This window comes from Halomonas sp. TH-94 (genome assembly GCF_057473365.1).
In genome coordinates this window covers 1-93,983 of the sequence record NZ_JBYCKL010000040.1, presented here as the reverse complement: position 1 = coordinate 93,983, position 93,983 = coordinate 1, and the positions used below count along the sequence as shown (strand labels likewise).

Annotated in this window: 77 protein-coding genes, 3 tRNA genes and 1 pseudogene; 34 read left to right on the top strand and 47 right to left on the bottom strand. The window is 63.9% G+C overall.

All coding sequences use genetic code 11. From position 1 onward, the window contains the following. Positions 1–251: 251 nt before the first annotated feature. Genes AC2VNO_RS08120 through AC2VNO_RS08100 form a run of 5 tightly spaced genes read left to right on the top strand, consistent with a single transcriptional unit; the run spans position 252 to position 7,112 of the window. Positions 252–1,664 (top strand): cytochrome ubiquinol oxidase subunit I, encoded by a 1,413-nt coding sequence (locus tag AC2VNO_RS08120; RefSeq protein WP_486933661.1) that lies wholly within the window; start codon positions 252–254, stop codon positions 1,662–1,664. Between the two features lie 3 nt (positions 1,665–1,667). Further along, a complete protein-coding gene (gene cydB, locus AC2VNO_RS08115) occupies positions 1,668–2,678 on the top strand; it encodes a cytochrome d ubiquinol oxidase subunit II (RefSeq protein WP_486933660.1) in 1,011 nt (336 codons plus the stop codon). Between the two features lie 4 nt (positions 2,679–2,682). Further along, positions 2,683–4,368, top strand: coding sequence for a thiol reductant ABC exporter subunit CydD (gene cydD, locus AC2VNO_RS08110; RefSeq protein ID WP_486933659.1), 1,686 nt, complete (start codon positions 2,683–2,685; stop codon positions 4,366–4,368). Next, positions 4,361–6,091: a thiol reductant ABC exporter subunit CydC gene (cydC, locus tag AC2VNO_RS08105; RefSeq protein ID WP_486933658.1), complete on the top strand. Its 1,731-nt coding sequence runs from the start codon at positions 4,361–4,363 to the stop codon at positions 6,089–6,091. The genes cydD and cydC overlap by 8 nt, the downstream gene beginning before the upstream one ends. A 25-nt stretch (positions 6,092–6,116) precedes the next feature. Further along, positions 6,117–7,112, top strand: coding sequence for an adenosine deaminase (locus tag AC2VNO_RS08100; protein WP_486933657.1), 996 nt, complete (start codon positions 6,117–6,119; stop codon positions 7,110–7,112). An 85-nt stretch (positions 7,113–7,197) separates the two neighbouring features. Here the strand turns inward: AC2VNO_RS08100 and AC2VNO_RS08095 are convergent, their stop codons facing one another. Beyond that, entirely contained in the window at positions 7,198–8,199 is a 1,002-nt protein-coding gene (locus AC2VNO_RS08095; RefSeq protein WP_486933656.1) for a cytochrome-c peroxidase, read from the bottom strand. Positions 8,200–8,418: 219 nt separating this feature from the next. On the opposite strand from AC2VNO_RS08095, the gene msrP reads away from it, so the two are divergent. Then, positions 8,419–9,384: a protein-methionine-sulfoxide reductase catalytic subunit MsrP gene (msrP, locus tag AC2VNO_RS08090; RefSeq protein WP_486933655.1), complete on the top strand. Its 966-nt coding sequence runs from the start codon at positions 8,419–8,421 to the stop codon at positions 9,382–9,384. Positions 9,385–9,415: 31 nt separating this feature from the next. Continuing rightward, positions 9,416–10,012: a protein-methionine-sulfoxide reductase heme-binding subunit MsrQ gene (locus tag AC2VNO_RS08085; RefSeq protein ID WP_486933654.1), complete on the top strand. Its 597-nt coding sequence runs from the start codon at positions 9,416–9,418 to the stop codon at positions 10,010–10,012. 49 nt (positions 10,013–10,061) lie between these two features. Here the strand turns inward: AC2VNO_RS08085 and AC2VNO_RS08080 are convergent, their stop codons facing one another. The 3 genes from AC2VNO_RS08080 to AC2VNO_RS08070 form a co-directional block, all read right to left on the bottom strand. Then, complete coding sequence (locus AC2VNO_RS08080) at positions 10,062–11,441, bottom strand: NCS2 family permease (protein WP_486933653.1); 1,380 nt, start codon at positions 11,439–11,441, stop codon at positions 10,062–10,064. Between the two features lie 288 nt (positions 11,442–11,729). Further along, complete coding sequence (locus AC2VNO_RS08075) at positions 11,730–13,877, bottom strand: putative bifunctional diguanylate cyclase/phosphodiesterase (RefSeq protein WP_486933652.1); 2,148 nt, start codon at positions 13,875–13,877, stop codon at positions 11,730–11,732. An 8-nt stretch (positions 13,878–13,885) separates the two neighbouring features. Further along, positions 13,886–14,515: a histidine phosphatase family protein gene (locus tag AC2VNO_RS08070; protein WP_486933651.1), complete on the bottom strand. Its 630-nt coding sequence runs from the start codon at positions 14,513–14,515 to the stop codon at positions 13,886–13,888. Between the two features lie 766 nt (positions 14,516–15,281). Here AC2VNO_RS08070 and AC2VNO_RS08065 point away from each other — a divergent pair. The 3 genes from AC2VNO_RS08065 (at position 15,282) to AC2VNO_RS08055 (ending at position 17,611) form a co-directional block, all read left to right on the top strand. Next, entirely contained in the window at positions 15,282–15,719 is a 438-nt protein-coding gene (locus AC2VNO_RS08065) for a hypothetical protein (protein ID WP_486933650.1), read from the top strand. Positions 15,720–15,873: 154 nt separating this feature from the next. Continuing rightward, on the top strand, positions 15,874–16,506 hold the full coding sequence (locus AC2VNO_RS08060) for a hypothetical protein (RefSeq protein WP_486933649.1): 633 nt from the start codon (positions 15,874–15,876) through the stop codon (positions 16,504–16,506). A 616-nt stretch (positions 16,507–17,122) separates the two neighbouring features. Next, complete coding sequence (locus AC2VNO_RS08055) at positions 17,123–17,611, top strand: TolB-like translocation protein (RefSeq protein ID WP_486933648.1); 489 nt, start codon at positions 17,123–17,125, stop codon at positions 17,609–17,611. Positions 17,612–17,705: 94 nt separating this feature from the next. On the opposite strand, the gene guaD is transcribed toward AC2VNO_RS08055, so the two are convergent. The 4 genes from guaD to xdhA form a co-directional block, all read right to left on the bottom strand. Beyond that, positions 17,706–19,028, bottom strand: a complete 1,323-nt coding sequence (gene guaD, locus AC2VNO_RS08050; protein ID WP_486933647.1) for a guanine deaminase — start codon at positions 19,026–19,028, stop codon at positions 17,706–17,708. A gap of 178 nt (positions 19,029–19,206) precedes the next feature. Further along, on the bottom strand, positions 19,207–20,055 hold the full coding sequence (gene xdhC / locus AC2VNO_RS08045) for a xanthine dehydrogenase accessory protein XdhC (protein ID WP_486933646.1): 849 nt from the start codon (positions 20,053–20,055) through the stop codon (positions 19,207–19,209). Continuing rightward, positions 20,055–22,592 (bottom strand): xanthine dehydrogenase molybdopterin binding subunit, encoded by a 2,538-nt coding sequence (gene xdhB, locus AC2VNO_RS08040; RefSeq protein WP_486933645.1) that lies wholly within the window; start codon positions 22,590–22,592, stop codon positions 20,055–20,057. The genes xdhC and xdhB overlap by 1 nt, the downstream gene beginning before the upstream one ends. Next, the gene (xdhA, locus tag AC2VNO_RS08035) at positions 22,576–24,045 is read right to left on the bottom strand and encodes a xanthine dehydrogenase small subunit (protein ID WP_486933644.1); all 1,470 of its coding nucleotides are present in this window, start codon (positions 24,043–24,045) and stop codon (positions 22,576–22,578) included. The genes xdhB and xdhA overlap by 17 nt, the downstream gene beginning before the upstream one ends. 274 nt (positions 24,046–24,319) lie before the next feature. Between xdhA and AC2VNO_RS08030 the strand changes: the two genes are divergently transcribed. Then, positions 24,320–25,003 (top strand): TetR family transcriptional regulator C-terminal domain-containing protein, encoded by a 684-nt coding sequence (locus AC2VNO_RS08030; protein WP_486933643.1) that lies wholly within the window; start codon positions 24,320–24,322, stop codon positions 25,001–25,003. Here the strand turns inward: AC2VNO_RS08030 and arsJ are convergent. Both arsJ and AC2VNO_RS08020 read right to left on the bottom strand, forming a co-directional pair. After that, positions 24,960–26,177, bottom strand: a complete 1,218-nt coding sequence (gene arsJ, locus AC2VNO_RS08025) for an organoarsenical effux MFS transporter ArsJ (protein WP_486933642.1) — start codon at positions 26,175–26,177, stop codon at positions 24,960–24,962. The two genes, AC2VNO_RS08030 and arsJ, sit on opposite strands and share 44 nt — an antisense overlap. Continuing rightward, positions 26,174–27,190, bottom strand: a complete 1,017-nt coding sequence (locus AC2VNO_RS08020) for an ArsJ-associated glyceraldehyde-3-phosphate dehydrogenase (RefSeq protein ID WP_486933641.1) — start codon at positions 27,188–27,190, stop codon at positions 26,174–26,176. Before AC2VNO_RS08020 ends, arsJ begins: the two co-directional genes overlap by 4 nt. A 102-nt stretch (positions 27,191–27,292) precedes the next feature. Here AC2VNO_RS08020 and hrpB point away from each other — a divergent pair, with 102 nt between their 5' ends. Then, the gene (gene hrpB, locus AC2VNO_RS08015; RefSeq protein ID WP_486933640.1) at positions 27,293–29,746 is read left to right on the top strand and encodes an ATP-dependent helicase HrpB; all 2,454 of its coding nucleotides are present in this window, start codon (positions 27,293–27,295) and stop codon (positions 29,744–29,746) included. A 15-nt stretch (positions 29,747–29,761) separates the two neighbouring features. On the opposite strand, the gene AC2VNO_RS08010 is transcribed toward hrpB, so the two are convergent. The 7 genes from AC2VNO_RS08010 to AC2VNO_RS07980 are packed head-to-tail and all read right to left on the bottom strand — an operon-like array spanning position 29,762 to position 37,739. Beyond that, the gene (locus tag AC2VNO_RS08010; protein ID WP_486933639.1) at positions 29,762–32,650 is read right to left on the bottom strand and encodes a proton-conducting transporter transmembrane domain-containing protein; all 2,889 of its coding nucleotides are present in this window, start codon (positions 32,648–32,650) and stop codon (positions 29,762–29,764) included. Next, on the bottom strand, positions 32,647–32,925 hold the full coding sequence (locus AC2VNO_RS08005; protein ID WP_486933638.1) for an NADH-quinone oxidoreductase subunit K: 279 nt from the start codon (positions 32,923–32,925) through the stop codon (positions 32,647–32,649). Before AC2VNO_RS08005 ends, AC2VNO_RS08010 begins: the two co-directional genes overlap by 4 nt. Continuing rightward, complete coding sequence (locus AC2VNO_RS08000; RefSeq protein WP_486933637.1) at positions 32,922–33,848, bottom strand: hydrogenase subunit MbhD domain-containing protein; 927 nt, start codon at positions 33,846–33,848, stop codon at positions 32,922–32,924. The genes AC2VNO_RS08005 and AC2VNO_RS08000 overlap by 4 nt, the downstream gene beginning before the upstream one ends. Then, entirely contained in the window at positions 33,845–34,189 is a 345-nt protein-coding gene (locus AC2VNO_RS07995) for a cation:proton antiporter (protein WP_486933636.1), read from the bottom strand. Before AC2VNO_RS07995 ends, AC2VNO_RS08000 begins: the two co-directional genes overlap by 4 nt. After that, a complete protein-coding gene (locus AC2VNO_RS07990) occupies positions 34,182–34,478 on the bottom strand; it encodes an MrpF/PhaF family protein (protein WP_486933635.1) in 297 nt (98 codons plus the stop codon). The genes AC2VNO_RS07995 and AC2VNO_RS07990 overlap by 8 nt, the downstream gene beginning before the upstream one ends. Then, a complete protein-coding gene (locus tag AC2VNO_RS07985; protein WP_486933634.1) occupies positions 34,475–34,993 on the bottom strand; it encodes a Na+/H+ antiporter subunit E in 519 nt (172 codons plus the stop codon). The genes AC2VNO_RS07990 and AC2VNO_RS07985 overlap by 4 nt, the downstream gene beginning before the upstream one ends. After that, positions 34,965–37,739, bottom strand: coding sequence for a cation-translocating P-type ATPase (locus AC2VNO_RS07980; RefSeq protein WP_486933633.1), 2,775 nt, complete (start codon positions 37,737–37,739; stop codon positions 34,965–34,967). The genes AC2VNO_RS07985 and AC2VNO_RS07980 overlap by 29 nt, the downstream gene beginning before the upstream one ends. A 316-nt stretch (positions 37,740–38,055) precedes the next feature. Here AC2VNO_RS07980 and AC2VNO_RS07975 point away from each other — a divergent pair, with 316 nt between their 5' ends. Then, positions 38,056–38,514 carry a YchJ family protein gene (locus AC2VNO_RS07975; RefSeq protein ID WP_486933632.1) on the top strand — a complete coding sequence of 153 codons (459 nt, stop codon included), beginning with the start codon at positions 38,056–38,058 and terminating at the stop codon, positions 38,512–38,514. A 10-nt stretch (positions 38,515–38,524) separates the two neighbouring features. Here AC2VNO_RS07975 and AC2VNO_RS07970 read toward each other — a convergent pair whose 3' ends face one another. The 5 genes from AC2VNO_RS07970 to hutI form a co-directional block, all read right to left on the bottom strand. Then, positions 38,525–39,871 carry a Na+/H+ antiporter family protein gene (locus AC2VNO_RS07970; RefSeq protein ID WP_486933631.1) on the bottom strand — a complete coding sequence of 449 codons (1,347 nt, stop codon included), beginning with the start codon at positions 39,869–39,871 and terminating at the stop codon, positions 38,525–38,527. A gap of 107 nt (positions 39,872–39,978) precedes the next feature. Beyond that, positions 39,979–41,526, bottom strand: a complete 1,548-nt coding sequence (gene hutH / locus AC2VNO_RS07965; RefSeq protein ID WP_486933630.1) for a histidine ammonia-lyase — start codon at positions 41,524–41,526, stop codon at positions 39,979–39,981. A 169-nt stretch (positions 41,527–41,695) separates the two neighbouring features. Further along, positions 41,696–43,387 carry a urocanate hydratase gene (gene hutU, locus AC2VNO_RS07960; protein ID WP_486933629.1) on the bottom strand — a complete coding sequence of 564 codons (1,692 nt, stop codon included), beginning with the start codon at positions 43,385–43,387 and terminating at the stop codon, positions 41,696–41,698. A 62-nt stretch (positions 43,388–43,449) separates the two neighbouring features. Then, positions 43,450–44,427, bottom strand: a complete 978-nt coding sequence (gene hutG / locus AC2VNO_RS07955) for a formimidoylglutamase (RefSeq protein ID WP_486933628.1) — start codon at positions 44,425–44,427, stop codon at positions 43,450–43,452. Next, on the bottom strand, positions 44,408–45,640 hold the full coding sequence (hutI, locus tag AC2VNO_RS07950; RefSeq protein ID WP_486933627.1) for an imidazolonepropionase: 1,233 nt from the start codon (positions 45,638–45,640) through the stop codon (positions 44,408–44,410). The genes hutG and hutI overlap by 20 nt, the downstream gene beginning before the upstream one ends. 335 nt (positions 45,641–45,975) lie before the next feature. On the opposite strand from hutI, the gene AC2VNO_RS07945 reads away from it, so the two are divergent. After that, on the top strand, positions 45,976–47,307 hold the full coding sequence (locus AC2VNO_RS07945; RefSeq protein WP_486933626.1) for a YjiH family protein: 1,332 nt from the start codon (positions 45,976–45,978) through the stop codon (positions 47,305–47,307). 69 nt (positions 47,308–47,376) lie between these two features. On the opposite strand, the gene hutC is transcribed toward AC2VNO_RS07945, so the two are convergent. Further along, positions 47,377–48,093: a histidine utilization transcriptional repressor HutC gene (gene hutC / locus AC2VNO_RS07940; RefSeq protein WP_486933625.1), complete on the bottom strand. Its 717-nt coding sequence runs from the start codon at positions 48,091–48,093 to the stop codon at positions 47,377–47,379. Positions 48,094–48,200: 107 nt separating this feature from the next. Here hutC and AC2VNO_RS07935 point away from each other — a divergent pair, with 107 nt between their 5' ends. The 3 genes from AC2VNO_RS07935 (at position 48,201) to AC2VNO_RS07925 (ending at position 51,391) form a co-directional block, all read left to right on the top strand. Further along, positions 48,201–48,854: a glutathione S-transferase family protein gene (locus AC2VNO_RS07935; RefSeq protein WP_486933624.1), complete on the top strand. Its 654-nt coding sequence runs from the start codon at positions 48,201–48,203 to the stop codon at positions 48,852–48,854. 89 nt (positions 48,855–48,943) lie between these two features. Next, positions 48,944–49,975 carry a 23S rRNA pseudouridine(2604) synthase RluF gene (gene rluF / locus AC2VNO_RS07930; protein WP_486933623.1) on the top strand — a complete coding sequence of 344 codons (1,032 nt, stop codon included), beginning with the start codon at positions 48,944–48,946 and terminating at the stop codon, positions 49,973–49,975. 45 nt (positions 49,976–50,020) lie between these two features. After that, positions 50,021–51,391, top strand: a complete 1,371-nt coding sequence (locus AC2VNO_RS07925; RefSeq protein WP_486933622.1) for an HTH domain-containing protein — start codon at positions 50,021–50,023, stop codon at positions 51,389–51,391. A gap of 24 nt (positions 51,392–51,415) precedes the next feature. Here the strand turns inward: AC2VNO_RS07925 and AC2VNO_RS07920 are convergent, their stop codons facing one another. Both AC2VNO_RS07920 and AC2VNO_RS07915 read right to left on the bottom strand, forming a co-directional pair. Then, positions 51,416–52,903 carry an HDOD domain-containing protein gene (locus AC2VNO_RS07920; protein ID WP_486933621.1) on the bottom strand — a complete coding sequence of 496 codons (1,488 nt, stop codon included), beginning with the start codon at positions 52,901–52,903 and terminating at the stop codon, positions 51,416–51,418. 288 nt (positions 52,904–53,191) lie between these two features. Beyond that, complete coding sequence (locus AC2VNO_RS07915) at positions 53,192–53,443, bottom strand: hypothetical protein (protein WP_486933620.1); 252 nt, start codon at positions 53,441–53,443, stop codon at positions 53,192–53,194. Between the two features lie 164 nt (positions 53,444–53,607). Between AC2VNO_RS07915 and AC2VNO_RS07910 the strand changes: the two genes are divergently transcribed. After that, positions 53,608–54,207: a DUF938 domain-containing protein gene (locus tag AC2VNO_RS07910; protein ID WP_486933619.1), complete on the top strand. Its 600-nt coding sequence runs from the start codon at positions 53,608–53,610 to the stop codon at positions 54,205–54,207. An 11-nt stretch (positions 54,208–54,218) separates the two neighbouring features. Here AC2VNO_RS07910 and AC2VNO_RS07905 read toward each other — a convergent pair whose 3' ends face one another. The 9 genes from AC2VNO_RS07905 to speB form a co-directional block, all read right to left on the bottom strand. Further along, the gene (locus tag AC2VNO_RS07905; RefSeq protein WP_486933618.1) at positions 54,219–54,425 is read right to left on the bottom strand and encodes a hypothetical protein; all 207 of its coding nucleotides are present in this window, start codon (positions 54,423–54,425) and stop codon (positions 54,219–54,221) included. Between the two features lie 71 nt (positions 54,426–54,496). Continuing rightward, positions 54,497–55,756 (bottom strand): TRAP transporter large permease, encoded by a 1,260-nt coding sequence (locus AC2VNO_RS07900; protein WP_486933617.1) that lies wholly within the window; start codon positions 55,754–55,756, stop codon positions 54,497–54,499. Beyond that, complete coding sequence (locus AC2VNO_RS07895; RefSeq protein ID WP_486933663.1) at positions 55,753–56,244, bottom strand: TRAP transporter small permease; 492 nt, start codon at positions 56,242–56,244, stop codon at positions 55,753–55,755. Before AC2VNO_RS07895 ends, AC2VNO_RS07900 begins: the two co-directional genes overlap by 4 nt. Before the next feature lie 51 nt (positions 56,245–56,295). Continuing rightward, positions 56,296–57,291: a TRAP transporter substrate-binding protein gene (locus AC2VNO_RS07890; protein ID WP_486933616.1), complete on the bottom strand. Its 996-nt coding sequence runs from the start codon at positions 57,289–57,291 to the stop codon at positions 56,296–56,298. Positions 57,292–57,426: 135 nt separating this feature from the next. After that, positions 57,427–57,915, bottom strand: a complete 489-nt coding sequence (locus AC2VNO_RS07885; protein WP_486933615.1) for a GNAT family N-acetyltransferase — start codon at positions 57,913–57,915, stop codon at positions 57,427–57,429. Between the two features lie 74 nt (positions 57,916–57,989). Further along, complete coding sequence (locus AC2VNO_RS07880; protein ID WP_486933614.1) at positions 57,990–59,435, bottom strand: aldehyde dehydrogenase family protein; 1,446 nt, start codon at positions 59,433–59,435, stop codon at positions 57,990–57,992. A gap of 10 nt (positions 59,436–59,445) precedes the next feature. Next, positions 59,446–61,077 (bottom strand): 5-guanidino-2-oxopentanoate decarboxylase, encoded by a 1,632-nt coding sequence (locus tag AC2VNO_RS07875; protein ID WP_486933662.1) that lies wholly within the window; start codon positions 61,075–61,077, stop codon positions 59,446–59,448. A gap of 23 nt (positions 61,078–61,100) precedes the next feature. Then, the gene (locus AC2VNO_RS07870; RefSeq protein ID WP_486933613.1) at positions 61,101–62,483 is read right to left on the bottom strand and encodes a YjiH family protein; all 1,383 of its coding nucleotides are present in this window, start codon (positions 62,481–62,483) and stop codon (positions 61,101–61,103) included. Positions 62,484–62,530: 47 nt separating this feature from the next. Beyond that, on the bottom strand, positions 62,531–63,481 hold the full coding sequence (speB, locus tag AC2VNO_RS07865; protein ID WP_486933612.1) for an agmatinase: 951 nt from the start codon (positions 63,479–63,481) through the stop codon (positions 62,531–62,533). Positions 63,482–63,664: 183 nt separating this feature from the next. Between speB and AC2VNO_RS07860 the strand changes: the two are divergent. Continuing rightward, positions 63,665–65,072 (top strand): annotated as a pseudogene (locus AC2VNO_RS07860) (sigma-54 interaction domain-containing protein). On the opposite strand, the gene AC2VNO_RS07855 reads toward AC2VNO_RS07860, so the two are convergent. The 7 genes from AC2VNO_RS07855 to AC2VNO_RS07825 form a co-directional block, all read right to left on the bottom strand. Continuing rightward, positions 65,063–66,181 (bottom strand): pyridoxal phosphate-dependent aminotransferase, encoded by a 1,119-nt coding sequence (locus tag AC2VNO_RS07855; RefSeq protein WP_486933611.1) that lies wholly within the window; start codon positions 66,179–66,181, stop codon positions 65,063–65,065. The pseudogene AC2VNO_RS07860 and the gene AC2VNO_RS07855 overlap by 10 nt on opposite strands. A 51-nt stretch (positions 66,182–66,232) precedes the next feature. Beyond that, positions 66,233–67,165 (bottom strand): DMT family transporter, encoded by a 933-nt coding sequence (locus tag AC2VNO_RS07850; RefSeq protein WP_486933610.1) that lies wholly within the window; start codon positions 67,163–67,165, stop codon positions 66,233–66,235. 7 nt (positions 67,166–67,172) lie between these two features. Beyond that, on the bottom strand, positions 67,173–68,564 hold the full coding sequence (locus AC2VNO_RS07845) for an FAD-binding oxidoreductase (protein WP_486933609.1): 1,392 nt from the start codon (positions 68,562–68,564) through the stop codon (positions 67,173–67,175). A 26-nt stretch (positions 68,565–68,590) separates the two neighbouring features. Then, positions 68,591–70,213 carry an ABC transporter ATP-binding protein gene (locus AC2VNO_RS07840; protein ID WP_486933608.1) on the bottom strand — a complete coding sequence of 541 codons (1,623 nt, stop codon included), beginning with the start codon at positions 70,211–70,213 and terminating at the stop codon, positions 68,591–68,593. 10 nt (positions 70,214–70,223) lie between these two features. After that, entirely contained in the window at positions 70,224–71,060 is an 837-nt protein-coding gene (locus AC2VNO_RS07835; protein ID WP_486933607.1) for an ABC transporter permease, read from the bottom strand. Beyond that, entirely contained in the window at positions 71,057–72,034 is a 978-nt protein-coding gene (locus tag AC2VNO_RS07830) for an ABC transporter permease (RefSeq protein WP_486933606.1), read from the bottom strand. The genes AC2VNO_RS07835 and AC2VNO_RS07830 overlap by 4 nt, the downstream gene beginning before the upstream one ends. A gap of 214 nt (positions 72,035–72,248) precedes the next feature. Further along, positions 72,249–73,808, bottom strand: coding sequence for an ABC transporter substrate-binding protein (locus AC2VNO_RS07825; RefSeq protein WP_486933605.1), 1,560 nt, complete (start codon positions 73,806–73,808; stop codon positions 72,249–72,251). Positions 73,809–73,971: 163 nt separating this feature from the next. Between AC2VNO_RS07825 and AC2VNO_RS07820 the strand changes: the two genes are divergently transcribed. Next, positions 73,972–74,655 carry a GntR family transcriptional regulator gene (locus AC2VNO_RS07820; protein ID WP_486933604.1) on the top strand — a complete coding sequence of 228 codons (684 nt, stop codon included), beginning with the start codon at positions 73,972–73,974 and terminating at the stop codon, positions 74,653–74,655. A 9-nt stretch (positions 74,656–74,664) separates the two neighbouring features. Here AC2VNO_RS07820 and AC2VNO_RS07815 read toward each other — a convergent pair whose 3' ends face one another. Continuing rightward, positions 74,665–75,588: a hydroxymethylglutaryl-CoA lyase gene (locus tag AC2VNO_RS07815; protein ID WP_486933603.1), complete on the bottom strand. Its 924-nt coding sequence runs from the start codon at positions 75,586–75,588 to the stop codon at positions 74,665–74,667. Between the two features lie 35 nt (positions 75,589–75,623). Beyond that, positions 75,624–76,829, bottom strand: a complete 1,206-nt coding sequence (locus AC2VNO_RS07810) for a CaiB/BaiF CoA transferase family protein (RefSeq protein ID WP_486933602.1) — start codon at positions 76,827–76,829, stop codon at positions 75,624–75,626. Between the two features lie 155 nt (positions 76,830–76,984). On the opposite strand from AC2VNO_RS07810, the gene AC2VNO_RS07805 reads away from it, so the two are divergent. Continuing rightward, complete coding sequence (locus tag AC2VNO_RS07805) at positions 76,985–77,905, top strand: LysR family transcriptional regulator (RefSeq protein ID WP_486933601.1); 921 nt, start codon at positions 76,985–76,987, stop codon at positions 77,903–77,905. On the opposite strand, the gene AC2VNO_RS07800 is transcribed toward AC2VNO_RS07805, so the two are convergent. Next, complete coding sequence (locus AC2VNO_RS07800; protein ID WP_486933600.1) at positions 77,879–78,646, bottom strand: SDR family NAD(P)-dependent oxidoreductase; 768 nt, start codon at positions 78,644–78,646, stop codon at positions 77,879–77,881. The two genes, AC2VNO_RS07805 and AC2VNO_RS07800, sit on opposite strands and share 27 nt — an antisense overlap. Before the next feature lie 238 nt (positions 78,647–78,884). On the opposite strand from AC2VNO_RS07800, the gene AC2VNO_RS07795 reads away from it, so the two are divergent. The 5 genes from AC2VNO_RS07795 to AC2VNO_RS07775 all read left to right on the top strand — a co-directional run bounded on the left by AC2VNO_RS07795 (position 78,885) and on the right by AC2VNO_RS07775 (position 83,702). Beyond that, on the top strand, positions 78,885–79,865 hold the full coding sequence (locus tag AC2VNO_RS07795; RefSeq protein WP_486933599.1) for a TRAP transporter substrate-binding protein: 981 nt from the start codon (positions 78,885–78,887) through the stop codon (positions 79,863–79,865). A gap of 79 nt (positions 79,866–79,944) precedes the next feature. Next, positions 79,945–80,487, top strand: coding sequence for a TRAP transporter small permease (locus AC2VNO_RS07790; protein WP_486933598.1), 543 nt, complete (start codon positions 79,945–79,947; stop codon positions 80,485–80,487). Next, the gene (locus AC2VNO_RS07785; protein WP_486933597.1) at positions 80,487–81,782 is read left to right on the top strand and encodes a TRAP transporter large permease; all 1,296 of its coding nucleotides are present in this window, start codon (positions 80,487–80,489) and stop codon (positions 81,780–81,782) included. The genes AC2VNO_RS07790 and AC2VNO_RS07785 overlap by 1 nt, the downstream gene beginning before the upstream one ends. A 79-nt stretch (positions 81,783–81,861) precedes the next feature. Next, positions 81,862–82,317, top strand: a complete 456-nt coding sequence (locus tag AC2VNO_RS07780) for a tellurite resistance TerB family protein (protein WP_486933596.1) — start codon at positions 81,862–81,864, stop codon at positions 82,315–82,317. A gap of 140 nt (positions 82,318–82,457) precedes the next feature. After that, positions 82,458–83,702: an NAD(P)/FAD-dependent oxidoreductase gene (locus tag AC2VNO_RS07775; RefSeq protein WP_486933595.1), complete on the top strand. Its 1,245-nt coding sequence runs from the start codon at positions 82,458–82,460 to the stop codon at positions 83,700–83,702. A gap of 45 nt (positions 83,703–83,747) precedes the next feature. On the opposite strand, the gene AC2VNO_RS07770 is transcribed toward AC2VNO_RS07775, so the two are convergent. Next, positions 83,748–84,173 carry a hypothetical protein gene (locus tag AC2VNO_RS07770; RefSeq protein WP_486933594.1) on the bottom strand — a complete coding sequence of 142 codons (426 nt, stop codon included), beginning with the start codon at positions 84,171–84,173 and terminating at the stop codon, positions 83,748–83,750. Between the two features lie 171 nt (positions 84,174–84,344). Here AC2VNO_RS07770 and pyrC point away from each other — a divergent pair, with 171 nt between their 5' ends. Next, positions 84,345–85,382: a dihydroorotase gene (gene pyrC, locus AC2VNO_RS07765; protein ID WP_486933593.1), complete on the top strand. Its 1,038-nt coding sequence runs from the start codon at positions 84,345–84,347 to the stop codon at positions 85,380–85,382. Between the two features lie 78 nt (positions 85,383–85,460). On the opposite strand, the gene mtnN is transcribed toward pyrC, so the two are convergent. Together mtnN and folD are read right to left on the bottom strand one after the other, a co-directional pair. Beyond that, entirely contained in the window at positions 85,461–86,201 is a 741-nt protein-coding gene (gene mtnN / locus AC2VNO_RS07760) for a 5'-methylthioadenosine/S-adenosylhomocysteine nucleosidase (RefSeq protein ID WP_228576974.1), read from the bottom strand. 93 nt (positions 86,202–86,294) lie between these two features. Further along, on the bottom strand, positions 86,295–87,173 hold the full coding sequence (folD, locus tag AC2VNO_RS07755; RefSeq protein WP_486933592.1) for a bifunctional methylenetetrahydrofolate dehydrogenase/methenyltetrahydrofolate cyclohydrolase FolD: 879 nt from the start codon (positions 87,171–87,173) through the stop codon (positions 86,295–86,297). 211 nt (positions 87,174–87,384) lie between these two features. On the opposite strand from folD, the gene AC2VNO_RS07750 reads away from it, so the two are divergent. The 7 genes from AC2VNO_RS07750 to lon all read left to right on the top strand — a co-directional run bounded on the left by AC2VNO_RS07750 (position 87,385) and on the right by lon (position 93,978). Next, positions 87,385–87,461 (top strand) — tRNA-Pro (locus tag AC2VNO_RS07750). 67 nt (positions 87,462–87,528) lie between these two features. Beyond that, a tRNA-Arg gene (locus AC2VNO_RS07745) sits at positions 87,529–87,605 on the top strand. Between the two features lie 45 nt (positions 87,606–87,650). Continuing rightward, positions 87,651–87,725, top strand: a tRNA-His gene (locus AC2VNO_RS07740). A gap of 272 nt (positions 87,726–87,997) precedes the next feature. Further along, positions 87,998–89,356, top strand: a complete 1,359-nt coding sequence (gene tig / locus AC2VNO_RS07735; RefSeq protein WP_486933591.1) for a trigger factor — start codon at positions 87,998–88,000, stop codon at positions 89,354–89,356. 93 nt (positions 89,357–89,449) lie between these two features. After that, the gene (clpP, locus tag AC2VNO_RS07730) at positions 89,450–90,070 is read left to right on the top strand and encodes an ATP-dependent Clp endopeptidase proteolytic subunit ClpP (protein ID WP_228576980.1); all 621 of its coding nucleotides are present in this window, start codon (positions 89,450–89,452) and stop codon (positions 90,068–90,070) included. 77 nt (positions 90,071–90,147) lie between these two features. Beyond that, positions 90,148–91,425 carry an ATP-dependent Clp protease ATP-binding subunit ClpX gene (clpX, locus tag AC2VNO_RS07725; RefSeq protein ID WP_486933590.1) on the top strand — a complete coding sequence of 426 codons (1,278 nt, stop codon included), beginning with the start codon at positions 90,148–90,150 and terminating at the stop codon, positions 91,423–91,425. A 147-nt stretch (positions 91,426–91,572) separates the two neighbouring features. Beyond that, entirely contained in the window at positions 91,573–93,978 is a 2,406-nt protein-coding gene (lon, locus tag AC2VNO_RS07720; protein ID WP_486933589.1) for an endopeptidase La, read from the top strand. Positions 93,979–93,983: the final 5 nt, after the last annotated feature.

Genomic DNA, 93,983 nt, shown 5'->3' with positions numbered 1-93,983 from the left:
TCGCGTACCTTGAATGACGATAAGCATAAAACGAAGCGGCATGTATTGACCTGGAGCAGGTTTGTGGCCACCTCGGTTTTGAAGCCCGTTGTGCGCTGCCGTATTCCCTGTTCTAGGCTCTAGCTGTGTGTCGAGGTGAAATGCGTCACGACATGTCCAGGATGGACGTGATCGGAAGCACAACAACAGCACCCTAGTGTGCTTACGCATCCCTTGAGACGTGAACTCTTACGCGCCAAGAGGCATACGTCATGGAGCTTGATCCCGTACTGCTATCGCGAATGCAATTCGCCTTCGTCGTTTCCTTTCATGCCATCTTCCCCGTCTTCACGATCGGACTGGCATCCTATATCACCGTGCTGCACGCGCTCTTCTACAAGACCCGCAATCCGGCCTGGGATCGCCTGGCCTACCTGTGGACCAAGGTGTTCGCCGTGGCCTTCGGCATGGGGGTGGTGTCCGGGATCGTGATGTCGTTCCAGTTCGGTACCAACTGGAGCAACTTCTCCCAGGCCAGTGCCAACTTCATCGGGCCGCTGTTGAGCTACGAGGTGGTGACGGCCTTCTTCCTGGAAGCCGCCTTCCTTGGTGTGCTGCTTTTCGGACGTGGCCGGGTGCCGCAGGGGGTGCACCTTTTCGCTGCCGCCATGGTGGCCCTTGGCACCTTCATCTCGACCTTCTGGATCCTTGCCGCCAACAGCTGGATGCACACGCCGGCTGGGGTCGACTTCGTCGACGGTACGTTCCGCGTCACCTCCTGGATCGAAGCGATCTTCAACCCCTCGTTTCCGTATCGCTTCGCGCACATGGCAATGGCCTCGTTCATCACCGGCGGCTTCGTGGTTGCCGGCGTCAGCGCCTGGTATCTGCTGATCGGCCGCGATGTCGAAGCCAATCGCAAGGCGCTGTCGATGTGCCTGTGGATGCTGCTGGTGCTGACGCCGGCTCAGGCCTTCGTGGGTGACCTGCACGGTCTGAATACCCTGGAGTACCAGCCGACCAAACTGGCCGCCATGGAGGGTAACTGGGAAACCAAGGAGGGCGCGCCATTCCTGCTGTTCGCCTGGCCGGACCAGGCGGCGCAGCAGAACCGCTTCGAAATCGGTATTCCCTACGCCGCGAGTCTGATCCTGACGCATGAGCTCTATGGCGAAGTGCCGGGCATTCTCGAGTCACCACCCGAAGAGCAGCCACCCGTCGCCCTGGTGTTCTGGTCCTTCCGGGTGATGATCGGCATCGGCTTCCTGATGATCGCGGTATCGCTGGCGGGCCTCTGGCTGCGTCGGGGGGGCAGGCTCTATCACGCACGACGTTATCTCAACGTGCTGCGAGTGATGTCGGTGACCCCCTTCGTGGCCGTTCTCGCCGGCTGGGTCACCACCGAGTCGGGCCGTGCGCCATGGCTGGTATACGGCATCATGACCCATGCCGAAGGGGTTACGCCCTCGCTGACCGGTGGCATGGCGCTGTTCACGCTGATCGGCTACGTGCTGGTGTACGGCATCATCTTCTATGCCGGTACCTACTACCTGACCCGGGTAATCCGCTACGGGATGCAGCCGAAGGATGAGGACAAGCTGGTGGACGATTTCGAGACGCCCAAGCGGCCCTTCTCAGCCACCTCGACACCCTTCGACGACAATCCCGCCAAAGGGGAGGGCTGAGCCATGGAAATGTTCGATCTATCTCTGATATGGGCGCTGATCATCGGCTTCAGCATCATGATGTACGTGCTGATGGACGGCTTCGACCTGGGGCTCGGCATTCTGTTTCCCTTCGCGCCCGACGAAGATGCCCGCGATGTCATGATGAACACGGTGGCGCCGGTGTGGGATGGCAACGAAACCTGGCTGGTGCTGGGAGGCGCTGGACTCTTGGCTGCCTTCCCCCTGGTCTACACGGTATTCCTGCCGGCACTCTATATCGGCGTGTTCCTGATGTTGGCGGGATTGGTGTTTCGCGGTGTCTCTTTCGAGCTGCGCTTCAAGTCGCGTCGCGACCAGCGTAACCGCAGGCTCTGGAACATGGCTTTCAGCATCGGCTCGGCGGTAGCTGCCTTTGCCCAGGGGGCCGTCGTCGGCACCTATATCCAGGGCTTCGAGACCCAGGACGGCGTTTTCGTCGGCGGCGCCTTCGACTGGCTCACACCGTTCACGGTGCTGACCGGTATCGGCATCATGGTGGGCTATGCGCTGCTGGGCACCACCTGGCTGATCCTCAAGTCGGAGGGGTACATTCAGGCCTGGGCCTACAAGCTCACGCCGCCGCTGCTGCTGGCGGTGCTGGTGATCTTCGGCATCATCAGCATCTGGACGCCGCTGGTCAACGACGTGGTATGGGATCGCTGGTTCGGCCACCTGCAGGTGATATGGATCCTGCCGGCGTTGACCCTGCTGTGCATGTACGGGGTGTTCTGGGCGGTGCGCCGCCAGCGCGAACTGCTGCCGTTCATGGCCACGCTGGGCATGTTTTTCTTTACCTACCTGGGGCTGGTCGTGAGCAAGTGGCCCTGGCTGGTGCCGCCCAACTACACCATCTGGGACGCCGCTTCGGCGCCGGAATCGCAGCTGTTCCTGCTGATCGGCGTGCTGTTCGTGCTGCCCTTCGTGTTGGGCTACACCTTCTGGTCCTACTGGGTGTTCCGCGGCAAGGTGCGGGCCGGCGAGGGCTATCACTGAGCCCATGAAGCACGACATCACCGCGTCGCCGCGTCGCTGGCTGGCGGCCCATGCCGCCAGTCAGCGCGGTTGGCTGGGCCTGGCTGCCCTGGCCGGGATTGCAGCAGGGGCCATGACGATTGCCCAGATGGCGCTGCTGGCCTGGATCGTCAGTCGCCTGCTCGTCGTTGGCGAGCCACTGGCAGCATTGACCTGGGCCTTTCTGGCCCTGGTTGCGGTGCTGCTCCTGCGTGGGCTGTGCCAATGGGGTCATGAAGCGGCCGGCCAGGAGGCCAGCCTGCGCATTCGGCGGGCGGTTCGCCGCGAACTGCTCGATCATCTCGACGCCATGGGGCCGGTCCGCGTGGGCGGGCGCCACTCGGGGGGGCTTGCCAGCCAGCTGGTCGAACATGTCGAGGCGTTGGACGGCTACTTCGCTCGCTTTCTTCCCCAGCTTCGCCTGAGCGTGGCCATCCCGCTGCTCATTCTCGCCGTGGTGCTGTGGCTCGATTGGCTGGCGGCGCTGTTCCTGCTGCTGGCAGCTCCTCTGATACCGCTGTTCATGGCCCTGGTGGGCATGGGGGCGGAGCGCCTCAACCGCGACCAGTTCGTGGCCGTCAGCCGGCTCTCGGGACACTTCCTCGACCGGGTGCGAGGAATCGCCACGCTGCAGCTGTTCCACCGTACGGCTCAGGCCGGTGCCGAAGTTCATGACGCGGCGGAGGAGTATCGGCGCCTGAGCATGCGTACCCTCAGGGTGGCGTTTCTCTCGTCGGCGGTACTCGAATTCTTCGCCTCGGTGGCGATTGCCGTCGTTGCCATCTATGTGGGTTTCGGCCTGCTCGGCTATATCGACTTCGGTCCGGCCGCGGAGCTGACGCTGTTCAGCGGCTTGCTCGTCCTATTGCTGGCGCCGGAGTTTTTCCAGCCCCTGCGCACTCTGGCACAGCACTACCACGACAGGGCGGCGGCGCTTGGTGCGGCGGAGGGCATGCTGACGCTGCTCGGTGAGCCCGTTCGTTCCACGAGCGAGACGCAAGCGCAGGCGCCGGCTCGACATCGGCTGGTAGCGCTCGAGGACGCCACGCTTACTCACCCAGGTCGGGGCCGGGTGCTCGGCCCGCTCAGCGTTGCCGTCTCACCTGCCGAAACGCTGGTGGTTACGGGCCCGTCGGGCGCCGGAAAGTCGGCGCTGTTGCAGCTGCTGGCGGGCTTCGTCACGCCCGACGACGGCACCCGCCATGCCCAGGCTGGGCTCAAGCTGGCCTGGATGGATCAGCGCCCGGTACTGATTCACGGCAGCCTCGCCGACAATTTGCGCCTGGCCGCACCCGAGGCGAGCGACGACGAACTTTGGCACGCGCTAGCGCTTGCCGGCCTGGACGAGTTCGTCTCGCAGCTTCCCGCCGGGCTCGCCACGCCGCTGGGCGAACGCGGGGCCGGTCTTTCCGGCGGCCAGGCACAGCGGCTGGCGCTGGCGCGAATTTTTCTCTCCGATGCCGATCTGGTGCTGCTCGACGAACCGACCGCAAGTCTCGACGAGTCGACCGAGGCGGGAGTCATCGAATCGCTGCGCCGACTTGCCGATGAGGGCAGGGCGCTGGTGATCGCGACCCACCATCCGGCGCTGATGGCCATGGCGAGCCGAAAGGTAGCGCTGCTCGAAGGCCTGCCCCAGCCGCAGTCGATAGAAGGGCACAGCGATGAGTGACAATCGACTTGGGGTTACGCTTGCTCCCTGGCTGCGCCTGATGGCGCGTCGGCGCCGACGGCTTGTCATCGGCGTGGCGTTACTGGCGGCCACGCTGTTCTCGGCTGTGGCCCTGCTGGCACTATCGGGTTGGTTCATTGCCGCCAGTGCTTTGACCGGTATGGCGCTGGCTGCCGGGCTCGCCGTTAGCCTGGACGTCTACGTTCCAGGGGGCGGAATACGCTTTTTCGCGCTCAGTCGTACCGTGGCCCGCTATGCGGAGCGCCTCTACAACCACGATACCGTGCTGCGTCTGCTGGCCGATCTGCGCAGTCGCCTGTTCGCTGCCATGGCCAGGCTCGATGACCGGACGCTGGCGCGGCAGCGGGCCAGCGACTGGCTCAATCGATTGACCGCCGACATCGACACCCTCGACAGCCTCTACCTGCGGCTGTTGGCTCCACCAGCGGTGGCCCTGGTAGCCGTTCTGCTGCTGTGCGCCTTCCTGGCGCTGTGGGTGCCCGCAGCGGGGCTGGCAGTGGCGGCAATCCTGCTGCCTGCCTGGGCTTGGCTCGTGGCCGGTCAGGCGTGGCTGGGCATGGCGTCGAGCCGGCGCCAGGTAGGGTATCTCCAGCGCTTGCGCAGCCAGGCGATCGATCATCTGGGCGGCATGGCCGAACTCGAGGCCTACCGCAGTCGGGAGTGGCATCGACGCGATTTCGGCCAGCGCGAAGAGGCGCTTTATCGCGATCAGCGTCGTACCGGCCGGGTGGCGGGCTTCGGTATCGCCCTAGCCAACTTGACGGTCGGGCTGAGCATGGTGGCAGCGCTGTGGCTGGCAGCCTCGGCCTGGCAGCAGGACATGATCAGCGGCGCGGTGATGGTCATGCTGCCGTTGGCGGTGCTGGCTCTCGGTGAAGCCTTGGCGCTGCTTCCCGCCGCATTCACCCAGCTGGGTGCCACCCGTGGCGCCGCCGAGCGACTCAATGACGTGGAACGCGCCAGGAGCGAGCTCGGTACGGGCAGCCTGTGTCTGGCCGAGGGCCCCTTGTCCATTCGCTTTAACGACGTCAGCCTTCGCTACCCCGGTGCATTGACTCAGGCACTGCGCAATGTCGATTTTTCCATGGCCCCTGGAGAACGCCTCGCCCTGACCGGCGTCTCCGGTGCCGGCAAGAGCAGCGTAGCGGCGCTGTTGACCCGTCGCATGCCGCCCAGTGAAGGCGAGCTGTCCATTGGCGGCGTGCCGCTGGATCAGATCGAGGAGCGCTCGCTGCGTGAGCGCGTGGCGATTCTCGGGCAGCGCATCGATCTGTTTCAGGACAGCCTGGCCACCAACCTGAGGGTGGCGGCACCGGAAGCCGACGATGACAGCCTGTGGCAGGCGCTTGCCTGGGTCGAGCTGGCATCATGGGCGGAAGGTTTGCCGCAGGGGTTGGCCACGCAGGTGGGTGAGGGCGGCCGGGCCCTTTCAGGCGGGCAGGCGCGTCGCCTGGCGCTGGCTCGCCTGTGGCTGCGGGATCCGGGGCTGGTCATCCTCGACGAGCCCTTTTCCGGCCTCGATGCGACTACGGTTTCGCGCCTTTCGCCGCGGCTCGACCGATGGCTGGAAGGGCGCAGTGTGATCTATCTGGTCCATCAGCTCGGCGACGGGGCATTCGACCCGCCCGGCATCACTCGGGAGTGCCGTCTGGAACAGGGCCGACTGACCGTTTGCGCAAACTCGCCCGATCCATCAGGATAAGGAAATAAAGGCGACGAGGTGCACCATGCGCGATTTCCTCAAGCGGCTGCCCAAGGCCGAACTACACCTGCACATAGAAGGTTCGCTGGAACCCGAGCTGATGTTTGCCCTGGCGCGACGCAACAACATCGCGCTGCCCTACGACTCGGTCGATGCCGTTCGTGCAGCCTATGACTTCGAGGACCTCTCCTCATTCCTCGACCTCTACTACCAGGGCATGAGCGTCCTCAGGCGCAGCGAGGACTTCCACGACCTGGCCATGGATTACTTTCGTCGTGCCCATGCCGAGGGAGTGGTCCACGTCGAGATGCATTTCGACCCCCAGGCGCACCTGGCCCGCGGGATCGAGCTCGATGTCGTGATGGAGGGGTTGAACCTGGCCCAGCGCGAGGCCGAGCGCGAGCTGGGGATGTCCACGGCCCTGATCATGGCCTTTCTGCGTGACCGCCCCGCCGAGGAGGCGATGCAGGTGCTCGAGAGCGCAGCACCCTATTGGGAGATGCTCGATGCCGTGGGGCTCGACAGCGCCGAGCGCGGTCATCCGCCGTCGAAATTCGTCGACGTCTTCCAGCGTGCCAAGATGCTGGGGATTCCTCGCGTCGCCCACGCCGGTGAAGAGGGCCCGCCCGAGTACATCCGCGAAGCCCTCGACCTGCTCGACGTCTGCCGTATCGATCATGGGGTACGCTGCCTCGAAGACCCTGCGCTGGTCACACGTCTGCGTGACGAGGGCGTAGTGCTGACGGTCTGCCCGCTCTCCAACGTACGTCTCAAGGTGGTGGAGCGCATCGAGGACCATCCCTTGCCGCAGCTGCTTGAAGCCGGCCTGCGGCTGACGCTCAATTCGGACGACCCCGCCTATTTCGGGGGCGGCATGCTGGATAACTTCATCGCCTGCCACGAGGCCTTCGATTGGTCGCGGGAGACCTTCATTCAGCTTGCCGGCACCGCCATCGAGTCCGCTTTCATGAGCGACAGGCGCCGGCTCGAGCTGCATCAGCAGCTGGCTGCCAGCGTCTGAGCCAACGAAAACCCCCGGCGCGAGCCGGGGGTTAGCCGATGTACTGCTTGTCGTTCCCTTGTTTCTTCCCTGCGTACCGGTCGCCTTACGGCAGTGCCGGCACCTCGAACTCAGGCATCTTGCCGGTCAGTGTATGCAGGAAGGCGGTGATGTCGGCAATCTCGTTCTCTTCGAACTGGCGATTGAGCATCTCGCTACCCATGATGGCCACGGCTTCCTCGAGAGTCTCGGTGGCGCCGTTGTTCATGTACGGGTAGGTCACGCCCACGTTGCGCAGCGTCGGTGTGCGGAACTTGTACATGTCGGCTTCATCGCCGGTCACGTCGAAACGTCCCACGTCGGTGGAGCCGGGCACCTGAATCGCCCAGAAGTTGCTGTCGGTCAGCGCCGGGCCGCTGTGACAGGCGATACAGCCGGTGTCGACGAAGGCCTGCATGCCACGCTTCTCCTGGTCGTTGAGCGCATTCATGTCGCCGCGCAGATAACGATCGAAGGGCGAGTTCGGCGTGTTCAGGGTGCGCTGGAAGCTGGCCAGGGCCATGGCCAGGTTTTCCTTGTTGATCGGGTTGTCGTCGCCGGGGAAGGCTTCGGCGAACTTCTCCTGATACAACTCGAACCCATCCAGACGCTCCAGGGCCGCGTCGAGGTCCATGGCCATTTCGATGTCGGCCTGGATCGGGCCGAGCGCCTGGCCTTCGAGATCGGGCTCGCGGCCATCCCAGAACTGGGCACCGAGGAAACCCGAGTTGAGCACCGTGGGCGTGTTACGGTCGCCGATCTGGCCGTCGTGGCCGGTGGCGCGCGGAATGCGGTCGCTCCAGCCCAGCGCCGGGTTATGGCAGGTGGCGCAGCTGATCACGCCGCTGGAAGAAATGCGCGGCTCGAAGAACAGCATGTTGCCCAGTTCCACCTTCTCCTCGGTCAGCGAGTTGTGCGCCGGAATCGGCGGCAGGTGGGGCAGCGGCTGGAAGCGGTCGCGGTAGTCGCCGAGGCCGTCGTCGGCGGCCACGCCGGTTGCCGCCAACGCGGCGCTCAGCGACACTGCGGCAGCGATAAGAGCCGGCCGGGCGAGAGCTTGATGAATCATGGCGAATCCCCTTGGTTGCAAGCTAGAGACAGTTTTAGCCTGAATTGCAACATCAGGTTACGGTCCCCTCTTGAGACGTATCAACCCAGTAAAACAGTCGGAATGGACGCCTCGTTGAGGTGGATCAAGTTTTCTTCACTCCCGCCGCCGAAGAGGTGACATACGCTTGTTTCAGCGGCGAAGGTATGGTCTTTTCAGACGCCTTCGGGAGGAGCCGAGATGACGCGCTATCGCTATCCATTGCTGCCGGAATCGGAAGTGACGCCACGCGAGCCGTTGACGTCCCGCCGTCGCTTTCTCAACGGCAGTCTCGCCCTGGGGGCCGCTGCCATCGCCCCTGGCCTGCTCTGGCCTCGCTCGTCCTCTGCCTGGCAGGGGGCGCTTGCAGCACGCATCGACTCGCAGCTGCCCAGCCATGACCTGGCCGGCGGCGAAGCCCCGACCTCGCTGCGCGACATCACCACCTACAACAACTTCTATGAACTGGGCACCGGCAAGCGGGACCCGGAGATCTACGCACACCAGCTGGTCACCGACCCCTGGTCGCTGACCATCGATGGGGAAGTGGACAAGGCCGGCACCTTCGCTCTCGAGGACGTCCTCAAGCATCAGGATCTTGAGGAGCGCATCTACCGCCTGCGCTGCGTCGAGGCATGGTCGAAGGTGGTGCCGTGGATCGGCTTTCCGCTGGCGAACCTGCTCAAACGCCATGAGCCGACGTCGCGTGCCCGCTACGTGGTGTTCGAATCGATTCACGACCCCGATAACCTGCGCGGCCAGCGACGCAGCGTGCTCGACTGGCCCTACCGCGAGGTGCTGCGCATCGACGAGGCCATGCATCCGCTGACCCTGCTGGCAGTGGGGCTATACGGCGAGGTGCTGCCCAATCAGAGCGGCGCGCCCATTCGCCTGGTGGTGCCGTGGAAGTACGGCTTCAAGAGCATCAAGTCGATCGTGCGCATCGCTCTGGTGGAGGAGCGCCCGCCGAGCTCCTGGGAGGAGCGCAATCCCGAGGAGTACGGCTTCTATGCCAACGTGAATCCCGACGTCGACCACCCGCGCTGGTCCCAGGCGCGGGAGCGCAGGATCGGCGAGAGCGGTAGGCGCGAAACGCTGATGTTCAACGGCTACGCCGACGAGGTAGCCCACCTCTACAGCGGAATGGACCTTCAGCGTCATTATTGAGCGAAGCCAGTAATTCGAGGAGTGCTGCCGGGTGGATCGACGCACCGCTATCAACCTCTTTCGCCTGCTTGTGCTGTTGGGCGGAAGCCTGCCGGCCCTGTGGCTTGGCTGGCAGTGGTTCTTCGGCGACCTGGGCGCCGTGCCCGGCGAAGCCGTGGTGCACTTCACCGGCAAGACGGGGCTGATACTGCTGCTGGTGACGATTGCCTTCAGCCCGGCGTTTCGCTTCACCGGCTGGGTCGGGTTCATGGCGGCTCGGCGCCAGATCGGCCTTTGGGCCTTCTTCTGGCTGGTGGCGCACATGCTGGCCTGGATGGGGCTGGATCAATACTGGGACTGGCCGTGGATCCGCCGTGAAATGGTCGAACTACCCTACATACGCTACGGCGTGGCCGCGCTGGCGCTGCTGGTGCCGCTGGCCGTTACCTCGTTTCATCGTGTGCGCCAGGCCATGGGCTGGACGGCCTGGCACTGGCTGCACCGTCTTATCTACGTTGCCGCGGCGCTGGGGGTGACGCACCTGTGGATTCTGACCCGCGCCGACTACCTGCTGCCGACCCTGTTCGCCGCCGTGCTGGCGGCACTGGTGCTCTTCCGGCTCATCGACGCCGCCATTCATCGCCAATGAAAAAGGTGCGGGCAAGTACCCGCACCCTTCGTCTCTTAGGCTTAGTCCCTTAGTGAGTAGTGACCAGCATCACCACGCTAAGCGCAGCCGAGACCCACATCGCCGGCTTGATGTCGTAGAGCTTGCCGGTGGCCAGCTTGATCAGCACGAAGCTCAGGAAGCCGAAGGCGATGCCCAGGGTGATCGAGTAGGTCAGCGGCATCAGAATGATCGCCAGAAAGGCCGGGAAGGCCTGCTCGAACTGCGTCCAATCGATCTTGCTCACCGGCGCCAGCATGAACAGCCCCACCAGCACCAGAGCCGGCGCCGTGGCGATACCGGGAACCAGCGACAGCAGCGGCGAGAGGAACAGGAAGGGCAGGAACAGGAAGGCAATGGTGACCGCCACCAGGCCGGTACGGCCGCCCTGAGCCACGCCGGCACCGGATTCGATGAAGGTCTGCGCCGCGCTGGTGCCCAGCGGTGCGGCGATCATCGAGGCGAAGGCGTCCACGGTCATGGAGCGCTTGAGGTTGCGCGGGTTGCCGTCCTTGTCCTTGAGATCGGCGGATTCGGAAAGCGCCATGAAGCACGACAGCGCATCGAAGAAGTTGGTGAACAGCATGACGAAGATGAACGGCAGGTAGGCGACCTTGAGCGCGCCCCAGATATCCACCTGCATCACCGCGCTGAAGTCCGGCCAAGCGGCGATACCGCTCCACTCCACTACCACGTCGCCGCCCCACAGGCGGCCCATGGGCGTGGCCAGCAGGGTGGTCAGCGCAATACCCAGAATCAGCGCGCCGTTGAAGCGCATGATCACCAGAATGGCGGTGGCCATCATGCCGATGAAGAAGGTGATCAGCGAGGCGTCCATGCTGCCCAGGGTCACCAGGGTCGCGTCGCTGCCGACGATGAAACCGGCGTTCTTGAAACCGATGAAGGTGATGAACAAGCCGATGCCGCAGGTGATGGCATAGCGCAGCGAAGGCGGAATGGCGTTGATGATCGCCTCGCGCACGTTGAACATCGCCAGGGTGGCGAACAGCACGCCGGACCAGAACACGCAGCCCAGCGCCACCTCCCACGACAGCCCCGCACCCTGCACCAGGGTATAGGTGAACAGCGCGTTCATGCCCATGCCCGGTGCCACCAGGATCGGATTGCGGGCATACAGCCCCATGGCCAGGCTGCTCATGAAACTGATCAGCACGGTAGCGGAGAGCGCCGCCGAAAAGGGGATGCCGGCGTCGGAGAGAATCGCCGGGTTGACCACGATGATGTACATCGAAGCCAGGAAGGTAGCGATGCCCGCCAGAATCTCGGTGCGTACGCTGGAGCCACGACGGCTTGCGCCGAAATAGCTGTCCAGCCAACTGCTTCCTTGCCCCGTGGCTCGCGCGGAGGGGCGTCCGTCTGCCTTGTCGGCAAGGGAGGAGGTCGGTTCCATGATTCGTGTCCGTTGTTGTTGGGGGCGTTGATTGTCATTGGCAGCATGATTGACCGAATGGTCAGGCAGGCTCGGGCTACAGCCTAGACAATATTTGACCGATTGGACAGGTATGCTGCGACCATCGTCGTATACAAAATATTCGTCGACTGTCAGGCGTGCTTACTGCACAGCGAACCGCAGCAGGGGAAGGGCAGTAGGGAGATAGGAAAGTAGAGAAAGAAAAATAGGAAAGTAGGGAAGTAGAAAAGTTGAGCAAAGGAGGTGAGAGAGCGAACGAAAGCGCTTTCAGACGACCCCAGCCGGTGCGAGGCGGGCCTGCAACTGCTCGACGGGTAGCGGTTTGGCGAGGAGATACCCCTGGAATGCATGGCATCCCTCGGCGATTAGGCATTGCATCTGCGCCTCGGTTTCCACCCCCTCGGCCACGACTTCCAGCTGCAGAGCAAGACCCATGGCGATGATGGTGCGAACGATGGCCATGTCGTCGGGGCTTTCCAGGAGGTCGCGCACGAAGCTTTGATCGATCTTGATCTGATCCAGCGGCAGCCGCTTCAGATATTGCAGGGAGGAGTACCCCGTGCCGAAGTCGTCCATGGCAAAGCTGATGCCGAGCCGCTTCAACTTGTGCATCTTGTCGATGCCGGCCTCGATGTCATCGATGACGCCGCTCTCCGTCAGCTCGAGCTTCAGGCGGCCGGGATCGACCCCGGTGGCTTTAATGACATGTTCGATTCGCTCGACGAAATCCGGCTCACGAAACTGCCTGGCGCTGACGTTCACCGCTACCGAAAGCCGAGCCGCTATGGGCTGATCCGCCCAGGCCACCAGCTGACGACACGCCTGTTCGAACACCCAGTCGCCGAGCGGCACGATCAAGCCGCTCTCCTCGGCAAGCGGAATGAACTCCGCAGGCGACACCAGCCCCCGCCGCGGATGCTGCCAGCGAACCAGCGCTTCGGCAGCAAGGGGACGACGCTCGGCATCGAACTGTAGCTGATAGACGAGACGAAACTCGCCTCTCTGAAGCGCATGGCGAAGGTCGCGCCGGGTTTCGTTACGCGCTTCCATCGCTTGCTGTATGGCGGAATCGTGGAAACGGATGGCATTGCGCCCGGCAAGTTTTGCCCGGTGGCAGGCGGCATCGGCAAGCTTGAACAGCGTCTCCACGTCCTCGCTGCCGTCGAACATGGCCACGCCCTGGCTGGCCGAAAGGAAGTGCTGCAGGCCATCCAGCGAATAGGGTTCGGCAATGGCAAGTCGTACCCGGTCGGTGAACTCCTCGACCCGACTGGCCGCCCGTTCGGCCGGTGGGGGCAGTGAATCCAGAATCAACAGGAACTCATCTCCCCCCAGGCGCCCGGGCGTGCAGCCCTCCTTCTGGATGGCCCTTAGCCGTTGAGCCGCCTCACGCAGAAGTCGGTCCCCGGTACGATGGCCATAGCTGTCGTTGACCTGCTGGAACAAGTCGAGATCCAGATAGATCAGAGCACCGTGTTGCCCCGTGCGCTGGCACAGCTGCAGCGAGTGGGCTAGATGCTCGCTCATCATGCGCCAGTTGGGCAGTTCCGTCAGGCCATCGAAGTGGGCCAACTGGTGGGCCTTGCGTTCGGCCACCAGTCGACGTGCCTCGCTTTCACGCAGCCGCAGCACCGCCAGGGCAAGCTGCTGCAACTGGCCCCGCCCCAGTTCGGCAAGGCGCTGAACTCGCGGCAGCTCGGGAACCTCACGGTGGGGATGGGAAAGCGCGAGCAACCCTTCGGCGATGATCAGCAGGTGACGATTCAGGATCCGGGCGGAGTAAAAGGCGGCGACCAGCATCAGTGCCAGGATCGCCCCGCCAAACAGCAGCAGTGTGTTGAAGTGCCCAAGAGTGTCCTGATAGGCATCGCTGGTGCGCTCGCCGCTGCGCTGCGCCAGCTTGGACGAAAGGTGCCCCGTGAGCATGGAGAAGCGCAAGAATTCATGCTGTGCCTCGTCCAGGTAATGTCGGGCCCGGGTGGCATCCACGGTGGCGATGTCGCCGGCCATGATGATGAAGCGCCGATAGCCCTCGAAGGCCTCGCGCAAGTGTTGGGCACTGCCGTGGTTCAAATCGATCATCAGCGGCGTTTCGGTCAACGTCTGTATCTGCCCGCCCAGGGTGGCAAGCTCGTTGACGAAGCTCGAATGCAGCCGATAGCTGGCAAGCGCCGACAGCTCGCCCCGGTCGGCCTGTTGCAGCATCTCCACTACGCCCTGATGTAGCTCGTCCAGGCTCTGGGTGTAGTTGGCGGCCTGCAGCAGAGCGGCCATGTCCGCCGACTGTATGGCGTGGTTCTGAGTCATCCTTTCCTTGAGCACCTGCACCGCGGCAAGTCCGAACAGCAGGGCAGGGATCAGCACCACCAGAGTGGGCAGAAGAAAGATCCAGATGAGCGGTCGGTTCGACTTCATGGGCAACCTTACGGTGCTTGGGAGGCCAGCGATGGCCACAGTTCCGGTGGAATGCTGGCCCGGTAGAGATAACCCGCCTCTCCGAGCGGCGAGAAGATCACCAGGGTGCCTTCGGCTGGGAAGTATTCCATGAGGTCGGCGAGATTGGGCCCGTGGGCCACGATCATACGATTGGAGCCGTTCTCGACCGGCAGCGAGAGCATCCTGTCAGTGTGCTCGATCACAGGCCGCTTCTCGTCGTCCGTCATCGCGGCGGTATAGCGCAGCAGCTCGTCGATCTGCTGGGGCTTGTTCGGGAACAGGATCCGAGCGGTCTCCTGCGTTCGGCAGAAGGGGCTGACCAGGATGGGCTCTTCTATGGGCCAGGCGTGCCGCGCCATGTGCTCGGCGACGGTCGCTATGAGTTCACGACCCTCGTCGCTCAGGGGCCGCTGGGTAGTACAGTCGTCGAATTCGACCGGTACCCGGTCGGGAAGGCTCGTGTCCGTCGGCCCATGGCGCATGTAGAACACGTAGCCGCCCTGGTACAGGGAAGCCAACAACTCGGCGCTGGGCTCGACCGCTACGTGCTCATCCGCCCAGGCCAACAGATTGACGAGACACAGCAGGCACGCCAACGGCAGGCGGCAACAGGGCAACGGCTGTCGAAGCAAAGTGGGCAGAGGGAGCACGGACGACCCTGCTTATCGTTTGTAATGATCCAATATGCATGAGAAATCTAATACTCACTAACCACCTTAGGTATAGGCAACTAGGTTTCTTGATCTAGATCAAGTTAATGGCCGGATGCACTTGCGCCAATAGTGCTGACTTGGTGTCGTGCTTTGGTTGGCGTTGCCCTCAACGTTTCTCTCGGTTACGTTGAGAAAAAAGCCGCAGAAGATGGCTTACGTAACCAAGACGTACTCAGGGATGCCGCATTAGGGATGATGGAAAACGTCATCCCTAATGCCAGCAGGGCGGTAGCGTTCCTGGAGTTCACGGCTCAGTATCCACACCCCGGCAAAGCCCCTGCTCAGCACATGCGATTCATCGCGGCTCTTCTCGGTCCGGGGGCTGGAGTGCTTTACGTGAATGGTTGCCTTTAACTTGATCATGGGCTTGGGGGCAGGTGTATGCCTCCATATTAACATTTTTAGATCAGTAGATATGCATATAGCATATTGGACCGACAAAACGTACATGAGCGCGAATTATGCATAGTGGCCGAGTTGTGTTTGGGTGTTTGAGAAATCAATATGTTAGCATGGAGTGGGCGCGTTAAATAAGATTCTTGAACGCGCAATCGGGTTCACACAATATCAGGACGCGTAGTCCAGTCAATGTTAGAGGGAAATGATGATGGGTCTCGTTCCTGGTTACTGTGTAGATTGTGGGGTCCGCTTCCTCTCCCAGGCGGTGTCTGTGGACGAGACATCTACAGTCATTCTCGAAAACAACCGCGTCAATTGCCCAAACTCTCTTAGTCATCGTGCATACCTGTTGGACGGCGTCTTTACAGGTGCAGGTGAACTCGTAAAGCTGGTGAGTGGCCCTGATTTAAGTGTCGAGGTGCTTCGCGAGGTCACTGAGCTCCTCGAGCAGGCCCGGTCTCAAGGGAGGAGCATGGAAGAGGCGGCCGACACAGTGGACAGAATGTACCCAGGGCTAGGCCACATCCTTAAGCGCTTCCAGAATCTGGGTTATGCAGTAGCTTTTGTTGGTGTTCTGAGTGCCGATCTTAATGTGAAGTTGAACATCGACATCGATGTTAACCGGCTTGTCGAGCAGGCTGTGGAGTTATGGCGTGAGAGGGAAAGCTCAGAGGTGGTGAAAGATGCAGGCGTGGATGAAGATGGTTAGCATGACCCAAATCAAGTTCAAATGTTCTTAATATCACGGCGTCGTGTCCGAAGAATGCTCTCCTCTAACAACAGCGTCAACGCGGACCGGTTTTTACGCTGCCGCTCCAAAACCGCCCGGTTACGCTGGGCGTTAGAAACGGTACAGTGAATTAATGGATAAACTAATCGACCACCTATCAAGTGAATGGGGTGCGCTTTCCCAGGCGCCGCTTGCTTTCGTGATTTTTTCCGTGCTGGTTTTGATGGCTGCTTATGCTTTGGCTCGGTGGCGATACGGTTCTGTTGTTGAGCGGCTTCGTGCGACCAATGAGACTCTAAGAGAGAGGATTTACCTCAAAGAGGAACAAGTAGACCAGTACCGCTCTCGCGCACTGCAACTTGAAGATAAGCATATGGAAGTGGTGGATACTACAGAGGAAGTCCTGCGGGACAAGGCGCTAGGTGTGGTCCGAGGTATTCGAGATATCACAGAAAAATATAATTCGGCTTATGAGGAGGCTATTACAAATGTCAGTAGAGATCAGGAAGATCGACATGACGAACAATGGCGGCAGGGTGCTGCTGATCCTTTGATGCGGGTTATGGGTATGGCTCTCGGTGAGTATTCGAGGGAGTATAAGGTCGATGCGATTCTGTTGAGGGATGAGCTAAGGACGAGGCTTTCCGAATATCAGCCCGACCCGATGACTCACGATTTGCTTTATGAGCAACCTACTAACTTTTTTGGATTGGAAGGGGTAGCTACAGACTTAGAACGTATGGCGAAGATGCTAACAAGCAAATGATGTAAGCGCGTTTCACGCGCCGGACGCCCTCCTACGGCGGGCGTCCCATATTTGGGCGTTAGGCAGCAAGCCAGCGAGGAAGCAACCTTGGACATCCGTGTTGATGACGTACGAAGTCAAGAAGTTATCGAGCTAATACGGGAGCACCTTGAGTCGATGGCGCCGACGGCTCCTCCTGAGAGCCGTCACGCCCTCGATCTCGATGGGCTACGTGGCCCGGACGTTACTCTTTGGGCGATGTGGAACGGAGCTTGCCGGTATTGGAGCACTCAAGCGTCTTTCACGAACTCACGCCGAGATAAAGCCCATGAAGACCGCAAAGCCCTACTTACGCCGGGGCGTTGCGTAACGTCTTCTATCGCACATTATGCGTCAGGCAAAATCACTCGGTTATAGCCGGCTGAGTCTAGAAACCGGGTCCGGAGGCTTCATGGCACCACGCAGGCTATCGCTCGTTCTCTTAATCACAACCGCTGCCCTCGTGCTCAGCGGCTGTCCGTCGCCGGGGAATGGCGAACCACCGCCGACGACCGAAACAGCCGATACCTCTCAACCCGAAGCGGCGCTTGCTCCGCTTGAGGTAGGCGACGAGCAGATCCGTGCGGCGGATGGGTCCGTGCTGCTTGGCATTGACGATGTGCCGGGCACGATTCGCGTGGATCAACAGGCTGAATTTGGTGCTGCGCAGCGCTTCCAGGAAGCCTCGCTTTCGCCGGATGGTGCCTGGCTAGCCGTGATCACTTCGGGGGCGGCACATAGCGCCGGCTGGCTTGTCCGGGTGGAAGCGGGACAGCCAAGGCCGGCTGCGTTCCAGTACGGCGGCAACATCACCATCGGGCCGTGGAGCGATGATTCGTGGCGGGTGGTCTTCGTGCAGGAAGGCCCTGCGGGCGGTCGAACGCTGACGGTGGTCGATGCAGAGCGGCTGGGAGAAACGGTGGAGGAGAGTGCCATGCCGGTGCATAGCCCCGAGCATGAGGAGCTGGTACCCGTGGAGCGCATCTACGAGGCGCTGGCGTGGGGAAACGGAGAGCTGCTCTTTCGGGTGGGCGAGGAGCGCTGGGTCTTCGATCCGGATAGCGGGGAGGTAAGGTCCTCGCAGTAGGTTGCAAAGCTGGGTTTCACACTGAATTTCAAATCGTGGCGAGTGGTCCTCATGAATTCTGAGAACCACTCGCCATTTTCGTTTCAGGCTTGGCCTAGGCTTGGTCGCGCTGGTGCTGGCAGCGTCCGCCGGCCCAGGTTTCCAGAATGCTGCGGTCATCGCCCAGCATCATCAGGGCGAACAGTCGCTCGCCGAGGGTCTTGCAACGGGCGTGACGACGTCCAAGCAGCGGTGAGCCGTCGGGGTCGATCACCACGAAGTCGGCTTCCATGCCGGGGGCGAAGCGGCCGATCTTGTCATCAAGTGAAAGCGCCTTGGCGTTGCCCAGGGTGAGGCCGTATAGGCCTTGCCAGGCGGTGAGCGGCTGGCCGCGCAGCTGGCCTACCTGGTAGCCGGCCTTGAGCGTGGCGAGGCCGGAGAGGTCGGTGCCGCCGCCGATGTCGCTGGCGTAGGTGATGTTGAGGCCGACCTCGCGTGCCGCCAGACGGTCGAACAGGCCGCTACCGAGGAACATGTTGGAGCTGGGGCAGAAGGCGATGTTGGCACCGCGCTCGGCGAGCCTGCTACGCATCTCCTGATCGAGGTGGATGCCGTGGGCGAAGGTGCTGCGCGGGCCGACCAGCCCGGACTGCTCATAGACTTCGAGATAGTCGCGGCTCTCGGGGAACAGCTCGGCCACCCAGTCGAGTTCGCCGGGGTTCTCGGAAAGGTGGGTCTGCAACCACAGGCTGGGGTCGTTGCGCAGCACGCCACCAGTAGCATCGAGCTGTTCACGGGTGGAGGTCGGGGCGAAGCGCGGGGTCAGGCTGTAGCCCAGCCGTGCGGTGCCGTGCCATTCGGCGATTAACCGTTCGGTGTCGCGAATGCCGCCGTAGGTGTCGTCGCACAGCGCCTCGGGGGCGTTGCGATCCATCAGCACCTTGCCGGCCAGCATGCGCAGGTCGCGCTGGCGGCAGGCCGAGAAGAAGGCTTCCACCGAGGTGGGGTGGCTGGAGCAGAACACCTGGGCGGTGGTGGTGCCGACACGCAGCATTTCGTCGAGGAAGGCATTGGAAATGACCTCGGCCCGCTCGCGCTGGGCGAAGCCGCACTCTTCGGGGAAGGTGTACTCGTTCAGCCAGTCCAGTAACTGACGCCCATAGGAGGCCATGATCTCCAGCTGCACGTAATGCACGTGGCTGTCGATGAAGCCGGGCATCACCAGCTTGCCGCGATGATCCACCGTCTCGATGCCTTCGGGCAGGCGTGGCGCCAGCGCTGCGTAGTCGTCGATGGCCTTGATGCGGCCGTTCTCCAACCACAGCGCGCCATCCTCGATGTGGCGTACGCTGCCTTCTGCTGGTTTGTCACCTTCGCCGGGGTCGGCATCGAAGCTCAGCAGTTCGGCGCGTATCACGCGGGAATCGTTGCTCGTCATATCTTGGGCTCTTTGATTGCAATCATCGGGCTGTTCCGGCGGCAGGCCTGCGAGGAGGCGCTGTGAATCCTTCCCTGGACGCTACATTTGCCATTCATGGCAAATGACCTCCTCTTCGGCCTGCCCCCGGCGCCCGATAGCCATCGCCGTGGTCAGGAAAGTTGTTTGAATCGGATTGTCAGAACAGGGCGCGCAGCTCTGCCGGCGCCAGGCCGCGCTGATCGGCACGCTCGGCTTTGCCCACCAGCGGCAGCAGCTCGGCCAAGGCGGCAATGGCGATGGCGTAGGGCGTCTTGTCGCCACCGGTGCCGCCATTGGCCGTGCCGATGGGGCAGCGAACGCTGGACAGGGCTGCGTTGTCGTGTCCGGCATCGGTGAGCCGCGAGCGGAAGCTGGCCCACTTGCTCTTCGAGCCGATCAGGCCGATGGAGGCCATGTCGCCGCGCTTGAGCAGGGCGTCGATCAGCTCGCGGTCCTCGGCGTGGTCGTGGGTCAGCACCAGCGCATGGCTGCCCGCTGGCAGCGCTTCCACGGCGGCCTGCGTGTCCGGGGCGTGGCGACAGGCCAGGCGCGGTTGATCCTTGGCCCAGCCCGGAAAAACGCCTTCGCGGCTGTCGTGCCACAGCACTCGCCAGGGCAGCGGGGCGGCCAGTCGCACCAGCTCGTTGCCGACGTGGCCGGCACCGAAAATGGCTAGCGTGGCCGCGCTGCCAGGGAATACCTCAAGCAGCACGTTGACGAAGCCGCCGCAGCACTGGCCGCTGCGCCCGCCCAGGGAAAAGGCTTCGAGGCTCATGGCGCTCTCGCCACGCGCCAGCTTCTCCCGGGCTGCGTCGATCACCTGGAACTCGAAGGTGCCGCCACCCAGGGTGTCGAACACCTCGCTCTCGCTGATCACCATGCGTGCGCCGGGCTCGCGGGGTGTGGAGCCGGCGCTGGTCACTACGGTGGCCAGCGCGTGGGGCAGCCCCTCGCACTGCAGCTGGTGCAGCGCTTCGTGCCAGGGGGTGGGCCGTGGCGCGCTCATCACGGCGCGCCTCGTTCCAGCCGGGCACTGTCGTAGCGGCTGCGTAGCTCCTCGGCGGCCATCAGCACGCGTTCCGGGGTGGCGGGGGTATCGAGCCGCGGGGCCTCGGCGTAGTCGGTCAGGCTGGCTAGGGCATCACGCAGCGCCGACCACACGGCAATGCCGAGCATGAAGGGCGGCTCGCCCACTGCCTTGGAGCGGTAGATGCTGGCCATGGAGTTGGGGTGGCCTTCCATCAGCTTGACGTTGAACACCGGCGGCAGATCGCCGTAGGTGGGGATCTTGTAGGTGGCGGGGCCGTCGGAGATCAGCCGGCCGGCCTCGTTCCACTTCAGCTCCTCGCTGGTCATCCAGCCCATGCCCTGGATGAAGCCGCCTTCTACCTGGCCGATGTCGATGGCCGGATTCAGCGAGTCGCCCACGTCGTGCAGGATGTCGACCCGGTCGACCTGATACTCGCCGCTCAGGGTGTCGACGCTCACTTCTGCCACGGCGGCGCCGAAGGCGTAGTAGTAGAAGGGGCGGCCCTGGCCGACGTTGCGGTCGTAGTGGATCAGCGGGGTGGCGTAGAAGCCCTTCTCGGAAAGCGAGATGCGGTTGAGGTAAGCGGACTGGACCAGCTCGCCCCAGGGAATGCGCTGCTCGCTCTCGCCGTGGCCGGCGATGAGATGGCCGGCTTCCAGACGCATCTCCTCGCGGTCGAGGCCATGGTCCTTGTAGAGATGCTCGTGGGCGAAGTCGAACAGGCGCTGCTTGAGCTTCACGCAGGCATCGCGCGCGGCCTGGCCGTTCAAGTCCGCGCCGCTGGAGGCCGCGGTGGGCGAGGTGTTGGGCACCTTGTCGGTCCGGGTGGCGGTGATGCGCACCTCGTCGACGTCGAGCCCCAGCTCGCGGGCCACCACCTGGCAGATCTTGGTGTGCAGGCCTTGGCCCATCTCGGTGCCGCCGTGATTGATCATCACGCTGCCGTCGGTATAGACGTGCAGCAGGGCGCCGGCCTGGTTGAGGTGCTTGGCGGTGAAGGAGATACCGAACTTCACCGGTGTCAGCGCCAGGCCGCGCTTGATGATCGGGCTCTCGGCGTTGAATTCGGTGATGGCACGCCGCCGCGCCCAGTAGTCGCTGCTGGTTTCAACCTGCTCGACCAGCTCGCGCAGCAGCTTGATCTGATCCACCTGCTGGCCGTAGTGGGTGGTCTGCCGGCCGGGGCGGTAGAAGTTGCGCTTGCGCACCGTCAGCGGGTCTTCGCCGATGCGCCGGGCGATGTCATCCATCGCCGCCTCGATCACCATCATGCCCTGGGGGCCGCCGAAGCCGCGGAAGGCGGTGTTGGAAGCGGTATGGGTACGGGCGCGGTGGCCGGTTACGCGAGCCTCGCCCAGGGAGTAGGCGTTGTCGCTGTGGAACATGGCGCGGTCGACGATGGCGTCCGAAAGATCCGGCGAGTAGCCGCAGTCGCCGATCACGGTGATTTCGCCGCCTTGAATCACGCCCTGCTCGTCGATCCCAAGCCGGTAGCGGTTGTGGAACGGGTGGCGCTTGCCGGTGGCGCGCATGTCGTCGGCGCGGGGCAGGCGCATGCGGGTGGTGCGGCCGGTGCGCCGGGCGATCAGCGCGGCGATGCAGGCCCAGGGGGAAGCCTGGGTCTCCTTGCCGCCGAAGCCACCACCCATGCGACGTACTTCCACGGTCACGGCATGGAAGGGGATGCCCAGCACCTCGGCGACCAGCTTCTGGGTCTCGCTGGGGTGCTGGTTGGAGGTGTGAACGATCACGCCCTCATCCTCGGTGGGCTGCACCAGGCACGCCTGGCCTTCGAGGTAGAAGTGCTCCTGACCGCCGACGAACTGCTCCGCCTCGACCACATGGGCGGCGCTGGCCAGGGCCTGCTCCCAGTCGCCGCTCTGCTGCACATGGGTGGGGCGCACGAACTCGCCGCGCTCGGCGGCGGCCACCGGGTCGAGGCAGGCCGGCTGCTCGTCGATCTCGGCGATGCCTTGGGCCAGGGCGGCGTTTACCGCTTCGCGTGCGGCGCGATGACTCTCGGCCGCCACCGCGAACAGCACCTGACCGACGTAGCTGATCTCATCCTCGACGAAAATGGGGTCGCCGGGGAACACGGGGCCGATATCGGTGTGTCCCGGCACGTCGTGAAAGCCGACCACGTCGACCACCCCTGGCATGGCGCGCACCTTGTCCAGTTCTAGCCGGGTCAGGCGGCCATGGGCGACGGGCGAGAGTGCCAGCGACACATGCAGGGCGTCGGCCGGTGCTTTGAGATCGTCGATATAGGCGGCGCGGCCGGTAACGTGCTTGACCGCGCTCTCGTGGGCCCGGGAATACGGATGCATACCGGGATGTATGGTATCCCGAGCCAGTGGGCTGGCACCCTTGATGCGACCGTCGAGCTCGTGGCGGGCAGTTTCCGACTCCGCGCTCACATCGTCGGTGGCTGATTTGTTCTCTGGCGTGGCTTCGGGCGCCTTGGAATCGGGCGCGGTTTCGGGCGCCTTGGAAAGCTTAGTGAGCGTACGCATGGAGCATCACCTCCCTGGGGCTGTCGGTCTCGGCCTGGGCGATCACAAGACGCAGGCGCTCGAGCAGGTTGGCGGCGGAGAGCCGGCGGTAGTCGGCGCTGCCGCGCACGTCGGACATGGGCTGAAAGTCCTCGCCCAAGGCTTGGCGAGCGGCCAGGAACGCCGCCTGGTCGGGTGCTAGGCCTTCCAGCGCCGCCTCGGCGTGGGTGGCGCGCTTGGGAATCGCTGCCATGCCGCCGAAGGCGAGTCGCACGTCGCGCATCACGCCGTTTTCCAGGCGGTAGGCAAAGGCGCCCAGCACCGCCGAAATATCGTCCTCACGACGCTTGGACAGCTTCCACACCTTGAGAGTTTGGCCCGACTCGGGGCGCGGCAGGAAGATCGCACGAATGGCCTCGCCCTCGCGCAGCGCGGTGCGCTTGTAGTCGAGGAAGAAGTCTTCCAGCGGCAGTTCGCGCTCGCCCTCGGGGCCTACCAGGCGCAGGCGCGAACCCATTGCCAGCAGCACCGGCGGGGTGTCGCCGATGGGCGAGGCATTGGCGACGTTGCCGCCCAGGGTGCCGCGGTTGCGCACCTGCTTGGAGCCGAGGCGGTGGAGCAGGTGGGCGAAGGCGTCGTAGTGCTCTTCCAGCAGCGGCTCCAGGCGTGAATAGGTGACGGCGGCGCCGACCCACCAGCCTTCACGACCGTCGTCCAGCCTGGCTTCGTCGATGACGTTGAGTTCGGCGACTCGGGTCACGTCGATGACGCGTTCGAAGCGTGCCTGGCGCTGGGTGCATTCGAGCCACAGGTCGGTGGCGCCGGCGACGAGGCGTGCCTTGGGGTGGCGCTCCAGGCAATCGACGAATGCTGCAAGCGTCGTGGGCTGCTGAAAGGCGATGTCGGCGTTGGGCGCTACCGGGTCGCTCTCGGCTGGCGCGGCGGCGTCCAGCCACAGGGGCCGGTTGTCCGGGTGGGTGTTCATGCTCAAGGCGGCATCGCGGATCGGGCGGTAGCCGGTACAGCGGCACAGGTTTCCTCCCAGGGCCGCTTCCAGGCGCTGCGGCGTCAGGGGGAGCGGGGCCTCGCGATCGCTACTGCGCTGACTTTCATGCAGGGTGAACAGTGACATGACGATGCCCGGGGTGCAGAAACCACACTGGCTACCGTGACACTCGACCATGGCGGCCTGGGCCGGATGCAACGCCTCGCCCTGGGCCAGACCTTCCACCGTGACCAGGTGGCGTCCGTTGAGCTGGTGGGCGGGAGTGATGCAGGCATTGGCGCTGTGGTAGCGCAACTTGCCGTCGGGGCCGGGTTCGCCAATGGCGACCGTGCAAGCACCGCAGTCGCCCGACGCGCAGCCCTCCTTGGTACCCGTGGCGCCGAGGCTGTCACGCAGCAATTCGAGCACGCTGGTGTCAGGGGTGGCTTCGCTCCGGCACGGCCTCCCGTTGAGCATGAAGTCGATCATCGCCTTGTCTCTTGTGAATTGTCTCTTGTGAATTGTCTTTGGTGACGCTGTGTTCAGCCGATCGGTCTTGCTTGGTTGACCAAATGGTCAGGATGTACTCAGCATGGGCCAGAATGTCGCACTTTGCAAGAGTCGTATGGCTTTCGAATCACGCAGGCAAAGGCCTTAAGAGAGTATGGTGCGTACGATTGCCGTCGATGGTCTCATTTGCAGGAACCGTCGCCGTGGGGCACTCTCTTGCTTCTCACCACATTCACAGGGCAGGGGCCTGTCGATGACCGACGTGACTGAAACAGAGACCTTGCAGCCCGTGCGGCAGGGTGGCGAGAGCAATGGCGCCACACGTGAACGCAACGAGCGCGAAATCCTCGAGGCCGCCGAGCGTGTCTTCGCCCAGTTCGGCTATCGTGGCGCCAGCGTTCAGGCCATTGCCGAGGCTGCCGGGTTACCCAAGTCCAATGTGCTCTACTACATGGGCAACAAGCGCGGCCTGTACGTTCGGCTGCTCGAACGCATGATGGCGCGCTGGAATGCGTTGCTCGACGATATCAGTGTGGATGACGATCCGGCCGACGTGCTGGAGGCGTTCATACGCAGCAAGATGCAGCTCTCGCGCAAGCACCCTGAAGGGTCTCGCCTGTTCGCTGCGGAGATACTGGGCGGGGCGCCGTTCCTGCAAGGCTATCTGCGCGGAGAGCTGCGCGACTGGGTTCAGACCCGGTCGAGAATATTCGAGCAATGGGCCGAACGTGGGCTGATGGACCCGGTGGATCCGATGTGGCTGATCTTCCTTATTTGGTCGGCCACCCAGCACTATGCCGACTTCGAGGCCCAGGTGCTGGGTATCACCGGCAAGGACGAGATATCGGATGCCGACCTGGAGCGGATCACTTGCTTCCTGACCCAGGTGATTCTCAAGGGGTGTGGGGTTCGTCCTCGCGGGGGAGAGCTAGGCTGATGGCCACCGTCGCTGCCAGCATGGCACTCGATACCCAAAGCGTGGCGGTAAGCCCCCCGGTCATGTAGAGCCATCCCGAGAGCAAGGTGCCGATCAATCTGCCCATGGCGTTGGCCATGTAGTAGAAGCCGACGTCCAGCGAGACGCCGTCGGCGCGGGCCAGCTTGACGATCAGGTAGCTGTGCAGGCTCGAATTCACTGCGAAGACCGCGCCGAACAGCAAGAGCCCACCGAGCAGCATGATATGTGGCTGCCAATCCAGCCCGAGAGCAATCAGCGCCGGCAGGGCGGCAAGTCCTGCGGCCCATGAAATGGCGGCGGAACGACCGGCATGGCGTCCAGTGATACGCGGCGCCACCGCCTGCACCGCGCCGTAGCCGATCACCCACAGCGCCAGGAAGCCGCCCACGCGCCAGTGGTCCCAGCCGAACTGTGTCGCCAGAAATACCGGCAGCGCTACCACGAACCAGACGTCGCGGGCGCCGAAGAGAAACATTCGCGCCGCCGAAAGAATGTTGATCGCCCGGCTCTTGGAGAAAATCTCGCGAAACTTCGGCTTGGCCTTGGCGCGGCCGAGGTCGGTATCGAGCTTGAGCAGCGACAGAACCAGCACCGCGACGAGCATCACTGCCATCAGCAGGATTGCCCCCTGGAAGCCGATCAGCGTGAGCATCAGCCCGCCGAGAAAGAAGCCGACTCCCTTGAGCGCATTCTTCGAACCCGTGAGCAGTGCGACCCAGCGGTAGAGCGACTGATGGCCGGCATCACCCGCCGGGACCAGGCTCTTGATCGCGCTCTTGGCACTCATCTTGTTGAGGTCCTTGGCGATTCCCGAGAGCGCCTGAGCGGCCATGACCCACAGCACCGTCAGCCAGGCCGTGGGCACCAGCAGCATGGCCAGCGCCACCACCTGCAGCCCGAGCCCCAGGTTCATGGTGCGGTTGAGCCCCAGGCGTGCCCCCAGCCAACCGCCTACCAGGTTGGTGACCACACCGAAGAACTCGTAGAACAGGAACAGCAGCGCCACTTCCAGCGCCGAATAGCCGAGCTGGTGGAAGTAGAGCACCACCAGCATTCGCAGGGCGCCGTCGGTTAGCGTGAAGGCCCAGTAGTTGCCGGTGACCAGGAGATACTGGCGAATCTCTCGGGGCAGGGCGGCGACGCGCGCGATCATACGTCGGCGTTCCCCACCTTGGCGGCCAGCTCCGCGGTGCGACAGGCGTAGCCGTACTCGTTGTCGTACCAGGCGTAGATTTTCACCTGGGTGCCGGCCACCACCATGGTTGAGAGCGCGTCGATGATGGAGCTGCGCGGGTCGCTACGGTAGTCGATGGAGACCAGCGGACGCTCCTCATAGCCCAGGATGCCGGCAAGCTCGCCCTCGGCGGCCTCCTTGAGCAGGGCATTCACTTCTTCCACGGTGGTTTCGCGTTCGACCTCGAAGACCACGTCGGTGAGTGAGGCATTGGCCAGCGGGACCCGCACGGCGTGGCCGTTGAGCTTGCCGGTGAGCTCCGGGAAGATCGCGGTGATCGCCTTTGCCGAGCCGGTGGTCGTCGGAATCAGGCTCATGCCGCAGGCCCGGGCGCGACGTAAATCCTTGTGTGGGCTATCCAGGATCACCTGGGTATTGGTGATGTCGTGGATGGTTGTCATCGAGCCGTGCCGGATGCCGAGCTTTTCGTGGATCACCTTGACCACCGGCGCCAGGCAGTTGGTCGTGCAGCTCGCGGCGGTGACGATACGGTGCTTGGCCGGGTCGAACAGATGATCATTGACCCCCAGCACGACGTTGAGCACGCCCTCCTCCTTGACGGGGGCACTGACCACCACGCGCTTTACCCCCTGTTGGAGATAGCCCTGCAGTTTGTCGCTGGTCTTCATCTTGCCCGAGCACTCGATCACCACGTCGCAGTCGGACCAGTCGGTATCGGCAATGTCGCGGTTGGCGGTGAAGGCGATGTGCCGACCGGCCACCGAGATGGTGCTGCCGGAGGCCGTGATATCATCGCTGCCGCCGGTCCACTGGCCGTGCACCGAGTCGAACTGCAGCAGGTGGGCGAAGGTGGCGGCGTCGCCACCCGGATCGTTGATGCGCACGAATTCGAGGTCGGGATTCGACCAGCCGGCGCGCAGTGCCAGGCGACCGATACGACCGAAGCCATTGATGCCGATGCGTAGCGTCATGGTGCGCTCCTGTCTAACGAGAGGTTGTGGGAATCCGAGGTGAGTCGCTGAAATGTGCCTGGAATATATGGCAAATCGTATATGAAACAGGGTGACAATTCGATGACAGCCGGTGACTTGCCCATCGTGGCTCAGTTGCCGGCTATTCGCGAGGCGTTGGCAACGCATCCGCGAGCCCTGGTGGTGGCTCAGCCGGGGGCGGGCAAGACCACTCGGGTACCGCTGGCGCTGCTCGAGGAGTCGTGGTGCCGGCAGGGAAGGCTGTTGCTGCTCGAGCCTCGACGGGTCGCCGCGCGTTTGGCGGCAGGTTTCATGGCGGATAGCCTGGGGCAGCGCGTGGGAGAGACAGTGGGCTACCGCATGCGTGGCGAGAGCCGGGTGGGGCCGAGCACGCGACTCGAAGTGGTGACCCAGGGCGTACTTACACGAATGCTGCAGGAGGATCCGCTGCTCGAAGGGGTGGCCGGCATCGTCTTCGACGAATTCCACGAACGCAGCCTGGAGGCCGACCTTGGCCTGGCCCTGGCGCTGGATGCGCAAACGGCACGCGACGACCTGCGCCTGCTGGTGATGTCGGCGACCCTCGATGTCGAAGCGCTGCTACGCGTGCTGGGGGAGGAGACGCCTGTCGTCGACAGCCCGGGGCGCAGCTTTCCGGTGGAGACCCGCTATCGTTCGCTCAGCTCGCGTCTCGATGCCCGCACCGAGACGGCACGTCAGCAGGCAGCCGCGGTGGCTGAGGCAATGGCATTGGCCGAGGGCGATGCGCTGGTGTTTCTTCCCGGCGTTGCCGAGATTCGCCGCCTGGCACGGGAGCTGGCAAGCCGTCACCCTGAACTTGCGGTGCGCGAGCTGCACGGCCGCCTGCCCCTGGAAGCGCAGCGTCGCGCACTGCGTCCTGAGCCCGACGGTCGCCGTCGGGTGGTGCTTGCCACCGCCATTGCCGAATCGAGCGTCACTGTCGATGGCGTGCGCATCGTCGTCGATGCCGGCCAGGAGCGGGTGCCGGTGTTCCAGCCGCGCAGCGGCCTTACGCGGCTGGAGACCCGTCGCGTCAATCGGGCCAGCGCCGACCAGCGGCGCGGTCGTGCAGGGCGCCAGGGCCCAGGCTTGTGCCTGCGGCTGTGGGCCGAAGAGCAGCCGATGGTGCCCCACGGCGAGCCCGAGCTGCTGCAGGCCGACCTGGCGCCGCTGGCCTACGAGCTGGCCCGCTGGGGTATCGTCGAACCCGCAGCACTCGACTGGGTTACGCCGCCACCGCCCGGCACCTTGTCGGCAGGCCGCGCGCTGCTTCAGCGGCTCGGCCTACTGGACGAGGGTTTTCTCCTCACCGAGCTGGGCCGTGCCTCGACCCGCTGGCCCACCCATCCAAGACTCGCGGTAATGCTGGAAAGCGCGGCCGAACTCGATGCCAGGCCGCTGGCCTGCGCGTTGGTGGCGGCGCTGGAAGGGCGCGACCTGGACGACGAGCAGGACCTGGAGCAACTGCTCAAGGCCCGCTTGGCCGAGCCCGCGGCGCATCGACAGTGGCAGCGCGAGGCCCAGCGCCTGGCACGCATTGCCGGTGTGCGCCTGGAGGTCGCAAGCCTTGCGCCACTGGGCGAGCTACTCGCCATGGCTTACCCCGAGCGTGTGGCGCAGCGACTTGAAGCAGGGCGTTTTCGACTCGCCAGCGGCGGCCTGGCCACGCTGCCCGCAAACCATGCTCTGGCCAACGCCGCGCTGTTGGTGGCCGCCGAGCTGGATGGTCAGCCCAGCGGCGCACGAATTTACCGCGCCGTATCACTCGACCCAGGGCGGCTCGAGGCGCGCTTCCCCGAAGCGCGTGAATGGCGGGCAAGCGTCGAATGGTCGGATAGCCAGGGGCGGCTGGTCGGCGAGCAGATACGCGGATTGGGTGCTGTGGTATTGGAGCGCCGGCCGCTGCAAGCGCTGCCGGCCGAGGTGGTGTGTGAGGCACTGCTCGACGCACTGCGCCGCCATGGAACCCTGCCATTCGACGAAACCGCAGAGCAGCTACGGGGGCGAGTGGCGCTGCTGCGTCAGACACGGGGCGAAGAGTGGCCGGATTGGTCGGTAACGGCGCTGCTCGACGAACTGGAAGCCTGGCTGGGGCCGCACCTCGACGGCGTCAGAAGTCTCGACGCGGTAGCGCGACTGCCGCTGGGCCGCTTTCTGCTCGACAGCCTCGACTGGGCGCTGCGCAGCCAGCTCGATGCGCTGGCACCGGAGCGTCTCGAAGTGCCCAGCGGCTCGCAGATACGCCTCGACTACACGCCATGCCTGGAGTGCCGGGCGCCGGTGCTGGCCGTCAAGCTTCAAGAGACCTTCGGCTGGCGGGAGTCGCCACGCATTGCCGACGGGCGCGTTGCGGTGCTGCTGCATCTCCTTTCGCCGGCCCGCCGCCCGCTACAGGTCACGGCGGATCTCGCCAGTTTCTGGTCCAACGGCTACGCCGAGGTGCGCCGCGAGATGCGCGGTCGCTATCCCAAGCACCCCTGGCCCGAAGATCCGCTTACTGCCGAGGCCACTGCGCGTACCAAGCGGCGCTCATGAGCCGGGCTGATGCCTTCAACCGGGTAGCAGCGCTGCCACGCCCATGCCCAACGACACGAACCCCAGCGCGATGCCGAAGGCGGGCCAGGGTTGAAGTCGGTTTTCACTCCGCTTGAGCGTCCAGGCCAGCCGTCGAAAGCCACGCTCGCCTCGCCGTTCCAGCGCTTGGCGCCCTGCGTGTCGTGCCCGCCCTACCTGCGGCAGCCGAGGTTTGAGGAGAACCGTCACGACCGCCAGCCCAAGGGCGAAGGATGGCTCCAGCAAGCCGGAGCGCAGGGTGGCGAGCGGTGCTGCGACAAGCGGGGCGTACCACTGCCAGCCCCAGGCCACCAGCACCGGCAGGGCTGCCAGCGTGGCCCAGCCGAGCCACAGCCCGCCGGGTATGTGCAGTGTCTGCCTGCTGGGGGGCGAGCGCCACAGCAGCCACAGCAGGCGCAGCATCAACAGGCCGGTGGCGATGCTTGAGAGGGAGAGCAGCCAGCCAGCCCCCTCGGCTTCCGCCAGCGCATTCTCCATGGTGGTCTTGATCAGCACGCCGCCTGTTGGCGGCACGCCCGCCAGCGCCAGGGCCGGCAGCAGCATGCCGAGCAGTACCCAGCGATGCTCCCTGCCGTGCACCCGGTTGGCCATGCCCGCCCCCAGAAACAGGCTGGCCTTGGCCAGGGAGTGCGTTGCCGCCAGCAGCAGCAGAGCCGTCATGGCGGTGGCCGGTGAGCCGCTGTAGAGCACCAGACCCAGCAGAGCGGTGAGCAGCCCCATCTGACTCACGCTCGACCAGGCCAGCACGACCTTGGCGTGATCGTGAACGATGCCGCGCAGCGCCGCATAGACGGCGGCGACCAGCCCCACCATCACCATGCCGGGGCCCCAGGCCACGGTGGCATCGCTGAGTGGGAGCAGGCGCAGAGCGCCCAGCAGGCCGAGCTTGATCATCAGCCCCGAGAGAATGGCGCTGGCCATGGGCGGTGCGACCGGATGTGCCAGCGGTAGCCAGGCATGCACGCCGATGACACCGGCCTTGATGGCCAGGCCGAATGCCAGGCATCCCAGTGCCAGAGGCGGCAGTTCGTGGCGGGTCAGCCCGGCGAAGCGCAGGTCGCCGGTGGCGCTGGCAATGAGGGCGAGGCCCGCCATCATCGCCACTTCGGCCAGCAGCAGCATGGCCAGGTAGCCCAGGCCGGCCAGACGCGAGGCCCGATGCCCGTCGTGCTGCACCATGGCCCATCCCAGCAGGCTGAGCAGCGCGGCGCCGGTGTAGAAGGTGAGCAGGTCCGAAGCGAGCAGGGTGCACAGGTGGATCACCGCCGCCGCCGCCAGGATGGCCAGTAACCGATGGGCGGCAGGGAAGGTGGCGCGCCAGGTATAAGTGGCCCACAGCACCAGCGGCCAGATGCACAGCGCCGGCAGCAGAAAGGCCAGGCCGGTGGCATCCAGGATCAAGCCGTGCCATGTCGTCAGTGTCATGACGGGACCCAGACCCCAGGCCAGCGCGGCAAGCCCCAGTGCCAGCCAGGAGAGGCGTCGGGTGGTGTCGCTGTGAGTGGGGCGGGAGGCGATAACGGCTGCCCGGCGCGGCTCGGGGCGCAGCCCCAGGTCGAACAGACGCCACAGGCAGGCAGCGGTGAAGAAGGTGCCGAGCAGCACGGTCGCGGCAATGAGGTAATGGCCCTGCGCCAGCGCCCCTTGCAGCAGCCACCACTTGCCGACGAACCCGCCGGTCGGGGGGATGCCCAGCAGGCTGAGACCGGCCAGCGCCATGGCCAGCCAGGCCAGCGGCAGGCGACCGGCGTCGCCGGCCAGCCGGCTGAGGCGATCGTGGCCGTGGGCGACGACGATGGCGCCGGCGGCAATGAACAGGGCACCCTTGGCCAACCCGTGGGCAAGCAACAGCAGCAGGCCGCCCGGAAAGGCAGGGTCGTGCGCAGCGTTCGGCGTGGGCCAGCTCATGTCGGCATCGAGTCCGAGCAGCAGCAGGGCGTAGCCGCTGTGGCAGAGCGTGGACCAGGCAATCAGGAGCTTGAGCCGGGTCTGCAGCGCGGCCTGAACACCGCCCCAGCCCAGTGCCACTATCCCGATCAGAACCAGCCAATCGAGCTGAGCGCTGTGGAGCTGGGCGAGAGGGGCCAGCCACAGACGCCACAGCACGAACAGGGTCGCCGCCACGACCACCGCCGAGAGCATGGCACTGACCGGCGCCTGAGCCTTGGAGTGGGCAGCCGGCAGCCAGGTGTGCAGCGGCACCACGGCGGCCTTGATCAGCAGCCCCAGGGTAAGCAGGGTGGCCGCCAGGCGCATGGTGGCGCCATCCTCGAGCGTGTCGACCAGCAGGCCGAGATCGAGCCGGCCGGTCTGGCCGTAGATCAGTGCCGTTCCCAGCAGGTAAAGCAGCGAAGCCAGCAGCGAGGCCATCAGATAGCGCAGGGCGGCCTCGCCGAAGCGGTCGTGGGGAGAGCGGGCCACCAGGCCAACGCCGGCCAGGGTGACCAGCTCAAGCGTCACGTAGAGATTGAACAGATCCTGGGACAGCAGCATGGCATTGAGGCCGCCCCACATCATCCACCACAGCGGCCACAGATGTCGGTCGCTTGATGTCGACGGATCCAGCAGCAGGGCCAGGCTGGCAGCGCCTGCCACGATGGCCGTCATGCCCAGCATCGAGAGTGTGGGCAGATCGAGGTGCCAGGCGATGCCCAGCGGTGGCGGCCAGTTACCCAAGGCGATGCCGAGGGCCTCCCCGCCCAGCGTCGCCGGCAAGGAGAGGGTAAGGCACATCAGCATGGCAGGCAGCCCCAGAGCCACCTGTCGCTTGGGTGAGAGTGTGCCGAGAAAGGCCGCCAGCGAAAGGCCGAGCGGCAGCAGAATCGATGACGGTAGTGCCCAGGCGGCCAGCCCCGTTGACGTCATTGCGACTCCTCACGCCGTCGTTCGTGGGCACGGATCGTCAACCCCAGTGCCGCGGCCGTGGTGCTCACGGCCACCACGATGCCGGTCAACACCATCACGTGAGGAACCGGATCGATGCCGGAGTCGGTGCGGGCAAGAGTGACCAGCAGGAGAAAGATGGCGCTGGCCAGCACGTTGAGCGCCAGAATGCGACGCAGCAGATCGTCGGTGCGGAACAGACCGATGACGGCCATGCCGCAGAGCAGGGCGGCCACGACGGCATAATAGAGGCTCATCGACCCGGCTCCCCGTAAAGGTAAAGGGCCATCAGCATCAGCGCGATCGAGAGTGCCGTGGCGACTTCCACGGCCAGAATCGCCGACTTGGCCAGCGCCTGGGGAATCGCTAGAAAGGTCCCGGTCAATAGCAGACCGCCCAGGCCGACGGCGAGAAAGAGGGCGAGCCCGGCGATCAGTAACAAGCGCAGCAGGGTCTTGAAGCGTGCCTGCTGCATCCAGCCGACACGGTCGGCCAGTAGCAGCAGAATGCCGCCGGCTCCCAGAACCGCACCAGCTGGGAAGGCTCCACCCGGGGCATGGGCGCCGCGCCACAGTAGATAGGTGGGAACGAGCAGAAACAGCGGATGCAGCAGGCGCGACAGAGCGGGCAGACCGGGCAGTGCAGTCGCCGGAGCAAAGGGACGCAGCGCCGGGCCCAGTGACCAGACCAGCATCACGGCACCAAGCATCACCGCCACTTCGAGCAGCGTGTCAAGCGCGCGGATATTGAGCAGTACAGCGGTCACGGCATGGCTGACTCCGGTGGCGTCCAGCTCGGCCGTCACCTCGGCGGCCAGACCGGGGCGTGAGAGTCGTTGAACGCCCCAGGCCAGCCATCCTGCGCTGAAGCATGCGGTGAAGATGGCTGGGTAGCGCCAGTAGCGGTGCCACTGCTGCGGGTGGGAACCGACAGCGGCCGCGCTGGGCAGGCGTCCCAGCGCGGTGAGCAGCAGTGCGCCGGTCACGCCGGCGCCGATGGCGGCCTCTGCCAGGGCAATGTCCGGGGCTTCGAGGCGTACCCAGACCAGCGCCATGAGCAGGTTGAAGGCCATGAAGTGCACTACGGCGGCGAAGCGTTGAGGCAAGAACAATGCCTGCCAGCCGAGCCAGATCAGGCCGGCGGCGAGCAGCAGATCGAAGCCCACGGTCAACGCCGTCATTCGTGCGGTTCCCGACGCGCCTCCCGGCTTGCGCCCGTGCGGTTCTGCCAGGGACGAATGCCGCAAGCATCGGCCGTCGATGCCACCAGCGTGGCGCCGATGCCCGATGCCAGCAGCACCAGTAGCCAAACCAACATGATCTTGGCAGCCTCGGCAAGGCTCCCGGCCTGCAGCGCCAAGCCGGAACAGAGCAGCCCGAGCCCCAAATTGTCCGCCTTGGTCAGGGCATGCAGCCGGGTGAAGATATCGGGAAAGCGAATGATACCAAGGCTGCCCGTAACGAAGAACAGGGCGCCGGCGGCGATCAGAAGATGGCTGAACACCTCGTGCCACTCAGTCATGCCTGGCCTCCTCGCGTGCCTCGCCGTCTTCTCTCAGCAGCGTCCAGGTGCGGGTGACGAAGTTGGCCATGGCAACCGCAGCAAGCAGGGCAACCAGCAATGCAACGTCGATCAGTACCGGCTGTTCGACCAGCGCGCTCAATATCAGAAGCACGGCTACGGTCGCCGTCGTTATCAGCTCTGCGGCGATCATGCGGTCGGCGCTGGTGGGCCCCTGCCAGATGCGCCAGGCACCGATACCGGCATTGGCCAGCAGCAGGACGGCGGCGAACAGGTAGATCGGAGTCATGGGAAGCCTCCTTTACGACGATGCCCACCACCGAAAAGCGCATCGACGTGACTTTCCAGGCGCTGCAGCATGGCGGCGATGCCGTCTCGATAGTGCAACACATGCACTTGGAGACGGTCGCTATCGATACGTACGGTGAGAGTGCCGGGGAGCAGGTTGATCAAGGTTGCCATGAACAATCGGCTGGAGGTGTCGTCCAGCCGCTGCCAGCGATGTTCGATGACTCGTGTATCGAGCTGCATGCGTGGACGACAGGCGAGCCAGGCTACCTCGATACCGCCGCGCAGGCCGAGCCACAGGGCCAGCGTCAGCAGGCGCAGCCAAGCCAGTGGCCGCAGCGGCAGGTTGGGAGCCGGCATCACTAGTGCGGCGGCGATGATGGCAGGCACTCCCCAGCGCCAGCTCTCCGCTTCGCCGCCGCTTAGGATCCACCACAGCAAGGCGAGCAGGGTCAGGCGGCCGACCCAGTTGCGCCAATCGCCAAACTTAGTTGGCAGATGTCGTCGCCTCGTCATGGCGGTCCGAGTGGGTGGCATCCGCTCCCTCGCGCTTGCGCAGGATGAACTTCTCAAGCTCCACGACCAGATAGAGCGCGATGCTCCCGGCCAGTATGACCAGCCAGTGAATCGGCGACAGGGCAGCGCTGCCGAATACCGTCTGCATGAACGGAATGTAGGTCCAGCCCAGCTGCAGCACTACCACCAGCCCGATGGCGACCCATACCGGACGGCTGCCGAAGATACCGTGCAGGGAGAGGGTGCTGTTGACCAGGAAGCGGCTATTGATGAGATAGGCGGCGCTGCCCATCACCAGCATGTTGACCGCCCCGGTGCGTGCCATCTCTTCGCTGCCGCCCTGCAGCTGCATGATCCACAGGAACATGCCGAACACACCGGCCAGCAACAGGAGCGAGACGAAGAACACACGCCAAAGCAGGAACAGGTCGAGCAGGGCTGCGGATGGGTCCCGGGGCTCGCGCTGCATTATGTCGTCCTCGGCCTTCTCGAAGGCCAGCGCCAGGCCCAGCGTCACGGCTACCACCATGTTGACCCACAGCGCCTGCAAGGGCGTGACCGGTAGCATCGTGCCGGCCAGCACCGCCAGCATGATGGCCAGGCCCTGGCCACCATTGGTGGGCAGAATGAAGGTGACGGTCTTGCGGATGTTGTCGTAGACCTTGCGACCCTCCTCGATGGCGCCGACGATGGTGGCGAAATTGTCGTCGGCCAGTACCATCTCTGCCGCTTCCTTGGCGGCCTCGGTGCCCTGGATGCCCATGGCGACACCCACGTCGGCACGCTTGAGTGCCGGGCCGTCGTTGACCCCGTCGCCGGTCATCGCACAGATGCCACCCTTGGCCTGCATCGCCTTCACCAGGCGCAGCTTGTGCTCGGGTGCGGCACGTGCGAAGACATCGACCTCGAGGATGCACTCTTCCAGCGCTTCGTCCGACATCTCCTCGATTTCACGACCGGTCAGTGCGCGTTCGGTGTTGGCGAAACCGAGCTGCTGAGCGATGGCTCTGGCGGTGACTGCATGGTCCCCGGTCACCATGACCGGACGAATACCGGCCTGAAGACACTGTTCCACCGCCTCGATGGCAGCCTCCCGCGGGGGGTCGAGCAGGCCGATCAGGCCGAGCAGCACCAGTCCATTCTCGGCATCCTCGTCGCTGAGCTCGCCGGAGATCTCGCTGGCATCCTTTTCCGCCAGGGCCAGCACGCGCAGGCCGCGCGAGGAGAGATCGTGGATACGCTTTTCCCAGGTAGCCTGATCGAGATCGCTGTCGCCGTCATCGCCACGTACCTTATGGCACATCTCCAGCAGGCGGTCGGGCGCCCCCTTGACCAGCAGGCGCTTGCCCTCCAGATCATTGAGGGTGGCCATGTACTTGCGCTCGGATTCGAAGGGAATCGAATCCTGGCGTTGATGTTCGTCACGCAGCTGAGCGGTTTCCAGCCCGCCCTTGGCACCGGCAACCACCAGCGCGCCCTCGGTGGGATCGCCGTGGATCGTCCAGCGCTCATCCTCTTCGGCGAGCTCGGCGTCGTTGCACAGCACACCGACCTTGAGGAAGTGTGCCAGCGCTGGGTAGTCGTCCGGCGAGACCTCCTCACCCTGCTCATCGTCCTCGGTATTCTCTGGGGCCTTGTGTAACTTGCCCTCCGGGGCGAAGCCTATCCCCGAGAGACGGAATTCGCCCTCCGGCAGCCAGATCGCCTGAGCGGTCATTTCGTTACGGGTGAGAGTGCCGGTCTTGTCGGAAAAGATGGTCGAGATCGAGCCAAGGGTTTCCACTGCCGGCAGCCGACGGATGATGGCGTTGCGCTTGGCCATGACCTGCACGCCGAGGGCCAGGGTGATGGTGACGATGGCGGGAAGCCCTTCGGGAATCGCGGCAACCGCGAGCCCCACTGCTGCCATGAACATGGCGCTGATCGGCTCGCCGTGCAGTACCACGCCGATGGTGGCGGTCAGGGCGGCGGCGCCGAGAATGAAAAACGCCAGCACGCGGCCGGCACGATCGAGCTGCTGCAATAACGGCGTCTTGAGCTGCTCCACGCCGCGCAGCATTTCGGAGATACGGCCTATTTCGGTGCGGGTGCCGGTTTCCACCACCAGGCCTTGGGCGGTGCCCTGAACCACGATGGTACTGGCAAACACCATGGCGCTGCGGTCGCCAAGGTCGGCATCCTCTTCGACCGGGTCCGTCTGCTTGTCGACCGGGGTGGATTCGCCGGTCAGAGCGGCTTCCTCGGTGCGCAGGCGCTTGGCTTCGAGCAGGCGCAGGTCTGCCGGTACACGGTCGCCGCTCTCCAGCATGACGATGTCGCCAGGCACCAGCTCTTCGGCATCGATGGTCTGGCGCCTGCCGCCACGCAGCACCGACGCCTGGGGTGAAAGCATGTTGCGTATGCTCTCGAGGGCCTGTTCGGCCTTGCCCTCCTGAATGAAGCCGATCAGGGCGATGATGATCACCACCCCGACGATGGCCCCCGCATCGAGGGTATGGCCAAGGGCCAGACTCGCCACTGCCTCCACCAGCAGGATAATCATCAGGATGTTGTTGAACTGATCCAGCAGCCTTCGCCACCAGGGGCGCCCCTCCTCCTGTTTGAGCTGGTTGGGGCCGTACTTGTCCAGGCGTGACTTGGCCTCCTGGTCGCTCAGCCCATCGCTGCTGCTGTCGAGTTTTTCCTGGGCTTCTGCCAAGGGCAAGGCGTGCCAGGCGGTGCGGGAATCGTCTTGGCGATCGGCCATTTCCTTATCTCCGATAGCGTGGTGAAAGTCGTTCAGATGTAACATACACGGTGCTGCATTGCCGTGATCCAGCGCAAGTTACGCCACCAACTCCTTGTCACATCGATATTACCGGCTAGCTGCCATGAGGCGGGAAGGCCTGGGCTCGTCGCAGTCCTGACAAACCCTGTCATGGCGAGTGCAGGTACGTCTTGGCCCTAGTGTAGGAACAGTGAAGAGTGAGAGGAAACCGCCGTCCTGTTTCGGTGGGTATCCTGTTGGCCACCATGCCCTGGGCCTTGCGCTATGATGATGCCCTCAATGGAGCGGAGAGACGATGTCTGCCACTAACACGCGCTGTCCCTGTGGCAGTGAGCTGAACTTGAGCGAATGTTGCGGTCACTATCACGCCGGTGCCCTTGCACCCACCCCCGAAGCTTTGATGCGCTCCCGCTACAGCGCTTTTGCCCTTGGGCTTCACGCCTACCTGGTCGAAACCTGGCACGCCAGTACACGACCCACCGAGCTGCACCTGGACGATGCTACCCGCTGGGTGCGTCTCGACGTGCTCGATCACGACATGCAAGGCGAGCGTGGACGCGTGCATTTTCGCGCCACCTTTCGTGAAGGAAGACGCTGGGGCAGGCTAGAGGAGAACTCGCGCTTCGTGCACGAGGAGGGCCGCTGGTTCTATGTCGATGGCGAGCCTACGCTCGAGCGACTCAAACCCGGCCGCAACGACTCTTGCCCTTGCGGCAGCGGTCGCAAGTTCAAGAGCTGCTGCGGCTTGGCGTGAGAGAGGTGGCCTAGAGCACCATGGCGGCCAGCCAGCCGAAGCCGATCAGTGGCAGGTTGTAGTGCAGAAAGGTCGGTATCACGGTGTCCCGGATATGGTCATGCTGGCCGTCGGCATTCAACCCCGCGGTTGGGCCTAGGGTCGAGTCGGAGGCCGGCGACCCGGCATCGCCCAGTGCCGCGGCGGTGCCCACCAGGGCAATGGTGGCCATGGGTGAGAAACCGAAGCTGAGCGCCAGCGGTACGTAGAGCGAAGCGATGATCGGCACGGTGGAGAACGACGAGCCGATTCCCATGGTGATGAACAGGCCGACGAGCAGCATGATCAGTGCCGCCAGCCCCTTGTTGTCGCCGATGAGCCCCGCCGAACCTTCCACCAGGGCAGGCACCTCTCCGGTGGCCTGCATCACCCCGGCGAAACCCGCCGCGCTGATCATGATGAAACCCACCAGCGCCATCATGCGCATGCCTTCGGTGAAGATGTCGTCCTGCTCGTGCCAGCGGAACACGCCGCTGACGGACAGCAGGGCGAAGCCGAACAGTCCACCCAGCACCATCGAGCCCGAGAGCAGCTGGATCGCCACGGTGCCCACCAGCGAGGCGGCTAGCACGGCCATTTGCCAGGGCGCCAGGTGGCGAGCGGCCTCGGCTGGCGTCTCGTCGCCGTGAGCCAGGTCGCGGTCCTCATAGTGGCGCGGCCGGCGATAGCTGAACAGCACGGCGACGGCGAGCCCCAGCGCCATGCCGCCAATGGGCATCAGCATGGCCATGGGCACCATGCCGCGGGTCACTTCCAGGCCGAGTTCGGCACCGCTTTCGTTGAGATTGGCCAGCAGAATGTCGTTGAGGAAGATCGCACCGAAGCCCACCGGTAGCAGCATGTAGGGTGCGGTGATGCCGAAGGTGATGACGCAGGCCGCCACGCGGCGATCCAGACGCAGGTGATTCATCAGCTTGAGCAGCGGTGGCACCAGCACCGGGATGAAGGCGATGTGCACCGGAATCAGGTTCTGCGAACTCACCGCCGCGGCGAGCAGGGCGCCCAGCAGGGTAAAGGCGACCCAGCGTCGGCTCTCGGGCTTGCCGTCCAGGTGCAGGCCGCGGATCGCTCGTTCGGCGAGCAGCTCGGTGACTCCGGAGCGTGCCAGGGCCACGGCGAAGGCGCCCAGCACGGCGTAGGAGAGAGCAATGGTGGCGCCATTGCCGAGCCCCTGGTTGAAGGCGTCCATGATCTCACCGATGGGCATGCCTGCCACCAGCCCGCCAACCAGGCTGGCGGCGATCAGGGCGAAGACGACGGAAACTCGGGCAAGGCTGAGGGTGACCATGACCAGGATGGCCAGAACGATGGCATTCATAACGGCTCTTGGGCTGGAGAATCGGACCGAAGGGAAAGGTACTGACCAACGAAAGCCCCGACTTTGCGGGTCGGGGCAGCGTATCTTACCTCAGCTTGGCGGCCGGGTCAGTGGCTCGGCAGCAGTTCCACCGGCACCAGCGCGTTGAGTACCCGCGAGGCGATGAGTTGCGTGGCGCCTTCGATATCCGGGCCGAAAAAGCGATCGCGATCGTAGTAGTCGACATGGCCGCGAAGCGCCTTGCGCGCTTGTTCCAGCATCGGCGTGGTGGTCAGGCGCCGGCTCTGCGCGTCGGTGCGAAAATCGAGCCCCTGACAGGCGGCCAGCCACTCGATGGCGACGATCCCTCTCACGTTGTCGGCCATCTCCCACAGGCGCTTGCCGGCTGCCGGGGCCATGGAGACATGGTCTTCCTGATTGGCCGAGGTGGGCAGGCTGTCGACGCTGTGAGGGTGGGCCAGGGCCTTGTTCTCGCTGGCCAGCGCCGCAGCGGTGACCTGGGCGATCATGAAGCCGGAGTTGACGCCGCCGTTCTGCACCAGGAAGGGCGGCAGCTGCGACATGTGGGTGTCCATCATCAGCGAGACGCGGCGCTCGGTGAGCGAGCCGATCTCGGCGATGGCCAGGGCCAGGTTGTCGGCGGCCATGGCCACCGGTTCGGCGTGGAAATTGCCACCGGAGAGGATGTCGCCCGCGTCACTGAACACCAGCGGGTTGTCGGAGACTGCATTGATCTCGATGGCCAGCACTTCAGCGGCCTGGCGAATCTGAGTCAGCACCGCGCCCATTACCTGGGGCTGACAGCGCAGCGAGTAGGGGTCCTGGACCTTGTCGCAATCGGCGTGGGAGTCGCTGATCTCGCTGCGCTCGCCAAGCAGGTGGCGATAGGCCGCGGCGGCGTCGATCTGACCGCGCTGGCCTCGAGCGTCGTGGATGCGTGGATCGAAGGGTGAGCGTGAGCTCAGCGTGGCCTCGACCGTCAGGGCGCCGCACACCGTGGCAGCCGCGAACAGGTCTTCGGCTTCGAACAGACCCTTGAGGGCATAGGCGGTGGATACCTGGGTGCCGTTGAGCAGCGCCAGCCCTTCCTTGGGGGCGAGCCTGAGCGGCTGGAGCCCGGCGATCTCGAGGGCCTGGCGGGCCGGAATCCATTCGCCGCGATGGCGTGCCTTGCCTTCGCCGAGCAGCACCACGCTCATGTGGGCGAGCGGTGCCAGGTCGCCGGAAGCACCCACCGATCCCTTGAGCGGAATGTGCGGGTAGACCTCGGCATTGACCAGGGCGAGCAGGGCGTCGAGCACCTCGCGGCGAATGCCGGAGAAGCCCCGGGCCAGGCTGTTCACCTTGAGCACCATGATGAGCCGCACCAGGGCGTCTTCCATGGGTGCCCCCACGCCGGTGGCGTGAGATAGCACCAGCGAGCGCTGCAGCTCCTCCAGGTTGTCGTGGTCGATGCGGGTCTGGGCCAGCAGGCCGAAGCCGGTGTTGATGCCGTAGACGGTGCGGTCTTCGGCGACGACGCGATTGACGCAGTCTACGCTGCGCTGAATGGCGGCGTCGGCGCTGTCGGGTAGCGTCACGCGTAGCGGCGCCTCGAAGACCTGGCGCGCCTGGGCCAGGGTCATCTTGCCAGGTTGGATGTCGAGATGAGGCATGGATGTCTCTCTGGTAAAGGGGTTGGCGGCTGAAGCGATGAGCCGTGCCGGCAACAAGCTTTCGCGAGGGCGCTGTGAACCCATCCCTGGGCGCTACTTTTGCCATCCATGGCAAAAGACCCTCGCTTCCCCTTGTCCGCGGCACACATCGCCGAACGTTGAGGCGCTGTTACTTATCGAGCATCGGCATATCCAACCCGTTTTCCCGGGCGCAATGCTTGGCGATATCGTACCCGGCATCGGCGTGACGCATCACCCCGGTGCCCGGGTCGTTGCGCAGCACTCGGCCGAGGCGGACGTGAGCGTCATCGGTACCGTCGGCGACGATCACCACCCCGGCATGCTGGGAGTATCCCATGCCCACGCCGCCGCCATGGTGCAGCGAGACCCAGGTGGCGCCGCCGGCGGTGTTGAGCAGGGCGTTGAGCAGCGGCCAGTCGGAGACGGCGTCGGAGCCGTCCAGCATGGCTTCGGTCTCGCGGTTGGGGCTTGCCACCGAGCCGGAGTCGAGATGGTCGCGACCGATGACCACCGGCGCCTTGAGCTCGCCGGTTCTTACCATCTCGTTGAAGGCCTGGCCGAGGCGGGCGCGATCCTTGAGCCCCACCCAGCAGATACGCGCCGGCAGTCCCTGGAAGCTGATGCGCTCGCGGGCCATGTCGAGCCAGCGGTGCAGGTGCGGGTCGTCGGGAATCAGCTCCTTGACCTTGGCGTCGGTCTTGTAGATGTCCTCCGGATCGCCGGAGAGCGCCGCCCAGCGGAAGGGGCCGATGCCCTGGCAGAACAGCGGGCGGATATAGGCCGGTACGAAGCCGGGGAAGTCGAAGGCGTTGGCTACCCCCTCCTCCTTGGCCATCTGGCGAATGTTGTTGCCGTAGTCGAAGGTCGGCACACCCATCTGCTGGAAGTCGAGCATGGCCTGCACGTGCACCGCCATGGACTGCTTGGCGGCCTTGACCACCGCCTCGGCTTCGCTCTTGCCGCGCGTCACGTACTCGTCCCAGCTCCAGCCAGACGGCAGGTAGCCGTGCAGTGGGTCATGGGCGCTGGTCTGGTCGGTAACCATGTCGGGCCTGACACCGCGTTTTACCAGTTCCGGCAGTACGTCGGCGGCGTTGGCGCACAGACCGATGGAGACCGCCTTGCCTTCGGTGGTGTAGCGCTCGATGCGTGCGATGGCATCGTCGAGGTCGTCCGCCTGTTCGTCCAGATAGCGGGTGCGCAGGCGGAAGTCGATGCGCGATTGCTGGCATTCGATGTTGAGCGAGCAGGCGCCGGCGAGGCTCGCTGCCAGCGGCTGGGCGCCGCCCATGCCGCCAAGGCCGGCGGTGAGGATCCAGCGGCCCTGCAGGTTGCCGTCATAGTGCTGACGGCCGGCCTCGACGAAAGTCTCGTAGGTGCCCTGGACGATGCCCTGGGAGCCGATGTAGATCCACGAGCCGGCGGTCATCTGGCCGTACATCATCAGGCCCTTGCGGTCGAGCTCGTTGAAGTGCTCCCAGTTGGCCCAGGCCGGCACCAGGTTGGAGTTGGCCAGCAGCACCCGCGGGGCATCCTTGTGGGTCTCGAAGACGCCCACCGGCTTGCCCGACTGGATCAGCAGCGTCTGGTGGTCCTCCAGGCGCCTGAGAGTGTCGACGATGGCGTCGAAGCACTGCCAGTCGCGGGCGGCACGGCCGATGCCGCCGTAGACCACCAGGTCCTCGGGGCGTTCGGCCACGTCGGGGTGAAGGTTGTTCATCAGCATCCGCAGCGGCGCTTCGGTGAGCCAGCTCTTGCAGCTGAGCTCGCTGCCGGTGGGGGCTGCAATTTGCCGGCTGGCGTCGTGGCGGGGATCGGCAGGGGCGGTATGGCTGTTCATCGTCGTATCTCTCTGAGTGATGGCGTAAGTCGTTATGTATTGGGTTCCGGATGACGTCGGGTTCAGGAATCCAGCGTCAGCCCGTGGATCAGTCGTGCGGCGGCCTTGGCGGTGCGGCCGTCGATATCGAAGCCCGGGTTCAGCTCGGCAATATCGGCCAGGCGCAGCTTGCCGCTGTCGCGTACGGTTTCGATCAGCGGTTCGAGCAGGGCCAGCGACACGCCGCGAGCGGCGGGAGCGCTCACTCCGGGGGCCTCGGCGGCGGGCATGACGTCCAGATCGATACTCAGGTAGAGGTGGTCGCAGCGCGCCATGAAGCGCTGGAGGTCGCGCGCGAGGCCGTCCATGCGCTGCGCCTCGAATTCACGGTCTTCGCGTATCAGCACGTTGAGCTCCCGCGCCCGAGCGAACAGGGCGCGGGTATTGCTGGCTCGGCTTACCCCCAGGCAGGCGTAGCGAAAAGGCCAGCCGCGCTGACTGCACTCGGCGGCAATCTGGGCGAAGGGAGTGCCGGAGGAGCGCACGTGGCCGGGATCGCGCAGATCGAAGTGGGCGTCGAGGTTGACGATACCGATACGCGGACGGGCCTCGCCCTGCGCCTCGAAGTGGCGCGCCAGCCCCGACCAGCTGCCGAAGGCCACTTCGTGACCGCCGCCCATGACCAATGGCAGGTGGCCGGCCTGCAGCACGTTGGCGACCCGTTCGGCCAGGCGCTGCTGTGCCGATTCCAGGTCGGTATTGCCGTGGCAGTGCACGTCGCCGGCATCGTAAACCGGGGCGGTCCGGTGCCAGGCCAGCGGTGCCAGCGCCCGGCGCAGCGCCCGCGGCCCATCGGCGGCACCTACTCGGCCCTGATTGCGGGCGACGCCCGCATCGCTGGCAAAGCCTATCAGTGCCACGCCGGAAGGGCTGCTGCGCTTCAGCGGGGTAATGACCTGATGCCAGCGCAGGCTATCGGGTTCCGGGTCTTCGCGTCCGGCCCACAGAGACATGTCGATGGCTGGATCGGCCAGGTGCAGTTCAGTGCTGTTCTTGGACATGAGTCGCTTCTCCCCCATAGATGCGTTGGCGCAGTCGACCGGGCTGCACGGCGTAGGCCAATTCGGCCGGTGTCTCGATTGCCCAGAGGCACAGGTCAGCCGGTGCGCCCTCCGTAATGAGACCGACGGACTGCGTGTGGAGGCCAAGTGCCTGGGCGCCGTGAGCGGTCATTCCCGCCAGCGCCTCGCGGGGCGTAAGGCGGAACAGGGTGCAGGCGAGATTGAGCATCAATGTGGGCATGAACAGCGGTGAGCTGCCTGGATTGGCGTCGGTGGCTAGCGCCATCGGCACGCCGGCGTTGCGTAGCGCGGCAATCGGAGGCAGCTGCGTTTCGCGCAGTGTGTGAAAGGCACCGGGCAGCAGCACCGCGACACTGCCTGCCTCACGCAGGGCATCCACGCCGGCCTCGTCCAGATACTCGATATGGTCGGCGGAAAGCGCGCCATGCCGGGCTGCCATGGCGCTGCCGCCCAGATTGGAGAGCTGTTCGGCATGGGCCTTGATCGGCAGCCCATGGGCCGTTGCGGCTTCAAAGACCCGTTCGCACTGGGCCACCGAGAAGGCAATCTTTTCGCAGAACACATCCACTGCATCCGCCAGCCCCTGATCGGCGGCGGCGGGAATCATCTCGCGGCATACCAGGTCGATGTAGCCATCGCTGTCGTCCGTGTATTCCGGCGGTAGTGCGTGGGCGCCAAGCAGGGTGGTCACCACTCGCACCGGCAGCTCCTCGCCGAGGCGGCGCGCCACGCGCAGCATCTTCAGCTCGTCGGATACGGTAAGTCCGTAGCCGGACTTGATCTCTACGGTGGTCACGCCTTCGCGTATCAGCGCTTCCAGGCGGGGTCTGGCCAGAGCGAAGAGCGTTTCCTCGCTGGCCGCGCGCGTGGCGCGTACGGTGCTGAGGATGCCGCCGCCGCTGCGGGCGATCGCCTCGTAGCTCGCGCCTTCGAGACGTCGTTCGAACTCGTCGGCCCGCGAGCCGCCGAATACCAGGTGGGTGTGGCAATCCACCAGGCCCGGCGTCATGACGCCGCCGCGACTCATGACCTCGCAGTGAGCGAACTCTCTTTCATCCACCTGGCTGGTGGGGACCACGCCGACGATGGTTGCGCCCGCCGCCATGACCGTCATCGGCTCGCAGCGAGTGTCCCGGCCATCGAACAGCGTGACGCCGTGCCAGATTCGACTCGGCTTGAGTATCGCAGACATAGGGGCTCCTGATATCGTCGTGTACCAGCTATTGTATATACATTTAAGATCTCTTTCGACATACGTCAAGTCCTGCCTGGATAGGGCTCGGGGCATACTCAATGGATCGGCTGCCGGGGGATGGAAATAACACATTGAAAACAGTGGAGTAGAGGGCTTGAAAGCTTGCCGGGCCTCGCTGCGCATTCCCTTGCCGTTGAACTAAGGTCTACCTAGGAGCGTGCGCTTGCGGATGGCGTGCGGCGCTAGCGTAATGTATATACAAATAAGGAGCCGGCGCGTAACGGCTGCGCCAGCCGCAGCGCAACCACAATCACAATGCGAGGACGATACCAATGGCGATTCCCGAACCAGCCACCCGGGACATGCGCAGTGTCAGCTGGCTCACCGTAGCCAAGCTGTTCGTACCCAGCGCGCTGGGAATATTGATCTTCTTCATTCCCGTCACCATCGGCGGCAGAAGCACCATTTTGCTCGATCACATGGTGACCGGGGCGCGCGAGCTGATGGGCGATGCCGCGGGTCTGTACGCGCTGGCGCTGATTGTCGCCGGTGCTGCCTACCCGCTGTGGAAGGGGAGCTGGCGCCGAAGCCTGACCGAGCGCATCTTCACCGTACTCAAACTGGCCGGGGTCGCCGTCGCCATAATGGCCATGACGGGCTGGGGGCCGGCCCTGTTGCACGAGCCGGACATGCTGCCGTTCCTGTTCAATCGGCTGGTGATCCCGGTTGGGTTGATCGTGCCCATCGGCGCGGTATTCCTGGCCTTGCTGATCAGCTACGGGCTGCTCGAGCTGATCGGCGTTCTGCTGCAGCCGGTCATGCGTCCGATCTGGCGAACGCCCGGGCGCTCGGCCATCGATGCCGTGGCCTCGTTCGTGGGCAGCTATTCGATTGGCCTTTTGATCACCAACCGGGTCTATCAGGCAGGGCAGTACTCGGCCCGTGAGGCGGCGATCATCGCCACCGGCTTCTCCACGGTTTCCGCCACCTTCATGATCATCGTGGCGCGCACCCTGGACCTGATGAGCGTGTGGAATCTCTACTTCTGGCTGACGCTGGCAATCACCTTCATCGTCACTGCCGTCACCGTGCGCTTGCCGCCGTTGTCGCGTATCGACAACGTCAGAACCGACGGCGAGCCTGAAGCGATCCCCGGGACGCGGCTCGCCACGGCCTGGCGTACCGGCCTGGAGGTGGCGGAAAAGGCGCCGGGGCTGCATCGCAGCGTGGCGCTCAACGTTCGTGAAGGACTGCTGATGGCGATCAGCATCCTGCCCTCGATCATGTCGGTGGGCTTGCTGGGCCTGCTGGCCGCCAAGTACACACCGCTCTTCGAGTGGCTGGGCCTGCTGTTCTACCCCTTCGTGGCGATCTGGGGCCTCGAGGATGGAATGGCGCTGGCCCAGGCGTCCGCTGCCGGGCTCGCCGAGATGTTCCTGCCGGCTCTGCTGATGGCCGAGGCCGAGTTCGTCGCTCGCTTTGCCGCCGGCGTGGTATCGGTTTCCGCCGTGCTGTTCTTCTCCGCCTCGATTCCCTGCATCTTGGCTACCAGCATTCCGCTGACGGTCGGGCGTATCGTGGTGGTGTGGTTCATTCGGGTTGCGCTGAGCCTGATGCTGGCGGTTCCCGCAGGGTATCTGGCACAGATGGTCAGCGTGGGCTAGTGCCGCGACGCTCGCTACAAGGAGGCAGGCAGCGCCCCGCGCGATGCCTGCCTTTTTGCGTGGCGGGCATCAGCCGTTGTTGCGGTGAACGGAGCTGCGCAGCTTGTAGCGATCCCCAGGGTGGATAAGCCGGGCGTAGCTGATCAAGTGCTCACCCGACCAGGTGCGACGGGTCATGCTCAGGCAGGGCTGGGCATGGTCGCTTTCAAGGCATGCAGCCGTTGCGGCATCGACCAGAATCGCTTCGACAACGTGCTCGATGTCGGTGATGGGGCAGGCGGCCACCAGGACTTCATTGGGCGTGTGTCGGTTGAAGTCGGTTTCCAGATAGGCGGGCACCCAGCGCGGATTGACGAAGCGATCCTCCAGTTGGATCGGGACACCGTTCTCGCGATGCACGATACGGGTATGAAAGACACGCGTACCGAGTCGCACGCCTAGACGCAGCGCAACTTCATCGTCGGCGGCGATCGACTCGGCGCGCTGTACGTCGTTGCTGTAGGCATGTCCACGCCCGCGGACCTCTTCGGCGATGTTGTGCACCTCAACCAGCGACGACTCTGCCTTGCGATCGGTGACGAAGGTGCCCAGCCCAGGCTGGCGAGTGAGATATCCTTGCTGGACCAGGTCCCGGATCGCCTTGTTGGCGGTCATTCGGCTGACGCCGAAATCGCGGGCCAACTGCTCCTCCGGGGGGATCTGGTGATGTGCCGGCCAGTCTCCGGTATGGATTCTTTCCAGCAGGTGTTGTTGTATCTGCAAGTAGAGAGGAAGGGGACTTCCCATGTGATTGAATCCTGTCCCAGGCTGTCTATACATATTACTTGGCTAGGCGACATGAGGCACCCGTAGAAGTGCCCCGAATGTCGACATCGCAACTTACGGGAGGCGGCTTGAAACTGGTCATCGGAAACAAGAACTACTCTTCCTGGTCGCTGAGACCCTGGCTACTGCTGCGTATGCATGGTCTGCCGTTCGAGGAGATTCGCGTGCCCCTGGCACAGTCTTCCACTCGGGACGCCTTGGCTGCACATAGCGACGCGGGAAAAGTACCGGTATTGCATGACGACGACATCCTGGTATGGGACTCGCTGGCGATCTGCGAGTACATATCCGAAGCGTACCTTTCCGGCGCCGGTTGGCCGGCGGCTCGTCAGGAGCGTGCCGAAGCTCGCTCGCTCAGCGCCGAGATGCACGCCGGCTTCGTCGAGCTGCGAACCCGTATGCCGATGAACTGCCGGGCCAGCGGTCGCCGCGTGGAAATAACCGAGACCCTTGCGGCAGAAATCGAGCGCATCGACCGCATCTGGGCGCAGTGTCAGGAGCGTTACGAGGGGCGAGGCCCATGGCTGTTCGGTGAGTTCTCCATCGCCGACTGCATGTTCGCGCCGGTAGCGTTTCGCTTCGCCAGCTACGGGGTGAAGGTTTCTCCCCGCGCGATGGCCTATCAGCAGACCTTGCTGGGCGCCAAGCCGATGCAGGAGTGGGCAGAGCAGGCCCAAGCGGAGCCTGAAGTGATCGAAAGTGCCGAAGTCGGCACACCATGACCTGAGCCGTTCCGACAGGGGCTTTCACCGGTACGGCGTAGCATGCTTGAATGCCGTACTGTTTCCCGCATTCCTCTGGTAAGAGCGTCATGGCCTTCGGTTCTTCTACCCGTATCAACAAATACATCAGTGAAAGCGGTTTGTGCTCCAGGCGCGAAGCCGACCGCTATGTCGAACAGGGCAACGTGTGGCTCAACGGCAAGCGTGCCAAGACGGGGGACCAGGTCTTTCCCGGCGATGAGGTCAAGGTCAACGGTCAGCTCATCGAACCCCAGGAAGCCGAAGACCTGGTGTTCATCGCCCTGAACAAGCCGGTGGGCATCGTCAGTACCACCGAGCCGAGCGAGAAGGACAACATCGTCGACTTCGTCAAGCATGGGGTACGTATCTTCCCCATCGGCCGGCTGGACAAGGATTCCCAAGGGTTGATTTTCCTGACCAACAACGGGGATCTGGTCAACAAGATCCTGCGAGCCAGCAACAATCATGAAAAGGAGTATCGGGTCACCGTCGACAAGCCGATTACCGATGAATTCGTCGAGGGGATGGCTTCCGGCGTCCGTATCCTCGGAGAGGTGACCAAGCGCTGCAAGGTCGTCAAGGAGTCGACCTTCGTTTTCAACATAACGCTGGTGCAGGGTTTGAATCGCCAGATCCGGCGGATGTGCGAAAAATTCGGTTACGAAGTCACCAGGCTCGAACGCATACGCATCATGAACGTCTCGCTCAAGGGACTGGCATTGGGGGACTGGCGCGACCTGACCCAGAAGGAGGTCGACACCATCGTTGCCTTGACCGAGAGTTCGAGTTCCGATGCCTCGGCCAAGAGCAGGAAACCATCGCCAACCAGGGCATCCAACAAGCGCAAGACGGGTCAGGCCGCGAAGGGAGCGGCGGCCACGGCGAAGCGGGACGCCAAGGGCAAGTCGTCTGCGAGCGGTCGCGGAAAGGGTAAGAGCGCTGCGGGGAAGGCGGCAAAAGCTGGAGCCGCCGGCAAGGGAGGCGGAGCGAAGCCGGCACCCAATGCCAGAAACAAGAAGTCGCTGCATGGAAAACCCAAGCCGGCCGGCGGCCAGGGCGGAAAGGGGGGCAAGCCCCGCCGCACGAAGCCGGGCCGCTGAGCCCACCGACCCTACGTTGCCAACCGATGCGAGTAAGACTCCACCATGTCCCGGACGACGCGGCTCTTCGACCTCATGCAGATTCTGCGGCGTCACCGCTGCCCTGTAAGAGGCAGCGAGCTGGCCCATGAGCTCGGTATCTCGCTGCGCACGCTGTATCGGGACATTGCCGCACTGCGCGGCATCGGGGCCGACATAGAAGGCGACCCGGGGATGGGGTATGTGCTGAAACCCGGGTTGCTGCTGCCGCCGATGACGTTCTCCGAAGAGGAGCTCGAAGCCGTGGCCTTGGGCCTGAAATGGGTCGCCGAACGAGCCGACGAAGAGCTTGCCGAGGCTGCCGACGAGGCCCTCGCCAAGGTGGCGGCGGTGCTGCCCGGTGAGCAGCGACACAGGCTGGAGGACTCTGCGCTCCTCATCGGCCCCGGCTGGCAGCGGCCACAGAACGTCGATCTCAAGATGCTTCGCCGGGCAATACGCGACGAGAAGAAACTCGATATCACCTATCGCGACCAGATGGGGCGGCGCTCGTCCCGGACCATATGGCCTTGTGCGATCGCCTCCTTCGAGTCGAGCCGGATCGTTGCTGCCTGGTGCGAGCTACGTGAGGAGTATCGTCATTTTCGTGCCGACAGGATCGAAGCGGCGGTATTCACAGGAGAAGGTTTTCCCCGCAGGAGATGCGTGCTCCAAAAGGAGTGGCTGCAAACCCTACTGCCATGTTCTGTCACTGCCAAGGCCTATCCTGTTCACTCCTCAAGCCGAGAAATGGAGCAATCGATAATGGCACAGGAACTGGTCTTTTATACCAACCCTTGGTCGCGCGGCGGTATCGTACATTGGATGCTGGAGGAGATCGGCCAGCCGTATCGTATGGAGGTGCTCGAATACGGGGCTTCCATGAAGGCCCCCGAGTACCTCGCCATCAATCCCATGGGCAAGGTGCCGGCGATTCGTCATGGCGATACCGTGGTCACCGAAGCGGCTGCCATCTGCGCCTATCTGGCAGAGACCTTTCCGGAGGCCGGGCTGCTACCGGCACCCGAGGCGCGTGGCGACTATTTCCGCTGGCTCTTCTTCGCCGCCGGGCCGCTGGAAATGGCGATATCCTTGAAGTCTGCCGACATCACTCTCAACGCGGAGCGGCAGATGCAGTTCGGTTGCGGTAGCTACGATACGGCTGTCGAAACCCTGGCTTCCGCCGTGGCGGGGCGGCGCTACATCGCTGGCGAGACCTTTACCGCCGCCGATGTCTATGTCGGCTCCCACATCGGCTGGGGCATGCAGTTCGGCACGCTTCCCCGGCGCCCTGAGTTCGAAGCCTACTGGGATGGCCTGAAAGGGCGTCCGGCTCATCAGCGTACTGAAGAGGCAATTGCCAAGGCAATGCCCAGCGACGCGGGGAGCCTCGGCTGAGCGAGACCTGCGGCGGCGCGCCGTCTAGACGGCCGAGGTGCGGTCACGGCCGGCATGCTTCGAGCGGTACATGCTGCTGTCGGCGGCGCGAATGAGCGCTTCGATGTCCCGATAGGGCGCCCCAGGGGCGAGGGTTGCCAGACCGAAAGAGGCGGTGACCTGCTGCGGCAGGTCACTGCTCTGAGCGAGCGAGGCAATGCGTGCCCTCAGGGTTTCCGCCAGCGCATGAGCCCTGCACTTGTCGAATCCAGGCAGTATCAGGATGAACTCGTCGCCGACGTAGCGTCCGGCGTGGACTTTCTCTTGCTCCATGGCCTGCTGAAGAATGGCGGCGATGCGGATCAGTACCTTGTCGCCGACGGCATGGCCGAAACGATCATTGACCTTCTTGAAGTGGTCGAGGTCGATGAAGATGACCGAGAGCGGCGCCCCGCCGTGCTGCCCGTGGTCGAACTCCTCGCGCAGGGTCGTCTCCAGATGCTCCCGGTTGTACAGCTCGGTCAGAGGGTCGAGCTTCGTCTTGAGCTCGAGTGCCCGCTGTTCGTGACGCAACCTTTCGAGCTCTTGCTCCTTTTGTAACAAATCCTTCTGCAGACGCGCGGTGCGTTCGAGCAGCAGCATCTTTGCCTCGTGCATGATCTGCTTGGGCTCCAGCCACTCCGGCGGGCGCACGTTGTAGAGCGTGGCAATGGCCGGCAGCCGCTCCTGCAAGTCGATCAGATGGACGAGCATGTCATTGGTGTCGAGGTCGAAGTAGGCGGAGAGCTGCGTGGCAAGCTCGCTCAAGGCAGCCTCACCCTGCAGCCAGGCATCGGCGATCAAGCCGGAGGCGACGATGCAATTGTTGGCCCTTTCATCGTCATTTTCGGCGCAGGTCATGGGTTGATGACTGTCGCGGATCCAGCCGGCGGTACGTGCGGTGAGTTTCCAGCGATGGGCCAGCCAACCGCCGACTCCGGTGTGATCGATCCCATAGACTTCGCGCTCGAGCTGAGCCAGGGCGCGATGGTTCGGCGCTTGGGCCAGCAATTCGAGGTAGCGCTCGTTGTCCACTGCCTGGATGCCGAGCATGCCGATATCCTGAAGCAGAGCGGCAGTAAAGATGATGCTGCTCTGGGACTCCAGGCCGATGCGCTCGGCGAGCAGTTTCGCACTCATGGCACTGACCAGCGAGCGCTGCCAGTAGCGTTCGAGGTTCATGCTGGCCTGCGTCTCGCGGGATGCGGTGTGTATCAGACTGCAGCCCAGCGCGAGCGATAGCGTGCGCTCGATGCCCAGCCGGTTGACGGCCTGCTGCAGATCTTCGACAGGGCGCTGATTGGCATAGAAAACGGTATTGGCCAGGGATAGAAGGTGAACGGAGAGTGCTGGGTCGCTGCCAATTGCCGCGACCATCTCGCGCAGATCCACCTTGGGATCACGGGCCAGCTCGATAACGCGCAGTACGACTTGCGGCAGGGAGGGCAATTGGTCGCAGTCTTCCAGGGCAAGCCTTAACGAAGCGGGAAGCACATCGTTCTCCTTTTTATCGTTCTTACAGCCCTGCGACGTCACGGACGCAGCTGCGTCGCCCACGGCATTGGTACGGTGAACAGGAGTACAGTCGAGCTTGTTAATTTTAGTTAATTTCAAACGATCGATTAAACGCCTTTATTAGAGTGGCGTCAATCAGGGCACCGTACGGGAGGGGCGGTGCGGGATAGCGGCTTTTTGCGATGAGTTGCAGCTTTCAGGCGTGCCGTGATCGAGTCTTGCCGGGGGCGTAGAGATCGCCCCCGACGGTATGTGATGCGCTGAGGGTCAAGGCAGGTCCTTGCCACCCTGCGGGTCGGAGGCATCGTAATCCTGCGTGTCGTCGGGTGCCGACCCTGGCTCGTTCGAGGTGTCATGTTCGTAATCACGGGCCGCCCTGATGGCTTCGGGCTCAGTGTCGTGACGGGATATTTCCTGGGGCGTATCGGGGTCGGTCACGTCGAGCACCCGCCAGCCGCTGACCAGTATCGCATCCTGGGTTTCTTGCGTGATCGGCTCGACTCGTGCGGTACGTGTCATGGGCATCCTCCTTGGGCATGAATCCTTTCCTTTCCCAACATGGCAGAGGAAACGCCGATTGGCTAATGCGCGCCGGCAGCCTTCGTCGCCGGCACTTGACCTGCCTCGGGCATCCGTCCATACATGGGCGTGATACCTTTTTCTCAATGGAGCAGAGCACGCGCATGAGTCGCAGAATGAAGAGCCCGGCTGCGGCTCGCAATCGCCAGCCGATACTGGATGTCTTGAGCATGATCCTGCCCGATGAGGCGCGCATTCTCGAGGTGGCCAGCGGTAGCGGGGAGCATGGGGTGCATTATGCTGCCGCCAAGCCGGGCTGGACTTGGCAGCCCAGCGACCCCAATGCCGAAGCCCGCCGTTCCATCAGCGCCTGGCGACTGCATGCCGGGCTCGAAAATCTTTGCGAACCGCTGCCGCTGGACGTGGCTGGAATCTGGCCGGCGGGACCCTTCGATGCCGTGGTGGCAATCAACCTCATCCACATTTCGCCCTGGGAAGTCTGCGAGGCGCTGATGGCGCGAGCGGCGCAGCGCCTGTGCGAGGGCGGCGTGCTCTATCTCTACGGCCCCTATCGACGCGATGGCCGCCACACGGCGCCCAGCAACGAGGCCTTCGATGCCGATCTCAAGGCTCGCGATTCGCGCTGGGGCGTTCGCGACCTGGAGCAGGTGGTAAGCGAGGCCCGCAAGCACGGCTTCATGCTCGAACAGGCCATCGAGATGCCGGCCAACAACCTCAGCGTGGTGCTGCGCCTGCACTCCTGACGGCGGCGGGTTTATTCCTCGCTTCGGTTCTCTTCGATCTGGCCCGGCACGCGATAGCGTACGCCCTCGGCCTGGCGGTCATCCTCGTAGCGCCGTGTTTCCTCTTCGGCGGGTACGCCCCAAAGGGTCTGGCGGCTGCCGTCATCGTAGGTGTAGGTGGTGCAGCCTGAGAGCAGGACGAGACCCGAAAGAATGGTGATGCGTCGTATAGATGTCACGTGGAATCCCTTCGAAGGATGGCGATGCGGCCAGCCTGAGGCCAGGCCGCACGGTCGTCAAGACGATTTTGCTAGCCCGACCAGCCCAGCAGAATGGGAACGTAGACCACCAGCAAAAGCACGGCGATCAGCCCCACCAGGTAGGGCAGGATGGCTCGGGTGATACGCTCCAGCGGCAGTTGGGTGACCGATGAGGCGACGTACAGGTTGATCGCCACTGGCGGTGTGATCATGCCGATGGCCAGGCCCATCACGATGATGATGCCGAAATGGATCGGATCGATGCCCAGCTGCAACACCAGCGGCAGCAAGACCGGGGTCAGAATGATCAAGGCGCTGGCGGTTTCGATGAAGACCCCGGTCAGCAGGATCACCGCGACCACGAGCAACATGATCACATAGGGGTCGGTGGAGAGCGACAGCACGGCCTGGGCGATGGCGCCAGGCACCTGCCAGCTGGAGAGCGTCCAGCTCAGCACCGCGGAAGTCGCAATGACCAGCATGATCACCGAGGTGGTGATCGCCGAGCGAATCAGTATGCGGTAGATCTCGACGAGCTTTAGGTCGCGATAGACGAACAGCGAGACCAGCAGCGCATAATTGACCGCTACCACCGCCGCTTCACTCGGCGTGAAAATTCCCGAGAAGATGCCCCCCAGAATGATGACCGGCGTCATCAGGCCCCAACTGGCACTTTTGAAGGTGCGCCAGATGGTAGCCAAAGAGAGCTCGGTGCCGCGTGGATAGTTACGACGATAGGCCTGGGTGATGGCGATTCCAGCCAGCCCGATACCCATGAGAATGCCCGGGATGATGCCATTGAGGAACAGCTTCGACACCGATTGCTGGGCGATCACCGCATAGATGATCATCGGCACTGAGGGCGGGATGACCACGCCGATGGTGCCGCTTGCGGCAATCAGGCTGGCCGCCGAGGCGGGGTCGTAGCCCTTGCGCTTGAGCTCCGGCACCAGGCTCGAGCCAACGGCTGCCGTGGTGGCGGCGCCGGAACCCGAAATGGCGGCAAAGAACATGCCGGCGCCGACCGACACGATGGAGAGCCCACCCTTGAGAAAGCCGAACAGCGAGTCGGCGAAATTCACCAGCTTCTCGCTCACCTTGCCCTGAGCCATCAGGTCGCCGGCGAGGATGAACATGGGTACCGCCACCAGGGCGAAGGAGTTGATGCCCTGAAACATCTGCTGGGTGACCACCATCAGCGGCACCCCTTGGGCATTTAGCGCGAGCAGCGTGCTGGCGCCGATGGCCAGGGCGATGGGTACCCCAAGCAGCATGAAGGCGAAGAACACAATGAACAGTAGCGCCGTCATACCGGTGGCTCCTCGGCGGTGCCGCTACCGGTGTCGACCGCCCGGGGGCCCTTGACGATGAGTTCGATGACATCGACCAGGGCGTACCAGGCCATGAGGCCGGCCGAGATCGGTATCACGGCGTAGACATAGGTCATCGACAGCCGCAGCGAAGCCGAGCGCTGAAAGCTCTGCACCTGCATGTAGCGGTAGCCGATCACGATCAGCGCGAGCATGAAGCCGAGCGCCACCAGCACCGCTGCGATACGTGCCAGCTGCGCCAGGCGGACCGGCAGGGCATCGACGACGAAGGTCACGGCAATGTGCCGCCCTCGCTGAAAGGCGAGGGTGGCACCGAGAAAAGTGATCCACACCAGCAGAAAGCGGGCGACCTCCTCGGTCCAGCCCACGGCGGTGAATAGCGTTCGCGAGACGATCTGCAGCGTAATCACGCCGATCAACGCCGCCATGCCCAGGAACACGATGGGCTGAATGACGGCGTCGAGCATGCGTTCGATACGCTGCAGTATGCCCACCAGGGCGTGCAGCGGGGAGATCACTTACTCCAGCGCCTCCCGAATGCGCGGCAGGTAATCGCCGAACTGGTCGCCATACTTCTCGTACACCGGCGCCACGGCGGCCTGGAAGGCTTCGAGGTCGGCATCGTCGACGATCTGCATTCCGGCGGCACGCAGTTCGTCGAGCTGGTCGGCTTCCATCTCGGCGTTCATGCGTCGCTCATGCTCGGCAGCTTCCCGGGCGGCTTGCACCAGTACCTCATGGGCGGCTTCGGGGAGCTGGTTCCAGGCCGGCATGCCCATGACGAAGATGGCCGGCGCATAGGTATGGCGCGACAGCGTCATGTGGTCCTGGGTCTCATGCAGCTTGAAGGAGTGGATGACGTTGACCGGGTTTTCCTGCCCGTCGATGGTGCCCTGCTGCATGGCGGTCAAGGCTTCGGTCCAGGCCATGGGGATGGCATTGGCGCCAAGGGTGCGGAAGGTGTCGGTGTAAACCGGGTTTTCCATCACGCGAATGCGCAGTCCGTCGAGATCATCCGGGCTGCGTACCGGTCGCTCGCTGTTGGTCAAATTGCGGAAGCCTCGCTCGGCGTACGCCAGGCCTTTGAGGTTGACCTCTGCCAACTTGTCGAGAAGCTCCTGGCCGATGGGTCCGTCGAGCACCTCGTAGGCGGCTTCCGGCGAGGGGAACAGGAACGGCAATTCGAATACCGCCATCTCCTCGACGAAATTTGCCACGGGGCCGTTGGTGATCACGCCCATGTCGACCGTTCCGATCTGCATGCCTTCCAGGAGAGTGCGCTCGTCGCCCAGTGACGCGTTGGGGTAGATATCGACGGAGACGGCACCTTCGGTACGCTCGGCAACCAGCTCCTGGAATTTGACCGCGGCGATGTGGAAACCGTCCTGCTCATTGACCACGTGGGCCAGGCGCAGGGTGATCGGGTCCATGTCGGCAAAGTCCGAGGCCTGAGCGGAGCAAGCCAGTGCGAGGGAGATGCCGAGTGCCAGCGTGCTGCGTGCAAAAGTCTTCATATTTTTAATTTTCCTTTGTCGGGTCAACCCGTTGTGGAGCATGCCCCAGCCAACCCGACAGGGTCAATCGTCCCAATGACATTGGGTAACACATGTCCGGAGGCAAGCGATCACCCGGCACGGGAACGCTCTCTCTCATAGCAAGCGGTACATGATGTGGCTATCGACCAACCCCTGGGTGGGATGACGAAAGGCACAGGGCAGGGTGCCGACAATCTCGAAGCCGTGCTTCAACCACTGGCGAATCGCGACCTCGTTGGTCGAGACGACCATATTGAACTGCATGGCGGTGAAGCCGAGTTCGCGGGCGACGCGCAGTGAATCTTCACACAGCCGGTTGGCGATACCCTGGCCGCGAGCCTGCTCGGCCACCAGATAGCCGCAGTTGCATACATGATCGCCGGGGCCGGGCTGGTTGGGCTTGAGGTAGTAGGTGCCCAGCAGGTTGCCGTCGGTATCTTCGGCCACCCGCACGGCACGCGGCAGCTCGACCCACATGCGGAAGGCATCGGCTTCGCTGATTCGGCTCGGCACGGCATAGCTGTCGCCGGCGTGCAGCACAGGAGCGATGAACTCCCACATGGCGGGCCAATCACCGGACTGATAGGGACGAATGCGGATCATCGGTTTCCTCCTTGATACCTGGCATTGGTCCCGGATTTTATCTCATGTCTGCGTGAAATGTGCCGTGTTGGACGCTATGTCGGCTCAACGAGGTGTTTCACCGCCAAATAGGCCGCCAGCCCCCAAGGGCCCAGCTCGCGGCCGATACCGCTACGCTTGAAGCCACCCCAGCCGGTCTCGGGCAGAACGAGCTGCTCACTGTTGATCCAGACGCTGCCCGCCTGCAGGGCACGTCCTATTCGATGAGCGCGCTCCCGGTCGGCGCTGATGACCGTTGCTGCCAGGCCGAAGTCGCTGGCATTGGCCAGTTCGATTGCTTCCTGCTCGCTTGCCACGCTGCGCGCGCACAATACCGGACCGAAGATTTCCTCGCGCCAAAGCCGACTGTCGCAGGGAACGTCGCGAAACAAAGCCGGGGCCACGAAATAGCCCTGGGGTGGCAGTCGGCGATGGCTGGCGTCGCGCACCGGCGTAAGCCTCTCCTGCATGGCGACGGCGAGATACCCCTGCACCGCCTCGCGCTGTCGTACGCTGGTCAGTGGGCCCATGTCGCTGTCTTCGTCAAGCGGGTCCCCCAGCACCAGGGCGTCGATACGCTTCGCCAGGGCTGCATAGAGCGGCTCGGCGACGGCTTCGTGAACCAGCAGCCGCGAGGTGGCCGAGCAGATCTGCCCGGCATTGAAGTAGATACCCGCCATGACCCAGTCGGCGGCCTGCTCGGGGTCGGCGTCTTCCATCACGATGATCGGCGACTTGCCGCCAAGTTCCAGGGAGACGTCGGCCGAGCGTTCAGCGGCAGCATGCATCACCGCTTCGCCGACTCGGTTGCTACCGGTGAAGGAGATCTTATCGATACCGGGGTGCGCAGCGAGCGGTGCACCGACTCCCGCGCCGTCACCGAAGAGCAGGTTGAGGACACCGGTCGGTAGCCCGATTTCGCTGGCGATTTCGGCCAGCACTCGCTCGGGCAGGGGCGTCACTTCCGAGGGCTTGAGCACGGCGGTGCAGCCGGCAGCCAGCGCCGGGGCCAGCTTCCAGGCACTGGTGACGAGCGGAAAGTTCCACGGTGTGATGAGTCCCACCACGCCTACCGGGTCGTGGTAGCAGCGTGCCTCGACGCCACTCGTCTCCAGCTCGACCAGCCGCCCTTGGCGCTGGTCGAGTTCGCGTGCTTGCCCGGCATAGTAGCGGTAGCAGGCTATGGCGTCGTCGAGATCGATATTGGTCTCGGCCAGCACCTTGCCGTTGTTGGTAGCAGACAGACGCGCCAGCTCGTCGCGGCGGCGCGACAGCCCTTCGGCAAACCGCTCGAGATAGCTGGCGCGCTGTGCCCCGCTCAAGGCCCGCCAGGCGGGCAGGGCACGCCTGGCTGCTGCGACGGCGTCGTCGACGTCGTCGGGATGCCCGGCGGTGACCTCGGCGATGGTGTCCTCGCGGTAGGGATCCATTACCGCCAGTCGGCGTTCGCCTCGCGACGGTACCCAGCGGTTGTCGATGAACTGGTGATCGAGCAGTTGCATGGCGGTTCCCTCAGTCAGGTGAGCTTGTCGGGTGAGGCTGTCCCATGATGGCCTGCTGCCAGGCTTCGGCATTCACTTCGATCAGCAAGGGCGCGTCGATGGGCCGTGTCGCCAGGGCTCGCGTCAGGCCTTCAGGATCGCTCACTCGTACCGCGTGGCAGCCGAAGCCGGCGGCAACCACCTGAAAGTCCGGTGCGGCGATGTCGACGCCACAGCGTTCCACGCCGTGGGCATCCATGTAGCGGCGAATCTCCTCATAGCCATGGTTGTGCCACAACACGACGACCACCGGGAGACGCTGTTCCACGGCGGTGGCAAGCTCGCTGAGGGTGAACATCACGCCGCCGTCGCCGACCAGCGCCACCACTGGCAGCTCGGGCTGGCCAAGCTGAGCGCCCAGCGCGGCGGGCAGGCCGTAACCGAGGGTGCCGTAACCGGTTGAGGCATTGAAGTAGCGTCGCACCTGAGGACGCGATACCAGATGATTGCCGGCATAGACCGGTGCCGTGGAATCGCCCACCAGGAGCGCCTCGGGTAGCGCTTGGTCGAGAGCGGCGTAGAAGGGCACGAAGGGCGCGAAGGCCGGATCGGTTGCCAGGCCGAGCGAGGTCAGGCAAGCGGCGGTGCGCTCGGCGCCCCCGCGGCGGAGCGGCTCGGGGAAGTGCTCCGCGAGCAGCGCCAGGCTGCGCCCGGCATCGCTCACCAGGCCCAGGGAGACCTGCTGGTTGCGCACCAGCTGCTGGGCGTCGAGATCGATGCGTATCAGCTTGCCGCGTAGCTCGAAGCCATCATCGAACACCACGTCGTAATCGGTCTCGCCGAGCTCGGTGCCTACCGCCAGGATCACGTCGGCCTCGCGGGCCAGCTTGCGCACGACGGGAAGTGCGGCATTGGCGCCCAGGTCGAGAGGGTGGTCGCTCCCGAGCAGGCCCTTGGCGTTGATGGTGGTCACGGTGGGGGCATCGAGGACCTCCACCAGCGCCCTGGCCGCTTCTGCTGCATCGATGCACCCCCCGCCCAGCAGCAGCAGCGGTCGTTGCGCATCGCGCAGCCAGTCGGCGGCCAGCGCGAGGCCTTCCGGATCGGCTGCTGGGCGATAGATGCGTGCAGGTGGTGGGAGCTGCTTCATTTGCACGGGCATATCGAACAGGTCGATGGGGATCTCGATGTGCACCGGACCGGGGCGCTGGCTGGCAAACACGGCGAACGCTCGCGCCAGGACTTCCGGCAAGGCATCCGGGTCGAGCAGGGTATGGCTGAAGCGCGAGACGCCCGCCATCAGCTGCTGCTGACTGCCAAGCTCATGCAGTCTGCCCTGGCCGCGGCCCAGCGTGTCGCGGCGGTTGACGCTGGATATGACCAGCATGGGGATGGAGTCGGCCAGCGCCTGGCCCATGGCGGTGGCGATATTGGTCATCCCGGGGCCGGTAATGATCAGACACACCCCGGGCCTGCCGGTGGCCCTGGCATAGCCGTCGGCCATGAAGCCGGCGCCCTGCTCATGGCGCGGTGTGACATGGCGCACGCCGCTGCCTTCCAGGCCGCGATAGAGCGCCACGGTGTGCACGCCGGGTATGCCGAACACGGTGTCGACTTCGTAGCGCTGGCACAGCAGCGTCAACAGCAGCTGGGCACATGTCATCGGTTGGCTGGTCATCTTGCGCCTCAGAAGAAGAAGGTGTGGGCCATGAAGGCGATGATCGGCAAGGTGATGGCCGTGCGCAGCAGGAAGATCACAATCAGCTCCCACAGCTTGAGCGGGATCTTCGACTTGAGGATCAGGGCACCGATCTCGGACATGTAGATGAGCTGCGTCAGCGACAGGCAGGCGATCACGAAGCGGGTCAGTTCGCTCTCGATGTTGGTGGCCAGCACCGCCGGCAGGAACATGTCGGCGAAACCCACCAGTGTGGCAGGTGCGGCCGCCTCGGCCTCGGGAATGCGCAGCAGCTCGAGTATCGGCACCATGGGGTAGGAAAGCGAGGTGAACAGCGGGGTGAACTCGGCCAGGATCAGCGCTACCGTGCCGATGGCGAATACCAGCGGCAGCAGGGCGAGGAAGATGTCGGCCACATTGAACAGCGCATTTCGGGCCAGCTCGCGAGGGCCTGGGGAGTGCTCGGCGCGGCGTACCGCCTGGGTCAGGCTGTAGCGCAGCAGGCCCATCCGCTCGGTGCGCTTCTCCGCCAGCTGACAGCCCACCGGCTCGTAGTAGGTGTCGGGCTTGCGTGAAAGCGGCGGCAGGCGCGGCACGATTACCGCGGCGATCAGCCCGGCCACTACCACGGTGAAGTAAAACTGGATGAACATGTGGTTGAGGTCGACGAAGCTGGTGATCAGCAGACTGAAGGCGATCGAGACGATGGAGAAGTTGGTTGCGATCACCGATGCCTCGCGGCGATTGTAGAAGCCCTTCTCGTACTGCTGGGTGGTGATCAGCACGCCCACGGTGCCCGAGCCCATCCAGGATGCGGTGGCGTCGATGGCGCTACGACCGGGCAGGTTGAAGATCACTCGGAACGGTTTGCGCACCAGGCTGCCGATGAACTCCATGAAGCCGAACTCCACCAGGAAAGGCAGTAGCAGGGCGGCGAAGAAGAAGAAGGTGAGCAGTACCGGTGCCAGGTCGTTGAGCATCACGCCACCGGTGAACGAGGCGGTGACGAACTCGGGGCCGAACTGGAAGAAGGTCATGAGGGCGAAGGCCGCCCCCAGGATACGCATGCCGAACCATACCGGCCCGACGTGAAACATGTCGCGCAGCACCCCCTTCTCGGCCCAGCCTGGGCGAGCGAGCTTGATGAAGCTCGTAGCCAGCACGGAGAGTACCAGGACGGCCACGGCAATGGCCGGCAGGGCGCCGCCGAGCAGCGCCTTGAGGCCATCGGCCATGAAGCCCATGCCGATGTTGATGGTATCGCCGATCTGGAAGGGAATCAGGAACAGACCGACCCCGAGCGCGGAAGGGATGAGGAATTTGAGCAGATGGCTACGCTCCAGAGGAGCTTGCTCGGTGCCAGTTCGGTGAGTCGTGTCAGAGGAGGACATACGTTTATCCCTTGTGGGTTGTCGTTATTGGGTCAGGCCGGTTCGAGTCAATCGCGGCGCATCACGCCCGGGAGAGCACACAGGATTTCGTAGAGCAGGGTGGCCCCCATCAGCGCCGTGTTGCCGCTTGTGTCATAGGGTGGGGAGACCTCGACCAGATCGCCGCCAACGATATTCAGGCCGGCGGCGCCGCGAACGATTTCGAGCCCTTGGGCCGAGGTCAGGCCGCCCATCTCCACGGTGCCCGTACCCGGTGCCACCGAGGGGTCGAGACCGTCGATGTCGAAGGTGACGTAGACCGGGGTGTCTCCCATCTGGGTGCGTACTTCGTCCATCAGCGGCGCGAGCGAGCGGTACCAGCACTCCTCGGCCGTGACCACGCGAAACCCCTGCTGGCGACACCAGTCGAAGTCCTCGGCGGCGTAGCCGGTGCCGCGCAGTCCGATCTGCACCACCTTGCCCTTCGCCAGCAGGCCCTCTTCCTGGGCGCGACGGAACGGCGTTCCGTGGGCGAGGGGCTCGCCGAACATATGCTCATTGACGTCGGCGTGGGCATCGATATGGATCAGTCCCACCGGGCCGTGCTTCTTGGCGATGGCCCGCAGGATCGGCAGCGTGATGAGGTGATCGCCGCCCAGGGTGAGCGGTACGCAGCCATGGGAGAGCACTTCGTCGTAGAAGGCTGTGATGATGTCCACGGTCTTGGGCAGGTGAAAGGTGTTGATCGGCACGTCGCCGATGTCGGCCACCTGCAGGCTGTCGAAGGGTGCGGCGCGAGTCGCCATGTTGTAGGGGCGCAGCATGCGCGACTCGTCGCGAATCTGGCGTGGCCCCAGGCGGGTGCCGGGACGGTTCGAGGTGGCGGTGTCCAGCGGCACGCCGATGAAGGCAACGTCGAGCCCAGCGGCAGTGGGCTGGGTGGGTAGGCGCATCATGGTGGCGGGGCCGCCGAAGCGGGGCATCTCGTTGCCGCCGAGCGGCTGGTTGAAATCGGCCATGGTGGGCTCCTGATCGCGAAGAAAGGTTCACTCACTCATCAGGTCTAGCAGGTTTCGTGCCAGCCATGGAGAACCTGCCCATGGGCTTCCTTTGGCTGATTGATGCATGGATGAATCGCGAGCGAGGCTTATCGATGCAATAATGCATCAATGATTCATCTATGAATTGCATGGTGCCCAGTCATGAGCGAAATCGAGCGGGAAGTGGTGAGTACCATCGTCGGAACGTCCAACGACCATTTCTTTATCGTCGACGCCAAGGGTGAGGTGCTGGACGTGAGTCCTGGGGCGGCAGCGGTGTACGGCATACCTCGCGAGCAGCTGATCGGCAGCACGGTACAGCATCTGGAAGAAGAGGGCGTACTCAAGCCATCCATCAGCCTGGAGGTGATCCGTACCGGCAAGCCGGTGCAATTGATGCAGGTGACCGGGACCGGAAGGCGGGTCATCGCCGAGGCGCACCCGGTCCATGTGAACGGCAAGCTCGAGCGCATCGTCAGCCGGTCTCGCGACCTGACCGATCTGCAACTGCTGCAGGATGAATATGCACTGCTGCAAAAACGCTTCAGTGACCATCTCAAGCGCAGCCAGCCCGGACCTGTCATCGAGGACGCGCGGCAGGCTGAGGGGCTGAACGACCTCAAGATACGCAGCGGGGTGATGTGGGAACTGGCGCTGCTGCTCAAGCGTGTGGCGCCCTCGGATGCCACGGTATTGCTGCTTGGCGAGTCGGGTGTCGGCAAGACCGCCTTCGCCAAGCAGCTGCATAGCTGGAGCCGGCGCAGCCAGGGGCCGTTCGTCGAGCTCAACTGCGGCGCCATCCCGGAGAATCTGTTCGAATCGGAAATGTTCGGCTATCAGCCTGGCGCCTTCAGCGGCGCAGCACGTCAGGGCAAGGCGGGGCTGCTCGAGCAGGCGGAGGGCGGCACGCTGTTCCTCGATGAAATCGGTGAACTGCCGCTACCCATGCAGACCAAGCTGCTGAAGGTGATTCAGGACGGCAGCGTCATGCGGCTTGGCGATACGCATTCGCGTCGATTTTCGTCTGGTGGTGGCCACCAACCAGGACCTGGCGAGCCGCGTGGCAACGGGGGCCTTTCGCCTCGACCTCTACTATCGCGTCAATGTCATCCCCGTTACCATCCCGCCGCTGCGTGAACGCCGGGAGGATATCCCGGCCTTGGTCGAGAGCTGTCTCGAACGTCTGAATCAGCGCTATGGCCGACGTAAGCTGCTGCATGGCAGCGTGTGGCCGGAGCTGATGGGGGGCGACTGGCCGGGGAACGTGCGCGAGCTGGAAAACTGGTTGGAGCGGGCCTGGCTGTCGAGCCCGGGGGATTCGATTCACTCACCGACGCAGGGCGAGATCGCGCCGTCACCGGTGCTGGCTTCACGCCCCGAACCCCCGGCGTTACCGACCCTCGTCGAGAATGAAGGCCTGCCCGCCTATCTGGCCCGGGCGGAACGTGGCGTGCTCCAGGTGCTCTGCCATACGCTCCCCAGCACCTATGCCATCGCCGAGCGGCTGGCTATCAGCCAGCCCAGCGTGGTACGCAAGTTGCGGCGGTATGGGCTGCGCATTCAGCGTTGAGCGCGGTCCCCTGCGATAGCCCGCTCCAGAATCTCGAAGCGGCCAGGTACCAGAGCGTCCTCGACGGCAGTAATGCGCAATACATGCCCGAGGTCGGGATGGGCGGGCCGGGCGATCAAGCGGCCGGCTTCGAGCAGTTCCTGGTTCAGCCTGCCGGCCAGTTCGGCATCCGCCAGACGAATGGCGATGAAATTGGTGGCACTCGGCAGGACTTCGGCGCCCAGAGCGCGGAAATGCGAGGCCAGTCGTTCTCTGCGCTCTTTGACGTCGCGAATGTGCTTCTCCACTTCCGCATGGTGATCGAGCACGGTTTCGGCGGCGGCCTGGGTCAGAGTCGAAACTGCATAGTGGATGCGTACCTTCATCATCATGGCGAGGGTTTCCGGCTCGGCGATGGCGTAACCGATGCGCAACCCTGCCAGGCCGTGGGCCTTGGATAGCGTACGCAGGCGGATCACGCCGGGCAGTACCTCTCGACTGAAGGCGGAGCAGGCATCGTCGCGGAAATCATGATAGGCCTCGTCGAGCAGCAACCAGCAGTCGTCGGGCAGTTCGGCACGCAGGCGGCGTATCTCCTCGTCGCTGTGCAGATGACCGCTGGGATTGTCGGGGTTGGCGACGTAGACCAGTCGAGCCTTGTGCTCCCGGGCGGAGGTGGCGAGGTCATCGAGACCGGGGGCCAGCAACCCGGGGGCTTCGCGGTAGGAGCGTTCGAGCAATTGGCAGCCCTGGCCTCGGGCGAAATAGCCGAACGTGGGATAGGTACCGCTGGCACTTACCACCGTACAGCCGGGTGTAGCCACGGTACGCAGCGCCAGGGCGATCAGACTGTCGGCCCCGGCATCCACCAGGGTATTGTCCAGCGCCAGACCGTAAAGCGAAGCAAGCCGTTGGCGCACCCCCAATGCTTCGGAGTCGCCGTAACAGTAGACATGTTCGACCATGGCGTCGCCGAAGCGCTCTCGCAGCGCTCGGTGGGGCATGTCGAGGCCTTCGTTGGAGCCCAGGCGGTGGGGGATCTCACGGCCGATGCGGCGTTCCAGCACCTTGATACCGGGGAAGGGGTTGCTGGGGCCGGAGCCGTTCAGGTGGTCGGGAAAACGCGGCATGGAAAGCTCCAATTTCGAGAACGATGTCGGAAACGAGGGTCTGGGGTAGCGTCAGGATGTCGTCGTCCGCTCGCGCTGGGTCATGACGATGGCCACGGCGGCAAGAATCAAGCCCAGCGCGACCGCCAAGTGCCATGTCAGCGGCTCGTCGAGCAGCACCACTGACGTCGTCACTCCCACCACGGGTATCAGCAAGGTGCTGATGGTCGACTGACCGAGGGTGAGCCGATTGACGTTACGAAACCACAGCATCTGCGCCAGACAGATGGCAAAGATCAGATGGTAACCCAGACCGAGCCAAGTCGATGGTTGCCAGGCTGTCGGGCCGCTGGGCGACTCGAACAGGGCTGCCAGCAGCACCATGGGTACTGCGCAGAGGGCAAACTGCCAGCCGGTGATGACCGCGGGGTGGCCCTGCCAGCCACCGCGGCGCTTGATCAGCACGGTGCCCAGCGCCCAGGAGAGGGCGGCAGCGAGCACGAATGCCGCACCGGTCAATCCTTCGAAGCCGGCCTGCAAGGCGTTCGGTCCCAGCAGCACGAGCAAGCCGCTCTGACCGAGGCCAAGGCCCAGCCATTGGCGTGAGTTGACGCTTTCGCCAAGCAGCCCCATCGCCATCAGCAGTGCCCAGCACGGCATGGTGAACGCCACGATGGCAGCCTGGGATGTCGGCATGTGCAGCTGGCCGAAGGCGGTGCCCAGGTTGAAGCCGAGAATGGTGAAAAGGCCGGTGACCGCCAGCCAGCGCCGCTCCTCCGGAGCGACGGCCAGCGGCCAACGGCGCAGCCAGGCCCAGCCCAGCAAGATGCCTGCACCGACGCTGAAGCCGATGGCGCGCAGGGTGAACGGCGGGATCTCCATCAGACTGAAGCGCACCGCCGGCCAGTTGCCGCCCCAGAACAGCGCGATCGCCACGATCAACGCCAGCGTGGTGAGGTCTCGTCTCGGACCGGTAGGCGCCGCGATACCGGCGCGAGTCGACATGCTGGAATCACCCTTCCTCGGCCAGAATCTTGTGCCTGTTGAGCAGACCCTTGGGGTCCAAGGCGTGCTTGAGGGTGCGCATCAGGGCAATCTCCTCGGGCGTGCGCGACAGGGCCAGGTAGTCGCGCTTCTCGAGGCCGATACCGTGTTCGGCGGAGACGGAGCCTCCCAGCTCGGAAAGCGGGCCGTAGACGATGCGCTCCACTTCACGGCGGGTCGCGAGGTCGCTGCTGCCGACCCCGACCGAAACGTGCAGGTTGCCGTCTCCCAGGTGGCCGAACACCGCGACACGCCCGTCCTGCCAGCGCTCGCGAATCGAGTCGACCAGCGTGTCGGCGTAGCCCGGCATGTCGGGAATGGGCAGGCTGACATCGAAAGTGAAGAGCGGCGCCAACTGCTCGATCAGACCCTCGATATCCTCACGTATGGCCCAGATGCTCTGGCGCTGAGCCGCGGATTGCGCCAGTACGGCGTCTTCGATCAGGCCCGCCTCGAAAGCCGATTCCAGCGCTGCGCTGAACTGGGCGCCGTTATTGGCATCGTCGCTGCCCAGCGATTCGACGATGGCATAGTAGGGCCAGTGAGTCGGCAAGGGAGGCGTATTGCGGCCGCTCTCGGCGGTGAGCAGGGCGTAGTGGTTGCGCCACATCACTTCGAAGGTGCCGAGACTGCCGCCCAGTACACGCCCCATATGCCGGAGCAGCCCCGTGACGCCGTTGAAATCGGGGCAGGCCACCAGCGCGGTGCGCTCGCTTATCATCCTGGGCTGCAGCCTGAGCACGGCCCGGGTGACGATCCCCAGCGTTCCTTCACTGCCGATGAAGAGCTGCTTGAGGTCGTAACCGGCGTTGTTCTTGAGCATGCGGTTCATCGAACTGACCACGGTGCCGTCGGCCAGTACCGCTTCGAGGCCCAGTACCTGCTGGCGCATCATTCCATAACGGATGACCCGAACGCCGCCTGCGTTGGTAGCGATGTTGCCACCGATGGTGCAGGAGCCGCGTGCGCCGAGGTCGAGGGCGAACTGCAGGTCGTGATCGGTAGCCACCTCCTGCACGGTCTGCAGCGGTACACCGGCTTGCACCGTCATGGTCCCACCGACGGGGTCGACGGCCTCGATGGCGTTCATGCGCTCGAGAGATATGACCAGCTCGTCAGGCTGCGCTTCACCTCCGTGCACCAGGCCGGTGAGCCCGCCGTGAGTGACGACCGGTTGCGCGACGGCGTGACACAGACGCATGACTTCGGCCAGCTCGGCCGTATTGCCGGGCCTTGCAATGGCAGCGGCGCGACAGCTGGCGCCGCTCATCCAGTCGACCCGGCGCTGCGCGACGTCATTACCCGTCAATACGTTACCCGCCCCGATCAGGGCGGCGATGTCGTCCAACAGCGATTGCATGGGAAATCCTTCTTTCATCGCGTGTATCAGGCCATGGCGGCTTCGTGCGCGCGGCCGGGAATGGCATCAAGCAGCTGCTTGGTATACGCCTCCCTGGGGTTGAGGAACACTTCCTTGGCGGTGCCTTGTTCGACGATGCGTCCGTGCTGCATGACGATGATGGAATCGCATATCTGTGCGGCCACCCGCAGGTCGTGAGTTATGAACAGCAGCGATAGCGACAGCTTCTGCTTCAGCTCCTCGAGCAGCTCCAGCACCTGAGCCTGAATCGATACATCCAGCGCCGAGACAGCTTCGTCGGCCACGATCAGTTCGGGGTTCAGCGCCAGCGCACGGGCAATACCGATACGTTGCCGCTGCCCGCCGGAAAACTCGTGGGGGAAGCGGTCCACGGCCACGGCGCCTAGGCCGACGAGTTCGAGCAGCTCCTCTGCCTGCTGCATCGCCTTGTTGCGCGGGACGCCGTTGGCCATGGGACCCTGGGCAATGGCGTAGCCGACCCGGTGACGCGGGTTGAGCGATGCGTAGGGGTCCTGAAAGATCATCTGGATGCGATGGCGTTCGCGGCGTAGCGCATCCCCGGTCAGCGCGGAGAAGTCCGTGCCGCCCAGGGTGAGGGAGCCGCTGTCGGGTCGCTCCAGGCGGACCACGCAGCGCCCCAGGGTGGACTTGCCCGAGCCGGATTCACCGACGATGCCGACGGTTTCGCCCGGCGCCAGGGTGAAGGAGACGTCGTCCAATGCGCGCACTTCACGGGCCGGCTTGAACAGCCCGCCGCGTGAGCGAAACACCTTGTGCAGATGTCGGACCTCCAGCAGCGGCGCCGGCAGCTCATCTTCGCGGGCGTCTGGGATGACGTTGCTGGGGATCGCATCGAGCAAGGCGCGGGTGTATTCGTGCTGCGGATTCTCCAGCACCTCTTGTGCCGTGCCCAACTCGACGATCTGGCCGTAGCGCATCACGCAGACGCGAGTGGCCACCTCGGCGACCACGCCGAAGTCGTGAGTGATGAACATCACCGCCATGCCGCGGCGCTGCTGCAGGTCACGGATCAGCGCCAGGATCTGAGCCTGGGTAGTCACGTCGAGTGCCGTGGTGGGTTCGTCGGCGATGAGCAGTTCGGGCTCGAGCGCCAACGCCATGGCGATCATGACCCGTTGCCGCTGCCCGCCCGAGAGCTGGAAGGGGTAAGCGCGAATCGCCTTGTCGGGCTCGGGAATGCCCACCTCTTCGAGCAGCGCCAGGGCTCTGGCCTGACGCTCACGGTTGTTGAACTTGCCGTGTGCCTCGAAGACCTCGGCAATCTGGGCACCGACGCGCATCAGCGGGTTCAGCGCGGTCATCGGTTCCTGGAAGATCATGCCGATTCGCAGGCCGCGCAGTTTGCGATGCTGCTTTTCCGTCAGTGCCAGCAGGTCTTGACCGTCGAACAGGACCTCACCGGCGGTGGCGCGAACGCCCTTGGGCAGCAAGCCCATGACCGCATTGGCCGCCATCGACTTGCCTGAGCCGGACTCCCCGACCACGCACATGATTTCCCCGCTGGCCACGTCGTAGCTGACGTCCTCTACCGCGTAGTCGCGGTCGGCGCCCTTGGGTAGCGCCAGGCTCAGGCCGCGTATGCTCAATACCGGAGTGCCATCGTTCATCGTTCGCCTCCTAGGAGCGTTCGCGTGCAAGCTTGGGATTCAGGGCGTCGTCGAGCCCTTCGCCGACCAGGTTGAGCGCCAGCACCGTGAGCAGGATCGCCACGCCGGGGAAGAAGCTCAGCCACCAGGCCTGGCGGATCACCGTGCGAGCGGCTCCGATCATATAGCCCCAGGACATCACGTTGGGATCGCCCAGCCCCAGGAACGACAGCGCCGATTCCAGCAGGATCGCGGTGGCCACCATCAGGGAAGCAAGCACGATGATCGGCGACAGCGTATTGGGCAGAATCTGTTTCAGGATGATGGTACGGTTGGTCTGGCCCACGAGCCTGGCGGCTTCCACGTACTCGCGATGGCGTAGCGACATGAACTCGGCGCGTACCAGGCGGGCCACCGGTGGCCAGCTGACGATGGCGATGGCCAGCACGATGGAGGTCACGCTGGGCTGCATGATCGCCACCAGCACGATGGCCAGCGCGAAATTGGGAATGGTCTGGAAGAACTCGGTGAAGCGCATCAGCGCATCGTCGATCAGGCCGCCGTAGTAGCCGGCGACGGCCCCGAGGGGGACGCCGATGAGCAGCGCCACTGAAGTGGATACCAGGCCGATCAGCAGCGATACCCAGGCGCCGTGCATCAAGCCCGCGGCGACGTCGCGACCCATGGTGTCGGTGCCCAGCCAGAAACCGTCCACCTCCATCGGGGCGAGAAAGGGCCGCTGCACCATGCGCCATGGCGATTCGGGGTAGAGAAACGGAGCGAGCAGAGCCATCAGGATGATCGCCAACAGAATGATCAGGCCGACCAGGGCGCCACGGTTCTGGGCGAAACGTGCGAAGAAGCTCATGAGGCCTCCTTGATGCGCGGATCCGCCAGGCGATAGACCAGATCGGTGATGATGTTGAAGACGATCACCAAGGCGGCGGAGAAGAAGAAGATCCCCAGCAGCAGGTTGTAGTCGCGCTGCTGCAGCGCTTCGAACATCAGGCGGCCGATACCGGGCCAGGCGAATACCGTCTCGGTGAGGATGGCGCCGCCTACCATCTGACCCGCCTGCAGGCCGGCCAGGGTGATGATCGGTAGCAGCGCATTGCGCAGGATGTGCCGTCGCTGAATCACCCTGGGGCTCAGCCCCTTGGCCCGCGCGGTCTTGACGTAGTCCTGCTGGCTGGCCTCGAGCATCGAGGCGCGGGTCATGCGGGTGTAAATGGCCATGAAGAACAGCGCCAGGGTGGTGGCGGGCAGTACCAGGTGCTTGGCCACATCCAGCACCAAGGCGAATCCCGTGTGCCCGGCACCTACCGTGTACATGCCGTAGGCGGGCAGCCAGCCGAGAAACACCGAGAACACCAATACCGCCATGAGAGCGACCCAGAACAGCGGCGTGGCGTAGAAAATCAGGGCCAGGGCCATGATGATGGACCCGGAGGGTTTCTTGACCCGGGCGGCGGCCATGGAGCCGGCCAGGATGCCCAGCGCCAGCGACAGCACGAAGGCGGTGCCGGTGAGCAGCAGGGTGGCGGGCAGGCGGGCCAGGATCAGGTCGAGCACCGGCATGCCCTGGCGGTATGACCAGCCGAAATCGAGCATGGCGATGCCGGAAACATAGCGCCACAGCTGGACGTACATCGGTTGATCGAGTCCGAAGCGTTCGCGCAGCTGACGCAGGAATTCCTCGTCGGTGGCGCCGGCCTCGCCGGCCAGAATGGCGGCGGGGTCGCCGGGGGCCATCTGGATCAGGAAGAAGTTCAAGATGACGATCATGAACAGGACGACGACGGCCTTGAGCAGCCGCATCACGATCAATCGGGCATAGAGCATGCAGCAAGCCTCTGGGTGCTTGAAGGTATACAAATGCCTGTGCGAGCGAATCGCTGCGTTACGCGGTGCCGAGGCGTCGGACCGTCACAATCCTCACCTAGTACCGCATAGGCTCCGGTTGTTGCGCTCCGTGCGCCTTGCGCTTCATCTCGCTCGGCAATTTGCTCCTCTTTAAACGGGGGCGGCTAAACCGCCCCCCCGAACCGGGTTCGACTCAGCGGTCGAGCCAGGCGTCCCTGAAGCCGTCGTTGACCCCCACCCCGGAGGTGACCAGGTCCTTGACGTCGCAGCGGTAGATGGTCGGGAAACCGAGTTCCAGCAGCCAGCCCACCGGGACGTCCTCGTGGATGATTTCCTGGGCCTCGTGATAGAGCGCTTCACGCTCTTCCTCGGGGAATGCCGTGGCGGCCTCGTTGAACAGCTCGTCGACCCGCTCGTTCTCGTAGCCGCCGACGTTGTTCCAGGGCGAGCCGCGCTCGATGTTGTCGGACAGGTAGGAGCGGGTGATCCCCAGCGCCGGATCGCCATACTGGAACAGGAAGGTGAAGGCGAGATCGTAGTCCCACTCGGAGAGACGCTGGTTCCAGCCGCCGACGTCCGTGGACTGGGTGCGCACGTTGATGCCCACTTCGCGCAGATTCTGCTGCACGGCTTCGGCCCAGCGGGTCCAGGTTTCGCCGTAGGGTAGCGGCAGCAGGCGCACCTCTTCGTCGTCGTAGCCCATCTCCTCGAGCAGTTCGCGGGCGCGATCGGGGTCGTGGTCGTAGGGATCCAGGCCGTCGTTGCGGAAGCGTGCGTTGGAGCCGAAGGAGGAGAGCGGCACTTCGCCGAGACCGTTCCACAGCACGTCCCGGGCGAACTCGCGATCCATGGCGTACATCACCGCCTGACGGAAACGCTTGTCGGCGGTGGGGCCTTCACGATTGTTCATCCAAAGCATGGCGAAGGGGCTGAAGTACTCATGCCCCTCCTCGGTCACGCAGGTATTGTCCAGAGCCGTCAGGCGCGGGATGTCGAAATTCTCCACGGTGCCGTTGGGCAATACGTCGACGGTGCCGTTCTCGTAAGCCACGGCACGCGAAGCGCCATCCGGAATGACGTGCCAGTTGATGCCGTCCAGGTAGGGCAGGTCTTCCTCGTAGTAGTCGTCGAAGCGCACCAGCTGAATGACGGTGCCGCGGTCCCAGTTGTCGAACTTGAACGGGCCGGTGCCTATCGGATGGCTGTTGTGCTCGTTGTCACGGAAGTCGGTGCCCTCGTAGAGGTGCTTGGGCACCATGGTGAAGGTGCCGGCTTCGAAGGAGAGCATGAACGGACCGAAGGGCTCGGAAAGGGTGAAGACCACGGTGTGATCGTCCTCTGCCTCGATGCTTTCCACGTGCTGAAGCACGGCGCGGGCGCTGGGATTGAGCTCGCGATGGAAGACATCGGCGGAGAACACCACGTCCTCGGCGGTGAAGGGTTCGCCATCGTGCCACAGCACGCCTTCACGTAGATGGAAGGTGTAGGTCAAACCGTCTTCGCTGACGTCCCATGACTCGGCCAGCTGCGGCTCGGGTTCGAGGTCGGTGGTATAACGCAACAGACCCTCGTAGATGTTCCCGGCCACCTTGCGGGTAGGGTCGTTCTGGATCATGCCGAGCACCAGACCCGGCGGCTCGGGTTGGATGATAGTGTTGATGGTCCCCCCGGAGCGGGGCTCATCGGCAACAACGGCAAACGAGGAAGTGAAGGCCAGCGCAGCGATAGCCGCAGCCAAAGGCGTCATTCTCATCATCGGATTCCTTCTTGTTATTTCGGCGATTGTTTTAGTTGCAGGTCAGATACCCACTATCAGCCTTAATGACCATAGCAGCGGCTTTCCAAACTGTCGACAGTCGACACGTGGCTTGCTTGCGTCATACTGTAGCGAGGTCAACTCTTGAGAGTTCCGATGCATGACAGCTTCTAATGCTTTCGAAAAGGGCATGGTCATCCAGCAGCGCAATCTGGTCGAACAGGTCGCCGATTTTCTGACCCAGGCGATCATCAGTCAGCGCTACACGCCTGGCGAGCGACTGTCGGAAGTCCAGCTGGCACGTGACCTCGGCGTCAGTCGTGCGCCGGTACGGGAGGCTGCGCGCCTGCTCGAGAGCCGTGGGCTGCTGGTATCCCAGCCGCGGCGCGGCTTCTTCGTAAGGGCACTCGATGCGGGGGAGCTCAATGATATCTTCGACCTGCGCCTCTGCCTGGAGCGCCACGCCCTGACACGTCTCGTGGCGAACTACGATGCTGAGAAGGAAGAGGCGTTGCGTCGGCAAGTCGAGTTGATGTGTGAAGTGGCGCTGCAGGAGAGCGACAGCCGCAAGATCGAGGAAGATCTGGTATTCCACCGTATGGTGATCACCTTTTCCGGTAATCGGCGCCTGCTCAAGGCATTCGATGACATCACTCACGAACTGCGGCTATGCATCGCCTTGATCGGCAAGACGCATGCCGACCCCGACAGCATCTCCACCTCGCACTGGGCGCTTCTCGACGCCCTGGCCAGCGGCGATCCGGACCGCTGCCGGGAAGCTATCGACTACCACATCGGCGTGGCCCGACACTATGTGGTGAAAGGGATCGGCGAGTCGTCGTGATCCGCAAGGCTAAGTTTCCTGCCGGCCGGGCATGGGGTAGCGGCGATCCGACTTGCCTGCCTTGACCACCTGCCCCGAGGTCTCGTGGCCCACCAATGGAGGAAGCGTCGCCGACACTGCCAGCAGGGCATCCAGATCGACCCCGGTGTCGACGCCCATCTGGGCGAACATATGCACCAGATCCTCGGTACACACGTTGCCGGTGGCACCCGGTGCGTAGGGGCACCCCCCGAGACCACCCAGCGAAGCGTCGAAGCGCACGATTCCGGCTTGCCAGGCCGCGAGAGCGTTGGCCAGGCCCATGCCGCGCGTATTGTGGAAATGCAGGGTGAAAGGGGTTTCGGGCCAGCGCTTCAGTACCGTCTCACACAGCCTGCCGACCTGGGCAGGATTGGCCATTCCGGTGGTATCGCAGAGGGTGACCCCTTCGACGCCGAGCTCGAGCAGCCGCTCCACCAGGCCCAGCACCCGTGTTTCCGGCACTTCACCTTCGAAGGGACAGCCGAAGCTGGTCGACAGCGAGGCGTTGACGAAGACACCGCTGCCTCGGGTGGCCGCCAGAATGTCGGCGAAGCGAACCAGGGACTGCTCGGGCCGCATTCGCAGGTTGGCCAGGCCGTGGGAGTCGCTGGCCGACATCACCAGGTTGATTTCATCGACGCCACAGGCCAGCGCTCGCTCGCAACCGCGCAGGTTCGGCACCAACACGGTGATGGCAACGCCCGGGTGCCGCGTGATGCCACGCACCACCTCCTCGGCATCGCGCAGATTGGGAATGGCCTTGGGTGAGGTGAACGAGGTGGCCTCGATGCGAGCCAATCCGGTTACCGAAAGCGCATCGATGAGGGCCACCTTGGCGGCGGTGGGCACGAATTCGGCTTCGATCTGCAGGCCGTCGCGTGGTGCCACTTCATTGATCTGCAAGCGTGTCATGAGCATTCCTCGAAATGGCCGTCGCGGCGGCCTGATCAGATGATGCCGGCCTGACGCAGCTTCTCGCGTGTGGCCTGATCTATGCCTAGTTCGTCGAGCACTTCGTCGGTGTGCTGGCCGAGGGCCGGGCCGCCGTTGCCGACTCGGCCCGGCGTGGCGCTGAGCTTGGGCAGGACGCCGGGCACCTTGAGCGGTTTACCGTTGGGCCGGGTCAGGGACTGGATCATCTCGCGTGCCAGATAGTGGGGGTCCTGGGCGATGTCGGCAGCGGTATAGGGGTAGCCGGCCGGCACCCGGGCGGCATCGAGCCGGGTGAGAATGTCATCGCGCTCGCGCTCGAGGGTCCAGGCTTCGATGGCGCTGTCGATACGTTCGGCCTGGCGCGCGCGACCGTCGTTGTGGGCAAGTGCCGGGTCTTCGGCGAGATCGGGGCGTTCGATCACCTGCATGAGTCGCTTGAAAATGCTGTCGCCGTTGCCGGCGATCAGCACGTAGTCGCCACTTCGCGTGCGGTAGGCGTTGGAGGGCGTGATGCCGGGCAGTGCGCTGCCGCTTGGCTGGCGAACCTCGCCGCTGGCGTCGTATTCGGGCAGCAGGCTCTCCATCATGGCGAAGACCGATTCGTAGAGCGCAATGTCGACCACCTGGCCCTGACCGCTGCGGTGGCGTTCCTGCAGGGCGAGCAGGGTGCCGATGACGGCATAGAGTGCCGACAGCGAGTCGCCGATGCTGACGCCGACCCGAACCGAGGGCTGATCCGGGTGGCCGGTCAGGTAGCGCAGGCCGCCCATTGCCTCGCCGATCACGCCGAAGCCGGGCTTGTCGCGGTAGGGGCCGGTCTGGCCGTAGCCCGAAACGCGAACCATGATCAGCCCTGGGTTGATGGCGGAGAGCTCTTCCCAGCCGAGCCCCCAGGATTCCAGCGTGCCGGGACGAAAGTTCTCGACCAGCACGTCTGCCTCGCTGGCCAGGCGGCGCACCAGGTCTTGGCCTTCCCGGGTGCGCAGGTCCATGGACACCGAGCGCTTGTTACGGGTCTGTACGTGCCACCAGAGCGAGGTGCCATCTTCGATCATTCGCCAACGGCGAAGTGGATCTCCGCTGCCGGGGGGTTCTATCTTGACCACGTCGGCGCCGAACTCACCGAGCAGCTTGGTGGCGAACGGGCCGGCAATTAGCTGGCCAAGCTCCAGCACCTTTAGGCCTTCCAGCGGCAGGCGCCGATCTTCCGCGTTTGTCATGAGAGCACTCCTTGTGCGGGATGTCGCCAGCATGCGCGAGTCGCAGGGGCACAACAATTCAGGAAACGGTAAGTGAGATTTCGTCTCCGACGAACCCTTGGCGTAACATCAAGTTTTCAACCTTCGCGCGTTACCCCTGCAGATGAGGTTTCCGGATGCGCCGTTTCGATTTCGTCACTTTGAAACTGTTCGTGTCGATAGCCGACGAAGGCAGGCTGACTGCCGCGGCCGAGCGTGAGCACATGGCGCTCGCGGCGGTCAGCAAGCGCATCAGCGACCTGGAGTCGCTGGTGGGTACTTCGCTACTGTATCGCCGGCCGCGTGGCGTCGAGCTGACCCCGGCAGGCCACGCTTTCCTGCACCATGCACGTCGCATTCTGGAGAACATCGAGCGTCTCTCGGCCGAGCTGAGCGAGTACGGTGAAGGGATCAGGGGGCACGTCCGCATCCACTCCAATACCTCGGCGATCATCGCTTTCCTGCCCCAGGACCTGAGCACGTTTTCACGCCAGTTTCCGCAGATCAAGATCGACCTTCAGGAGCGAGTCAGCTCGGAAGTGATCTCCGCCGTGCGCGACGGCCTCACCGATGTCGGTATCTTCGCCGGTCATGTGCCCTGCGACAGCCTGCAGATCATTCCCTACCGCAGCGACCGACTGGTGTTGATGACGCCCCACGATCATCCGCTCGCCGAGCGCACCACGCTGCAGCTGCACGAGGCGACCCAGTACGATTTCGTCGGCCTGCAGCAGGACACCTCGCTGCAGGCCCTTCTGCACGAACAGGCGAACCAGGCGGGCAAGACCCTGCGCATGCGTATTCAGGTTCGCAGCTTCGACGCGATCTGTCGCATGATCCATCACGGCATGGGAGTCGGGGTGCTGCCCGAGAGAACGATCTACCGCGATTTGAGGGACCTCAAGCTGCGCAGTATCCCCCTGAGCGACCCTTGGGCGCGGCGCGATCTGGTGATCGGCATTCGTGAGTACGAGGGGTTGCCCGTGATTGCCCGCCATCTGGTCGATCACCTTGGCAGTGAGCCGGGCGATTCATTGTCGCAGGATGGTAAAGGCTGACCACTGCTGACAAAGCGGCGTGACCTCGAGTCGGGTGATATTGACGTGGGCGGGCAGTTCGGCGATGTGCAGCGCCTGGGCGGCAACGTCGGCCGGCTGCAGTGAGCGGGTGCCGTCATAGTAGCGCTCGGCGAAGTCGCGGTCGCCTTTCATACGCACTTCGGTGAATTCGCTCACCGTCATGCCGGGTGCCAGATCGGTGACACGCACGCCCGAGCCGCTGACATCGCAGCGCAGGTTGTAGCTGAACTGCTCGACGAATGCCTTGGAAGCGCCGTAGACATGGCCGCCGGGGTAGGGAGTATGGCCGGCGATGGAGCCGATGTTGATGATGGTGGCACCTTCACCGTGGGCGATCAGCCTCGGCAGCAGCAGTCGCGTTACCGTGACCAGCCCCTTGATGTTGGTGTCGATCATGGCCAGCCAGTCATCGAGTTGCGCGTCCTGCGCGGGCCCCTTGCCCAGCGCGACGCCGGCATTGTTGAGCAGCAGTCTCACGTCGTTGAAGGGGGCGGGCAGCGCGGCGACGACTTCTTCGATGGCCTTGCGGTCGGTGACGTCCAGGGCGGCGAGATGAATGGGTACCGAATCTCCGAGACGCTTTCCCAGCGCCTCGAGACGAGCCAGGCGCCGGCCGGTGAGGACCAGTCCCCAACCCGCTGCGGCGAATGCCTCGGCGCAGGCCTGGCCGATTCCCGAGGTGGCGCCGGTGATGAAGGCGATGGGCGTGGTTTCGTGCATGATGAATGCTCCGCTGGCTTTGCTCTATTCAGTTCTGCGGGTCGGCGGCGGGGGTATTAGCCAATGGTCGCATTCTGGTGGGAATTCTTGCTGAGAAGGCCGTTTGACGAGGGCTCATGAGATATCGTGATACGCGAAGGCTCCCTTCATCAAAACCGATTTGAGCGCAGCCTGGGCATGTTTCAAGATCAAACCATCACGCCCGGAAAAACATAACGACAACGATCAGGAGAGCACCATGCGCAAGTCTCTACTTGCCACGCTGGCCACCCTCGGCATGTTGAGCGCCCCTTTCGCGCTCGCCAATGCCATCGAAATTCAAGTCAACAACACCATGAGTGAAGGCGGCTCCGAGAGTGCTGCCGTAGAACGCTTTGCCGAATACCTCGAAGAGCAGGCGCCGGGGCGCTTCAACGTGCGCCCCTTCCTGGCAGGCTCGCTGGGCAGCGAGGATGCCGTGCTCGAGCTTCTCAACCTCGGGCAGACCCAGCTCTCCATCACGGGTGGCAACTGGCGCCAGCAGTATGCCTCGGAATACGACGCCATCACCGTGCCGTTCCTCTTCTCCACCTGGGAAGAGGTGGATGCCTATATGGAGAGCCCCTCCGGACAGCGTCTGGTGGAGATCGCCGAAGAGAAGGGCGGCATCAAGTATTTCGGTACCCAGCATCGTGGCCCGCGCCACATGACGGCCAACAAGGCGATCCATACTCCAGCCGACCTGCAGGGCTTCCGCATGCGCCTGCCCTCGCTGCCCGTGTGGCTCGAGGTATGGGAGGAGATCGGTGCCCAGGTGGTCAACGTGCCGGCACCCGAGATCTACCTGGCCATGCAGACGCGCCAGGTGGACGGCCATGAGAACTCGCTGTCGTCGCCCTATACCCGCCGGCTGTGGGAGGTGCAGGACCATATCATCCTGACCAGCCACGTGCAGTTCCCGTGGAACTGGGTAGCGAGCTCACGCTGGTGGAATGGACTGGACGAGGAGGATCAGGCGCTGATCAGCGAAGCCATCGATGTGGCCCGTCAGCACGGCACCGAGGTGGAGCGAGAGCTGGACGAATACTATCTCGAGGAGCTCGAAAAGGCAGGCATGACCATCATCGAGCCCGATATCGAGGCGTTTCGCAACGCCGCCTTGCCGGCCATCGAACGCGTCATGGCCGACATGGCCGATGGCGTGATGGATGATGCCATGGGTGAGAGCGCCGACGACTGATCGCCAGTGACAGCGATACGACTCATCAGCGGCGGCCCCCGGGACGCCGCTGACGTTTTCTGCCTTGAGGAGAGCAACCTTGACGTCTATCCCCACGCCGCCTTCGGGCGGGCTGGACCGTGTCGCCTACTATCTGCTGCGGGCCGTGACCCTGGTCTGCGATAGCGTTGGTGTCGCGCTGCTTGCCGGGGTGCTGGTGCTGATCGTTTCGGCCGTCGTGGCCAGGGACTTGATCGGGCTGGGCATGCCCTGGACCGAAGAGGTCGCATCGATGCTTGCCATCTATGCGGTGGCCTTCGGCTCGCTGTCCGCCTGGGTGCGCTTCGAGCATCTGGTGGTGGACCTGTTCAGTCATCGCCTGGGTAGCTTGGCACGCGGCATTCAGTATCGCCTGGTGGCGCTGCTCTCATGTGGCTTCTTCACGCTTGCGGCCTATGGCGCACTGACCATGTCCGTGGCCAGTGCCAACAATCGCACCGTGTCCCTCGGGATCAGCTTCAGCTACCTCTACTACGGCATTTTCATCGCGTTTGCCGGCATGGCCGTACTGGCCCTGTGGCAGACGCTGCGCGGTCCGGTGGCATGGCAGGACACCCTTCGCGCCGAGCAGGAGGCGAGCTGATGCAGGAGCTCATGGTCTTCGTCGGAGGACTCTTGCTGTTGATGGCCATTGGCCTGCCGGTGGTGGTGGCCATCGGCATCACCTCGTTCATCGCCCTGGCGGTGACCGGCGCCGGCGGCTTGCCGGTGGAGCTGATGTCGCTGCGCATGGTGCAGACGCTCAACAACTTCACGCTGTTGGCGATCCCGCTCTTCATCCTGGCCGCCAACATCATGAACACGGGGTCGACCACCACCCGGATCTTCGATTTCGCCACCGCCCTGGTGGGCTTCACCAAGGGTGGCCTGGGGCATGCCAACGTGGTTGCCAGCTCGATCTTCGCCACCATGTCGGGCACCGCGGTGGCGGATGCCGCCGGTCTTGGCAGCATCGAAATAAAAGCCATGAAGGAGCGGGGCTACGACCTCGGCTACTCGGCAGGCATCACGGCGGCGTCGAGCGTCATCGGGCCGATCCTGCCGCCGAGCATCGCACTCGTGGTATACGGCTGGCTGGCGAATGTCAGTATCGGCGCGCTGTTCATGGCGGGGCTGGTGCCGGGTATCCTGATGGCGCTGATGTTCATGGGCATGACCGTCGTGCTAGGTGCCGGCAAGCGCGTGACGATGCCGCCCCCGGTGCCTTTCGATGGCAAGGAAGTGCTGCGGACCGGCAGGCGCGCCATTCTGCCGTTGTTCATGCCGGCCATCATCGTCGGGGGTATCTGGACGGGGCTGTTCACGCCCACCGAGGCGGGTGCGATCGCATCGCTCTATGCGGTGGTGCTGGGTGGCGTGGTCTACCGCGATCTCTCCTTGCGCGATCTGTTCCAGGCTTTCCGGCGCTCCCTGATGTTCAGCGCCGCCATTCTGCTGATCATCGCCGTGTCGAGCTTCTACGGCTGGATCCTGGTGCGCATCGGCATTCCTCAGGCGCTGGCGGGTCAAGTGGCGGGCATCGACATGCCGACTATCGTCCTGTTGCTGGCCTTTGCGCTGTTCTTTCTGCTGATCGGTTGCTTCATGTCGGTGATCGAAAGCATCTTGATCTTCACTCCCATCGTGGTGCCCGCTGCGCTGGCTGCCGGCCTCGATCCGATTCACTTCGGTATCGTCATGGTGATCACCCTGTCGGTAGGCGTCATCACGCCCCCTTTCGGCACCGTGCTGTTCCTGATGGTGGGAATCACGCGGCTACGCTACTCGCAGATCGTGGTGGCGATCCTGCCGTTCCTGATTCCGATCCTGCTGACCATTCTGATCCTGATCGCCATCCCGGCTCTGGTCACCTGGCTGCCGCGGCTGATGGGCTACTGAACCGACAGGAGAAGCGGCCTCGCGGGGAACACCCGAGGCCGTTACGGGTCACAAGCGCTACCATCGCAAGGGAATCGCCATGCTCGACACCATCCAGCGTTTCTTCCAACAGGCCCTGGCCGAGCCCGAGCGCTCGGACGATCCGGCGCCAACCCTCGAGCGTGCCACTGCCGCGCTGCTGTGTGAGGTGATGCGCGCCGACTACCACACCGATGAAGCACAGCTCGACGCTCTGCGCGACCTTCTCATGGCGCACTTCCAGCTCTCCGCCGAGGCAGTGGAGGAGCTGATGGAGATGGCCCGGGACGAAGTGGAGAATTCGGTGGATCACTATCAGTTCGTCAGCCTGATCAAGCAGCATTACGATTACGCGCAGCGCTGCGAACTGGTACGCATGATGTGGCTTCTGGCCAATGCCGATGCCAACCACAATGCGCTCGAAGAGCACCGTATCCGGCGCCTTGCGGACCTCCTGCATGTCAGCCACTCCGATTTCATCCGCACCAAGCTCCAGGTCCAGGGCAAAACGGGCTAACCGACGGAACGGCTGCCGGGCCAAGGGTTTGATCTGCGACAGCAGTGCAAGGGTTTGGCGCGGCAGCCGCTAAGACGTGCTGGTAGACTAGGCCGCTCGTTCCGGCAGGGCCGGCTGCGCAAGCGCATAGGGGGAGTTGCATGTCTCGTGAAACCGTCGTCCTGGGAGCCGGCATGGTCGGCGTTTCCATTGCCTGGCACCTGGCCCGTCGCGGACGTTCGGTGCTGCTGGTGGATCGCCGTCCCCCCGGGCAGGAAACTTCCTATGGCAATGGCGGGCTGATTCAGCGCGAGGCGGTACGCCCCTACACCTTCCCTCGCGAATTCGGCAAGTTGCTGAGTTCTCTGCCCAACCGACGGGTCGACATACGCTACCAGTGGAGCGGTGTACTGCAATTCGCCGGGCCGCTTTTCGGTTATTGGCGACACTCCGCTCCGCATCGCTATGCGCATATCGTGCCCGAGTACGCCTCGCTCATCGCTCTCTCCACCCAGGAACATGCGCCCATGATCGAGGCGGCGGGTGCGAGTGAGCTGATCGGCAAGGAGGGCTGGCTCGAAGTCCACCGCAGCCAGGCAGAGCTCGATCGACGGGCAGGCGAGGCCGAAGACGCCGCCAATCGCTTCGGCGTGACGCATGACTTGCTCGACGGCAAAGGGCTTTCAAGCAAGGAGCCTGAATTGAGTGCCGGTCTGGCAGGTGCCATTCACTGGACCAATTCATGGAGCGTGGCCGATCCCGGTGGCCTGGTTGCCGCTTATGCTCGAAGTTTCGAGCAGCTGGGTGGTGAGTTCCTTCAGGCCGAGGTGAAGGGAGTCAGCCGGATCGGGTCCGGCTGGCGCGTCGACACCGACCAGGGCGGACACGAAACCCAGGATGTGGTGGTGGCGCTGGGCCCCTGGGCGGGAGGCTGGCTGAAGGAGCTGGGTTACCACCTGCCTACCTTCGTCAAGCGCGGTTACCACATGCACTATGGCGCCGCGGAAGGTAAGCGTCTCAACCATTGGCTGGCCGACGCCGATATCGGCTATATCCTGGCGCCGATGCGGGCCGGTATACGCCTGACCACTGGCGCCGAGCTCGCCCGTCTCGATGCGCCACCCGCTCATGGTCAACTGGCTGCCGCCGAACGTTGCGCAAGGGATATCTATCCAGCCTTGGGCGAGCGGCTCGAGGCGGAGCCGTGGAAGGGCGCGCGGCCGTGCCTTCCCGACATGAAGCCCGTTATCGGGCCGGCGCCTCGCCATCCCGGGCTATGGCTGGCTTTCGGGCATGGCCACCAGGGCTTCACCATGGGGCCGGCCACGGGGCGCGTGCTGGCGGAGATGATGGCAGGGGAGCCGACAGCCGTTGATCTGACACCGTTTCGTGCCGATCGCTTCTAAGCGGAGTGCGGAATCGTCACTTCGAAAGGCTTGTTCATCGAGCCGTCACTCAGCCCGGGAGCGTCGTCTGCGCCATAGGTGATGAATGAACTTCATCACCAGGGTCATCACGTAGACCACCCAGCCGGCCGTTGCGAGCACGTTGAACAGTAGCATCTTCTGCTGGCCGCTCATGGGAGCGAACAGGGTCTCGATGAGCACGCCAAGCACCAGAACCAGTGCCATGGGCAGCGCCAGGATGTGCATCCACATTTCGGTGCGCCGCTTGCGCACGTGGTAGCGGCTCAGGTGTATCCGAAACGGGCGGTGCACGAAGCTGACCAGAACCATGGTGCCCAGGGCAAGCAACGCTGCCAGGGTCGGCTCGACGCTGTCGATACTGGCCGAGATGCCGATCGACCAGAAGAACACGATCCACATCAATCCGGCCAGAATGGCGACGATATCGGCGTAGTGACGAACCCGAGGCATTGGCAGCGACTCTCACGGAAAAACGGCGTCGATGATACGGTAAAACGGCCAGTGTTGCTGCCGCTGTGGCAATTTACTTGCCGAGGGGCAAGCGTGTCGAGCCTGGGCAATTCGGCCAAGGCTTCCGGTATACTCTGGCGTCGACACTCATGCTGAACGACAGGATACGCCGTGACCGCTATCACCCTGACCCGACCCGATGACTGGCATCTCCACCTGCGCGACGGTGAAGCGCTTGCGGCCGTGGTCCCCGCCACGGCGCGCCAGATGGGGCGGGCGATCGTCATGCCCAATCTCAAGCCGCCGGTCACCACTACCGAGCAGGCTCGCAGCTACCGGGAGCGAATCCTGGCGGCGCGCCCCGAGGGCTCCGCCTTCGAGCCGCTGATGACACTTTATCTCACCGACAAGACACCGGCGGACGAGATCGAGCGCGCCGTGGAAAGCGGTCTGGTGCAGGCAGTGAAGCTCTATCCCGCCGGGGCAACGACCAATTCCGACTCCGGCGTCACCGACTTGGCGCACTGCGAGGCGGCCATTGCCGCCATGGCACGCCTGGGGCTGCCGCTACTGGTTCATGGCGAAGTCACCGATGCCGAGATCGATATCTTCGATCGCGAGGCGGTATTCATCGAGCGGATCATGAAGCCTCTGCTAGAGCGGCATCCCGATCTCAACGTCGTATTCGAGCACATCACGACCGCCGACGCTGTCGAATTCGTCTCTCAGGCACCGGCCAACGTGGGAGCGACGATCACCGCACACCACCTGCTTTACAACCGCAACCACATGCTGGTCGGTGGCATTCGTCCGCATTACTACTGCCTGCCGATCCTCAAGCGCGAACGCCATCGCGAGGCGCTGTTGGAGGCGGCTACCTCGGGCAGCGCCAAGTTCTTCCTCGGTACCGACAGCGCCCCCCACGCTCAGGGCGACAAGGAGTCGGCCTGCGGCTGTGCCGGAGCCTATACCGCGCCGGCGGCGATCGAACTCTACGCCATGGCCTTCGAGCAGGTCGGCGCCCTGAGCCGGCTGGAGGGGTTCGCCAGCCATCATGGCCCTGACTTCTACCGCTTGCCGCGTAATCTCGACACCATCACCCTGGTGCGCGAGGAGTGGACGATGCCCGATGTCTTGCCTTATGCGGGCGGGCAGCACATCGTGCCGCTCAAGGCGGGAGAAGCCGTTACTTGGAAGCTTCGCGACTGAACCTCCGCTCGACGCCATACAGAACGGCCGCCTTAAAGGCGGCCGTTCTGGTTTTTCATGGTCGAGTGGAGGGCGGGCTCAGCTCGCCGCAAGCTCCAGATCGGGGCAGGGCGCAGTCCCGGCGAGCCGGGCCACCATGCGCTCGACCATGCGGGCCGAATGGGCGGCGGCTTTCTCCAGGAACTGCTCGAACGAAATGTGATTGTCGCCACCTCCGACGATGTCGGACAGCGAGCGCACCACCACGAACGGACAGCCGTAGAGATGGCAGGTCTGGGCGATGGCGGCGGCCTCCATCTCGGCGGCCAGCATGGTCGGGAAGCGCGAGCGGGTTTTGGTGACCAGCTCCGGACAGGCCATGAACACGTCGCCGGTAGCGATCAGGCCTTCCACCACCTTGACCTCGCCCAGCTCCTCGACGCACTCCCGGGCCAGCGTCACCAGGCGGGCATCGGGTAGATAGGCGGCAGGCATCTGCGGCACCTGGCCGTGCTCGTAGCCAAACACCACGGCGTCCACGTCGTGGTGGCGTACCTCGCTTGAAACCACTACATCGCCGACTTCCAGGCCCTCGCCGAAACCACCTGCCGAGCCGGTATTGATGATGGCTTCGGGGTGATAGACGTCGAGCAGCAGGGTGGTGCCGATGGCGGCGTTGACCTTGCCGATGCCGGACTGCAGGATGATCACGTCAACCCCGTGCAGCTTGCCATGATGGAAGGTACAGCCGACGTGGGTGCGGGTACGGCGGTCTTCCAGCTGCGATGCCAGGTAGGCGACTTCCTGAGCCATGGCGCCAATGATGCCGATGCGTTTCATTTCGTGTTGTTTGCTCCGATTGGGCGACCGTGCCGCCAAGGCGTAAGTGCGTCTACCTGGGAGGGCGCATTCTAGCCGAGCGGTGCTCCGCTGTCAGGACGGCGTGATTTCCAGTTCCATGGCATCGTGCCGTTCCGCTGCATAGAGCGTGTTCTCCAGCAGCGAGGCGACGGTCATCGGGCCCACCCCGCCCGGCACTGGCGTGATCCAGGCGGCGCGCTCCGCGGCCGGGGCGAACTCCACGTCGCCGACCAGGCGACCCTCCTCCTCGCGATTGATGCCTACGTCGATGACAATCGCGCCATCGCGCACCCATTCGCCCTTGACCAGCCCCGGCTTGCCTACCGCGACCACCAGCAGCTCGGCGCGACGCACGTGCGTTTCCAGGTCGCGGGTGAAGCGATGGCACACGGTGGTGGTGCAGCCGGCGAGCATCAGCTCGAGCGCCATGGGGCGTCCGACGATGTTCGATGCGCCGACCACGGTGGCGTCCAGACCGCGTACCTTGAGCCCGCTGGCCTGCAGCAGGGTCATGATGCCCTTGGGGGTGCAGGGACGCAGGACGGGGAGCCGCTGGGCCAGCCGGCCAAGGTTGTACGGGTGAAAGCCATCCACGTCCTTGTGCGGCAGGATGCGTTCCAGGATCGGGCGCGAGTCGAGGTGGGCCGGCAACGGCAGCTGCAGCAGGATGCCGTCGACGCTCGGGTCGTCATTCAGCTCGTCGATCAACTGCTCCAGCGCTTGCTGGCTGGTATCGCTGGGCAGGGCATGCTGAAAAGAGAGTATGCCGGCCTGATCGCAGGCCCGGTGCTTGTTGCTCACGTACACGTGGGAAGCCGGATCGTCGCCCACCAGAACGACAGCCAGGCCTGGTATGCGCTTGCCCTCGCGGCGGCGCACCTCGACCTGGCGTGCAACCTGTTCGCGGACCTGGGCGGCTATGGCCTTGCCATCGATGAGTCGGGCAGTCATCGTATCTCCCCTGTGGTGAGTGGTGTGAGCGTCGCTGGCAGGGCCGGCTTCGGATTCTCGACGGGGGCCGATTTTCGCACGCCGCGCCGCCAAGGCAAAGCGCAAAAGCCTCGATATGTCAGGAAGCTATTGACCACGGAAGATTCTCGCGTAGAATACGCAGCGCTCGACGAGGCCCTGTAGCGGGTGTCGAGGGCCGTGCGAAGGCCGGCGGGGTGTAGCGCAGTCTGGTAGCGCGCCTGCTTTGGGAGCAGGATGTCGGGGGTTCGAATCCCTCCACCCCGACCACAACCTTTTGTTTGTGCTGAGGAAATGGTTCAGCAGGGTTGCGGTCAGACGCCATGGAACGTAGAATGCGCCCATAGCTCAACCGGATAGAGCAACGGCCTTCTAAGCCGTAGGTTGCAGGTTCGAGTCCTGCTGGGCGTGCCAATCTGGCGCACGCAGCTGGATTCCGGTTCGAACGATGTCGATATGGTGGATGTAGCTCAGTGGTAGAGCCCCGGATTGTGGCTCCGGTGGTCGTGGGTTCGATCCCCATCATCCACCCCATTGCACCTCTTTTCTTCTCGCGCCGACTTCTCATCGACATGCCATCCTGCATGCAGTCTGTCATGCGATCTGGAGTGGTCAGGTGCGCCGTCGTGCGTATCAACCGTCTCCGAGGCTGAGTCGTATCGGTATCGGTACCGCATACCCTTGTAAAATGCCCGGAGTGCCCCCATTCAATGGGCTTAACGCTTGCCAGCGTAGGGCGGGATTCTTAGAATCTCTCTTTTACATTCACGCTTCCCAAGAACGCCCCAGTCGGTAGAGGACCATTCATGCAAGTTTCCGTCGAAACGACCTCCCAGATCGAGCGCCGTGTCACGTTCCAAGTGCCGGCCGCCGAGGTCGATGAGGCCGTCGAGGCCCGCCTCAAGGACACGGCGAAGAACATTCGTCTCAACGGTTTCCGTAAAGGCCGGGTTCCCATGACCGTGGTGCGCCAGCGTTACGGTCGCGGCGTGCGCGACGAGGTCGTGGGCGAGCTGATGCGTGAGCGCTATGTGCGTGCCATCACCGAGCAGAACCTCAACCCGGCCGGATTCCCGAGCATCGAGCCCAAGGTCGACGAGGCCGGCAAGGATCTCGAGTTCGTGGCTTCCCTCGAAGTCTATCCCGAGGTCGAGCTGGCCTCGATCGAAGGCACCGAGGTCGAGCGCCCTGCAGTCGAGGTGAGCGACACCGATCTCGAAGAGATGGTCGAGACCCTGCGCAAGCAGAATGCTTCCTGGGAGGAAGTCGACCGCGCCGCTGAAGAGGGCGATCAGGTGAAGATCGACTTCCAGGGCTTCCTTGGCGACGAGCCGTTCGAAGGCGGCAGCGCCGAAGGGCACGACCTGGTGCTCGGTTCCGGCAACTTCATTCCCGGCTTCGAAGACCAGCTCGCCGGTGCCAAGGCGGGTGATGAGAAGGAGATCAAGGTCACCTTCCCCGAGGACTATCAGGCCGAGCATCTTGCGGGCCAGGAAGCGACCTTCAAGGTCAAGGTCCATGCGGTCAAGGGTCAGGCCCTGCCGGAAATCGACGAGGCCTTCATCAAGCGCTTCGGCGTCGAAGATGGCGACATCGAAAAATTCCGTGCCGAAGTTAAGAAGAACATGGCCCGCGAGGCCAAGCAGGCGGTCGACAACCGGGTCAAGCAGCAGGTGTTGGAAGCGCTGAAGAAGGCCAACGACATCCCGGTGCCTCAGTCGCTGGTTCAGCAGGAAACCGATGCGCTCAAGCGCCAGGCGGCACAGCAGTTCGGCCTGGGCGAGGACTTCGACGTCTCCCAGCTGCCCAACGAGCTGTTCTCCGAGCAAGCCAAGAGCCGGGTCCAGGTCGGCCTGCTGCTGGCCGAGGTGATCAAGTCGAACGAGCTCGATGCTACCGACGACGAAATTCGTGCCAAGGTCGAGGAGCTTGCCGAGCAGTACCAGGAGCCGCAGCAGGTCGTTGACTACTACATGAACAACGACCAGCTGAAGACTCAGGTCAAGTCGGCCATCCTCGAGGAGAAGGCCGTCGACAAGCTGCTGGAACAGGCGACTGTCAAAGATGTGGAAATGAGCTACCAGCAGGCGCTTGCCGCTGCACAGCAGAGCGAGCAGGCTGAAGAGGGCGCTGCCGAGGAAGGCGAGGAAGAAGCCAAGAGCTGATTCGCGCCACGCCTGCCTTCATTCGCCGGCCACTGAGAGAGCGGCCGGCGGATGGAGTCGCCCCCATTCATCGGATGCAAGGACATCACACTGATGAGCAACGAGTTCGAGACCCAGAACGCCGGCGGCCTGGTGCCGATGGTAGTAGAACAGAGCGCACGCGGTGAGCGCGCCTATGATATCTACTCCAGGCTGCTGAAGGAGCGTGTGATCTTTCTGGTGGGGCCGGTTGAAGACCACATGGCCAACCTGATCGTGGCGCAGCTGTTGTTTCTTGAATCCGAGAACCCGGACAAGGACATCCATCTCTACATCAACTCGCCCGGTGGGGCGGTGACTGCCGGGATGTCCATCTACGACACCATGCAGTTCATCAAGCCCGACGTCTCGACCGTGTGTATCGGTCAGGCGGCCAGCATGGGTGCGCTACTGCTTGCCGGCGGCGCGGCCGGTAAGCGCTATTCACTGCCGCACTCGCGAATGATGATCCACCAGCCGCTGGGCGGCTACCAGGGTCAGGCGGCCGATATCGAGATTCACACCCGCGAGATTCTGGGCATCCGGGACAAGCTCAATCGTATCCTTGCCCATCATACCGGCCAGGATATGGAGACGATTGCTCGGGATACCGATCGTGACAACTTCATGAGCGGCACTCAGGCAGCGGAATACGGTCTCATAGATGCCGTACTGGATAAGCGGCCCACATCCTGATAGCGTGAATTCAGACACGCATCATATACGTGATTAGCGGCGGCCCACCTGGCCGCCGAAGTGACAGAGGTACGCGAATGGCCGACGGCAAAGGCAAGGACGAAGGCGGCAAGCTGCTTTACTGCTCCTTCTGTGGCAAGAATCAGAATGAGGTACGCAAGCTGATTGCAGGCCCGTCCGTCTATATCTGCGACGAGTGTGTCGACCTGTGCAACGACATCATTCGCGAGGAAGTTCTCGATGCCGATGCCGAGAGCGATGAGGAGCGTCTGCCCGTTCCCCGCGAAATTCGTCGCACCCTGGATGAGTACGTCATCGGACAGGATCGCGCCAAGACGGTGCTTTCCGTGGCCGTTTACAATCATTACAAGCGCCTGCGTGCAGGCCTGAAGGGCGACGACGTCGAACTCGGCAAGTCGAACATCCTGCTCATCGGTCCCACCGGCAGCGGCAAGACCCTGCTGGCCGAGACCATGGCAAGACTGCTCAACGTTCCCTTCACCATTGCCGATGCAACCACGCTCACCGAAGCGGGCTACGTCGGTGAGGACGTCGAGAACATCATTCAGAAGCTGTTGCAGAAGTGCGACTACGATGTGGAGAAGGCCCAGCGCGGCATCGTCTACATCGACGAGATCGACAAGATCTCGCGCAAGTCGGACAACCCCTCGATCACTCGAGACGTGTCGGGTGAGGGGGTGCAGCAGGCCCTGCTGAAGCTGATCGAGGGCACCACGGCATCCGTGCCTCCCCAGGGCGGGCGCAAGCATCCGCAGCAGGAGTTCCTGCAGGTGGACACCGGCAACATCCTGTTCATCGTGGGTGGTGCCTTCGCCGGACTCGACAAGGTCATCCGTGATCGCGCCGAGAAGGGCGGCATCGGCTTCAGCGCCGTGGTGAAGAGCAAGGATGAAACCAAAGGTGTTGGCGATCTGCTCGCCGACGTCGAGCCGGAGGATCTGGTCAAGTTCGGCCTGATTCCCGAGTTCGTCGGGCGCCTGCCGGTCATCGCCACCCTGACCGAGCTCAACGAGGAGGCGTTGATCCAAATCCTCACCGAGCCCAAGAACTCGCTGGTCAAGCAGTATGCCCGCCTGTTCGACATGGAGGGCGTTGAACTCGAGTTCCGGGAGGACGCGCTGCGTGCAGTGGCGGTCAAGGCCATGACGCGCAAGACCGGCGCACGCGGGCTGCGCTCCATCCTGGAGTCGGTGCTGCTCGACACCATGTACGAAATTCCTTCCATGGAGGGGGTGTCCAAGGTTGTCATCGACGCCACCGTCATTGCCGGCGACAGCGAGCCGCTGCTGATCTATTCGCAGCAGGATCAGCGGGTCGACGGTACCGATGGCTGAGGCCGAACGGCAGATGCCGTTTTGCCCATGACGAAAAGGGGTCGCTCGGGCGGCCCCTTTGCTTGTCGGCGCTGCCGCCCTTGTAATCTGGGCGCCTAGCCCCCAACTCCCCCTGTATTCACCGATTTCCGTTGAGGACCGTCTGCGATGCAGCAGAACGCCGTTCAGACTCTGAGTCTGCCCCTCCTGCCACTGCGCGACGTGGTCGTCTACCCGCAGATGGTGATCCCCCTTTTCGTCGGGCGCGAGAAGTCGATTCAGGCGCTCGATGCCGCGATGGCTGCCGACAAGCGTGTACTGCTGGTGGCGCAACGTGAGGCCGGACAGGATGACCCCGGCACCGATGATCTGTTCACCATCGGGACCGTTGCCGAGATCATGCAACTGCTTAAGCTGCCCGACGGCACCGTCAAGGTGCTGATCGAAGGCGTCTCGCGAGCCAATGTGCAAGAAGTGCATCACGCCGACCAGGGGCACAGCATGGCGGAAGCGGTGCTGCGCGACAGCGAGCCCTTGTCCGAACGTGAACAGGAAGCCTTGGTCAGAGTGCTGCTCAATCAATTCGAGCAGTATGTGAAGCTGTCCAAGAAGGTGCCCAACGAGGTGCTCAATTCGCTGTCCGGAATCGAGGATCCCAGTCGGCTGGTTGACACCGTGTGCGCACACCTTTCTCTCAAGATTCAGGACAAGCAGCAGCTCCTGGAAATGGATCGCGTGCGTGATCGTATCGAGCACTTGATGGCACTGATCGAGTCCGAGATCGATCTGTTGCAGGTGGAAAAGCGCATCCGCTCCCGGGTCAAGGACCAGATGGAGAAGTCGCAGCGCGAGTACTATCTCAACGAGCAGATGAAGGCCATACAGAAGGAGATGGGCGAGCTCGAGAACGTGCCCAACGAGGCCGAGAAGTACGAAATGGCCATCGAAGAGTCGGGCATGCCCAAGGAGGCTCGCGACAAGGCGCTGCAGGAGCTGGGCAAGCTCAAGATGATGTCCCCGAGCTCCGCCGAAGCCACCGTGGTGCGCTCCTACCTCGACTGGATGGTGGGGGTGCCGTGGAAGAAGCGTACCCGGGTCAAGCATGACTTGCTGCACGCCCACAAGGTGCTCGACGAGGATCACTACGGTCTCGAAGAGGTCAAGGAGCGCATCCTCGAGTACCTCGCCGTGCAAAAGCGCGTCAAGAAGCTCAAGGGTCCCGTGCTGTGTCTGGTCGGCCCGCCCGGCGTTGGCAAGACATCGCTGGGCCAGTCGATCGCCCGTGCCACCAACCGCAAGTACGTGCGTCTGGCCCTGGGTGGCGTTCGCGACGAGTCGGAAATTCGTGGCCACCGTCGTACCTATATCGGCTCGCTGCCCGGTAAGCTGATCCAGCGTATGAGCAAGGCGGGGGTCAAGAATCCGCTGTTCCTGCTCGACGAGGTCGACAAGATCGGAATGGACCACCGTGGCGATCCTGCCTCGGCGCTGCTGGAGGTGCTCGATCCGGAGCAGAACGACAAGTTCAACGACCATTACCTGGAGCTGGACTACGATCTTTCGGAGGTGATGTTCATCTGTACCGCCAATTCGATGAACATCCCCGGACCTCTGCTCGATCGCATGGAGGTCATTCGTCTGCCGGGCTACACCGAAGACGAGAAACTCGCCATCGCCCGTCGCTACCTGGTACCCAAGCAGCTCGAGGCCACCGGCTTCAAGGATGAGGAGCTGAGCTTCTCCGATGAGTCGCTGCTGGAGCTGATTCGCTACTACACCCGCGAGGCGGGTGTGCGCGAGCTGGAGCGTCAGATTGCCAAGGTGTGTCGCAAGGTGCTGCGCAAGCGCCTCGAGGACGAGGGCAAGGGGGCCCAGGCGCCGGTATTGCTTGCGGCAAGCGAGATAGAGACCTACGCCGGCGTGCGCCGCTACAGCTACGGCCTGGCCGACAAGGAGGACCAGATCGGCCGTGTCACCGGGCTCGCCTGGACCTCGGTGGGCGGCGAGCTGCTCAACATCGAGTCGGTGGTCACTCCTGGGAAGGGGCGAATCAACAAGACCGGCTCCCTGGGCGATGTCATGAAGGAATCCGTCAGTGCGGCACACACCGTGGTGCGTGCGCGTGCTGAGGCGCTGGGTATCGATCCCGAGCGCTTCGAGAAGGAGGACCTGCACATCCACGTACCGGAAGGTGCGACGCCCAAGGATGGCCCCAGTGCCGGCATCGCCATGGTGACTGCCATGGTGTCTGCCTATACCGGGCGACCGATACGCTGTGATCTGGCCATGACCGGCGAGGTGAACCTGCGCGGCGAGGTGATGCCGATCGGCGGGCTGAAGGAGAAATTGCTGGCGGCACGGCGCGGTGGTATAAAGATTGTGCTTATTCCGGAAGAGAACCGCCGCGACCTCAAAGAGGTTCCGGATAACATCAAGGACGCGCTGGAGATCCGGCCTGTCCGATGGATTGATGAGGTACTGGCGTCGGCGTTGTCGAAAAATCCCGACACCAGCGGTGAAGAATCCCGAACGGAAGATTCGGCCTCTTCTTCAACGATGATCAGTACACATTAATGATA

Bases quoted from the DNA above. Each gene is read 5' to 3' on its own strand.
- folD (WP_486933592.1), bottom strand. From the start codon at position 87,173: ATGACTGCCCGACTCATCGATGGCAAGGCCATAGCCGCCCAGGTCCGC.
- AC2VNO_RS07880 (WP_486933614.1), bottom strand. From the start codon at position 59,435: ATGCAACTGCTCGATCACCAGTTCATCGACAACCGCTGGGTACCGTCG.
- hutI (WP_486933627.1), bottom strand. From the start codon at position 45,640: ATGTCTGCGATACTCAAGCCGAGTCGAATCTGGCACGGCGTCACGCTG.
- AC2VNO_RS07870 (WP_486933613.1), bottom strand. From the start codon at position 62,483: ATGTCCTCCTCTGACACGACTCACCGAACTGGCACCGAGCAAGCTCCT.
- AC2VNO_RS07970 (WP_486933631.1), bottom strand. From the start codon at position 39,871: ATGAATGCCATCGTTCTGGCCATCCTGGTCATGGTCACCCTCAGCCTT.
- AC2VNO_RS07780 (WP_486933596.1), top strand. From the start codon at position 81,862: ATGCTCGACACCATCCAGCGTTTCTTCCAACAGGCCCTGGCCGAGCCC.
- hrpB (WP_486933640.1), top strand. From the start codon at position 27,293: ATGACAGCCGGTGACTTGCCCATCGTGGCTCAGTTGCCGGCTATTCGC.
- AC2VNO_RS07915 (WP_486933620.1), bottom strand. From the start codon at position 53,443: ATGACACGTACCGCACGAGTCGAGCCGATCACGCAAGAAACCCAGGAT.
- xdhC (WP_486933646.1), bottom strand. From the start codon at position 20,055: ATGAGCGCGCCACGGCCCACCCCCTGGCACGAAGCGCTGCACCAGCTG.
- AC2VNO_RS08030 (WP_486933643.1), top strand. From the start codon at position 24,320: ATGACCGACGTGACTGAAACAGAGACCTTGCAGCCCGTGCGGCAGGGT.
- hutG (WP_486933628.1), bottom strand. From the start codon at position 44,427: ATGTCCAAGAACAGCACTGAACTGCACCTGGCCGATCCAGCCATCGAC.
- AC2VNO_RS07900 (WP_486933617.1), bottom strand. From the start codon at position 55,756: ATGACGGCGCTACTGTTCATTGTGTTCTTCGCCTTCATGCTGCTTGGG.
- AC2VNO_RS07895 (WP_486933663.1), bottom strand. From the start codon at position 56,244: ATGCTCGACGCCGTCATTCAGCCCATCGTGTTCCTGGGCATGGCGGCG.
- hutC (WP_486933625.1), bottom strand. From the start codon at position 48,093: ATGGGAAGTCCCCTTCCTCTCTACTTGCAGATACAACAACACCTGCTG.
- AC2VNO_RS07850 (WP_486933610.1), bottom strand. From the start codon at position 67,165: ATGTCGACTCGCGCCGGTATCGCGGCGCCTACCGGTCCGAGACGAGAC.
- speB (WP_486933612.1), bottom strand. From the start codon at position 63,481: ATGGCCGATTTCAACCAGCCGCTCGGCGGCAACGAGATGCCCCGCTTC.
- AC2VNO_RS07975 (WP_486933632.1), top strand. From the start codon at position 38,056: ATGTCTGCCACTAACACGCGCTGTCCCTGTGGCAGTGAGCTGAACTTG.
- clpX (WP_486933590.1), top strand. From the start codon at position 90,148: ATGGCCGACGGCAAAGGCAAGGACGAAGGCGGCAAGCTGCTTTACTGC.
- AC2VNO_RS07805 (WP_486933601.1), top strand. From the start codon at position 76,985: ATGCGCCGTTTCGATTTCGTCACTTTGAAACTGTTCGTGTCGATAGCC.
- tig (WP_486933591.1), top strand. From the start codon at position 87,998: ATGCAAGTTTCCGTCGAAACGACCTCCCAGATCGAGCGCCGTGTCACG.
- AC2VNO_RS08020 (WP_486933641.1), bottom strand. From the start codon at position 27,190: ATGACGCTACGCATCGGCATCAATGGCTTCGGTCGTATCGGTCGCCTG.
- xdhB (WP_486933645.1), bottom strand. From the start codon at position 22,592: ATGCGTACGCTCACTAAGCTTTCCAAGGCGCCCGAAACCGCGCCCGAT.
- AC2VNO_RS07910 (WP_486933619.1), top strand. From the start codon at position 53,608: ATGAGTCGCAGAATGAAGAGCCCGGCTGCGGCTCGCAATCGCCAGCCG.
- AC2VNO_RS07945 (WP_486933626.1), top strand. From the start codon at position 45,976: ATGGCGATTCCCGAACCAGCCACCCGGGACATGCGCAGTGTCAGCTGG.
- cydB (WP_486933660.1), top strand. From the start codon at position 1,668: ATGGAAATGTTCGATCTATCTCTGATATGGGCGCTGATCATCGGCTTC.
- AC2VNO_RS07985 (WP_486933634.1), bottom strand. From the start codon at position 34,993: ATGACGAGGCGACGACATCTGCCAACTAAGTTTGGCGATTGGCGCAAC.
- AC2VNO_RS07990 (WP_486933635.1), bottom strand. From the start codon at position 34,478: ATGACTCCGATCTACCTGTTCGCCGCCGTCCTGCTGCTGGCCAATGCC.
- mtnN (WP_228576974.1), bottom strand. From the start codon at position 86,201: ATGAAACGCATCGGCATCATTGGCGCCATGGCTCAGGAAGTCGCCTAC.
- AC2VNO_RS07995 (WP_486933636.1), bottom strand. From the start codon at position 34,189: ATGACTGAGTGGCACGAGGTGTTCAGCCATCTTCTGATCGCCGCCGGC.
- AC2VNO_RS08100 (WP_486933657.1), top strand. From the start codon at position 6,117: ATGCGCGATTTCCTCAAGCGGCTGCCCAAGGCCGAACTACACCTGCAC.
- AC2VNO_RS08080 (WP_486933653.1), bottom strand. From the start codon at position 11,441: ATGGAACCGACCTCCTCCCTTGCCGACAAGGCAGACGGACGCCCCTCC.
- AC2VNO_RS08120 (WP_486933661.1), top strand. From the start codon at position 252: ATGGAGCTTGATCCCGTACTGCTATCGCGAATGCAATTCGCCTTCGTC.
- AC2VNO_RS07795 (WP_486933599.1), top strand. From the start codon at position 78,885: ATGCGCAAGTCTCTACTTGCCACGCTGGCCACCCTCGGCATGTTGAGC.
- msrP (WP_486933655.1), top strand. From the start codon at position 8,419: ATGACGCGCTATCGCTATCCATTGCTGCCGGAATCGGAAGTGACGCCA.
- hutU (WP_486933629.1), bottom strand. From the start codon at position 43,387: ATGAACAGCCATACCGCCCCTGCCGATCCCCGCCACGACGCCAGCCGG.
- AC2VNO_RS07815 (WP_486933603.1), bottom strand. From the start codon at position 75,588: ATGACACGCTTGCAGATCAATGAAGTGGCACCACGCGACGGCCTGCAG.
- AC2VNO_RS07840 (WP_486933608.1), bottom strand. From the start codon at position 70,213: ATGAACGATGGCACTCCGGTATTGAGCATACGCGGCCTGAGCCTGGCG.
- clpP (WP_228576980.1), top strand. From the start codon at position 89,450: ATGAGCAACGAGTTCGAGACCCAGAACGCCGGCGGCCTGGTGCCGATG.
- lon (WP_486933589.1), top strand. From the start codon at position 91,573: ATGCAGCAGAACGCCGTTCAGACTCTGAGTCTGCCCCTCCTGCCACTG.
- cydC (WP_486933658.1), top strand. From the start codon at position 4,361: ATGAGTGACAATCGACTTGGGGTTACGCTTGCTCCCTGGCTGCGCCTG.
- AC2VNO_RS08010 (WP_486933639.1), bottom strand. From the start codon at position 32,650: ATGACGTCAACGGGGCTGGCCGCCTGGGCACTACCGTCATCGATTCTG.
- guaD (WP_486933647.1), bottom strand. From the start codon at position 19,028: ATGACGAGCAACGATTCCCGCGTGATACGCGCCGAACTGCTGAGCTTC.
- cydD (WP_486933659.1), top strand. From the start codon at position 2,683: ATGAAGCACGACATCACCGCGTCGCCGCGTCGCTGGCTGGCGGCCCAT.
- AC2VNO_RS07925 (WP_486933622.1), top strand. From the start codon at position 50,021: ATGTCCCGGACGACGCGGCTCTTCGACCTCATGCAGATTCTGCGGCGT.
- xdhA (WP_486933644.1), bottom strand. From the start codon at position 24,045: ATGATCGACTTCATGCTCAACGGGAGGCCGTGCCGGAGCGAAGCCACC.
- AC2VNO_RS07830 (WP_486933606.1), bottom strand. From the start codon at position 72,034: ATGCTCTATGCCCGATTGATCGTGATGCGGCTGCTCAAGGCCGTCGTC.
- AC2VNO_RS07810 (WP_486933602.1), bottom strand. From the start codon at position 76,829: ATGACAAACGCGGAAGATCGGCGCCTGCCGCTGGAAGGCCTAAAGGTG.
- AC2VNO_RS07800 (WP_486933600.1), bottom strand. From the start codon at position 78,646: ATGCACGAAACCACGCCCATCGCCTTCATCACCGGCGCCACCTCGGGA.
- AC2VNO_RS07775 (WP_486933595.1), top strand. From the start codon at position 82,458: ATGTCTCGTGAAACCGTCGTCCTGGGAGCCGGCATGGTCGGCGTTTCC.
- arsJ (WP_486933642.1), bottom strand. From the start codon at position 26,177: ATGATCGCGCGCGTCGCCGCCCTGCCCCGAGAGATTCGCCAGTATCTC.
- AC2VNO_RS07855 (WP_486933611.1), bottom strand. From the start codon at position 66,181: ATGCCGCGTTTTCCCGACCACCTGAACGGCTCCGGCCCCAGCAACCCC.
- AC2VNO_RS07820 (WP_486933604.1), top strand. From the start codon at position 73,972: ATGACAGCTTCTAATGCTTTCGAAAAGGGCATGGTCATCCAGCAGCGC.
- AC2VNO_RS08095 (WP_486933656.1), bottom strand. From the start codon at position 8,199: ATGATTCATCAAGCTCTCGCCCGGCCGGCTCTTATCGCTGCCGCAGTG.
- hutH (WP_486933630.1), bottom strand. From the start codon at position 41,526: ATGCCTCATCTCGACATCCAACCTGGCAAGATGACCCTGGCCCAGGCG.
- AC2VNO_RS07885 (WP_486933615.1), bottom strand. From the start codon at position 57,915: ATGATCCGCATTCGTCCCTATCAGTCCGGTGATTGGCCCGCCATGTGG.
- AC2VNO_RS07825 (WP_486933605.1), bottom strand. From the start codon at position 73,808: ATGAGAATGACGCCTTTGGCTGCGGCTATCGCTGCGCTGGCCTTCACT.
- AC2VNO_RS07980 (WP_486933633.1), bottom strand. From the start codon at position 37,739: ATGGCCGATCGCCAAGACGATTCCCGCACCGCCTGGCACGCCTTGCCC.
- AC2VNO_RS08005 (WP_486933638.1), bottom strand. From the start codon at position 32,925: ATGAGCCTCTATTATGCCGTCGTGGCCGCCCTGCTCTGCGGCATGGCC.
- AC2VNO_RS07890 (WP_486933616.1), bottom strand. From the start codon at position 57,291: ATGAAGACTTTTGCACGCAGCACGCTGGCACTCGGCATCTCCCTCGCA.
- AC2VNO_RS07835 (WP_486933607.1), bottom strand. From the start codon at position 71,060: ATGAGCTTCTTCGCACGTTTCGCCCAGAACCGTGGCGCCCTGGTCGGC.
- AC2VNO_RS07785 (WP_486933597.1), top strand. From the start codon at position 80,487: ATGCAGGAGCTCATGGTCTTCGTCGGAGGACTCTTGCTGTTGATGGCC.
- AC2VNO_RS08000 (WP_486933637.1), bottom strand. From the start codon at position 33,848: ATGACGGCGTTGACCGTGGGCTTCGATCTGCTGCTCGCCGCCGGCCTG.
- AC2VNO_RS08075 (WP_486933652.1), bottom strand. From the start codon at position 13,877: ATGAAGTCGAACCGACCGCTCATCTGGATCTTTCTTCTGCCCACTCTG.
- AC2VNO_RS07770 (WP_486933594.1), bottom strand. From the start codon at position 84,173: ATGCCTCGGGTTCGTCACTACGCCGATATCGTCGCCATTCTGGCCGGA.
- rluF (WP_486933623.1), top strand. From the start codon at position 48,944: ATGGCCTTCGGTTCTTCTACCCGTATCAACAAATACATCAGTGAAAGC.
- AC2VNO_RS07875 (WP_486933662.1), bottom strand. From the start codon at position 61,077: ATGACATGTGCCCAGCTGCTGTTGACGCTGCTGTGCCAGCGCTACGAA.
- AC2VNO_RS08060 (WP_486933649.1), top strand. From the start codon at position 15,874: ATGGATAAACTAATCGACCACCTATCAAGTGAATGGGGTGCGCTTTCC.
- AC2VNO_RS07845 (WP_486933609.1), bottom strand. From the start codon at position 68,564: ATGCAATCGCTGTTGGACGACATCGCCGCCCTGATCGGGGCGGGTAAC.